Here is a 111,059-nt window from a genome sequence, read left to right as displayed (position 1 = left end):
TGTGCTTGTTGCGGCCCGGGGTGCGCTGGTTGGGCAACGGCCAGATACCGCCGCCGAACACTTTCAACTCACCATACTGGTCCACCAGGCCAGGCAGGACCTTGTCGATGGCATCGCTGTCGAGCAGGGCAATGGTCTGGGTGATGCTGCGTTGCTGGGCTTGAACCTTGTTGAGCTCGCCCTGGATCTGTTCGGCCACTTCGGCCACGCGGTTGAGCACCACCTGTTCTTCGGTGTGTTGCAGCTTGGGCGCGACCAGTTGGCCGATTCCGACGACGGTCAATACAAAGAGCACGAGGACGAACAGCAGCAGAAACAGGGTGTAGCGAGCTTGGATGGAGCGCAGTGGGGGCATGGGGATCGTCCTTACGAAGCGTTTATTATCGACGCGGCTTTGTTGGAGCTTCGTAGGGCTATCGGCTGGGTAAACAGGAGCTTTAGGTACTATCGTGCAAAGTGTAGGCCCCGGTTGTTGCCCGCTCACCAGGCTGTCGACTTGGTTCAGGTACGGTGGTATCGCAAGAAACGTTCCATTTTTTCAATGGATGTCGGGCAAAACTACGGGTGACCTGCTCTCGACTTCTGATATTGGCCTTTACGGTAAGCGCCTGGCTGTTGCCCGGATATTTTACGAAACGCGCGGGTAAAGGCCGCCACCGATTGATAGCCCACCGCCAGCGACACGGCCGCTACGGTCTGGTCTTGCTTGAACAGTTGGCAGGCATGGCGCATGCGCACCAGCATCAATACTTGCCCAGGGGATTGCCCGCACAGTTCAGTGAAACGCTTGAAAAACGCCGAACGTGACAGCCCGGTGCAGGCCGCCATGCTTTCCAGGCTCCAGGGCTCAGCCGGGCGTGCGATCAGTTGTTCCAGCAGGTTGGCAAATGCAGGTTGGCGCCCCAGCGCTGCCAGGCCCCCGAGGTCGCTGTTATCAATCACTTGCTGGCGCAGTACGTACAGAAACAGCAAGTGGCACAGGCGCTCGAGCAAGGCCGAAGAGGGCGCAGGAATGCGTTCGCACTCTCGCAGGATCAGTTCGAACAGGTGGCGTGCGGCCGTCAACGAGGGGTCGCCGGCCCGCAGGATAATCCATGCGGGCAGGGTGTCGACGATCATCGCCGACAAGCCGGACTGGAAGTGAAAGAACCCACAGACCAACCCCACGCCGTTGGTGGCGCTGCTGTCCAGAGGTTGCATCGGGCGGCGTGGGCATTCCTGAGCGGCGGCAGCGGAGGCTTCCCCAGACAGCCGGAATTCAAAGTCGCGCAGCAGAAACACCGCGTCGCCATTGTTCAAGGCTTGGGGCGTCGGTTCACCGTCGATATGCAGCCAGCAGTGGCCTTGCACGATCAGGTGAAAACTCGCCTGTGCCAAGCCATGGGTGCTCGCGTGCCAATCGCCGCAATAGCGGCCGACGTGAAATAGACTGGTGTTGAGTTCGAGGCTATCTAATAACCAATCGACAAGTGCGCTGGACGAATTCATCTAATGAAAAGACTCAAGAGCAAGTAATCGCTACTTTAGCCTATTGAGACGATTTTTTATAACCAACAGACTGGGACACGAACCCAACAGGAGACCACTCCATGTCCCGTGTACCGTTGCTCACCCCTGAAACCGCCCCGGAGGCGGCCAAACCGTTTCTGGAAAACGCATTGAAGGGCTCGGGCTTCATCCCCAACCTGCTGGCGGTGCTGGCGAATGCCCCCGCTGCGTTGGAAACCTACATCACCGTTTCCGGCTTGAACGCCAAGGCGGACCTGAGCCTGGCCGACCGCGAAGTGGTGCAGCTGATTGCCGCGACCTCCCACGGTTGCGATTTCTGCGTCGCCGGCCATACCGCCGTGGCACGCAATAAGGCCAAGCTGCCTGAGCCCGTGATCGAGGCCTTGCGTCAGCGTGGCGAACTGCCTAACGCGCGCTATGAGACACTCGCCGCCTTTACCCGTGAAGTCATCGCTACCCGTGGCGATGTCAGCGACGCAGGCTTTGAGGCGTTCCGCGCCGCCGGCTACACCGACGGTCATGCACTGGAAGTTATCTTGGGCGTGAGCCTGGCAACCTTGTGCAACTTCGCTAATGTGTTTGCCCGTACCCCGCTGAACCCGGAGTTGGCGCAATACCGTTGGGAAAAACCGGCAAGCTGAATCGGCGCAGGTCCACCTGATGTAAAAGGAGAAACATGAATGCTTGACCCAATCTTGAGCCGTTGGCTCGATGTTCAAGCGCAAGCCCTGGATGTGGGCAGTTGCGATCCGCAGGAAGTGCTGCCACGGCTGGCAGACGCCAATATTCTTAAAATCGGCGTGCCCACCTCTCAGGGAGGCTTGGGCGGCGATGTGGCGGGTGCGGTGGAAGCCATCGCCAATGTCGCCAGCCACTCGCTGGCGGCAGCGTTTGTGTGCTGGGGCCAGCGCTCGTTTATCGAATACTTGCTGCAGAGCCCCAACGAGCGGCTACGCGAGCAACTGATGCCCGATTTGCTCAGCGGCAAGCTGGCCGGGGCGACGGGCCTGTCGAATGCGATGAAGTATCTGTCGGGCATCGAGGCATTGCAGATCAGCGCCGAGCCCACTGAACAGGGCTGGACGCTGAACGGTCGCCTGCATTGGGTGACCAACCTGCGCAAAAACGGTTTTGTTGCCGCCGCCGCCATTGAACACGCGGCAGGTGGCGCGCCGTTTATTCTGGCGATACCGGATTCGGTGGCAGGTTTGCAGCGCTCGCGCGACCTGGAGTTGCTCGGGCTGCAGTCGAGCAACACCGCGGCACTGGGCCTGGAAGGCGTGGAACTGAGCCGCGACTGGTTGCTGCATGAGGATGCGCGCAAGTTCCTGCCGGCGGTACGCCCGGCGTTTCTCGGTTTGCAGTGCGGTATGTCGATTGGCTTGGCCCGACGCTCCCTGGCGGAGGTGGCCAACCACTTGGGTGCCAGCCGCACCGTGCTGCGTGAAGAGCTGGAAGCCTTGCGTGCGACCTTGGGCCACTTGGTTGGCGAGCTTAAGAGCGGCTTGCTGGCAGGGCGTTTTGCCGCTGAGCCGGTACCGTTGTTCAAGCTGCGTATCGCCCTGGCGGAGACCGCCGCCAGCGCGGTACAGCTTGAACTGCAAGCCAGCGGTGGCAAGGCTTACCTGACGGCCCACGGCAGCGGCTTCGCCCGGCGCTGGCGCGAGTCGGCGTTTGTGCCGATCGTCACGCCCAGCCTGGTGCAACTGCGTACCGAACTGGCGCGCCAGGCCACCTTATGAGTCAGACGGTATTAAATGCCCAGGGGATCACCCTGGGGTATGCCAGCGGCCCGGTGCTGCAAGGGTTTGACTTGCAGTTGCAGCCGGGTGAAGTGGTATCGATCCTGGGCCCCAGCGGCGTGGGCAAGTCCAGCCTGTTGCGAGTCCTGGCTGGGTTGCAGGTGCCTCAGGCCGGTTGCGTGCAGGTGTTGGGCGAGCCGTTGAACGGCCCGCATCCACGGGTCGCGGTGGCGTTCCAGGACCCCAGCCTGTTGCCTTGGCTGAACCTGGAAAAGAACGTTGCCTTTGGCCTGGATTTCGCCCGCCAACCGCACCTGACCACCGCGCAACTCCGCCAGCGCGTCGATCACGCCATTGCGGCTGTCGGCCTGGAGCATGCCCGTCAACAGTTTCCGGCGCAGTTGTCCGGTGGCATGGCCCAGCGCACCGCGCTGGCCCGTTGCCTGGCGCGGCAACCGCAGGTCTTGCTGCTGGATGAGCCTTTCGGTGCGCTGGACGAAGTGACCCGCACCGATATGCAGCACTTGCTGCTCAAGGTCAATCGCGAACAAGGCTCGGCGGCGGTGTTGATCACCCACGACATTGACGAAGCGCTGTTGCTGTCCGACCGCATCCTGCTACTGGGTAACCGCCCGGCGCGGACCTTGGGCGAATGGCATATCGACCTGCCGCAACCCCGGGAGGAACAGGTCGAGGCGATCGGCGCGCTGCGTATCGAGATTCTGAAAACCTTACGGCAGGCGAGCCGACCTCAACCCAACCCCCTTGAACCACTGGAGCTTAACCATGTGTCTGGATGACCTGACCCACTCGCGGCGTGACTTTCTCAAACTCTCGGCGGTGCTCAGTGCCGCCGGCGCCTTACCGCTGTTGAGCAGCCTGCAGGCGCGTGCCGCCAATGAGCCTGACGCGCCGGTACGCATCGGTTACTTGCCGATCACCGATGCCACGCCGTTGCTGGTTGCCCACAACAATGGCCTGTTCGAAGCCGAAGGCATCAAGGCCGAACGCCCGGTGCTGTTGCGCAGTTGGGCCCAGGTGATCGAAGCGTTTATCTCCGGCCAGGTCAATGTGATTCACCTGTTGTCGCCGATGACGGTGTGGGCGCGCTATGGCAGCAAAGTGCCGGCCAAGGTCGTGGCCTGGAACCACGTGGGCGGCTCGGGCCTGACCGTTTCCCCAGGTATTACCGACGTGAAGCAATTGGGCGGCAAGTCGGTGGCCATTCCGTTCTGGTACTCGATCCATAACGTGGTGGTGCAGCAACTGTTCCGCGACAACGGCCTCACGCCGGTAACGCGCGCGACCGGCAGCTCGATTGCCGCCCATGAAGTCAACCTGATCGTGCTGCCGCCCTCGGACATGCCGCCGGCATTGGCCAGCAAGCGCATCGACGGCTACATCGTCGCCGAGCCGTTCAATGCCCTGGCGGAGAACCTCAAGGTCGGCCGCGTGCAGCGTTTTACTGGCGATGTGTGGCGCAACCACGCGTGCTGCGTGGTGTTCATGCACGAGCATGACCTGACCCACCGCCCGGAGTGGTCGCAGAAGGTAGTGAACGCCATCGTCAAGGCCCAGGTATGGACCCGAGACAACCGCGAAGAGGCGGTCAAGCTGCTGTCCAAGGACGGCCCGAACCGCTATACGCCGCATGCCGAGCCGGTGCTGAGCAAAGTCCTGGCCCCGGCGGCCAGCGACCGGGCCACCTATTTGGCCGACGGCGCGATCCAGCACGCCCATTGGGACGAGCATCGTATCGACTTCCAACCGTACCCGTTCCCCAGCTACACAGAAGAACTGGTGCGGCGCTTGAAGGACACCTTGATCGAAGGCGACAAAAAATTCCTCGCTGACCTGGACCCCGCCTTCGTGGCCAAAGACCTCGTCGATGACCGTTTCGTGCGTCAGGCGATCGAGTCGGTGGGCGGCATGAAGACCTTCGGCCTACCGGACGGTTATGAGCGGCACGAGGAGATTGGCGTTTGAACAACGGCACATCCGTCGCATGGCCGGGCTGGTTGCTCGGTATCAGCGGCTTGGCTGGTTTGTTGGTGTTGTGGTGGCTGGGGGTGAAAGTGTTTGGCGAGGCCGACGGTTTGTCGGCGCGTTTTTCCCTGGAGGCCACCTCCAGCAGCGTGTGGGAATTACTTGGGCGCAGTGAGTTGTACCTGCACATCGCTGTCAGCCTGAAGCGCATTGTTGTCGGGCTGTTTCTCGCACTGTTGGTCGGTGTGCCACTGGGGCTGCTGGTGGGCAGTTCGCGCAACCTGGAGGCGGCGACGACACCGGCCTTCCAGTTTCTGCGGATGATCTCGCCACTGTCCTGGATGCCCATCGTGGTGATGCTGATGGGGGTAGGGGACCAACCCATTTACTTCCTGCTGGCCTTTGCCGCCGTGTGGCCGATCATGCTCAACACCGCTGCCGGCGTGCGTCAGCTCGACCCACGCTGGTTGCAATTGAGCCAGAGCTTGAGCGCCACGCGCTGGGAGACGTTGCGTCGGATCATCATTCCTGGTGTGGTCGGGCATGTGCTGACCGGTGTGCGGTTGGCGATTGGCATCCTGTGGATCGTGCTGGTGCCGTGCGAGATGCTCGGAGTCAGCGCGGGACTGGGGTACTACATCCTCGATACCCGTGATCGACTGGCGTATTCGGAGTTGATGGCGATGGTGGTGGTGATCGGGTTGCTGGGGTTTGCGTTGGATGCGCTGGCGCGTTGGTTGCACCAGCGGTGGGTGCATGGGGGATGAGCGGAGGCCCGGGTGGCGCCATGCCACTCGGGTTTTGGCTGGGCTGGGATTAAACGCGAATGAACAGGTCCCCCGGTAACTCGTCTTTAGGGGGCGGCACGTCCGTTTCGCGAGGTTTAGGTTTGTATCCACCGGGCGTAAAGGGCGGTTGGTTGTCAAACACTCCGATACTGATAGTGCCGGTCATATCGGCGAGCCCCGGGACACCTTCGGTCCTGTTCATGTGGGAGTGACCGACCAACGCAACCCACTTGTCCTCACCCGCAGTGGCCTGGATCACTTCCGAGGCGTAATAGTTGAACTCTTCAAGGCGCCGCCGGGAGCCAAACCCTGTCTGGGTGGGGCCAATGCTCACGTCTTTGTGGCGCGTCAAATACTTGTGATCCAGTGGCAGCAGTTCAATGCCGTTTTCCTTGAGTTTGGCCCTGAGTTCCTCGAACGTGGGATTGCGACGTATACCGTGGCGTCCAAGGTTGCTGATACCGTCATCTACAATGCCATCTGCGGAGTCGATGACACCTTCGAAATACACCTTTTTCACGCCCTGTTGTTTGAATGTCTCGACGTTATCGAACAGCATTTTGAAGCTGGCCATCTGTTTATGGGACTCGCCGAACACAATGCCATCGGAGACCTTCAATGCCTCGGTGATCACGTCGGACGCGGAGGCGAATTTGGGGATCTCGGGGATCACCACGCGCGCCGGTGCTGCTCCCTTTTCAATCGCGGCGTAGGTCTTGAACATTTCGTTAATAAACTTATTGAATGTTTCATACTTGCCATTGCCGTCAACGAAGTGACCCTCTTCCAGCTTCCACAGTGTGTCTTCGACGTAGTTGCCGGTGGGCAGCGCCTTGCGATCAACCTTCTTCTCCTCGATTTTTGGTTTGACGCGTCCCTTTTGACTGATGGGGTTGAATCGATGATTGACCGGTTGGTTAAGCTCGGGCGTTGGAGGCATGTAGCTGTGCCAGCGGTCAAAATCCTCCAGCGGCGGGCCGTAAGGCTGCAAGGTGCGTTCATCCAGAGCGTACCATTGGCCTTTATGCTGTATCGCTGAGCATTCCAGGCTTTTATCACCGTGTTTGAAGGTGCCGACAGCGGCGTCATCAAATCCACGGCCAGCGGCAATTATGTCGCTCCCCTTGGTGACGCCGCGAATACGCTGCACGCCATCACGCGCGGCGCCAGCGCCTGCCAGCGCCAGTTTGCCCGCACCCGTGGCGATATCGCCCACACCGCCCAGAGGGTTAAACGCCGTTAATGCATCTGCACCGATTATTCGCGTGGCACGGCCCAATTTGGAGAGGGTACTGCGGGCTTTGTTGGCACCCTTGGCCAATTTTGCCGCGGTGCCCAGGCCTGCGGTGATGAGCCCAAAAATATCGAATGCCAGATCGACCGCCGCATCCGTGTAATCACCGTTACGCCAGTTGTTGATGGCCGTCCTCAGAGGAATCAGGTCCAGAATGAACTCCCCGACAGCATTCAAGGTGTCTCGAGTTTTTTCCGAGGACGTCCTGCCCGCTGCTTGTCGCCGGACAGCGTCACTGTCCAGCCCCTGCATGTTGACTACCATCTGGGCAATGTCGCGGATACGTGGGTTTGCAAACGTGTTGAATGCGGGGCTGTCTTGGGATTTTTCGACCCCCAGGAAACGCAGGTCTTTGCTGATAGGGACCTTTTCGATCTTGGTGACTTCATTAGACTGGTGTTCATCCGGCGCGATTCGTGTCTGGGTCACCTTTTTGATGGTCAAGGTCGCCGTGTCGAATTCGTAGACGTGCTTTTCGCCCTTGAGTTGTGCTTGCATGATCAGCGTCGCGCTGGTGTGGAACAGCGTGTTTGGATAAAACGGAACAGCGGAAGTCTTGTAGGAGTTCTCTTTATAGAAACTGAGCTGTGCGTTATTTAAAATTTCTCGATCGGCGGTAGGCAACTGAGTGATGGCATTCATCCACGTGTAATGGTGGATTTTTTTGCAGTGAGCGGTCACCTCGGCAAACTGTTTGTCAAACTCCTTTTTAACATTGAAGTGGGGCCCGCGTGTGAAACTGGCGACGGCGGCCAGGTTGACATTAGGGGGACGACCTTTCACTTCCCAGTCTCTAACATCGATTGTGCGCCCCATCATGGTGAGTTCACGGAGCGACAAGGGATCACTGAAGCGTTGGCCCCGAAGTCCCATTTTGTGATAATTCATGCGAAAGATTTTTGCATCCAGCGGGAAATCGTCTCCCAAGTGTTTTTTGATCAACTCCTGCGCCATGTTCTCCCGATTCGGTAAGGGTTTGTCGAGTAACCCGGACGCTTCTTTCATGGCTTCATGTTGAGCGTTGAAGGATTTGCGGGCGTACTCGATACTTTCTGGTGTGTAATGGGCGTCGTCGAGGCGGTAAATCACATCATTGGCCACACACCAGTCAATCAGCGCATTTTTCTTTGCCGTTTCACTGGCTTCGTATTGCGACGGATCGGCGCACATCACTTGGGCAAAGTTCATGTTCATCGTTTTGCCGGGTGTGTGGGCTTCGATACCGGCTACCGCAATGCATAGATTGGCCCACGCCTGGCTGTTGCAGCGTACTGACGGCGGGATGTCTTTGATCAAAAACTGTGGGGCCACCCGCATCAGCAACAACCGCGCTGCCAGCGGGGCGGTGGCCGGGGATGTTCGGCCAGTGCTGCTCAGGTGCTTGGCAAACGCCTCGACGACGGACGCAGGCGAGGAGTCTCTGTGGATTTCGGTGCCCAAATCAAAACCGGCCACTTTATTGCGGTTGGGTTTTTGATCGAGTGCTTCAGGATCGAGGCCCAGATGGATGGCGGCCAGCACATGGTCATTGGCGCTGCTGTCTGTGGCGATTGCGCCGATACTGGCTTGAATCGCTTCGCCCAGCGCTGCCGCCTGCGGCGAATCGAGCAGTTTCTCCAGTGCGGCGGCAGGGTCCTGCAACAGCTGTGGGGACAGCGTGACGGCATTGGCGAGGTAATCCAAGGCGCCGGCACGAGGGTTGGCCAGTGGCAAGCCTGGCAGCTTCGCGCTATTACTGGCCACGACGTTGTACACCCTACGCTGGTGCTCGTTGCTCAACGGCAGCGACCAGCCCAGCGCACCACTCATGTTGCCCAAAGGGTGCTCCTGAGCATGCTCGGCCAGGGTCTGGGCAAGCTCTTGCAACTGCGCGTAGCTCTGGGGCAGGTAAGGGCTGGTCGCCCTGATGAGTGATTCAAGGCTGGCTGTGCGCGGGTTGGCGTTGGCGCTACCCGGGGCAAGCGTCAGATGATTGGTGCTCAAATAAGCGGCCACGGCCTCTGGCGTTGCGTCTTCCGGCAGTTTATCCAGCGCCGCATCAAGCGCCTTGGCCAGGTTTTGCAGCTCACGCCGCGCACTTGATTTTTTTCTCAGCGCCTCACGACCATCCGGCAGTGCCTGCTCAGGCGTGGGTACGGTCTCGCCCGCATGAACGTCGACATCGGGTTGCGTTTCGGGAAGTCCGTTAGCCAGCAGCGAGGATTGCAGCACGAGCGCAGGGGCAGCAGGTTGAATATTCACAGTCATTCACCTTTCAGGCATGGAAATGTAAACGCTCCAAAAGGCCAAACAGCTGTAGCCTGGGCGCACTGGTTCGTGTGCGTTCCAGGTGTAACGGTTCCGGAAGGGCTCCCTGCGGTATGTAAGTAATTACGTCAGTAAGACGTCAGATAGGTCGCCTTCTCAACGGTCGATTGACGAAGTGCTGTTGCTGTCCGACCGCATCCTGCTACTGGGTAACCGCCCGGCGCCACGCCGTTGCTGGTTGCCCACAACAATGGCCTGTTCGAAGCCGAAGGCATCAAGGCCGAACGCCCGGTGCTCGGAGTGGAGGGCGATGGTGGTGATCGGGTTGCTGGGGTTTGCGCTGGAGCGGTGGTTGCCTCAGCGCTGGGTGCAGGGTGGCTGATGGTTTCGATTGTTGCCTGCGTGCGCAGGCAACAATTCAACGCGCTGTCAGGCCTCAGGCGAAAAGATTTGCAAATCTCCCGCCAGATCGTTATCACCGTTCAGGATGCCCATCGGCCCCGGTTTAATATCCGTGGAGTTCGTGCCGTAGCCCACGCGGATGCCGGCTCGTTCGTAAACACCGATGCCGATCCCACCCGTCGCCTCAGCCAGGCCGGTGACGCCTTGAGTGGTGTTGATGTGCTGTCGTCCCACCAATGCGATCACTTTGCCCTTGTGCTTGTTTTGTTCAATGGTGCGTGTGGCGTAGTAGTTGAACTCTTTGAGTCGCTGCACGTTTCGGGCGGCTTCGCTTTGGCTTGTGTATGCGTCACGGTCAAGCCAGTGGCGTGTCAGATAAGGGTGATCCAATGGCACGACCTCTATTCCGGCCGCTTCGAATTTAGCCATCAGCGTTTGCAGATTGAGTTTATCGTCGGCGGGCCTGTAGCCGGGGCCTGTACGGCCCATGCCTTCGTCCTTGATACTTCCATTGTTTCTATAGATGACACCTTCAATGCCGACCACCTTTACATTTTTGCGCTTGAACTGTTCGATGCTGGCGTCAATTTCACGGAACATGGCCAGATGCTGGTGGCTCTCCCCAAATATCACCACATCCGCACTGTCCAAGGCTTTTTCGATCAGGTCGTGCACGCTCTCGTAGGGTTTCGTTTCCGGAATCGTGGGGCGGCTCGGTGGGTTTAACGGATCCAGTTTTTCATAATAGTCATTCATTTCCGTGTCGAACCGATCTAGAGTCGCGTGCTTTCGGCTTTGTGTGAAATGGCCTTCGTTGGGAAGGCCTTTAATGTGGTTTACGTATTCGCCTTTGATGGGGACCAGATGCTCGGTTTTGATTACGGTCGGTGGTGTCGTTGACGTGCGTCCATTGATGTTCGGCGTTTTTTGGTAGGGGTGATGTCGGCGGTTTTGCCGAGTGCTCACTTGCAACCGATGGGAAACGTCAGCCTGGGGCGAGGGCGGCATCAGCGTATGCGTCGGCTGGAAATCTTGAGGCACACCGCAAGCGTCCTGCTTATGCGCATCGTACGCATACCAACGCCCATCCTGCATGACCGCACTGCCTTCGACAGTGTTTTCGCCGACTTTAAACGTGCCGGTTGCGGCTGACTCAAAACGCTTGCTCGCTTCGACCAGGTCACTGCCTGTGGCCATGCCGCGCAGGCGCTTAATACCATCGCCAGCGGCGCTTGCACCTTCTACCAGAATTTTCCCTGCGCCTACCGTCAAGTCACCCAGGCCACCCAGCGGGTTGAATGCGCTGAAGGCGGTCGCCCCGACAATTCGGCTGCCATGGGCGACTTTTGCGAGTGTATTGCCGGTCCTGCCGGCGACTTTTGCCAGCTTGCCGACCATACCCACGCCCGCAGTGAGAATCCCGAATACATCAAACGCCAAGTCGATGAAACCGTCCTTAATGTCGCCGCGGCTAAAACTGTTGATGGCGGATACGAAGGGAACAAGGTTCAGTAAAAACTCGCCTATCGAGTTGATGGTGTCGCGGAGCTGTTCACTGTCCGTTCTGCCTTCGGCCTGGCGTCTGACGGCGTCACTGTCAATCCCCAGCCCCTTGACGACCGTGGCTGCCACGTTTTGAATTCGCTGGTTCTCGAAGTGGTTCTGGTTGCTGCCACGATGTGACGGTACCTCGTCCTTCAACGACCTAAGGGCTCTGTCGGGGAGAAACTCCTCGACCCTGACGACTTCGTTCGAGACAGCTACGGGCTTGTGGTTGGCGGGGTGAATTCCGGTACTGACAACGTTACCTTTCTCGGTGTCAAACAAATAAGTTCGCATTTTTCCATTGAGTTCGGCTTGTACCTGAATCGTGGTGTCCGAGTGGAAAAGTTTTTCAAAGCCAATGAGAGGGACCGTGTAAGAGTTCTCTTTGAAGAACCTGAGTTTGCCGTGGTTGAGTAGGTTTCGGTCTTCCAGAGGCAAGTGCGTAATAGCATTCATCACCAGATTTTTCTTGATGTCTTTGTAGAGGCTGGTGACCTCGGTGAATTTCTTGTTGAAGTTGTCGACAACGTTGAATTTAGTTTTATTCTTGGTGAACGCGACAAAGGCGTCAAAGGTTTCCTTGTTGATTGTTTCGCCACCATCCACCAGCTGCCAACTGTCATTGAGTGGCTCGCCCTGCATGGTGAGCTCCCGCATCGAACAAAGGGGGCCGAAACGAAGACCGGGAGACTCAGGCCCGTAGTTGATGCGCAGGCACTTTCTTTCAAAGTCGACGTCCGTGCCGAATTCCTTTGTCAGCGAGGCCGATGCCATTGCCTTGCGATTGGGCATCGGTGTTTCAAGCTGTTCGGACATTGCTTTCAAAACATCCAGTTGCCGGTTGAACACCCCCCGGGCGTACTCGATGGGTTCGGGGGCGTAAGCCCCACTCGGGTCGACATTGACAATTTGATTGGAAACCGCCCAGTCCATCAGCACCGCTTTCTGTACGGCGTCGTTGGGCGGTGGCGTGTCTTCGGCAGCCAGCATGACTTCACCGAAACTCATCGAGGCAGCCTTGCCAGGCGTTTGCGCTTCGATGCGGGCCACTGCCACGCACAAATTCGCCCACGCTATGCTGCTGACGGTGATGGCGGGAGGAATGTCTTTGACCAGGTATTGGGGGGCGACCCGTCCCAGCAGCAGGCGTGCGCCCAATGCAGCTGTCTCCCTGGACGTCTTGCCGCTGGCAATCAGGTGTTCCGCCAGCGCGCTGACAATGTCTGTGGGCGGCTTGTTCCAGAATTTATCAGCAGCCATATCGAAGCCTGCAACACGGTTTTGTTCGGGGTGGTCGATGGATTCGTGATCAAGCCCCAAATGGATTGCCGCCAATACGTAATCGTTGACGCTGCTGTCGGTGGCGATGCCATTGATCTTGTTTTGGATCGCTTCGCCCAGGGCCTGGGATCGGGGCGAGTCGAGCAGTTTTTCCAACGCTTTCGCGGGGTCTTGCAGGTCGGTTCGCGACAGCGATACGGCGTCGGCCAGATAGTCCAATGCGCTCCAACGGGGATTTTGCAGCGGCAAGCCTTCCAGGCCGGCACTGTTGCAAGCGACGACGTTGAACAGCTCGCGTTGGTATTCCTTGCCCAGGGGCAGTGCCCATGACAAGGCACCCGCGAAATTGCCCAGAGGGTGAGTGATCGATTGATCAGTAAGCATCTGGGCCTGTTCCCTCACATCGGCAACGGAAAACGGCATCGACCTATTTGTACCCTTGATGAATGTTTCCAGGCTGACAGTCTGTCGCGTCAGGTTTTGCTCGCGGCGAAATGTCGACTCCGGGTCGATGGGCATCAGGGTTTCTTTCAGCGCTTTGGCCACATCTTCCGGCTCGGCGCCCTCGGGGAGTTTGTCCATGGCGGCATTCAGCGTCTGCGCCAGGGTTTTTAGATCATTGCGGTTCCCAAGGGCGGTTTTCAGGGCCTGGCGACCGTCTGGCACAGAGGCGGCTGGCGCGTGTTCCTGCGGCTGAGGCTGCGAAACGTTGTTCGAGCTGAGGGTTTGAAGGGCGGGATCAAAGGTCTGAGAGATGCTGTGGGAAACGGTCATTGTTCACCTAACGGATTTCTACACGGGAGCGCGGCAAAGGCAGCACGAAGTTGCTTTAAACGCACTGATGTGTGTACGAATCAGCGACAGTCGTTCCCGGCTAACGGCCCGCAAAGCGTAAGTAAAAAAACAATGTCTGTTTCTGCTGTCGCCAGGGCGGCGGTATCAATGGGTTTGGGCGTGTTGGGGGGCAAGGAGGTTGCACCCGCGATGGGGCAGGGGGGAGAGCGTCAAGCGTCTCGCTCTCCGATGTGGACAGCGAGACAACCGAGTGATCAGCGGTGTTCGTAGCCTCGGCCACCATCGTAGCGGTGGTCATGCCAGCCGCCACCACCACCATGTGGGAAAAAGAAGCAGCCGCTCATGCTCAGCATGATCAGCAAGGGAATCAGCAGTGTGACTCGACGGAGCATTTCAAAATCCTCTAAGGTGCCAACAAGGTCAATCAGGCGTGGGACAAGCCAAATTATTTCATCGCCTGTAACATGAGACCCCGCCGACCCCGATCCATCCCCGTTACCGGGTATGTGCTTGGCATGTCCGGCGATACACAGTGGATACATTCTTCAGGTTCAGGAACTTGTCATGACCCAAAAGCAACGCTTGAAATACTCGATTCTGATTGCCCTGGTAGTTCTGGGGTCGATGTTTGGCCTGTCCTATCTGCAGAACACTGGGGTTATCAGCGAAAAAACGTTCCAGTACCTGGCCATTGCAATCGCCGTGGTAGTCGTGGTGATCAACGGCATCATGCGTCGCAAGGTCAAGCCCAACTTCTGAGTCGGGATACAAAGACGTGATTCACCCGCGCCCCTCGAGCACTTTGGCAGCCTCTTCATTGAGGCTGTAGCTTTTGTCGGCATTGAGGGTGAGCACGCCCTCGCTGCACAAGCGCTTGAGCACCTCACGCACACTGAGAAATGACAACGGGATGCCCAGTTCCAGCAACTGGCTGTGCACGCCCCGTACCCCCAGGGCGCGTTGGCTGTCGGCGGCCGTGAGGAGGGCATCGATGACCTTCAGCCGAATCAGGCTGGTGCGCAAACCGAAACACTTGAGCAAATGGCGAATACGCTGGTTGCCGTGTGGGGCGGGCGCGTTGCCGAACGCTTTGATGTTATTGCCGAAATTGGCCTCTACGGTCGGTGAATGCCCATCCGTGGGAACTTGCGGGTTGTACATGCAAAAACTCCTTTTCAGAGCCTGATCAGGAAAATGATGGCGCTCTTAGTGGGTAAGACGAACGAGCGAGGCAAATCATGAAACGGTCGATGTAGAAAATTTGTCGGTATCGCGTTTGTCACATGTCAACGGAGCGTTAATTTCCCTCCGTCCTGGCTAAATTACGCCAGGTGGCGTGCGTCCTTACGGTGGGGTAACTGCCCTGGGTGAGGCTGTTCAATTTGACTGTGGAGTCGGCGTGATTATTTCCAATGGGTTGTCCAGGTTAGGTGTGGCGGCGCTGTTACTGGGGCTGAGCCTGGCCGCATCGGCACGGGAGCAGGTGACGCAGGCGTCGGCGCAGATCCGGCGTACCAGTTATGGTGTGCCTCATATTCGCGCCCAGGATGAACGTGGCCTGGGTTTTGGCATCGGCTACGCCTATGCCCAGGACAATCTGTGCCTGCTGGCCAATGAAGTGGTCACCGTTAATGGCGAGCGCGCCAAGTTCTTTGGCCCCGAACACTCGACCCTGGAGGCGCGCAACAACCTCACCAGCGACGTGTTTTTCACCTGGCTGAATACGCCAGAGGCCGTGGCCGCGTTTTGGCAGGCGCAGAGCCTGGAACTGAGGCAGCGTATCGAAGGTTATGTGGCAGGCTACAACCGTTATCTGCAAGAGCAGGGCGCGCCCGGGCAATGCCAGGCAGCGTGGGTGCGACCGTTGGGCGTTGAAGACCTCGTGAAGCTGACCCGCAGGCTGTTGGTGGAAGGCGGCGCAGGCCAATTCGCCGAAGCCTTGGTGGGGGCGACACCGCCTCAAGCGACGGCCACTGCACAAACCAGCCGCCAGGCCTTTGAATTGGCCGCCAGCCACCAGCAGCGCTTCACCCTCGACCGAGGCAGTAATGCGGTTGCCGTGGGCCGTGATCGCTCGTTCAACGGGCGCGGCATGCTGCTGGCCAACCCGCACTTTCCCTGGGTGGGCGGCATGCGCTTTTACGAAATGCACCTGACCATCCCCGGTCAGCTGGATGTCATGGGCGCTGCGCTACCGGGTTTGCCGGTGGTGAATATCGGCTTCAACCAGCATGTGGCATGGACGCATACGGTGGATACGTCCAAGCATTTCACGCTGTATCGCCTGAGCCTTGATCCCAAGGACTCCAGGCGTTACCTGTTGGATGGCCAGTCCATTCCCCTGGATAAAACGACGGTGAAGGTACAGGTCAAGCAAGCCGATGGCAGCCTCAAGGATGTGACCCATACGGTCTACAGTTCGCAATTCGGCCCGGTCGTGCAATGGCCGGGCAAGCTGGACTGGGACAGCCATTACGCGTTCAGCCTGCGCGACGCCAACCTGGGCAATGACCGGGTGCTGCAACAGTGGTACGCGATGAATCGCGCCGGCAGCCTCAAAGAACTGCAAACCTCAGTGAATACCCTGCAAGGCATCCCATGGGTCAACACCCTGGCCACGGATGATCAGGGCCAAAGCCTCTACATGAACCTGTCGGTGATACCCAACGTCAGCGCCGCCAAGCTCGCGCAGTGCAGCGACCCACGGGCCGGGCTGCAAATGATCATGCTCGACGGTACGCGCAGCGCCTGCGCCTGGGACGTCGACCCACGTGCCGCCCAGGCCGGCATCTTCCCAGGTAACCAATTGCCGCAACTGCTGCGCACCGACTATGTGCAGCACTCCAATGACTCCGCCTGGATGGTCAACCCCAAGGCACCGCTGACCGGCTTCTCGCCGGTTATCAGCCAGGACTCTATCGGCCTTGGCCCCCGCGCACGCTTCGCCCTCCAGCGTCTGCAATCCCTGGAGCAACAACCCATCAGCGTTGCCGACCTGCAAAACATGGTCATGGACAACGACGTGTATTTGGCCGGCCAAGTCATGCCCGACCTGCTGGCGTTCTGTGCCAAGCCCCTGGGCGCTGACACCGTTACGCTACAACCGCTCTGCTCCAGCCTGAAAAACTGGGACCAGCGCGCCAACCTCGACAGTGGCCTGGGCCTGGTGCACTTCATCAACCTGGTACAACGGTTGCAGCACATTCCCGATGCCTGGCGCGTCGCCTTCGACCCGGCCCATCCGCTGACCACCCCCAGTGGCCTGGCCATCGACCGGGCGCCCGTCGCCAAGGCCCTGCGCGAAGCCATGCTGGCCTCCACCGCCGAGGTCAGCAAACTCGGTGCGACCCGCTGGGGCGAGATCCAAGTCTCGGGTCAAACCCCGATTCACGGCGGCCCGCAAGAACTCGGCATCTACAACGCCATGCAAACCGTACCGCGCGCTGACGGTAAACGCGAAGTGGTCAGCGGCACCAGCTACCTGCAAATCGTCACCTTCGACGACAAAGGCCCTCAAGCACTAGGCGTGCTGGCGTTCTCCGAGTCCAGCAACCCCGAGTCAAAAAACTCGAAGGACCAGACCCAGGCCTTCTCCGAAAAAACACTGCGGCCACTGCCGTTCACCGAAGCCCAGATCAAGGCTGACCCGCGGTACCAACTGCACGAGCTCAAGGAGTAGGGCAGACACGCAACCCCTTGATGCCAAGGCAGAATATTTTTTGAAATCAAGGGGTTGCAGGCATAAGCAAATGAGTACATAATGGCGCCCATCGAACGCAATGAAGCATTAAAAACTTCAATGTATTCAATGAGTTAGAGTAGAGGCAGGCATTACATAGCCCACTCAAGTTTGTATGCGGTGAATGTCAGTAGTCAGGGCGTTGATCGTTTGAGGCCGAGTAGCAAAATGGTTATGCAGCGGATTGCAAATCCGCCTACGCCGGTTCGATTCCGACCTCGGCCTCCACTCTTAGAAACCCCGTAGATTAACGTCTACGGGGTTTTTTATTGGCTGTGATTCTAGAACCATTCCGCAACTTTTAGGGCGTGTTCCGCAACCCAGGGCGAGTCTTGGCCAGGCAAATCAAAGGCAAAGAAAAGCCCGCGATGGGGGGGCGGGCTTAAAGGGATGTTCACTAGGAGCTGGAGTGACCTTAGGCGCTCGACTGTGAAAGGAATGTGAAGCTATCTGCTCGATCCCAGCGAAAAATACGTGGGCAACGATGCTAAAGTCCCTGGGCTGACCTACAGTGCAACATCGCGCCTGTATGGCATCAAGAGGTTATCCTCTGGAACAGGCGACGAAGCGTTCCGCTCGGTTTGGCGCCGCCTCTTCGCATCTAGCAGCCGGTGTAGCAGGAGGCGTTCCTTTGTCCACTTCCAAGCTGACTTCGCGGGTCTTCGGCACGCCCCGTCATACAACGCACTATGTCGAGAGCCATTGATGATGTTCCTGCACGGCTGGCCGGAGCTCGGCCTGATCTGGCGAATGCAATGGTGACGCGCAGGGTCATGGATGGACGAGTGCTGGGCGTCGAATATGCCCTGACACCGCTCGGTAAATCGTTGCAAGGGCCTTTCTCGGCCCTGTTCGACTGGACAGTCGAGCATATGGAGGCCATTCAAGACTGCCGACGTTGCTATGACGCTGGCGAAAACTAACGCGCAGGATCAGGCGTTGAGTTCCCCACGACACAGCCTTGCTGGGTTGGTGCTTTGAAGCGCATAAGAAAAAACCACCTGAAGTTCAGACGCGTCCTAAATACAGCGGGTCAGATGCCTGATAAAAAAGCGCGCTTGAGAGCTAATAGGATTTCAGTTCGTGCGTTTTTTTTCCATGGCCGGTGGCGTACTCCTTTTGCAGCTGGTCACCCTCGTGAGTGCAGCGGCTTCTAGTCGGTACTTTGATATTCCAGAATGGCCGGGCGATGAAGAGTCGTGCCCGAGCCCTGGAGACATAAAAAACAATCTTGGGATCTTCAGCTCGCCAGCCAAGTCGTCGGGTGTCGTCTGGACGGGAGTGTTGCTCGATGGCGGGAAAGATGACGTCGTTGCTTTTAAGAAAGGGATTTTTTTGCTGGGTGAAGAAGGCTCCAAAACACAAGGTTTCCTAAGTAGTTGTGTGTACCTCACCGCTGAGGGGCGATACCTGAACATGCGGCTCGACCTTGGGAAAAAGTATGCTGAGATGATGTGGATTACCCACTCATCGCGGTGGAAAAAATCGCCAAGTGTCCGCGAAGCCAGGGTTTTGGAATGCACGGAAACCGGTAAGTATGCATGTGGCTTTTTCCTGAATTAGAAGAGTGACCACCGGGTAATGACGGGGGCACTGTGATGCTTTTTCTCTATACTGGTTATCCCAGGAGGGTCCTTGGAGCACACAATATGCCCCTCACACCTGATCAAACCGCCCCGGTCATTTGGGTCGTAGCTCAACCAAGTGACGTGGACCATCTTGTCGCCATCCGCATTGAGGCGATGCGCGAAAGCCTGGAGCGTGTTGGGCGATTTGATCCAGTGCGCGCGCGCGAGCGGTTCCTGAGCGGTTTTGAAGCTCAGAACACACACTACATCGAGGTGTCTGGAGAGAGGGTGGGTTTTGTAGTGGTCAAGCATCACCACAATGAACTCCTGCTCGACCACTTGTATGTGACGCCGAGCGCGCAAGGATCGGGGATAGGCTCAGCCGTTCTCATGCAAATTTTCAAAGAGGCGGATGCCGCTGCGCTCCCTGTTAAAGTTGGCGCTCTCAAAGAAAGCGCTTCGAATCGCTTTTACACCCGCCATGGCTTCCAATTTGTCGAAAGCAGTGAATTCGACAATTATTATGTTCGTCAGAGCGTTCCGCCGGCTGCCCGTCTTGCTGGCGGGAGGTGATGCACCGCAGGAGAGAGAGCGTTGCTTGAGAACCCGTAGATTAGCGTCTACGGGTTTTTTATCGGCCTGGAGAAAGTACCGAAATTGCAAAACGCATTCATCTTGGCGGACCGCGCCTGGCCGCATAGCTCGGTAACGGCTTGCCCAGCCAACTCAAGCAGAACTCATCCACTTCCACACAGGTTTTGCCAGGCGATTGCTGGCATCGAATGAGTTCTGAGCAGACGCCGTTTTGATCAATCCTGACGAAGCTGCGCAGTTCAGGGTGAATTGAGAAAAGTAGCTTGAGCCACAGCATGATGATCACCTTATGGGTCGCTATTTAGGTATAGCTTGTCTTCAGGCTGAGGCCATTAGATTCTGGGGCTTTGGGTGGAGATTTCGCCTGGGGGGGCGGCCATGTCTGGAGCGGCTGGGCCCCGCACCGCTGGGGTTGGGGCGTGTCGCATTCGGGGCGTATACAGTGATTGCCGATGTCACGTTGATCCCCTTAACCCGTGTTACGTTAAGTGAATACTATCGATATGTTGTTTCAGTGTTGGGAGGTTTTAGTTAAACGCTGAATGAATAAAAATAATTGAGAGCGTTTCCTAATCTTAGGTGTAGTTAAGTACCTTGGATCTCAAGGAAGTGTGAAAAAGTGGTGAAGGTTTCGGATTGCGTTAGCACGCTATAGTCTGCTGCAGTTCGAGCCCCATGACGACCATCCCGATTTCAGCCAAGTCGGTATTGAAAGGGATTTCACCGATCCGTTGAAAACCAAACGCTTCATAAAAGCGCTGTGCATCGGCGTTGTTCTTGAGTACGTCCAGCCACAGCAAATGCTCGCCACGCGCTGTCGCTTCATCACGAATGAACTGCAAAAGCTGCCTGCCGTACCCACGCCCGGAGGCGGATTTGAGCAAGTAGATTTTTTGCAGCTCGGCACCGACCACTCCCGTTAAAGGCGCGGGTGTCGACCAGTTTACCTTGGCGAACCCAATGACTTGGCCACTTCCCTCGGCAGCGAGCAGCCACAAATGCCTGGTGGGTAATTCAAGTGATTGGCTGAGTGCGCTGGGCGAAAAGTCCTGGTCGAGGAAGTCCTGCATGGCGGCAGGAGACCAGAGCATCGAAAAGTGCTGCCGGTACGTCTCACAGCCGACTTCGTGCAGTGCCTTGAGGTCGCTGTGAGTGGCTTTACGTAGATTGATCATGGTCGTCCTTGGTGTGTGGGATTTAAATCCTTTAGAGCGTCCAGCTCGGGCCCGGCGCTTTATGCCGCGACGCACAGTCCTTGAGCAACGGTGTATCCATTCTGCCGCTGATGGCCGTACCGCGCCAGCGCCGACGTTGGGTCGTACACGTGAACACAGATCACCTGCGGCCTGATGAATCATCGTTTGTGGCCGTTACGCCGCTGAAATCTAATCCATCGCAAACAACAAACAATAACTCGCACACATGCGAGCTGCGATGGAGCCGATTCCGCCATGACGCCTACGTTTTCTCTCTTGATCCTTGGAGCCTCGATCCTGTTGATCGTGGTCTTGATCAGCCAATTTCGTATTCACCCGTTCCTCTCCCTGATTGCCGCAAGCCTGGTCGTGGGTATCGGTACGGGTATGCCGCCGACGGCCATTGTCGCGGCCTTTGAAAAGGGCATGGGCAGTACCCTCGGCTTCTTGGCCGGGATCATCGGGTTGGGCAGCATTCTGGGCAAGCTGCTGGAGGAATCGGGCGGCGCCAAGCGTATCGCCACCACGCTGTTGCGCGTGCTGGGCGAAAAGCATGCGCCCTGGGCGATGATGCTCGTCGGCTTTATCGCAGGCATACCGGTGTTCTTCGAAGTGGGGTTTGTGCTGCTGGTGCCGTTGATTTACGTGGTCGCACGCCAGACGCGAATCAACATGCTGTGCCTGGGCGTACCGCTGGCGACCTCGTTGATGGTGGTGCACTGCATTCTGCCACCCCATCCCGCTGCCACCGCGATAACCGGTTTGCTCAATGCCGACATCGGCAAGGTGATCCTGTATGGCCTCATGGTCGGTTTGCCCACGGCGATCATTGCCGGGCCGATCTGGGTGAAGCTGGCCTGCAACCGGCAAGCGCCCCAGGGCCAGGCACTGTTCCTGGCTGAACGCAGCGAGGCGAATGTCGATGAGGGCAGGGCGCCGAGCTTTGCTATGGCAATGGTGAGCGTGCTGCTGCCGCTGGCCCTGATGGTCGGCAAAACCGTCGCAGCGCCGTTACTGGCAAAAGGTTCGATGGCCTTGGAGTGGGTGTCGTTTATCGGCAACCCACTGATCGCCCTCACGCTGTCGATCTGTTTCGCCTATTGGTCGCTTGGCCTGCGTCGTGGGCTGAGCATGGCCGATTTGCTCCAGTTGACCCATCGTTGCTTCCCTCCGCTGGCCGGCATTCTGTTGGTCATCGGCGCCGGCGGCGCGTTCAACGACATGCTGGTGGGCAGCGGCATCGGCAAGGCGCTGGCTGACGTGCTCGGGCAGAGCCCGATCAACCCGATCATCCTGGCCTGGTTGATCGCTGGGCTGATGCACTTTGCCGTCGGTTCCGCCACGGTGGCCATGATCAGCACGGCGGGCATGGTCCTGCCGATGCTGGCGCAACATCCTGAGTACAGCCCGGAGATCCTGGTGATCGCCATTGGCGCCGGCGCGATCGGCTGGACCCATGTCACCGACTCTGCCTTCTGGGTCGTCAAGGAATACCTGGGCCTGTCCCTGCCTGAAGCCCTGAAGAAATTCACGGGGGCCACGGTATTGGCTTCCGTCGCGGCATTGCTGTTTACGCTGATATTGTCCAAATGTGTGTGATGAAAGGTGGTCCCATGATTCAAGGCAAAACCCTGGAGGCTTGGTATCAAAGCCATCCGCTGATCGAACAACTGGTTTCGTTGCAGGAAGTGAGCTGGTTCAACCCCGGCATTGCCCCGGCGGCCAATGCCTTGGGGGATGTTGGCTTGACCCAGGAGGACGTGCGCCAGGCCAGTGAGCGCCTGCAACGCTTTGCGCCTTACCTGGCCAAGGTGTTTGCGGACACGGCGGCAACCGGTGGCATCATCGAGTCGGGGATTCAACCGCTGCCGGCCCTCCAGCACCGGCTCTTGAGTGAAGCCGGCCTGCCTCAGGTGGGGGCGCTGTGGTTGAAGAAAGACAGCGAACTACCGATCTCCGGTTCAATCAAGGCCCGCGGGGGGATTCATGAAGTGCTCAAGCACGCTGAAGACCTGGCCCTGCAGGCGGGCCTGATCACCCTGGACGATGACTACGCACTGCTGGCGAGCGACACTGCGCAGGCGTTCTTCGGCCGCCACAAGATCGCCGTCGGCTCCACCGGTAACCTTGGCCTGTCCATCGGCATCATGAGTGCCAAGCTGGGGTTCCAGGCCACGGTCCACATGTCATCGGACGCGCGCCAATGGAAGAAAGATAAACTGCGCGCCAACGGGGTCACCGTGGTGGAGTACGCGTCCGACTATAGCGTCGCGGTCGAGCAGGGGCGCCGCCAAGCTGAAGACGATCCTGCGTGCTATTTCATTGACGATGAAAACTCACCGCATCTGTTCCTGGGCTATGCCGTCGCGGCCGAGCGCCTGGCGCGGCAGTTCGAGACGGCGGGCATCAGCGTCGATGCAGGGCACCCACTGTTTGTGTACCTGCCTTGCGGCGTCGGTGGAGGCCCGGGCGGCGTTGCGTTCGGGTTGAAGCTCGTGTTCGGCGACGCGGTGCACTGCGTGTTCGCCGAACCGACCCATTCACCCTGCATGCTGTTGGGGGTGCATACCGGGCTGCATGACCAGGTCAGTGTCCAGGACTTTGGGATCGACAATGTCACGGCGGCGGATGGGCTTGCGGTGGGCCGTCCCTCCGGGTTTGTCGGCAAGGCGATGCAACGGCTTATCGACGGTTACTACACGGTCACGGACGAAGCGCTTTACCGCCTGATGTTCCTCGCCCATGAACTCGAAGGCGTCAAACTGGAGCCTTCCGCCCTGGCCGGGGCTCCCGGAATCGTGCGGGTACTCAATGATGCGGCGTACCTGGCGCGCATGGATATCGATGCGACCCGGCTGGCCAACGCGACACACTTGATCTGGGGCACCGGTGGGAGCATGGTGCCCGCCACGGAATTCGCGGCGTACCTGCAAAGGGGCCGTGCCCTACAACATTCCCCGGTGTAACGCCCCTGGCGCGTACACGGCGGTTGACGAGAAGAGGGTTACCGCAATGCCTGTATCTGGCCTGACGAAGGCGCCCAAGCTGAGTGGCGCCCATCTGTCCAACCTGCATACCTTCCTTGTCGCCGCCCGGCACCTGAGCTTTGCCCGTGCGGCGCAGGAGCTGTGCCTGACCGCCAGTGCCGTCAGCCATCGGATCGCGCGCCTGGAGGAAGAACTCTCGCTCAAGCTGTTCAACCGACTTCCCCGGCGGGTCGAGTTGACGGCCGACGGTGAGCGCATCTTCAAGGTCATGCAGCAGACCATGGACACCTTGTCCCAGGCGGTTCAGGAGCGTTCCGATAGCCAGGTCGAAGGGCAATTGTGCTTCTACGCCAGGCCATCGGTTGCGCAATGCTGGCTGGTACCCAGGCTGTCGGACTTTATCGCGCGCTACCCCGGGATCCAGCTGGATGTCCGGGTCGGCAATGAGCCGGTGGATTACCGTACCCGCCGAATCGACCTGGTGCTGTGTTACTCCAATGGCGAGCACCCTGGGCTGGAAAGCATCCGGTTGATGCCGGAGCGAATCGCGCCCGTGTGCAGTCCCCAGTATGCCCAGGCGCATGGCCTGATGGGGCACCCGGAGCGCCTTTCAGCCTGCACGGTGCTGCATGATGTGGCCGCCTGGGACAACACGGCCTTCGATGCGGAATGGCGTTTATGGCAACACGCCACGGGAGGCACGACCGCGCTGCCCAGCCGCTTCATGACGTTCGATCGCTCGGATTTGAGCACCCTGGCGGCGATCCACCATGCCGGCGTGGCGATAGGCCGCGAACAGTTGGTGCGTCAACGCATCGAGGCCGGTGACCTCGTGCTTCCGTTCGGCGGCTTCCAGGAGGTCATGAACTATGGCTACTACCTGGTCCATCCTGCTTACCCGACCCTGCCCAAGCGCCTTCAAGTGCTGATTGATTGGTTGGTCGAACAAGCCGGTGACTGAGTTTCCCGGCCTATACGCCTGAAGTGTATGCCTCGATCCGCCGCTAGCTGTACGGGGCGATTGGCGCCATAACCCACTACTGTCGCAGGCACGCCACCACCGTTTGGAAGCCACGCCATGTTCATGTCTACCAGCTTGCTGTCCGCTTTTGTGTTGTTCGCTTTCGTCTCGTCGATCACCCCAGGCCCCAACAACACCATGTTGCTCGCGTCCGGGGTGAACTTCGGGTTTCGCCGCTCGATGCCCCATGCGTTGGGCATCAGCATCGGCTTCATGCTGCTGGTGATTTCGGTGGGGTTGGGCCTGGGCGAAGTGTTCAAGGTATTCCCTTGGGCCTACACACTGTTGCGGTATGTGGGCGCGGCATACCTGTTGTACCTGGCGTGGAAGATTGCCACCTCCGGCGGCATGTCCGACAGCAACGATGCGCAGAGCAAGCCCATGACCTTCCTCGGCGCGGCGGCCTTCCAGTGGGTCAACCCCAAGGCGTGGATCATGGCGCTGGGGGCGATCACCACGTATACGCCGGCCGAGGGTTACGTCACGAACGTGCTGGTGATCGCGCTGGTGTTTGCCGTGGTCAACTTGCCCAGTGTGTGCGTGTGGGTCGGCTGCGGCAGCGGGCTGCGCAATGTGTTGCGCGAGCCGCGCTGGTTAAGGCTGTTCAATGGGGCCATGGCTGGGTTGTTGGTGTTGTCGCTGTATCCGATGTTCTTTGCGGGCTGATCCGAGCCTAGACCGGCGAGATGGTCGCCAGCATGCCGATGCCAATGGTCAACACCAAAAAGCCGAACAGGAAAAGTGCCATCTTGGTCATAGGGCCTCCGAAGGGAAGGGGGACGACAGGAATGTCGGGATGGGGCCATTGTCCGCTTCGGGCGGTTTTCGATACAGGCGCAGATAGCAAAGAAAAAACCGTATCAGATCGCGCTTCAGCAGCTGGGCTACGGGTTTACACGTGTACCGGTTTTATAAAGATCAGCGCCGTTGCGGCTGTCCGCCTTCAGTGCGGGCTGAGACAGTCGCAGCGTTTACCCCTAAGATAGCGCCCACTGCATCAACAATAAGAGTGGGCCAACCCTCGATGGAAAGACGCCAGTTCAGCGGTGGCATGAAAGGCAAGAACCTGCGCTATCTCAATGAAAGCCAGCAGCCGACGTCGACGACCCGCGTCGGTTTCCTGCTGCTCGAACATTTCTCCCTGCCGGCCTTCACCCAGACCCTCGACACCCTTGTCACCGCCAATCTGCTGCGCCCCGAGCTGTTTGCCTCGCGTACTTTCGGTTGGGGCGAGGCTGAGGTCATCAGTGACCTGGGCCTGGTGATCCGCCCCGATGCAAGCCTGACTTTGTCGGCCTTGCAGGGCTTGGACTTACTGGTGGTGTGCGGCGGTTTTCGCACCGAGCTCAAGGCCAGCGATGCGTTCATCCAGCTGTTGCGCAGTGCGGCCGAGGCGGGCGTCAGCCTCGCGGGGTTATGGAACGGCTCATGGTTTCTTGGCCGTGCCGGCCTGTTGCAGGACTACCGCTGTGCCATCCACCCGGAACACCGCCCGGCGCTGGCGGAAGTGGCCAAGGGCGCCCAGGTCACCAGCGAGCCCTACGTGATCGACCGCGACCGCCTCACCGCCTCCAGCCCATCCGGGGCCTTCCACATGGCCCTGGACTGGATCAAGAGCCTGCACGGCAAGGCATTGGTCGAAGGTATCGAAGACATCCTGGCGTTCGAAGAATCACGCTACCGGCGCGTCAAACCGACCGAAAACGTCTGCGTCAGCGCACCATTGCGCGAAGTGGTCAAGTTGATGGACGCCAACCTCGAAGAACCCCTGGAACTCGACCAGCTCGCGACCTACGCCGGCCGTTCGCGCCGGCAATTGGAGCGCCTGTTCAAGGAGCAACTGGGCACCACGCCGCAACGCTATTACATGGAACTGCGCGTCACCGAAGCGCGGCGGTTGTTGCAACACACCGAGTTGTCGCAGGTGGAGGTGTTAGTGGCGTGCGGGTTTGTATCACCGAGTCATTTCAGCAAGTGCTATAGCGCGTATTTTGGATATCGCCCTTCCAAGGAGAAGCGGTTGGTCAAGTAGCATGGCGCCTGTTGGGGCGTTCTCTCAAGGAGTGTCAATGACCATTACGCTTGTGGATCGCTACCGTGGCCGCTTGCTCGGGTTGGCCTGTTGTTGGCTGAGGCCATCAGCAATGCCTTGAGCGGGGGGCGAAAAAAGCTGATTTGAACGCAGCGCATGAAAAAGCGCGTCAGGCGTAATGCAAAATCTGCAGGAGCGAGCAGGCTCGCCCCCGCAGGCCGGGTTTTTCAGAAACGTTCCAACCGATAGGGCCACAACTGCGGCAAGCCAGAACCCTCAGGCGCCGCCGCCAGTTGCCCTATGTTCTGCGCCGTCACCGCCGCCTGCGTCAACCCCAAGTGCTGGTGACCAAACGCCAGCAGCACCTTGCCATTGCCCACTCGATCAATGATCGGCAGCGAGTCGGGCAAGGACGGCCGAAAGCCCATCCATGGCGTGGCGTCGCCGGTACTCAGGTCCTGGCGAAACAGCCCATGGCTCAAACGGTGCAACTGCCAGGCCCGTTGCATATTCGCTGGGCGTTCCAGCCCGGCGAACTCAACCGTACCGGCCAGGCGCAGGCCACCGGTCATGGGGGTCATGATGAATTTGCGCTCGAACGAGGTGACCGCAAAGGGTAGGCGGTGTTGTTCATGGGGCAGCATCAAGTGGTAACCGCGTTCGGTATCCAACGGTACTTTTTTGCCCGTCAGGGCGGCGGTGAGTTTGGCGGAGTGGGCGCCGCAGGCAATCAGCACCTGGCGTGCCGTCAACCTGCCTTGATCGGTCATCAGCGTAACGCCGCCATCTTCCAGGCGCCCATCCAGTACACGTTGCCGGAGAAATTGCACGCCGAGGGCCTTGGCGGCGTTTACCAGCTCGCCGACCACCTTGTACGGGTCCAGAAAATGCCCGGTACTGGGGAAAAACAAACCGCCCTGTATCGCGTCGCTCAATTGCGGTGCGACCTTGCGCACGGTATCGCCGGGCCAGAACGCCACGGGCACGCCTTGCTGCATCATCCGTTGTTGCAAGGCATCAAGGGCTGCACGGGATTCAGCGCGTTCAAACACCAGCAACGAGCCGTCCTCGCGCAATAGCTGCGCTTGGTCGATCGACTGCAGTAACCGTTGCCACGCACCCAGGCTGCCTTCATTCAGCGCACGAAGGCCGGCCACGGTCTGCTGGTAGCTTGCCGGCCGCAGGTTCAGCAGCAGCCGGATAAACCAGGGCAGGGCGCGGGGCAGGTATTTCCAATCCAGGCGCAGCGGCCCCATGGGGTCCAGCAGCATGGCCGGCAGGCGTTTGAGAATCGAGGCGTCCGCGATGGGAAACACCTGCTCGGTGGCCAGGTGACCGGCATTGCCATAGGAGGCCCCCATGCCGGGCTCCTGCGGGTCGATCACCAGCACCTCGCGACCTTGGCGCGCCAGCTGCAAGGCACAGGCGACGCCAATGATCCCGGCGCCGACGACGGCAATATCGACGGGTTTGCGATCGGACATGGCCTATGCCTCTCTCCGGCCGTCGAGCAGGCGTCGCAGCAGCAGCGGGTTGCCCTGTTGGAGCGCGGTGGGCAGCAAGGCATCCGGAAAGTCCTGGTAGCACACGGGCCGCAGGAACCGCAGGATCGCGGCCGTCCCGACCGACGTACTGCGCGAATCCGAGGTGGCAGGGAAGGGGCCGCCATGCACCATCGCATCACAGACTTCCACCCCGGTCGGCCAGCCGTTGACCAGCAGGCGGCCCGCCTTGCGCTCCAGCACCGGCAGCAGCGCGTGTGCCTGTGGCAGGTCCTCTTCATCCAGGTGCAGGGTCGCCGTGAGCTGACCCTCCAGGTGTTCGGACACTTGGCGCACCTGCGCGGCATCGGTGCACTCCACCACCAGCGAGGCGGCGCCGAACACTTCGGCTTGCACGTGTTCGTTGGCCAAAAAATCCTTGGCCTGGGTCACAAATAGATGTGCCTGGCCTTGGTTGGGCCCGGTCGCCGGCAAGCCCTGTGCAGCGACCCGAGCGTGCTTGGCCAGCGCGGCTACACCGGTTTCATAGGCGCTGAAAATACCGGGGGTGAGCATGGTCTGGGCCGGGCAGCGCGGGAGTCGATCACTGACGACCTTGATAAAGCGCTCCAGGGCGGTGCTTTGCAGGGCAATCACCAAGCCAGGGTTAGTACAGAACTGGCCGGCGCCTTGGGTCAGCGATGCGACAAACCCCTCGGCCAACGCCTCGCCCCGGGCTTCAAGGGCGGCAGGAAACAGGTAGACCGGGTTGATCGAGCTCATTTCCGCGTACACCGGAATGGATTCCGGGCGTGCCTGCGCCGCCTGGCACAGGGCCACGCCGCCAGTGCGCGAACCGGTAAAGCCCACGGCCTTGATGCGCGGGTCGGTGACCAGGGCGATACCCACGTCGCGACCCGAGCCGTACAGCAGCGAAAAGACGCCTTCCGGCAAGCCACAGTGTTTGACCGCTTGGGCGATGGCGCGGCCTGCCAGTTCACTGGTGCCGGGGTGGGCGCCGTGCGCCTTGACGATCACCGGGCAACCGGCGGCGAGTGCCGACGCGGTATCGCCGCCGGCTACGGAGAAGGCCAAGGGGAAGTTGCTGGCACCAAATACCGCGACCGGGCCGAGGGGAATATGGCGCTGGCGCAGATCGGCCCGGGGCAGGGGTTGGCGCTGCGGTTGTGCGGTATCCACCCGTACGTCCAGCCATTCACCCAAGCGCACGGTGCGGGCAAAGGCGCGCAATTGCCCGCAGGTGCGGCCGCGTTCGCCTTGAATACGTGCGCGCGGCAGGCCGGTTTCGGCGATGGCACGTTCAATCAGCTCATCGCCCAAGGCTTCGAGGTTGTCCGCGATGGCTTCGAGAAACGTGGCGCGCTCCTCCAGGGTCGTTTCACGGTAACGGTCGAAGGCGGCCCACGCCAAGGCGCAGGCCCGTTCGACGTGTTCGCCATCGCCGCCGGCGTAGGCCGGTTCCAGTGGTGTGTCGGTGGCGGGGTTGATGGCCCGGATCGCGTCGCGATGGCCGGAAAGGGATTGCTGACCGATCAGCATCTTGCCCGTCAGAGTCATGGGATCATCCTGGGAAACAGAGGGTTGGCCGCTGTGAGCACCACAGCGGCGCATGGGCTATCAAGCGACGTTTTGTTCCGCCGACCAGTTGGCGTACCACTGGCGGAACAGCGCGTACTGCTGCTCGGCATAGCAACGCTGGGCGGTGCTGAGTGCATCGGTGTCGTTGAAGTGCAGGGCGTAACCCTGGTCGCCGTTGAGCACCATCAAGTGCTTGTAGTACAGCACCAGGTCGCAGCCCTCATCGAAGGACGACAGCACGGCCAGTGCGGCTTCCAGTTCGCGGGCCTGGCGGCGGGCCCTGGCATCGCCTTTGGCGGCTTTTTTACTCAGCGCCACCAGTTGCAGCACTTCCCGTGGCAGTGCGTTACCGATGCCGGTGATGGCGCCGGTGGCGTTGCAGTTGACGAAACCGTGCACCACCTGGGTATCGACGCCGACCATCAGGGTCACATCATCGTCCTGGGAGGTGATGTTTTCTGCCGCATAGCGCAGGTCGGCAGCGCCGCCGAATTCCTTGAAGCCGATCAGGTTCGGGTGTTGGCGGCGCAATTCGAAGAACAGGTCAGCGCGGGTGGCGAAGCCGTAGTACGGGCTGTTGTAGATCACAGCCGGTAGGTTCGGCGCGGCACTGAGGATCGCCGCAAAGTGCGCCTTTTGCGCGGTGACCGAGGCACCCCGGGAGAGCACACGGGGAATCACCATCAAGCCATCGGCGCCGACCTTGGCGGCGTGGGCGGCGTGGGCTACGGCCTCACGGCTGTTCACCGCACCGGTGCCGACGATGGTCGGTACCCCAGCGGCGACCAGGCGTGCCACGCCTTCCTGGCGCTGGGCCTCGGTGAGCAGCGGCCAGTCGCCCATGGAACCGCAATACACCACCGCGCTCATGCCGATATCGATCAGTTCACGGCCCTTGGCGACCAGGCCGTCGAAGTCCGGCTTGCGCTCGGCGGTGCAGGGGGTCATCAGGGCGGGCATGCAGCCGGTAAAGATGTTGTCGCTCATTGTTCTTACTCCTTGGAACGTTCAGTCAAATCAGGAAGGGCTCAGATGCCCCAGGCAAAAGGGTCCTGCTCGTCGATCAGCAACGTGCTGTCGGCGGTCATGTAGGCGCGACCGGTAATGAAGGGGCGGACGTGTTCGCCGTCCCATTCATAACGGCCTTGGAACTGGCTGCCGGTGATGCTGGCTTGCACCCACGTTTGACCCTCGGCCAGTTTTCCATCGGCGGCCAGGCAGGCCAGCTTGGCGCTGGTGCCAGTGCCGCAGGGCGAGCGGTCGTAGGCTTTGCCGGGGCACATCACGAAGTTACGGCTGTTGGCGTGGGCGTCGTCGGCGAACAACTCGACATGGTCGATCAGTGCCCCGTCTTCGCCGTGAATACCCTGGGCTTCCAGGGCCTTGAGCATCGCCCAGGTGTAATCGGTGAGGGCGTCGACGTTGTTCATCTGCAATGCCTGGCCGTGGTCCGACACCAGGAAAAACCAGTTACCGCCCCAGGCGATGTCGCCGTAGACCCCACCATGCCCTGGCACGTCCACCGCCACCTGCTTGCGATAGCGATAGGCGGGCACGTTGCGCAGGGTCACGGCGCCGTCGTCGTGCAGCGTGGCCGCCACAGGGCCCACCGGTGTGTCGATGGTATGAACCCCTGGCGCGATACGCCCCAAGTGATGCAGCGAGGCAACCAGGCCGATAGTGCCGTGGCCGCACATGCCGAGGTACCCGGCGTTGTTGAAGAAGATCACCCCGCACGTCGCACCGGGCGTGACCGGTGCGCAGTACAGCGCGCCGACCAGCACATCATTGCCGCGTGGCTCCAACAGGCAGGCGCGGCGCCATGGGTCGTGGTGGGTGCGCAGGTCCTGCAACTGCTCGGCAATCGAGGCACCTGCGAGTTCAGGGAAACCGCTCATCACCAGGCGCGTGGGCTCGCCGCCGGTGTGAGAGTCAATCACGTGCAGCCGTTTCATAAACCGCTCCATCAATGGGTGGTCGGGGAGAGTGGGGCGCTGTAGTGGGCGTCGGTGACGGCTTCACTTTCGTCATCGTCGTGTTCCAGGCGCACCAGGTGGGCAGGCACACCGGTGGCGGCACCCCAGTAATAGATACCCAAGGCGCAGATCGCGACTACCACCGTGTCGAACGGGTGGCTGATCACGCCAATGCCACCAAAGCTGCCGAGCTTGGAGAGCAGGATGGTCACGGCGTAGAAACCGATCAGCCAGGCAGACGAGCGCACTTGTTGCTTGAGGTTCAGGTGCGCGGTCGGCACCCAGCGAGCGCACAGCAGGTACACCACAAACATCAGGATTTGCAGGCCGAGCAGCCAGGACACGGTGCTCCAGCCCGACCAGTACACGATCAGCGCCGCGATGATGAACGACAGCGGGCCGAGCACCGCCAGGCCTTTGACCCGGAACGGTCGCGCCATATCCGGTGCGTTGCGGCGCAGGGCGGCGACGGTCACCGGGGCCACGGCATAACTGAGGATCAGCGCGGCCGACACCACGTTGATCAGGGCTTCCCAGGACGGGAACGGCAGGGTCCAGAACACCGATAGGCCAAACGTCAGCCACAGCGCCGGGCGTGGGATGCCGGACTTTTCATCGATGCGGGTGAAGATCTTGAAGAACGTGCCGGTCTGCGCCCAGCCATACACCACGCGCGGGGTGGCGTTCATGTAGATGTTGCCGCAGCCGCTGGGAGAAATCACCGCGTCAGCCACCACCAGATAGGCCAGCCAGCCTACGCCCAGTGCCAGGGCGATATCGCGATACGGCAGCGCCAATTCCTTGCTGATCCCGGCCCAGCCGTTGGCGAGCATCTCCGTGGGCACGCCACCGAGGAAGGCGGTTTGCAGCAGCACATAGATCGCTGTCGACAGCAGTACCGAAAGAATCAACGCAATCGGAATGGTGCGCTGCGGGTTCTTCACTTCGCTGGCCACCGAAATGATCGGGGTCAGCCCCAGGTAGGCAAAGATCACCCCACCGGCCGAAACAGCCATCTCGATCCCTGACAGGCCGAACGGCGCAAAACCCTGCACCTGGAAGTTGGCCGGCTTGAAGAAGGTGAACAACACGCCAATCACCAGCAGCGGCACGATGAACTTGAACACGCTCACCAGGTTATTGGCGATGGCGAAGGTCTTCACGCTGCGGTAGTTGAGGATGAAGAACAGGCACAACAGCGCAAATTGCACCAACCAGCCCAGGGTGGTCGGGTCGCTGGAGCCGACCTTGGTCAACTCGGGAAACCACGCGGCGGCGTATTGGCGAGAGGCAACCACTTCAATCGCGACCAGGCTGGAAAACGCAATCAGCGTGATAAAGCCCATCAGGTAGCCCAGCAACGGGCCATGGGAATACACCGGGTAGCGCACCACGCCACCGGCGCGGGGCAGCGCGGCCCCCAGCTCGCAGTAGACAATGCCCAACAGCAGCACCGCGAAACCGCCGAGCAACCAGGAAAAAATCCCGGCAGGCCCTGCGATTGCAGACACGTGGCTGGCGGCGAACAACCAGCCCGAACCGAAGATGGCACCCAACCCGATAAAGGTGAGGTCCATCAATGAAAGCTGTTTCTTGAACTTGCCTTGGCCTGACATAGCGGCGCCTTCTTGTGAGTTATTGGATAGGCATGCAGTGGCGCTATCCTGAACTCACCCGGGCGAAGGCGATTGATGTTTTTCCGTGGGATGAATGACGAATTCGGCACAATGTGCCGGGCTCGACAGCGCCTCGGACATGGCGCAATCTGCTGTGCGTCGCCGAATAAATGAGTAGCGAAACCATGTTGCAGAGCGCGTTTGCAGCCCTTTTCCAGGGGAGTCGCCCCCACAGTATCGAGCAGCTTTTGGCTGGCGCGGCGCAGCTGTTACCGATGCTGGATGTGATCCCCAATGCCGCGATCTTCATCAAGGACATCGACGCCCGCTACGTGCTGGCCAACCGCACCCTGGTGCAACGCTGTGGGCTCAAGCAACTGCAACCGCTGCTGGGCAAGACCAGCGCCGAAGTGTTCCCCGCCCAACTGGGGCCGGGCTATACCGAGCAGGACCGGCGCGTGCTGCAGCAGGGTTTCGTGCTGCAAGACCAGCTTGAGCTGCACCTTTACGGCACTCGCGAACCCGGTTGGTGCCTCACCCACAAATGGCCGCTGTACAACCACGACGGCGCGATCATCGGCCTGGCCGGTATCTCCGTCGACCTGCAATCGGCCAGCCAGACCCACCCGGCTTATCAACGCCTGGCGGCGGTGGACGAGCACATCCGCGCGCACTTCAACCGCCGCGTGACCCTGGGTGAACTCACGCGCATCGCCGGAATTTCAGTGGCGCAACTGGAACGCTACTGCAAGCGCGTCTTTCACCTCACCCCCCGGCAGATGATCCAGAAGGTACGGCTGGAGCATGCACATCGGTTGTTGCATACCGACATGCCGATCACCGACGTGGCCTTGCAATGCGGTTACACCGACCACAGTGCGTTTACCCGGCAGTTCAAGGCGTCGACGGGGTTTACGCCGAGGCAGTATCGGCAGCTGGAGTAGACGTTCACATTCCAATGCAACGAATCGCACCCGTCGCCCCTCCTATGCTTACGAGTAACCTTTTCACGACGATAGGTAATGGGTGGGCTTATGACCGCAGCGGACAACAACCCAGTGAACTGGCTGGTGCAACAATCCATGCTGCACGCGGCGCGCCAGCGGGCCAAGCTCTATTGCGGGCAGGGGCGGATGTGGCAGCAGCCGTATGCGCAGACTCGGCCGCGCGACGCTTCGGCCTTGTCGTCGGTGTGGTTTACCGCGTATCCGGCGTCGATTATCACGCGCGAACACGGCACGGTGCTGGAGGCACTGGGGGATGAAACCCTGTGGCATGCGTTGTCGAAGATTGGCATACAAGGCATTCACAACGGGCCGTTGAAGAAGTCCGGCGGCTTGTCCGGCACTCAACATACACCGACCATCGATGGCAATTTCGACCGCATCAGCTTCGACATCGACCCGCAACTGGGGACCGAGGCGCAGTTGCAGGCGTTGACGCGCATGGCCGCGGCGCACAATGCGGTGATCATCGACGATGTCATCCCATCGCACACCGGCAAGGGCGCGGATTTTCGCCTGGCTGAAATGGCTTATGAAGACTACCCCGGCCTTTACCACATGGTGGAAATCCGCGAGGAAGACTGGCCGATGCTGCCGGATGTCGCCGAGGGGCGTGATGCGCAGAACCTCAGCCCGCTGCAGGTGGATACGCTGCGCGACAAGCATTACATCGTCGGCCAATTGCAGCGGGTGATTTTCTTCGAACCCGGCGTCAAGGAGACTGACTGGAGTGCGACGCCGGTGGTCGTGGGCGTTGATGGCAAGCCTCGGCGTTGGGTGTACCTGCATTACTTCAAGGAAGGGCAACCGTCGCTCAATTGGCTCGATCCCTCGTTTGCCGCGCAGCAGATGATCATCGGCGATGCACTGCACGCTATCGATGTGATGGGGGCGAAAATCCTGCGCCTGGACGCCAACGGTTTTCTCGGGGTGGAGCGCAAACCGGAGGGCGGCGCCTGGTCGGAAAGCCATCCGCTGTCGATCACGGGTAACCAACTGCTCGGTGGGGCGATTCGCAAGGCCGGAGGGTTCAGCTTTCAGGAGTTGAACCTCACCGTCGATGACATCGCCGCCATGTCCCATGGTGGTGCTGATCTTTCCTATGACTTCATCACCCGGCCGGCTTATCAGCATGCGTTGCTGATGGGCGATACCGAGTTTTTACGCTTGATGCTGCGCGAGATGCACAGCCAGGGCATCGACCCCGGCTCGCTGATCCATGCGCTGCAGAACCACGATGAGCTGACTCTTGAACTGGTGCATTTCTGGACCTTGCATGCTCATGACAATTACCTCTACCAAGGCCAGACCTTCCCCGGCAATATTTTGCGTGAGCATATCCGCGAGCAGATGTACGAGCGCCTGGCCGGTGAGCATGCGCCGTATAACCTCAAGTTCGTCACCAACGGCGTGTCCTGCACCACCACCAGTATCATCACCGCAGCCCTTGGCATTCGTGACCTGGACGCGATCACACCGGTTGATATCCAGCAGATTCGCCAGATCCATTTGCTGTTGGTGATGTACAACGCGATGCAGCCAGGGGTGTTCGCCTTGTCCGGCTGGGACTTGGTGGGCGCCTTGCCATTGGCCGCCGAAACGGTCGCGCACCTGATGCAGGACGGCGACACACGCTGGATTCACCGTGGCGCCTACGACTTGGTCGACCTGAATCCCGAGGCCGAGCAATCAGCCGGGCAGATGCCGCGCGCGAAGACGTTGTATGGCAGCTTGAGCAGTCAATTGCAGGACCCGGATTCGTTCGCGTCGCAACTGCAAAAGATCCTTGCGGTGCGTCGTGCTTATGACATCGCCGCCAGCCGCCAGATTCTGGTGCCGGACGTCGAACACCCTGGGTTGCTGATCATGGTTCATGAGTTGCCGGCAGGTAAGGGCACGCAAATCACCGCGCTCAATTTCGGGGCTACGCCGATTACCGAGGTCCTGCACCTGCCCAATATTGCGCCGGGGCCGGTCGTGGACATCATCAACGAGCGGGTTGAGGGGGATCTCACTGCCGAGGGCGAGTTCACCATCACGCTGGATGCGTATGAAGGGTTGGCGCTGCGGGTGGTCAGCCACTCACCGATGCTTTAATCAGCGCTCACGCAGGTCGCTGATAAACGTCTCTGCGTTTGTGGGGCGCCCAAATAGATACCCCTGAAGAAAATCCACGCCTTGCGCGACAAGGTAGTCGCGCTGTGCCGGCGTCTCAATGCCTTCTGCAACGACACGCAGCCCGAGTTTTTCCGAGAGTTCTATGATGCTGTCCAGGATGTGCCGGGAGAGCGAGTCGACGCCAATGGCAGCGACAAACGTTTTATCGATCTTCAAGTAGTCAACGTTGAAGTCGCGCAAGTAACTCAGGCTGGAGTGGCCGGTACCGAAATCATCGATAGCAATCATCACGCCCAGTTCATGCAGCTCCTGGAAGATGCGGTGGGTGACGTCGGACGGCGTGATCAATTCACGCTCGGTTAATTCCAATACCAGCGTTATCTGCCCGGGAGAGAAGGCGCAGAGGAACTCGCGGCAGTCCTGCACGAGGTTGATGTCTTGGCAATGATGGGCGGTGATGTTGACGGTGATGTGAAAGCCAACGGGCAGCAACGTTTGGTTAGGCGCCAGTAGCAAGGCGGTTTGGTGCAGCAGGGCGCGTGTCATTGGTACGATCAGTCCGCAGTGTTCTGCCAGCGGAATGAACAGGTCCGGGCGCACCAGGCCCTCTGTGGGGTGCTGCCAGCGCATCAGCACCTCTGCGCCAGCCCACTCAAGGGTTTTACCGCGTACCACGGGTTGGAAGTAGGGAATGAACTCGTTCGCGTCGAGGGCTCGCTGCAACTCGTGGGAAGGGGCCGACGAAAGTTTTTGAAACCAGTACCCGACGCCTCCCGCTAATATGCCCAGGAACACCAACAGGCAGAACAACGCAGGGTACTGCTCTTTCATGTAGCGCCACACTTCACCCTCGGGCATGCCGGCCTTGACGCTATAGGGGTAGCGGGTGGACGCCAGGCTGTTTGAGGCAACGGCGAACACAGGTACGGCGGCGGCTTGAATATAGCCGGCTGACGACAGCCAATTAGGCCCGACCTGCAATATCAAATCCACCTCGCGGCTTATCAGGCGCAAGGCGTTGGTCAAGTGGTAGCTGTTAACGGTGGTCAACGCACTATGATCGCCGCTATTGAGCCTATAGATCAGTAATGAACTGTCAGCCGATTTGGGCTTACTGCCCCGTAGCCATAGTTGGCCATTGACGTAATCGGCGGGGTTGAGTCTTTGAACGCGTTTGCTTCCGAAGTGAGAGCCACAATAAATGTTCTCGCCCGACGCCAGGCTGCTCGAGCGTACGAAAGGATGCTGGGTGACTTCTTCACGTAATATCTGTTGCGTAGAAGCATCACACACTTGGCCTGCCAGCGGCAGGACGTGTTTTGCCACGATGGAGGCGTTGTCCAGCATGAGGTCGAGCTCCCGCACCGCCTCTTTTGTTGTTTGCGCGGTGCTTTGCCCAAGGGAAATTTCAGCCTGCACATACAGAATCGCGACGCCCAGCAGAATGGGCAGCAGCGCGCACAATAGCGTTATCAGATAACGATGCTGACGTTGATGGTGCCCTTTGATCGCCAGTGGCATCGGCAAAACCTTTCACAAATAGGGAGCGAAATCGTAGCGCAACGGCCCGCAAGACAGTGATGTTTATTCAAGAATACAAGGGCCATGATAGAGGGTAATTTGCAATCGTGTTTACCATGACTCGTCAGCCCCCTCACACTTTCGGAGCGTCAAAACATGAACCCGACTAAAACCGCGTTGGTCTTGATTGAATTCCAGAACGACTTCACCACTCCGGGTGGGGTTTTCCATGACGCCGTCAAAGACGTCATGCACAAGTCCGATATGCTGGCGAACACGGCAACCACCGTTGAGCAGGCGCGAAAACTCGGGGTCAAGATCATCCACCTGCCCATCCAGTTTGCCGCCGGCTACCCCGAACTGACGACCCGGTCCTACGGGATTCTCAAAGGTGTTGTAGACGCCGGCGCCTTCCGCGCCGGCAGTTGGGGCGCCGAGATCACCGACGCGCTGCCCCGTGACCCCGCAGACATCGTGGTCGAGGGCAAGCGTGGGCTGGATGCTTTTGCCACCACCGGCCTGGACCTGGTGTTGCGTAACAACGGTATCCAGAACCTGGTGGTCGCCGGGTTCCTGACCAATTGCTGCGTCGAAGGCACCGTACGCTCGGGTTATGAAAAGGGTTATGAGGTGGTCACGTTGACCGATTGCACCGCGACATTCACCGATGAACAACAACACGCCGCCGAAAATTTCACCCTGCCGATGTTCTCGCAGCCTCTGCAACATACCCAGTTTTTGCAGGCACTGAGCGCCAAATAATCAAACGGGCGACTCATCGATGAGTCGCCCGTTTTCAGTGTTCAGCCTCCCGGTGTTGGCACTCATTTGGCGTCGTGAAAAATGATGCCAAGCGTTCTGCGTTCACCATGGTGAAGGCGGCTTACCCCGTGGCGCACACTCACCCGGCAGAAGCCGCGAGCGGAGCGTGCAGGTCGGCTGTTGACGGCAAAAATCAACGCCTGGCCTTGCCCCAGGGGGACGACTTCAGCCCGACCCGGTGTGTTGGAGCCAGTGTGGGTGAGCACGAACTCGCCACCTTCGAAGTCCCTGCCTGGTTGGTCTAGAAGGATCACGACCTGGAACGGAAACACCTGTTCGCCGTACAGGTCCTGATGCAGGCAGGTGTAGTCATCTTTCCGGTAGCGCAGCATCAGCGGCGTGGGGCGACATTGGCCCGCCTGGTGACAGAGTGCTTTGTATTCGCCATGGGTGGCGGGGAATCGTTGGCTCAGCTTCAACGCCGCATGCCAGCGATTTGCAACCGGGGCAAGGTGCCCGTACAAGCGCGTGCGAAGGTCTTCGACGAGTTCCGGCAACGGATAGCGAAAGTATTGATATTCGCCCCGGCCGAACGCGTAGCGCTCCATGATGATGCGACTGCGAAAATGAGTGCCATCCGGGTAAAGCGCGGCCAGCTGCTGGCACGTTTGCCGGTTCAGTAAGGGCGGGAGCAGGGCAAAGCCATCGTTCATCAACGCGGCTTCGATCACGGGCCAGTCAAGGTGCTCAAGGTGGGTGTTCATTGTGCCTCCTGAAGTGCCCATCGGCGATATTCGTTGGGCATACAGACTGCGCAGGGGCGATACCCAGCCGCCACAGCGCTGGTTTCGTCGCGGAAAAATACACGCTCCTGCACATAGCCGCCGCGTGCGATCGCCTGCAGCGCAGCGCGGCAATCGAGCTTTCCATAGCGTTTGCCGCGACGATGCCCTCCCAGTGTTCCAGGCTGGGTGCTGGGATAGACGGCTCCATCGCTGCCGATCAGCCGCCACCTACGCTGTTCAGTCATGGTGTGCCTGCGGACCGTAGTGAAAACTCAACGAAAACCCCAGTCGCTCACCGCTCCTGACTCGGCTGATGGCACGCTTTATGTTGACCCGGTAATAGCCTTTGCTGCCTTTGAAAGGGCGGTGAGCGGTGGCGGTGATGGCGATATCACCAGGACGCAATGGCACCACCATCGGGCGCGATTGCATCCTGGGGCGTTGCTCGGTGAGGACGAATTCTCCGCCGGTGAAGTCTCGCCCTGGCGAGGACAGCACGGCCTGCAACTGAAACGGAAAAACGTATTGACCTTCGGCATCCTGTGTCAGCGCGAGGTATTGCTCCTCACGTAAGCACGTCAGCCGGGAAAGCTCTTGCTGCTGTCCTGCGGCCAAGCATTGCACTTGAAAGTCGGCGAGTTGCCGAGGGTACCGGTAGGCCAGTTGAAGGCTCTCGTTCCACTGGTTCGACACCTGTGCCAAGCGCGGATAAAAGCCCTCTTTAAGGCGGCTGAGTGTGTCATTCCAACCGTGTTTCAGTGGCTCAAAGGGGTCGATAAAACCCGCAAGCACGGCAAAACCTTCCTGGTCGAGTTGCAGGCGGATGTTTGGCCAATCGAGGTCTTCGATGGCGGTGGCGAAGCTGTTCATGGCTGGCTCATTCAATCAGGCGATGGGTCGCGTTCGAGCCAGTTTAGGACGCCGTCCACGCGCAAAAAACTCTGGTTCTTGCGATGGAATTCATTGCTCTGGGCCTACTTACAAGCCCCCAGACACGGGACTTGTAAGCTTTCAGCGCAAGCCGGGCGACTACGCTTTGGTGTTGATGAGCTCACCGGTGATTTGCCCGCTGCCATTGACCACGGCGGCAGTGGGTGCAACGGTGGAATGATGTTGATGCTGCTGGACTAACCGTTGGGCCTGACGATCGCCATGGCCCGCTTCTTGAGCGGTTTGCGCGGCAGTTTCAGTTGCCTCTTTCAATGCCGCAGCTACCGCGCTGGCGGCTGAGGGGGTGGCCGAGGTTGAGGGAGAGGAGGGTGCAGGCGTGGAGGCGGTTGCGTTGGTGGCTTGATCTCCTTTTGCCGTCGCTGCGGGTGGGGTTTGGGCCGGGCTCTGCCGGTTGATGATCACGGGGTTCAACGCGCCTACTGCATTGACGGACATAGATGGCTCCTGGTTGGTTATTGTGATTCGAAAGCCTCATCAGACCCTGGGGTAACGTTCTGCAACCGACCCGCACTGATATGAATGGGGCTTCGTCGCTCAGGCTAAGCGGGTTACGGTAGTGGCTTTGTGAGATCAATGTGAAAACGGTGTGAGACCGTGTGTTTTCTGCCAGCAGCGTGCGCTGTTTCAATGCCTGGTGACCTAAGGAGACTATCCGGAACGAATAAACAGTTGGCTGCCTTGATATTGATCTCGGTCAGGTGGCCTCCCTGGCACCCCCTCTACCCTTGGGGCTCCATCAAAGGCCAGGGAAGGCTCAATGAGCGCCTTCGGCCGCGCATTCTCAAGGAAGAGTCAGCCATGCGGTCATTGAAGATCCTATTGTTGTCATCGGCGTTTAACGGTTTGACCCAACGGGCTTGGCTGGATTTGCGCCAGTCGGGTTACGAACCCAGCGTAGTGCTGTTCACGGATGACGCTGCGGTGTGTCGGCAGATCGAGGAATCGGCAGCCGATCTGGTGATTTGCCCGTTTCTCAAGGACCGAGTGCCACACCCGCTCTGGAGCAACCCGGATCGCCCGGTGGTGATCATTCATCCGGGGATCGTCGGCGACCGGGGTGCCAGTGCACTGGACTGGGCCATCACCCGGCAGGTCAGCCGTTGGGGCGTCACGGCTCTGCAGGCGGTCGAGGAAATGGACGCCGGGCCGATCTGGTCGACCTTTGAATTCGATATGCCACCCGAGGTGCGTAAGTCCGAGTTGTACAACGGTGCGGTGAGTGATGCAGCGATTTATTGCATCCGTGATGTGGTGGAAAAGTTCGCCAGCGGTTTCGTCCCCACGCCGCTCGATTATGCGCAACCCCACGTCATCGGGCGTTTGCAGCCGAACATGAAGCAGATTGACCGCACTTTCAGTTGGCACGATTGCGCACGCTTCATCAAACGCAGCATCGACGCGGCGGACGGTCAGCCTGGCGTGTTGGCGAGCATCAAGGGTGAGCAGTACTACCTGTACGACGCACATCTGGACTCCCGCCACGGCTTACCCGGAGACATTCTCGCGGTGCAGGACGATGCCGTACTGGTCGCGGCCGGCGATCAGAGCGTGTGGGTCGGCTCGCTCAAGCGCAAGGCCCAGCCCGGCGAGGAGACCTTCAAGCTGCCGGCCCGTCATGTATTGGCCGGGCGCCTGGCTGACGTCCCCGTGCTGGACGGCTCGATTGCCAACCAAGCGTTCAATGAGCTGGCCTATCAACCGATTCGTTATCGAGAGTCCGGTCACGTGGGTGAACTGACCTTCGAGTTCTACAACGGCGCCATGAGCACCGAGCAATGCCAGCGGCTGGTCGCCGCGCTGCGCTGGGCCAAGGCTAGGGACACCCAGGTGCTATTGATCAAGGGCGGGCGCGGGAGTTTCTCCAACGGCGTGCACCTCAATGTGATTCAGGCTGCACCCGAACCGGGGCTGGAAGCCTGGGCGAATATTCAGGCCATTGACGATGTCTGTGAGGAACTGCTGACGGCCCGGCAACTGGTGGTCAGCGGCCTGACAGGCAGCGCGGGCGCCGGCGGCGTGATGCTGGCGCTGGCGGCCGACATCGTCTTTGCCCGGGCGGGCGTGGTACTGAACCCGCATTACAAAACCATGGGCTTGTATGGCTCCGAATATTGGACCTACAGCCTGCCTCGCGCAGTCGGCAGTGAAGTCGCACACACGCTTACCGAAGAGTGCTTGCCGATCAGCACGGTCCAGGCCCGGCAATGGGGAATGATCCAGGACATCGGCCCACGCTGCCCAAGTGCGTTCGGCCCCTGGCTGCTGCAGGCCGCCAAGAGCGCGTTGACCGATGAACAATACGCTTTGCTGCGTGCGCGCAAAACCAATATGGACCTTGAACAGGTAGACGGCTGCCGTAAGAAAGAGCTGGCGCAGATGCAGTTGGACATGGTGCACAACCGCCAACAGTTCGCCGAGAAGTGCCGTCATTTCGTGTACAAACGCAAAACCTGCCAGACCCCGCAGCGCTTGATCGCGCCTTGGGCGTTGACGCCTCAGCGCGCGCTGGTCGACTGATCGGTATTGGCGGGGCGCGTTGCTCAAAAAGCTCGGCCCTGGTGTCGGGCTTTTTGCGGGTGCTCGCTCAGTGCTACAGTCCCGTCACACCAAGGCGTCTTCTTTGCTGGGGGCTTCAAATGTCGTTTGATTGGCACCACCTGTTGCTCGTATTCACCGCCTATATCGTGGGAGCGGCGAGCCCTGGCCCTAGCAATATGCGCATCATGGGCGTCGCCATGCACCAGGGCAGGCAAGCGGCACTGTTGCTGGCGGCAGGCGTTATCAGTGGTTCGTTTTTTTGGGGGGCGATGGCGGCTACAGGTGTCTCGGCCATCCTGGCACAGTACGGGCAAGCGCTGAGTGTCTTGAAGGTGGTCGGGGGGCTCTACTTGCTATTCCTGGCGATCAAGGCGGGTCGGTCCGCGCTGACCGGCGATGAACATTTGAAGCGCGCGGTAGTGGCTACGGCGGGTGTTTGCGGCTTTAGTCTCTACCAGCGCGGCTTGCTCATGCATCTGACAAACCCCAAGGCGCTGCTGGGTTGGGTGGCGACCATGACGCTCGGGCTGGGCCCGGGGGCCACGCCCACCACGGTCGCAATTATCCTGGCTGGATGCGCGGTGTTGAGTGTCAGTATCTTCTGTGGCTATGCAATCGTCTTTTCCACCGAACCGATGATCAGAGCCTATGGCAAGGGGCGCCGATATATCGAAGGCACCTTGGCCACAGTGTTTGGGGCTGCCGGGATAAAGCTGTTGGTTTCCCGCACCTGACGCGCTGTTGAACCCGCGCGTCATGAGGTCCTCATGCTTGCGCCGCTTCCCCGCCGGATCGCGAAAGCACACGTCGCGAGCGCCAGCTCAGACCCAGCACCATCAGCAAACCCAGGCCGGCCATGATGGCGCCTGTCAGCGCAATGGCCGGGTAGCCCAGCCCTGCGTTGATGACGGCGCCACCGAGCGCCGCGCCAATGGCATTACCGAAATTGAACGCGCCTATGTTCATCGCAGAGGCCAGGTTAGGTGCGTCTTTAGCGGCGTCCATCACACGCATCTGCAACGGTGGCACCAACGCAAAGCTGGCGAAGCCCCACAGTAGAATCGACAGGGCGGCGGGAAGCGGCCATTGCATGAGGACAGAGAAGGCCAGCAGCACGGCAATCAGCACCACAAGCGAGGTGATTAACGTGCGGTCCACCGAGCGGTCTGCAGACCTGCCGCCCCAGACGTTGCCAAGGGTCAAGCCGATCCCGAACAGCACGAGCATCCCAGTGACGAAGTTGGTCGACGCATGAGTGACATCCCGAAGAATCGGCGCGATGTAGGTAAATACCGTGAACATGGCACTCGACCCCACGACGGTCAGCGCGAGCGCCGCCAGTACCGGCCCGCGGCCCAGTACGCGAATCTCGGCCATCAGGTTTCCGCCTTCAGGGGCCGGTGTCTTCGGCAGCGCCCACCACAACGCCGCCATCACGATCGCGCCCAGCCCGCTGATGCCCCAGAAGGCGGTACGCCAACCAAAGTGTTCGCCAAACCAGGTGGCCAGGGGCACGCCACCAATGGTCGCCAGGGTCAGCCCTAGAAACATCGCGGCGACGGCTCCCGCACGCTTGTCCGGCGCGACGACACTCGCGGCCACGATGGCGCCAATACCGAAGAACGCACCGTGGTTCAGCGATGTCACCAGCCTGGCGATCATTAAGGTCTGGTAGTGGGTGGCCAACGCCGAGAGCAGATTACCCAGGGTGAAGATGGCCATCAGCCCGATTAGCAGGTGACGGCGTGGAACCCTGGCAGTAGCGAGGGTCATGATCGGCGCGCCGATCAGTACGCCCATCGCATAGGCACTCACTAACAGCCCCGCGGCTGGAATGGATACGCCCAGATCAGTGGCAATGGCGGGCAACATGCCCATGGGTGCAAATTCTGTGACCCCGATGCCGAAGGCGCCGACGGACAGTGCTACGAGCGGTGGATTGATGCGCATGGATGACTCCTTATCTGTGTGCCAAATGCTACAATCGAGCCTTTTCAAGCAGTAGTCCCAGCCAGGGATCTTCAGCTTTGCATAGGGTGCACAAATGGATGTAGGCGGGCGGTCGGGAGAGATGGAAGTGTTTGCCATGGTCGCGGAGCAGGGCAGCTTGTCGGGCGCTGCTCGAGTCCTGGGGCTTACGCCGTCGTCCATCAGCCGGATCATCACCCGTATCGAGCGGCGAATTGGCACCCGGCTGCTCCTTCGCACCACCCGGGCGATAACCTTCACCGCCGAAGGCGAAGCGTACTTGCGCGGTGCACGGCGGATCCTTGCGGATATGGCGGAGGTCGAGGATGCGATCACCGACCAGGGTGCGCCACGTGGGCGACTGAGGGTCAGTGCCGCACTGGCACATGGGCGGCTGTCGATCGTGCCGCTGGTTGCCGCGTTCAGCGCACGTTATCCCGCCATCGTGGTTGATTTGCTGCTGGGGGATGAAGTGGTGGATATCCTGGGTGGGCAAGCGGACGTTGCGATTCGTTTTGGCCTGTTGGCCGACAGCCCCTTGACCGCTCGCAACATTGGCACCACTGGGCAGGTCATCGTCGCCTCACCGGACTACCTCGCTCGCCATGGCGCGCCACTTGTGCCGCACGATTTACTCAATCACAACTGCCTGCGTTTCAACTTCCGCCGGGCCGCTCCCGATTGGCCCTTTCGCATGGACGGGCGCGATTTCTCGCTGAAAGTCGCCGGTACAATCGAGGGCAACAGTGGAGAGGCGCTGTCTCAGTTGGCCAAGCTCGGTGCGGGAGTCGCACGCATTGGGGCGTTCAGCGTGGCAGACGAGCTGAAAAGCGGCCATTTGGTGCCCCTGCTTGAAGCTTATAACCCGGGCGACCAGGAGCCGATTCACGCGGTGTTCGTCGGCGGCACGGCGATGCCTGCGCGGGTGAGGGCATTTGTCGACTTTCTGGTGGAGCACCATCACGCATGAGGGCGAGCCAGGCGGTGGAGGGCTGAGCTCGTGAGCAGGCGTTTTCCGAGCAGCAGGTCAAATAGCAAGCCGAAAACTTGGCACCGCAGAAACGTGCGCCTTTCATCATTGCCCTTCAAGGGCTTAATCTGGTTTGCACTGATGGGCGATGGCCTTGAGCATGCGCTGGCGTATTAACCCGCTGACCGGCCTGATCAAGCACCAGTAAAATCTGAAGCGAGTGAGTGCGTGCTTATCAAGGCAATGGACGCGGGTTTCAGTTGTGATTTTCGTGATACCAGGTCTCACCAACTGACAGGTGAATCCAATAACGAGCTTCACGCAGCCATGGGAATTGAAGTTCTTGAACGCTTCAGAATCGGCTATGACGGCTTGGCCGTAATTGGCTTTCCACAGCTTGCCGGCTAATCCATAAGCCACCTCCACATCCCCCTTGCGTTCAAGCATAGTGAAGTTATCCATCCCAAAGGAGGGAAGCCTATGTGACTGATGCCCGCGCATAAGACGCATAGGGAGTTCGCGAAGGGCGATAGCGAATCGGAAAAATGCAACATCTTCGGGGCGGTGTACCGCCACTGCAGCCATCGCGTTTTCTGGAGTGGTCGCGACCTCAATGGAATGTGTTTCGCTGAATTCATAGGCGGGTAAGTACGCCTCAATAACCCTCATCAATTTGCTCCTTGCACCATTGTCTGTCCGAAGTGCCTGCCAGTTTGCCGATGATCAGCTAAACCGCAGATAGCCATGACCTCCGCTGAACGTCCCGCAGCTTATCACCCCATATTGCACTGTGGGTCATTTGTGCGGGAGTAGTTGCTCGATTTCACTCGCCCGTTGCGTCGGTGCAGGGGGGAGGACATCTGTGTGTCTGTGCTTATTTTTCCTTAAGGCAGTAGGTGGGAGGCTGATCTCGGGGAGTGATTATGTAGGAGGGAAAGTCGGTGATTTTTACCGCCGTGTAGGGCCTCAGATCACTTCCCGCAGGGGGGAGGCTACCGCGCATTTTGTTCGCCACAATGGCATCACTGGCTGGGTTCGCAGGGCTGAATGAGACAGTCAGGCTATCTGGGTCAATATCAACTAATTCACCGTCATCCTCCATGGTTGAGCTTGACCGGTAGTTCACGGTCATTGTGGTGGTTGATGAACCCCGTGGAAGAAACGTTACGCTGACATCGGCACGGCTCAGGTTCCCCGTCCTCTCTTTGATGTGGGCACGAGTTTTCAGCAGCGTCGGCAACAAATTTTTCCCGTTTCCTTCAAGCTGGGTCTCACAGCTAACAACGCTACCCGCAGGGTACGCGGCATTGAGCTTGAGCATGTCTTCCCGCGTTATCGCCTCGACATTCATCGAGCACAACACGGCAATACCGATACCCGTAGGCAGTAGAAACGTGTTGTAGAAGTACTTCATATCCCTGTCCTTCGATATTGATGTGCTGGTGGGACTGACATCCAGAAAAAAGAAATACGCGTCTGTGTCTTTCTGGTTCAGCGCTCGCATTATCGGCGAGCAGTTTACCCGCAGAGCAGCCCTGCCGCTCAATAGAGGGCTCTGATAACGGTGGCGCATTATCTTCACCCTCCCTGCAATTGAGTATTTCCAGTGAAAGGCCTGCCGCTGGTTGCCGATGAGCGCGGGGTGAGTGCTGACGTAATAGAGGCGGGGAAGGGGCGATGTTTATTCGAGGGCGCTGCTGAATCATTGGGTTGATGTGCAGTCAAAAAACTAACCTTCTCAAGCAATAGGACGTTCAAGATGAAACGCGCAGCAGTCACCCTTTTGGCCCTTTCTGGTCTTGTTCTGCTTGGTGGGTGCGTGCCTGTTTGGGACGACGGAGGAAGGTATGGTCATGATCGTTACAGAGGGGATGATCATGGGCGCAGATACGACCAGGGCTACGACAATGATCAAGGCCGAGGCCGAGGGTACGATCGCCGAAACGATGATCATGGCTATGACCGCAATCACGGTCGAGATCGTGATGACCGGGATGACTGATTCCTTTGGTTCTTGTGGCGGCCTATAGCGTTATAGGCTGAGAAATGATTAACGGATTACAAATCAGCCTATGCGCGTTCGATTCCGACCTTGGCCGCCACTCTTAAAAACTCCGTAGATTGACGTCTACGGAGTGTTATTGCCGGAGGGAAACTATAAGCGCACCAAAACGCTAAAGTGGACGTACCAATACTTTCTATTTTGTCGGGTTGGCAATAGCACCGACCCGGACATACATTTTCTTGGCGGTCTCCTGTTTTTGAGTGATCTCGACATGCGTTTGTCGATACATGTTACGTATTGACTGACGTTAGTGGGTTAATAGATTGGCCGTGATCTTTGACACGGTCATCCTCGATAACGATTTTGCTGCTAGAGGAAACGTAGTACTCGTTCGTCTTTGCTAGACCTTGGACGATCATTAAATAGCCTCTTGAATCGCTACGCGACCACGTGTCATTACTGCCTTGCTCTATTGGGAAGAAGTCCTCACTGGGGTTTTTATCAGTATGCCATGCACTTACTGCAACGTTGACAATTCTGCTTGCACCGTTTGTGATTGTGATAGCCATATTTACATTCCTTTGGGGTTGTGAGTTCCATGAGTTGGCTCCCTATTTAGAATAAAGCTGCAGACTTGCCACTGCTACAGAAGATTTGTAGTTAGGTTAACTCGCTGGTTATGTCATATCCACTTGATACTGGAGGCGCTCAATACTCGACGCCAAGGATAATATAATTTATTGCATGGGTATGTTTTCTGTCTGCTTCAGTAGTCAAGCCTACAGATGGGCAAATGCAAGGTGTCATTGCCTTTCTAATACGTCGATTCCGACGAGTGGTTAAATGGGTATTTGGAATAAATGTTATTCACTTGAGCGCTTTCGTATAGGCCCATTACCTGAGTTCCAATCTGGCGTAAAGAAGCGCTCCGACGGCAAGGTGATCTATCTTCTATATCATTCGACAATCTGTTCGCCGTGTCGCTGCCTGCAGAGGTTACCAGAGTGATGACGGATCAACGGCCGGTGGGGAACGCGACGGTGTGCCAGTGCGCCCAAGAACCCCTGCTGGGGCGTGCGACGGGATGATGAGCCAGAGCACTAAGCGGGTTCGGCTATAAATTGTGGTGTGCAAGGCGCCGCGCACGTTCTCAGCGACGTCGGCAGATCCTCGCGACTCCACCCCGTTCGACAATTCCATGATGGAGGCTTCTAGGGCTAGTTGGTTTTCGTAGAGCTTAGAGAGCTGGGACGGGAGGTCGACAGGGCGCCGGGGGAGGGGAATTGCGGAACAGGTTTCAAAATTGCGGAGCAGAAAAGATAAGGGCCTGCTCAGGTTTCCCTGGCAAGCCCTTGATATCTATGGTGCCCGAACCCGGAATCGAACCGGGACGCCCTTACGAGCGGGGGATTTTAAGTCCCATGCGTCTACCAGTTTCGCCATTCGGGCGGTAGCGCGGTGAAGCAGGGTTGGGAATATATAGACCCTGCCGCGCGGATGCAAGGTCGAAGGGTGTCTTTCTTGCACAAAATCCTGGCCGAAAAAGCTTGGTAGATCAGTGATCTACAGGCGTTATCTGACTTGGGAACAAGCTGACCGGCGCTCGCTCCGGGCAGGCGCCGTGTGTGGGCTTATACGAAAGGCTGGCCGCTGAAGCCCCTTGGCAATCGCTGTAAACCCGGCAGGTCGGTCAAGCGTTGCATCCACGCGCTGCGCCAGTCGCTTGCGGTGTGGGTCTTGGCTTTGCGCGCGGAACGGCGGGCGGTGTTGCGCTGGGTGCGGCGTGCTTCTTTGTAGGCATCGGTGTTGCGGCAGGTGCGGCACTTGACTCGATTCAGTTCAGTGCTGGACGGGAGGTTGGTACCGTGGTGGCCGCAGGCCAAATGCCCGGCGACCTTGAAGTGAATGACCATGTAAGCGTCTCCTTCTATGGGGGGCGCGCGCAAACGACAGCGAGTGTCATGCGCGGGCAGGGCGGGGCTATAAACCTCGACCCTTATGGTTACGACCTCACGCGCAGTGCGGCGTTCGCTTTTCCTCCCGGGTGGCTTGACGTTACCCTGTGGCCCCCAAAATCATAAAAAGGAGTGAAATGATGAGCGTCGACAATCTGCCGCTGGAAGGTAGCTGCCGTTGTAGCCGGGTGCGTTTCAGTGTGACTGTGCCACCGGTGATAACCATGGCGTGCCACTGCCGCGGTTGTCAGAAAATGACTGCCAGCGCGTTCTCGCTCAGTGCTTTGATTCCGGCCAGTGGGTTCACCGTGGCCCAGGGTTGCCCTGTCATTGGTGGCCTGCATGGCGTGGACCGCCATTATTGCTGCCCCCACTGCATGAGCTGGCTGTTTACACGCCCCCACGGTATCGACGAGTTCGTCAATGTGCGCGCGACCTTGCTGGATAACGCCCACGACTATGTGCCGTTCATGGAAACCTGGACCTGCGAAAAACTGCCTTGGGCGAGCACGCCAGCGGTCGAAAGCTTTGCACAATTGCCCGAACCGCAAGACTTCCCGCGCTTGATGCAAGCCTACGCAGCGTTCATTGCCCGCTGAGTTCAGTGAATCAATGCCAACAGGTCGGTGTCACCGACATCCGCCCCCACCTGGGTCAGCAGGGTCGTCACTTGGCCTCGGTGGTGGGTCTGGTGGTTGAAGAAATGCACCAGCAAGCTATAGAACGGTTTGTCGTTCGCAACACCCCGCATGTTGTGGTACCGCAGCCGATGGTCGAGGTCCGACTCGTTCAGGCTGTGGGCCCAATCGATAATCAGCTGATCCAGCCAGGCCCGATGGTCCGAGAGTTCACGGAGGTCGCGGAAGGCCAACTGTCTGAGGTCACCGGGTGTGGCAATGGCACTTAGCGGCGCTAATACCGAAAAGCCTGCAGGGTGTTCGGCAAACCGCTTGAGCCAGACCGTGTCGCCCAACGCCAGATGGTTCAGGGTGCCGAGGATCGAACCGAAAAACGCCTGCCGATCCGCCACCAATGCCTCGTTCGTCAGGGTGCCGGCGGCGTCATAGACCTTGCGGTTCATCCACTGGTTGTAGTCAGCCATCAACGCAATGTGCTCAATGCGGTTCACCTGTGTTTCCTCTTGTTGGGGACGCGGGCGGCCATTGCTTCAAACTGGGCAGCGCTTGCCAGTACTGCGCGCGCTTGGACCACTAGCACCCTACCGACCTCCGTGAGCGTGGGGCGATGGCCGCTGCGATCAAACAGCTTCACACCTTGCACTGACTCAAGTGTGGCAATCGACTGGCTGATGGCAGATTGAGCGCGCCGCAAGTGACGTCCTGTGGCCGAGAAGCTGCCTGTATCGGCAATGGTTACCAGGACCCGCAACTGATCCAAGCTGAGATTTCCGATCATGAAGCATCACTTAAGCAGATGGAATTGATCATATTTACATCACTCCTGCTTATGCTTCGGGTTGACTAGAGTGTGTTGTACATCGCCCAAAGCGACAACGCAAAACGCAGGAGTTACTTTCATGTCCAGGCTTCTTAGCATTGAAACCAGCCCACGTGGGGAGGCGTCCATCTCCCGGCAGCTCACTCGCCGATTTGTGGCCGCGTGGGAAGCCGCGCACCCTGGGGGCACCATCAAAATACGGGATCTGACGGACACTTCGCTTGCGTTCGTGACTGCCCCCTGGCTACAGGCTTACTTCACCCCGCCAACCCAACACTCACCTGAGATGAAGACCGTGCTGCAGCTATCCGATGAGCTGGCGGCCGAGTTGCTGGAAACCGATCACTTGGTCATTTCAACGCCGGTCTACAATTACAACGTGCCTGCGGCGCTCAAGGCCTGGGTGGATCACGTGGTCCGTAAGGGCTTGACCTTGGGGTTTGACGGTAAAGGGCTGGTGACCGGTAAAAAGGCAACGGTGCTGCTCGCCTCGGGAGGGGTATACACCCACGATTCCCGATCAGAGACCGTGACATTGCGAGCCAATATTTGACCCTGATCCTCAACGTCCTGGGTATCACCGATGTCACCTTTATTGCGGCCGGCGGCGCCAAGGCGGTAGATCTCGGCGACATCAGCATGCACGCCTTTCTAGGGACATTTGATCAACACATTCAAAAGGCCCTGGTTTAGAGCGCATTGTTCCTCGACCCTGCGATGCTGCGTGAGCGACTTCACGCAGGTTTTGCCGGTGCTCGGTCCAAGCCCGAGCAGGTTGCAGCGCTTAAAGCTTGCCTGCCGGACGGTCATGGTGTTCCATCGGGGGCGGACTATGTTTGATAAACGCCAATACTGTGCCCTGGGAGGGCAACATCATGAATACCAGCGATCTACTGGAACAACTGCTGCGTGCCGGGCAGCAAGAGCAAGGCGGCGCTTCCTCGAGCGGTGGCCTGGGCGGGTTGCTCGGCGGGTTATTGCAAGGCACCAGCAGCGGCAATGCTTCGGCCGGTGGTGGCTTGGGTGGATTGCTAGGTGGTTTGGGGGGCTTGTTGGGCGGTACCTCCGCACCTGCCAGTGGCACGACGCCGGCGCGTGGTGGCGGCATGAACTACGCGGCGCTGGCGTCCTTGGGCATGGCCGCCTTCCAGGCGTATGAAGCCTGGCAACGCCAACAGGCCACCGCACCGCAGCAAGCCATCCAGACGGTTGACCAACTTGATGGTGCGCAAGCCGAGGCTCACAGTCATGCAGTGTTACGTGCACTGATCGCGGCGGCCAAGGCGGATGGCAAGATTGATGATCAAGAGCAACAGATGATCTCGGCCGAGATCGGCCGTCATACCGACGACCCCCAGTTGCAGCAGTGGCTGGACGCTGAAGTCGCCAAACCACTGAATGCTGCGGATTTTGCCCAGTATGCCGATGACCCGGCGCTGGCGTCGGAGATCTACCTGGCCAGCGTGATGTTGGTCAATGATCAGCAAGCGGCAGAGCGCAATTACCTGGACGAACTGGCCGGGCAGTTGCGCATCGACCCGCAATTGCAACTGCACCTGGAACAACAGGCCAAGCCTTAGAATCGAACGGTGGCACCAGTGGTCAACCACGGGTTGCGATCGCCACTGAGGCTTTGCCCAACCACCACGTCCACGTCGACAAGCTTGCCGACGTGGAAGCGCGGCCCGGCCTGCCAGGCTTGGTCGCCGCCTTCCTGGCCGTAGCGCTCAGCGATCAATGTCAGCGCGTCCACCAGTTGGTATTCCAAGCCGGTGCCCCACGTCAGGCGGTGGTGTTGTTCACCGCCGTTGTAGGCATGGGTCCAGCCGCCGTTGAGGCTCAAACGCAAGGCTTGTATGGGTTGCCAGGTCAACGGCACATTGAAGTCCGCACCGTCGAACGCATGTTGGCGGTCCAGGGCAAAATGGCTGGTTGCCGACACGGCCATTTGTAGCCCCATGTCCTCCCGTGACCACACCTGGGCCTTCACTTGCGGGCTGACCTGGGTTTCGGCATCGCCTGCGTTGCTGGCACGCGACAGTGCCGCACTCCATTGCACCGAAGGCAGTGCGCTGAAGGTGCAGGCGGGATTCAGGGTTTGGTTATGGATGTTGCCTGCGTGGCGATTGGCGGTGTACCACGCATCGACATTGCATTCGCCCGGATCGTTGACCGCGCCATCGTCGACCACATACGAACCGCCGGCCGCATGAGCCTTCGAAAACAGCGCGATGAGCAAAACCAAGCCCAGGCTCGTGCCGATAAAGATCAGGTTACGCTGCAACGCGCGGCGCTTGGCCGGCGGCAGTAGCAGCAGGGTGTGACGAGCGCCGCGGTAGTGGCGCGCGCGATATTTGGCAAATCCGTCCATCTGCTTCGGGGTGTGTTTTTTGAGCATGATGCACCTCGCTTGATTTCAGCTTTCTACGGTCAGCACCGCAATACCGCTGGCTTTGGCCTGGCAGACCAGCTCGGATGTGTCGTCGCCCCCTGGCAGGGCAATGATCACGTCGGGCCGGCTGTCGGTCAGCATGAAGTGGTTGCGCTGGCGTTCCGCCAGCTTGCCGTGGCGTTGCCAGTTGGGCGGGTAGCGCACCACATCGATGCCGATTTCCCGCGCCCATTCCTCGATGTCGCTGCCCAGGAATTGGTTGCCGCCGTGGATCAATACCTGCACCGGGCGCAGGCGGTGGTAAGCGTCCAGCACGTGGCGGGACTTTTTGGTGTCGGCGTAATGACGACCTGCACAGATCAAGACGCGCATAGGCCCTGTTTCCTTGTAGTAGCGCTTGTGTTGCACGGTGGCGGCCGGGCGACCGCCACCGTTTGAACGGCGGGGATCAGTACCACTGCTTGAAGCGGCGGATGTAGATCGTCTTCATCAGTTGGGCCACGCAGCAGTAGGCAAGCAGGGTGCCGACCAGCCATGGGAAGTACGCCAGCGGCAGCGGCTCCAGGCCCACCAGGGTGCCCAGCGGCGAGAACGGTACGTAGATCCCCAGGCCAATGACGATGGCGGTCATCATCAACACCGGCCAGGCGGCCGTGCTCTGGAAGAACGGGATCTTGCGGGTACGCAACATGTGCACCACCAGGGTTTGCGAGAGCAGGCCCTCGATAAACCAGCCGGACTGGAACAGGGTCTGCATTTCCACACTGTTGGCGGAGAACACGTACCACATCAGCGCAAAAGTGGTGATGTCGAAGATCGACGAGGTCGGCCCGATCCAGATCATGAAGCGGCCGATATTCTTCGCATCCCACTTACGTGGCTTGGCCAGGTATTCCTTGTCCATTTTGTCCCATGGCAAGGCCAGCTGGGAGATGTCGTACATCAGGTTTTGCAACAGCAGGTGGATCGCCAGCATCGGCATGAACGGGATGAACGCACTGGCCACCAGTACCGAGAACACGTTGCCGAAGTTGGAGCTGGCCGTCATGTTCAGGTACTTCATGATATTGCCGAAGGTTTCACGGCCCTTGAGCACGCCTTCTTCCAGCACCATCAAGCTCTTTTCCAGCAGGATGATGTCGGCCGATTCCTTGGCGATATCTGTGCCGCTGTCGACCGAGATGCCCACGTCGGCATCGCGCAGCGCCGGAGCATCGTTAATGCCGTCGCCGAGGAAGCCTACGGTATGGCCGTTGGCTTGCAGCGCCTTGAGCACCCGGGACTTTTGCAGCGGAGTCAGCTTGGCAAACACCGTGCGCTCTTCCACGCGGCGCAGCAGGGTGGCGTCGTCCATCGCTTCGATTTCCACGCCCAGCAGTGGCTGGCCTGGGTCGAGGCCGACCTGACGGCAGATCTTGCTGGTGACCACGGCGTTGTCGCCGGTCAGCACTTTGACCGCCACACCGATTTGTTGCAGTGCCGCAATCGCCGGGCCCGCGGTTTCCTTCGGTGGGTCCAGGAAAGTCAGGAAACCCTGGATGACCAGATTGCGCTCATCCGTGGTGGTGTATTGCTGGCGAGCCAGTGATTTGGGAATGTTGCGGGTCGCCACCACCAGTACGCGGAAACCATCTTCGTTGTAGTCGTTGGCCAGCGTTAGCAATTCCTCGCGACGACGATCATCCAGCGGCACGGCATCGGCACCTTCCATCACGTGGGTGGAAATGCTCAGCATCTCTTCGACTGCGCCCTTGCACACCAGCAACTGGTCGCCGGCTGCATCCTTGACCACGATAGACAGGCGGCGGCGGACGAAATCGAACGGCAGTTCATCGACCTTGCTGTAGGCAAATGGCACCTGGAACTTCGGGTTCTGCTCCGAGAACTGCACCACGGCCTGGTCCATCAGGTTCTTCATGCCGCTCTGGTGAAAGCTGTTGAGCCAGGCCAGGGACAGTACCGCATCATCACGTTGGCCGAAGGCGTTGACGTGGTGTTCGAGGATGATCTTGTCTTGGGTCAGGGTGCCGGTCTTATCGGTGCACAGCACATCCATCGAACCGAAGTTCTGGATTGCGTTGAGGCGCTTGACCACCACTTTGCGCTTGGCCATGGCCGTGGCGCCCTTGGCCAGGTTGGCGCTGACGATCATCGGCAGCATTTCCGGCGTGAGGCCCACGGCAACCGCCAGGGCGAACAGGAACGCATCACCCCAGTCGCCTTTGGAAAAGCCATTGAGGAAGAACACGATCGGCACCATCACCAGCATGAAGCGGATCAGCAACCAGCTGACGCTGTTCACCCCACGGTCGAAGGCGGTTTGCACGCGGGAGCCGACAATGGCTTTAGCCAGGGAGCCAAAGTACGTGCGCGGCCCGGTGGCCACTACCACGGCCTTGGCCCGGCCACTGACGACGTTGGTGCCCATGAAGCAGATGTTCGGCAGGTCAAGCAGGTTGGCCTGGTCAGCCGCCATCGGCGTCGCGGATTTGTGCGTGACGTCACCCAGGGTGTCGTACTTCTCGACCGGCAAGGCTTCACCGGTCAGCACGGCCTGGCTGATGAACAGGTCGCGGGATTCAATCAGGCGGATATCAGCCGGGATCATGTCGCCGGCCGACAGCTGCACGATATCGCCGGCCACCAGGTCGCGCATTGGCACTTCGCGCAGGGTCGGTTGAGCCCCGACTTGCTCGCGACGCAGCACCGTGGCGGTGGTGCGCACCATGGCCTTGAGGGCCTCGGCGGATTTGGCCGAGCGATGTTCCTGCCAAAAGCGCAGCAGGCTGCTGAGCAGGACCATGGTCATGATGATGATGACTTTGGTGGGGTCGACTTCTTCGCCGGCCCGCATGGGCAGCCAGCAATCGGTGATGAAGCTGATGCCCCCCAGGGTCAGCAGCACGTAGATGAACGGGTTGTTCAGTGCTTGCAGGAACTGGACGATGGCGTGTGGCGGTTTGTCATGGGCGACTTCGTTATAGCCTTCACGTTGCAGACGAGCGGAGGCGTCCAGTTCGGTCAGGCCATCCTGAGTGGCGCGTACGTTGGCCAGGGTGGCCGACAGGCCGTTCTGGGCTTCACGGGCGGCTCGCATCGACAGTTTGGTGTCGGTGGCGGTGCCATTTTTCTTGTGCAGAGGCGTGTTTTTTACGGCGCTCATTGTCTGTACTCCTGTCGCCAATTCTCGACAAAACATACCCGGTACTTACCTGCATACAGGCGAGCGAAAGCATGCCGAGCCGCGGACTTCGCGATCGGTTTAAATAAGGTGTCTACATAACTTCTACAGCGCCCGCTAACAGCGCGTTAATTAACTAGCGCGCAGCGGGCTACTACTGGACGTGTTCATAAAGAACTCCAGAATATTAATCAGCAAGTTGCTGTTTCCAACGGGCTCAGGCGGCGCGTGCGCTCACATACAAATCGAGCAGCAGGCTGGCTTGGGCCAGGCTGGAAACTTTCGGTCTCTGCGGGTCTTGAGGGTCGGCGTGATCCCAGTGCTGCACCAGTTGGCCGCTTTCAGGGCAGATACGCCAGTGCGCCAGCGGATGAGCCGGGCGCACTTGAGGGGAGGGTGCAACAAAGGCCGAGCGGGCAGGAGAAAAGCCTGCGGGCTCGCGGCACAGCTTGGCACGCAGGGCTGCGGCCAGCGTACGTACATCAGGTAAAACAAGGGTTTGGAAGGTCATAACACACCTCGGGACCGGACGAGCGACCGGCGAGGCAGTTACGGAGGAGCATCAAGCTCTAGCGCAGCTTACCGGACCTGGAAGGCGAGTCCTGTCATATTCTGGGTTTGGCGCCCGATGCCCGCGTTAGCGGTGCTCGGACAGCGACTAGATACTGTGTCCATTGGCTTCTTTTGTGAGGTTTAAAAAAGGCCCCAGTTGCGGGCAGGGGCAATCTACTCAGCCAGTTACAAAATGTCAACGCATGATTAATTAAATGACCCGGTGTTCAGAGTTCATTCAGATAAGAGACATGTGAAAGTGAGGGGCTATATAACTTCACACACCGTGCGCCGCGAGAACTGCCAGATACATCAACACGATTCCACAGGCCCCATGACTGATGCGCTGCCAGGTCGGCGAAGCGTTCTTGCGCAGCAGGTTTACCAGCGTGGCAACCAGAAAGCATGACAGGACAGACGCGGCCATGAACCCGGCAAAAAACATCAGCGTTTGCCCATGGCTGGGCGCAGCGCCGACGATGCCGGACAAGGCGCTGCCCAGGGCGCCCCAATAAACGATGTTCTTCGGGTTGGCCAGGGAGATGGCCGCGCCCACCGCCAAGGCATTTTTTCGGGAGCTGGCAGGTGCACTGCCGGTTGCGGGCAACTGCCAGGCGTCCATCAAGCTGCGTACGCCGAGCCACGCCAGGTACAGCGCGCAGAACACGGTCAGGGGCACGCGCACCGCGTCATGCTCGAACAGCAGGGCGATACCGGTCAGGCCGATGACGGCCCATACCGCATCGCCGACCAGCGAGCCTATCTGTACCAGAAGGGCGGGGGTAAAGCCGTGGAGCAAGCCTCGGCGCAGGGTTTCCGCCAGCACCGCACCGGGGGAGAGGCAAAACACAAAACCGAATACCAATGCGTAAAAAAAGATCGTCAGCATGCCCGCGTTCCTTAAAGTGATGGCGGGCAGTCTGAGCAGGCGCAGTGCGGGGGTCTTGAACCAGATTGCACTGTTAGCGCTTCAATGCACTCTGGTAGCGGCCAGGCGTCATGCCGTAGGCCGCGCGAAAGTGGCGGTTGAGGTGGCTCTGGTCGGCAAAGCCGAGTTCATGGGCGACCTCGGCGGCGGCCGCTCCCTGGCGTAACCGGCCCTTGGCGCGGCGGGTGCGCAATTGCATGGCCCATTGCCTGGGGCTCAGCCCGGTCTCGCTCTGGAAGGCGCGCAGCAGGTGGAATTTGGAGCACCCCAGTTCGTCACTGAGGCGGTCCAGCGGCAGTGATTGATGCAGGTGTGCGGCGAGCAGTTCCTGGGTACGGCGGATCATGCTTTTGCCGCTCGCAGCGTGGCTACCCAGGCGCACACCACTGGCCCGCACGACCTCACCGAGTAGCAGCACCAGGGCGTCTTCATTGAACTCGCGCACCCGTGTGTCGCGGCTCAGTGCACCCTTTACCGTCATGGCCAGGCGCAGTGCGAGGTCCGGCTGCTGGCATAACGAACGATCAAACTCCACGTGCGCCAGGCCAAGGTCTACCGCCAATTGCTCTGCCATGACATACACGCTGACGAAGTGCCAAGGCGCGCCGTCAGCCGCGCCGCCGCCCTGGATCTGCCCTGGATTGTATAAGGTGATGCTGCCCGGCCCGGCGTCGAACTCGCGGCGGTCCAGCCAGATCTTTTCCTCGCCGACCAGGTTCACGCCGATCACACACTCGTCATGGCTGTGGCGGGCAAAGGTCAGCCCCGTACAGACGGTACTGGTGACTTCGTAATGGTCGAGCCAACCGTGTTCCAACGCGCTCATCAATTCGTCTCGGTCTGAGGTTGGGCACGAGCATACGCCGGCGCAGGGGATCAGATCGACTGTTGATTGATTCGTTGCCGGCGTCGCTCCGACTACAACCTGGCGATGCGGTCGAGTTCGATCTTCAGTTCAGCCGGGCTGAGGCGGGCAAAGGGCAGGGCGAAGAACGCCTGGCAACGGCTGGCGATGATGTCCAGCGTTGCCTTGAACGCGGCCTCCACAGCCGCGTCATCTGCCTGGAGGTCCGATGGGTCTTCCAGCCCCCAATGCGCTTTCAGCGCTGGTCCGAAATACACCGGGCAGGCTTCGCCGGCGGCTTTGTCGCATACGGTGATCACCACATCCGGCGGGTGGCCTTCAAAGGCATCGTTGCCCTTGCTGTATAACCCGTCGATGCTGATGCCTGCCGCCTGCAAGGTGCTCAGGCTGCGGGGCAGGACCTGGCCCTTGGGAAAGCTGCCCGAACTGATCGCCTCAAAGCCTGGCGGCGCCAGATGATTGAACACCGCTTCGGACAAGATGCTGCGGCAACTGTTGGCGGTACACATGAACAAGACTTTCATTAGGGTCATTTCCTTCAGATGCTCAGTCGCAGGGCGAGGGCCGCGAGGGTGATCAACAGCACTGGCAAGGTCAGCACAATCCCGACCTTGAAGTAGTAGCCCCATGTGATGGTGATGCCTTTGCGCGCCAGGATATGCAGCCACAGCAAAGTGGCCAGGCTGCCGATGGGCGTGATCTTCGGGCCCAGGTCGCTGCCGATCACGTTGGCGTAGATCATCGCGTCCTTGACCACACCCACGGCATGGCTGGACTCGATCGACAGTGCGCCAATCAACACCGTCGGCAGGTTGTTCATCGCCGACGACAGCAACGCCGTCAGCACACCCGTGCCCATGGCCGCGCCCCACACGCCATAGGTGGCGAAGGTGTCGAGCCAGGTAGCCAGGTAGGTGGTCAAGCCGGCGTTACGCAGGCCATAGACCACCAGGTACATGCCAAGGGAAAAGACCACGATCTGCCAGGGCGCGCCTTTGAGCACTTTGCGCGTGGAAATTTTGTGGCCTTTGGCGGCAATCACCAGCAGGAGCAAGGCGCATGCGGCGGAAATCGCACTGATGGGAATGCCCAGCGGTTCAAGGGCAAAGCAGCCGACCAACAGAATGCCAAGTACCCACCAGCCGGCGCGAAACGTCGCGTGGTCGTGAATCGCACTGGCGGGATCGTCGAGGTCGGCCGGGTCGTAGGTCTGTGGAATATCGCGGCGGAAAAACCACAGCAGCACCAGCAGGGTGGCGGCGACGCTGACCACGTTCACCGGGACCATGACGGCGGCGTATTCATTGAAACCGATCTTGAAATAGTCCGCTGAAACGATGTTCACCAGGTTCGACACCACCAGCGGCAGGCTTGCCGTGTCGGCGATAAACCCTGCGCCCATGACGAACGCCAGGGTCGCCGCCGGCGAAAATCGCAGGGCCAGCAGCATCGACATCACGATAGGGGTGAGGATCAATGCCGCTCCGTCATTGGCAAACAGCGCCGACACCAACGCTCCCAGCAACACCATATAGGCAAACAACCTCCGCCCACGGCCACGCCCCCAACGCGCCACATGCAGCGCCGCCCAGGCAAAGAACCCGGCTTCGTCAAGCAACAGGCTGATGATGATCAACGCGACAAAGGTGCCGGTCGCGTTCCAGATGATGTGCCACACCACCGGAATGTCAGCCAGGCTGATCACCCCGCAGGCCAGGGCCAGGATGGCGCCCAGTGTGGCACTCCAACCAACGCCCAGGCCCTTGGGCTGCCAGATGACCAGCACGATGGTAACGATGAAAAGAGTGATGGCGACAAGCATGAATAACGGCTCCGGTGGCTTAGCAGCAGGTGTTGTCCCGCAGGGGTCTGTCGCCCATTGCATCAAGACGCAGCGCGTCGTTTTGCAACCAAGGCTGGTTGGCTTGCAGGGTGGTTTCCAGCACCTGTGTGACCCAGGTGGGCAGTGCCGGGTTGATGCGGTAGTAGATCCATTGCCCCTGGCGACGATCCAGCAACAACCCGCCACTGCGCAGTTGCGCCAGGTGACGGGAGATTTTTGGCTGGCTGTCGTCTAAGGCATGGATCAGTTCGCACACGCACAGTTCGCCTTCGCGCAGGATCAATAGCGTCAGTCGCGCGCGGGTGGCATCGGCCAGGCATTTGAACAGGGTGGGGGGTGACATCAGATCCGACATGGCCACGGTCTTCGCATATATGTTTATTCGAATATACGTATTTCCATATGTTTCGGTCAAATCCTGTTTCAGTTGATATGGATCAAATGCCGTGGAATGAGCCACAACCGTTTGAAATTAAACTGAAACACTAATGTCCTAAAGTGCCTGCCCATTGCTGATGAAGGAATACCCCGCGTGACCCGTGCCACTCGTAACCTGCGCAAGACCCTGGATTCCGTCGCGGAAAATAACGAAACCGCGGCGTTCGACCTCATGCGCGCCGTGGAAAAACTCGGCGACGAAGTACTGCGCCAACGCCTGCTCAATACCATCCACCGGTTGAACCAGGATGCTTACGAACTGCGCGAAGCGCGTGATTCGGTGGAGCAAGTGTCGGTGAAGCTCGCCTGAGCAAGATCGTTCAAGACAAACCGCTGATTGCGCTGGCATGCTTGTCGACTGTCTGTCGATGAGCCGTTTCCATGCCTACCGCCTTACCTCATTACGCTTTCGCGCGCGGCGCAATCGCCGTCATTCCCTTGTCCCTCGCCTGTGCCCCCTGGGGCTTGTTGGCCGGCTCCATGGCCATTGATGCGCAATTTACCCCGCTGCAAGCTCAGGGCTTGTCTGCCATCGTGTTTGCCGGTGCTGCGCAGCTAGTGGCGATTGGCATGGTCAAGAGCGGCGCGAGCCTGATTTCCATTGTGCTGACGACCTTGCTGCTGACCTCCCAGCATTTGCTCTACGGCATGCACATGCGTCCGACGTTGTCTGCGCTCAATACCCGCTGGCGCATGAGCCTGGGTTTTCTGTTGACCGACGAATTCTTTGCCCTGGTCAACCACTATGACCGCCAGACCTTCAATCGTTGGTACGCCCTGGGCGTTGGCCTGACGTTTTACATCGCCTGGAACCTCTTCACCCTCGCCGGGATTGTGCTCGGCAAAAGCATTCCCGGCCTTGACCAGTTGGGGCTGGAGTTTTCGATTGCGGCCACGTTCATCGCGCTGATCACGCCGGTGGTGCGTGATGTGCCCACGGTGGTGTGCGTGGCGGTGTCGCTGTTGTGTTCGGTCTGGTTCAGTTACTTGCACTGGGAGTCGGCGGTGGTGGTCTCTGGGGTGTTGGGGATGAGCGCAGGGTTTGCCTGCAAGCGCCTGGGAGTAGGGCAGCGATGATCTACATCATGATTGTAGCCATGGGCCTGATGGTCTTTTTCAACCGCTACCTGTTCATTGAACCGCGCCTGCCGGTGCGGCTCAATCGGGGGGCGCGCGAATTCCTCGGATTTGCCGTGCCGGGGATGCTCACCGCGATTTGCGGGCCGATTATTTTCCTGGCTGATCACACGCTCAACCTGAGCCCGGCCAACCCCTACTTGCTGGCCGGTATCTGCGCGGTGGCCTTGATGTTTTGGACACGCAACGTGTTGATCACCGTGCTGCTGAGCATGGCGTTGTTTTATTTGTTTCGTTGGTGGCTCTGAAAGGCAGGCGAAAAAAAGCCCGCGGGAGGGCGGGCAGAAGGGAGACTGCTTAAAAATGAGCTGGGCCACTATAGGTGGCAGGTTCTTATTTCACAGTGAAACAAAGTTCATGCAGGCGTCAGTTGGCCCCGCCACAGTGGTAGAGTCGCGTTTTTTCCAAGGAAGTGATGGCATGCACAAGCTGGTAATTGGCGCATTGGTGCTGGCTGCATTGGCCGGTTGCGCGGGTTCGAAGATGAAAGAGGCGCGCGCAGGCACCCCCTACAAGACCCTGGCATCGGACAAGGCCCCGCTGGTGGTTGCCCAGTGCATCCAGTTCGGCTGGCAGGATGAAAGCGTGTTTGGGGTTGACGCCGGTGGTTTCAAGGAGCCCACCGAGGCAGGTGGTTTTACGGTCTACACCACGGGCGGCGACTATTTTGTCGATGTGCAAAGCGCCGGGGCGGGCTCCACTGCCAAGTACTACGCCGCTGAAGACAAGATGCCGGCCAAGCGCCGCCTGGCGGCGCTTGCTACCTGCCTGTAATACCTTGCCTTAGTCATATTCGCAAACGCCTGGCGGGACAGTTGCCAGGCATTGCCTTATGATTAGCGTGCTCGCCTGACATGATGGCTCTTTACCGGTACACGGATGTCGAGGCCGAAATGTCGGGCGAGCACCTCTTTTGTCCTCAACGTGGCCCTTATCGCGGCATAAAACCCAAATGCCAGCGCCGGGGAATCGTCAGCGTCACCAGGCCCAATAACCCCGCGAATGCACCGCTGACCCACAAGGCATGCAGTCCCATCTGCTGCTCCAGCAACGCACCGAATACCGCGCCGACAAACATTCCCGCCCAAGGGATCAGTTGCACACGCCAGCCATTGCGGCGTTCTCCCAGCAGCCAGCGCCCCAGCCCGCGCCCGAACCGCGAGAGCGCTCCGGTGACATACGTGAGCCCCACCGGCAATCCGTTGACCTCCTCGACTGCAGCGTTGAGCATGCCCATGGCAATGATTGCCGCCAGCAACGCCGGTAACATATCGGCAAATGGCCACAGTGCAGCGCCACAGAGCAAGGCGGCGATACACAGCAGCAAGGGCAGCGCATGCCGCTTGCTGAAACGGCTGACCACCACCCCCAAGGCATTACCGGCCACGAAGGTGGCGATGAGCAGCACCAGCCGCCCGATAAGCCCAAGGTCGCCCGCGCCGATAGCGACCGCCAGGCGCGTAGTGTTACCACTCATGAACGAAACAAAATCGCCGCTGGCCATAAAGCCAATGGCATCGGTCATGCCCGCCAGCACCGACAGGCAGGCCACCAGCATCAAGCCCACCCGCCCGCGCCAGCGCTGTCGGTGAGCGAGCACGGTATTGGCGTAAGGCTTGCGGGACGAAGGCAGCATGGGGCTGGTTTCCTCGATGAGATTATCCGGCCACTACCGTAGGGCGCTTTGCTCGCTCGTGCAATGACCTCAGACAGGGGCCAGTTGCCAGCCCTCGCGGTACCAGCTCAAGCGGTGGGTCGGCTCGATCGCCTGCACAAACGCCTCATCATGGGAGACCGCCACGATTGCTCCGGTAAAGCCTTTCAATGCTTGCTCAAAGGCGAGCACCGACTCTAGGTCCAGATGATTGGTCGGCTCATCCAGAAGCAATAATTGCGCGGGGACGTTACGCCACAAGGCGATCGCCATGGCTGCTTTCAAACGCTCGCCACCACTGAGTTGCGCCACGGGTAGCGTCACTCGCACAGCATCCAATTGCAGCAAGGCCAAGCGGGTACGCAGTTCGGCTTCGACCAGTGGCGTATCGAGCAGGTTGAGCTGCTCGATGATGCAACGCTGCTCGTCCAGCAACGCCAGGTGCTGATCGATATACGCACTGGGCACTGGCACCGTGCACTGGCCACTGAGCGCCTGCCATTGGCCGGCAAGCAGTTTGAGCAGCGTGGATTTACCGCAACCGTTTGGTCCGCAGACGGCAACACGCACGGGCCCGGCCAGGTGGAGCGTGAGGTAGGTTGCGCAGTTCGTGGGGTCGAGCCAGGGCAGTTGGGCCTGCTCCAGGGTCAGGACCTGGCGGCCATTGGGGACTGCCGAGGCTGGCAAGGCGAGCAGCGTCGGTGTTTCATCGGCCACGCGCTCGTAGGCTTGGCGCACTTGGTCATCGAGTTCACGCTTGTGTGTGTGCTGTGCGCTGCGTACCGTGCTGACGATCTCCGTCGCCGCGCCTTTCCAGCGGGCCTTGGTACACCGGTCGACGTTGGCGGTCTCGGCATGTTTGCGCGAGCGAGCAGCGTTGCGCTGCAGGTTATCGTGGTTTTTTTGCAGGCGTCGACGTTCGCGGCTGCGTTCCTGGCGTGCGTGCTCCCACGCGCAGAGGGCGGCGTGTTGCTGGGTATCCCGCTGTTGGCGATAGGCATCGTAGTTGCCGCCATACGCCTGCACGCCGAGAGGTGACAGTTCGATGATGCGGTTCAGCGTATTGAGTAGTTGGCGATCATGGCTGACCACCACCAAGCCACCGCGCCAGTCGCGCAATACCTGGTGCAGCCAGTCACGCCCGGCACTGTCGAGGTGGTTGCTGGGCTCGTCGAGAATCAGCAACTGCGGCTGCGCCAGCAGCGCCCCGATGAGTGCCACCCGGGCCAACTGGCCGCCGCTGAGTGAAGCGGCCGGGGTCTCTGCGCCGAGGTTGGACAAGCCCGCTGTATCCAGAGCCGAGCGCAACCGTTCGGCCAGGTCCCAGCGATCGTCGATTAACGCCAGGTCGCCGACAACGGCTTCACCCTGAGCCATGCGTTCAAGTGCTTCCAGGGCGTGGGCGGTTCCGGTGATATGGGCGACAGTGTTTCCCGCTTGAACCACCACGGTCTGCGGCACGTAGGCCACATTGGCTGGCATCTTCAGCGTGCCGGAGGAGGGTTGCAGCGCGCCGGCCATCAACTTCGCCAGAATACTTTTTCCGCGCCCATTGCGGCCGACGATACCGGTGGGGGTGTGGTCAATGGACAGGTTCAGGTCTTCCAGCAAGGTTTCGCCATTGGCGAACTGGAAAGACACGTGGTGCAGTGAAACAAGGACGGGCAGCCGGTTGACGTCAGTCATCAGCACCTCCAAAAAAATGTCGAACAGGCCAACAAGCGCACGAGGCGGCTCGTTGCAGATACATTTTGGAAGGCTTAGTTGTTCACGTCGGCAGTCATCCCGTAAGTCAGAAGGGACCGGAAGGCTAACCCACCTTGGCGTTCTTGGGCAAGCCTGCGGCCAATTGCTCCAGGAACATCGCCAAGGCCACTTCCTCGGCTTTCAAGCCCTTGCGTACCCGTGGCTTGGGCAGCTTCGACAGTTCGCCCAGGCTGAAATGCTCAAGCACCGCTGGGTGGATATAGCACTTGCGGCACACTGCCGGCGTATTCCCCAACTGCCTGGCAACGTCCCTGACCGTCGCCACCACGTGCCGTTTTGCATCGGACTCTGGCTGCCATGCCAGCTCGCGCAATACTGCCAGCGCCATGGCCGTGCCGGCCCAGGTGCGGTAGTCCTTGGCGGTGAAGTCGTCGCCGGTGAGGCTGTGCAGGTAGGCGTTGACGTCGTGGGAGCTGACGGTATGGCGTTCACCCTCTTCGTCCAGGTACTGGAACAGGTTCTGTCCTGGCAGTTCCATGCAGCGCTTGACCACGTTGGCCAGGCGCCGGTCCTTGACGCTGACCTGATGTTCCACGCCGCTCTTGCCGCGAAACTGGAAGCGGATCTGGCTACCGTTGACGTCCACATGCCGATTGCGCAGGGTGGTCAGCCCGTAGGATTTGTTGTCCCGTGCGTATTGGGCATTACCGACACGGATCAGCGTGGCATCCAGCAGCATCACCACGGTCGCCAGGACTTTTTCCCGCGTGAAGCCGGGCTCGGCGATCTGGGCTTCCAATTGCTTGCGCAACCCAGGCAAGGCTTTGCCGAATGCTTGCAGGCGTGAATATTTGTCGCTGTCGCGCACCTCACGCCAGCGCGGGTGATAGCGATACTGCTTGCGACCACGGGCATCACGGCCGGTGGCTTGCAGATGGCCGCATGGGTCGGCACAGATCCACACGTCGGTGTAGGCGGGCGGCACGGCCAGGGCATTCAGGCGCTGGATTTCATCAGCGTCGGTGATGCGCGCGCCTTGAGGGTCGACATACTGGAATGTGCCCCGCTGCTTTTTACGGCGAATGCCGGGTTGGGTGTCGTCAACGTAATGCAGGTCGCGAGGCAGGTCAGCAGGCAGTAACGAGTCGGGCATGGTGCGAATTCCTTGGCAACAAATCAGGCCGGTATGTCTGATTGACCGCAGCGCTGTGCGGTCGTGCCAACGGGTTATGCCAGTACCGCGACCGCCTTGATTTGCGCCCACAGGGTCTGGCCCGGACACAGCTGCAACTGGTCCCGGGAGAACCGGGTGATGCGGGCCAGCAACGGCGTGCCTCCCGCGTCCAGGCGCACCAGCACATGGGCGTTGTTATCGGCAACGATTTCCTGGGTTACTGTCACAGGCAAACGATTCAGGATGCTGCTGTGTTCTTCCGCCTGCAGGCTGAGGCTCACATCCCGTGCTTGTATCTTGACTCGCAGCTGTTTGCCGAGTGCCATTGGCGTGTGGGCCACGCGGATCTGCAGCGGGCAACCGGGCAATTGCAGGGTCAGCAGTTGATAGTGCGCGTCGTAGGCGCTGACGCTGCCATTGAACACCACGCCGGCATCGTCGCCCAAGGCCAGGGGCAGGTCGAGCCGCGCCAGGGTTTGGCCGATGGGGCCACTGGCCAGGGCCTTGCCGTCGCTGAGTAACACGATATGGTCGGCCAGCCGCGCGACTTCGTCCTGGGCATGGCTGACGTACAGCACCGGGATATCCAGTTCGTCGTGCAGGCGTTCCAGGTAAGGCAAAATTTCGCTTTTGCGCTTGCTGTCCAGCGCCGCCAGTGGTTCATCCATCAACAACAATTGGGGGCTGGTCAGCAGTGCACGGGCGATACCGATGCGCTGGCGTTCGCCGCCGGACAAGTGCTGTGGGTGACGGTCGAGCAGGTGGCCGATCCCCAGCAACTCGGTGGCATGGGCCATGTCCACGCGCCGTTGGGGGCGTGGAATGCGCTTGAGGCCGAACGCCAGGTTGGCCCGCACCGACAGATGCGCAAACAGGCTCGCCTCCTGAAACACATAACCCAAGGCGCGCTTATGCGGTGGTACAAATACCCCGTTGCGGCTGTCTTGCCAGACCTCATCGTTGATCTGGATAAACCCCTCTTCGGCGCGCTCCAATCCCGCGATACATCGCAGGCAGGTGGTCTTGCCGGAGCCCGAATGCCCGTACAGCGCGCTGACACCGCGGCCGGGTAACTGCAGGTCGACGTCCAGTGCGAAGCCGGAATACTTCAAGTGCAGGCGTACATCAATCATTGCGGTCAGCTCCAGCCCATCTTGGTTTTACGGCTGGAGTAGAGCGCCAGCAACACGAGGAACGCAAACACCACCATGGAACCGGCCAGCCAGTGGGCCTGGGCGTACTCCATGGCTTCGACGTGGTCGTAGATCTGCACCGAGACCACCCGGGTCTTGTCAGGAATATTGCCGCCGATCATCAACACCACGCCGAACTCGCCGACGGTATGCGCAAAGCCGAGAATCGACGCGGTGATAAACCCGGGGCGCGCCAGGGGCAGGATCACCGTAAAAAACGTATCCCAGGGGTTGGCACGCAAGGTCGCGGCCACCTCCAGCGGGCGCGTGCCTATGGCGCCAAAGGCGTTCTGCAACGGCTGCACCACAAAGGGCATGGAGTACAGCACCGAGCCGATCACCAGCCCGGCGAAACTGAAGGTCAGGGTGCCCAGGCCCAGCCATTGGGTGAACTGGCCAAAATAACCGTTGGGTCCCATGGTCAACAGCAAGTAGAAACCGATGACCGTCGGTGGCAACACCAACGGTAATGCGACGATTGCCCCGATGGGGCCGCGCCACCAGGAACGGGTGCGTGACAGCCACAGGGCAATCGGAGTGCCGATGACCAACAGGATCACGGTGGTCAGTGATGCCAGTTTGATGGTCAGCCAGATAGCGGAAAAATCGGCACTCGATAGCGGCATTTAGAGCTCGTAACCGTAGGATTTGATAACAGCCGTCGCCTTGGGCCCTTTCAAGTATTCAACCAGCGCCTTGGCGGCTGCACTGTCCTTGCCCTTGTTGAGAATCACGGCGTCTTGCTTGATGGGGTCATGCATGGACGCAGGAACGATCCACGCCGAACCGCTGGTGACTTTGCCGTCTTTATAGATTTGCGACAAGGCGACAAAACCCAGTTCGGCATTGCCGGTGGACACGAATTGGTAGGCTTGGGTGATGTTCTGGCCTTCAACAAGCTTGTCCTTGACCTTGTCGGTCAAGCCTTCCTCGGCCAGCACTTGCGTGGCAGCCAGGCCGTAGGGGGCGGCTTTGGGGTTGGCGATGGACAGGTGCTTGAACGCGTTCTGCTTCAGCACGTCTCCCTGGGCATCCACGTAGCCCGCTTTTGCCGACCACAGCGCCAACTTACCGACCGCATAGGTGAAGCGTGAACCTTTGACCGCGTCGCCTTCGGTTTCGAGTTTTTGCGGGGTGGTGTCGTCGGCGCTCAGGAACACTTCGAACGGTGCGCCGTTCTTGATCTGGGTGTAGAACTGGCCGGTGGCACCGTAGGCGGCAACCAGTTTGTGGCCCGTCTCTTTTTCGAAGTCGGCGGCAATCGCCTGGATCGGCGCGGTGAAATTCGCGGCGACGGCAACCTGGACTTCATCGGCTTGAGCTGAGCCCAAGGCAAAGGCGCCAATCAGAGTGGCGAGGGCCGCGGGGGCCAGGCGTGAGGTGCGGATCATCATGAAGCAGCTCCATTGGGGGTGTACGGCTTGTTATAGGTGGAAGGCTTAACCGCTATGTATGGGAATATATAGCGGTTGGCCATTGCCGGTACAGTGCAAAGTTGCCCCTGGTGTCAGTTCCGCTGCAGCTTGGCCAGCGCTTGCTCGGCCAGTTCGCGCGTGAGGTCATAAGTGGACATGTCTTTGCCCAGGCGCAGTGCCTGGCCGGACCACAGGTTGCTGAAACCCGCTTCATCCTTGGCTTTGAGTGGCATCAACGCACCGCCGGACCGAGGGAACGCTGGGGCCGCCGGGTTGATTGCACCGAGCTCACGCATCACGCGGTTGACGATGCCCCGCGCCGGGCGGCCGGTGAATAGATTGGTCAGCGCCGTTTCGCTGGCTTGGGCATGGCGCAGCGCATGGTGATGGGCCGCGGTGACGGTGGCTTCGGGGGTGAACAGGTACGCCGTGCCAATCTGCACCGCCGAGGCACCCAGGGCGAGTGCCGCGACAATGCCTCGTGCGTCGCCGATTCCGCCGGCGGCAATCACCGGCACGCTGACGGCATCCACGATCTGCGGCACCAGCGCCATCAAGCCAATCTGGCTGTTGAGGTTGTCGCTCAGGAACATGCCGCGATGCCCACCGGCTTCGAAGCCCATAGCGATAATTGCATCGCAGCCATTTTTTTCCAGCCAGATCGCTTCTTCGACGGTCGTGGCCGATGACAGCACCTTGGCGCCGGTGGCTTTTACCCGGTCCAGCAGGGCTTTTTCCGGCAGGCCGAAGTGGAAACTGACTACTTCCGGGCGGAACGCTTCGATCACCTGGCAGGCCGCATCGTTAAAGGGGGCACGGTTGGATACGGGCGTTGGCGCATCAAAGTCGGCGCCCAGTTCACGGTAGTAGGGTTCCAGCAGTTCCTTCCAGCGGCGGTCACGCCCTTCGTCCGCTTCGGGCGGTTGATGGCAGAAAAAGTTTACGTTGATGGGGTGCGCACCGGCTTGGCGGATGGCCGTCAACGCCTCGCGCAATTGCTCGATACTGAGTGCGGCAGCAGGCATTGAACCCAGGCCGCCGGCTTGACTGGCGGCGATGACCATGGCGGCGGTGGTCGCCCCGGCCATCGGGGCCTGAATAATGGGCACATCGATGCCTAGCAAGTCGAGAATGCGCGTGTCTGGCCAGGTGCTCATGGGATGCGTCTCCAGCGTTAGTAAGACTTTTTGCTGTTTTAGCAGGGCCATTGGCACCCGGCCAGTCTGTTTTATTCACTGGACGAAGGTGGGTTTTTATGCGGCATTGATGAGCCGATGGCATGGCCCGGTACGGCGTGAATGTGGGCGGCCATATGAAGCACTGACCCCGGATCACCTGCCAGCGCAAACAGCAGAGCAATTTTTGTCGCCGATCGCCCAAGCAGCGGCTAATTTATGGGGGGGCGCTGATTTTCAGCCTGATGGCATGGTGTGGCAATCGGCATCGGGTCGCCGAATTCCGTCAACGTAAATTCAAGTTCTAAAAGGAGAGGGCTTTGCAAGCGATCAAGGAACAGGTGGTGGCGGCAATCAGGGTGTCCGGGCTGCAAGTTCGGACACGTAATGAGGATGAGTTGCAGCCCTCCAGCGCGAAAATCGGCCCGATGTGGCAACGATTTTTTAGTGAAGGGCTTTACCAGAAGATTCCAGGCAAGCAGCCAGAGTCACCGGTGTACGGGGTGTACAGCGGCTACGAGTCGGATGCGCGGGGCTTGTTTGATGTGACGGCAGGCGTTGCCAGCGCAGCATCGGCACGCGGTTTTGAAAGCCTGGTGATTGAGCCAGGGCGTTATCTGGTATTTGAGGCCCATGGGCCGATGCCGGAAGCAATCATTGCGACCTGGCAACGGGTGTGGGCCTATTTCGAGCAGCCTGGTGTTGAGTCGCGAGCGTTTGTGACGGACTTCGAGGTGTATAAGGCGGACGAGGAGGCGCTGATTTATATCGGCATCCGCTAGCGACTCACCGAGTTTCCCGTTCCAGCAGTTGCCGCTTGCGCTCTACGCCCCAGCGGTAACCGGACAGCTCGCCGTTGCTGCGCACCACACGGTGACAGGGGATCGCCACCGCCAAGTGGTTGGCTCCACAGGCCTGGGCCACGGCACGAAAGGATTTGGGCGCGCCGATACGCTCGGCAATCTGCGCATAGCTGGCGGTGCTGCCCACTGGGATTTCGCGCAGCGCCTGCCATACACGCTCCTGAAAGGCGGTGCCGCGCAAGTCCAGGGGCAAATCCAAACCCAGGGCGGGTGCTTCGATAAAGCCCACGACCTGGGCGACCAATTGCTCAAAGTTTCGATCCGCGCCGACCAATTCGGCCTTGGGAAATTGGTCCTGCAGGTCTCGCACCAGCAGGTCCGGATCATCCCCCAACAAAATCGCGCACACGCCACGTTGGCTCTGGGCCACCAGAATCGCACCCAGCGAGCATTGGCCCACCGCAAAATGAATCGTGCTATTGAGACCACCGGCTTTGTAATCGCTGGGCGTCATTCCGAGTAACTGATCAGCGGACTCATAGAAACGACTGTTGGAATTGAATCCGGCGTCGTACAGCGTTGCTGTAACGGAGTGCTGGCCCTTGAGGCCGACGCGCACTTTGCGTGAGCGAAGGGCGCCGGCGTACCCCTTGGGCGTCAGCCCGGTGATGGCTTTGAAGATGCGATGGAAGTGGAACGTACTCAACCCGGCGAGGCGGGCGAGTGTCTCCAGGCTCGGCGGTGTTTCGGCCTGTTCGATATGCCTGCACGCATCGGCGACTAACTGCGCATGGTGGGCGGCCAACTGGGTCTGGTCGCCGGTGGCGCGCTTGCTTGGGCGGTAACCCGCTGCTTCGGCTTGCGCCGGGGAGTCGAAGAATTCGATATTTTCCGGGCGTGGCAAGCGTGAGGCGCTACTGGGCCGGCAATACACACCTGTGGTTTTCACGCCGTAGACAAACAGCGTGTCAGCCTTGACATCGCGGGCGACGATGGCGGCCCAGCGAGGGTCTTGTTCGTTGTTCATGGCCTGCACTCTTGACGGTTCATGGGCAGCTTAACCATGCGGGGAACGCTCGACACTCTGAAGCTTGCGGTCAAATTAGCCAGCAGTACGGAAGGTCAGATTGATACGTTGCGGCCCCATGATCGAATGCACGCCTTCCTTGATCGGCATGACCCCATGAAAGCGCAAGCGATCGACGCCGCCCCAGACCACCACATCGCCGTGAAACAGCGAGATCCTTTGCGGCTTGTCACTGCGCGCATGCCCCCCAAACAGGAAAATCGCCGGCATGCCCAGGGATACCGAGACCACGGGCGCGCTGTAGTTGCATTCGTTCTTATCCTGATGCAAGGACATCTTCGCCCCGGGCACATAGCGGTTGATCAGGCAGGCATCCGGCGAGAAGTCGCAGAAGCCGGCCTCTATCGCCGCCAGCACGGCCAGTTGCCGCAGGGTGTCAGGCATGGCCGGCCAAGGTTGCTGGCTGCGGGGATCAAGCGGGCTGTAGCGATAACCGGTGCTGTCGGTGGTCCAACCCAGCTCTCCGCAGCTGCTCAGCGCCGCCGACAGGGGGAAGCCTCCAGGCGTGACCATTTGCCGAAACGGTGATTGGGCCAGGACACCTCGCAACTGGGGCAACACGCGGTCAATCCAGGGTAGGGCATAGCCCCTTAACACATAAGACTCTTGGCCAATCTGCTCGCGTCCCGGCCGCTGTTGCAGGACATCTTCGGTGAACAGTTCGCCGGTAGGGCCTTGCATGGCTTACAGCGCCTTGCTCACGTTGATGTCGGTAATTTCGTCGCTGGCATCGTGGATTTTCGCCAGGGCTTGCTTGGCTTCTTCGACGCTCTGGGTGTGCAACTGGGCAAATTCAAAGCGGCGTTCGCCGTTGAGCTTGTACTTGATGACGTATTTGGTCGTGGCGGTCACTGGTTTTTTCCTGTCGGTGTTCGGATCAGCTCAGCTTAGTGCTGGTGCGACGAACGATACGGATCTTGTGGGACAACGTCGGTTTGCGGGTGACGCTGATGGCACGGCGTGTCACTACATCCAGGGTAATGTTCCAGAACCCGGTGCTGGGTGCGGTGATTTTTGCCGGGAACTTATCGAATGCGCCACCGTGGTAGGTATGGCGACCGCCGTTTTTGAAGCTGCGGAAATTGGCGTCACTCATCAGGCGAATGTTGCAGGTCTGCGAGCATTCGATAACGACAATGTCTCCCTCGTTGAGATGCTCACGCTGGTGGATGAATTTCATGGGGTGTCTCCAGAAGGGCTTTTTCTGAAAAATCAGAACGATACGTAGGTTAAGATGGAGTTTATCAGCCCCAGCGCGTTTATTATCGGGTCGTCGTCGACGACTTCGACAATTTAAAACAGTTATTTACCGAGTTTTAAGAGATAAATCCTACGTTGGCGGGAGAAATTTACCATCCCCGCTGTCGTAGGGTCTTTATCGGAGGTTTTAGTATGAAGTGGAGTGTGTTGGTGCTGGCCTTGGCGATAGGCGGATGTGCTTCGGTTGCAGATATCAAGCAGACCCCACCCACATTGGTGGTCATTTCAGGGAAAAAACCGCCGGAATATGCTGCGTGCGTAGTGCGAAAATTGGCCACGACCCGCCGGCCACCACAGATCGAGCCTCATAAAGATGGGGTTCAGGTGATTGTGCCGCAGAAATTCTCGGCTGATCCTTCGGCAATCTTTGAAATTGAAGAGCGCTCCAGTGGCAGCAGTATCAAGCTCTATGAAAGCATGTCCAATGTGCCGATCCGGCCAGGCGACATCAAGAAAGCTGGGGAGGATTGTATTTCCGGCTGAGCCCCAGGCTTGTCCCACGCACTGAACCCGATAAAAAAGCCTGACCCTGCTTGCGCCGTGTCAGGCTTTTTTTTGCCGTGGTTTTGGGTAGAGAACACCCGCGTGAAGTGTCACGCCAACGACGGGGTCAATCTTTACGGCCAAACGGTAGACGGCGTGCTGATTGGGCAGGGCATCCGTTAAACTGTTGGGTATTCACTACAAAAATGCCGCTCAAGCCCTGGGTTTGAGCGGCATTTGCCCTTCTTGGAAAGCCCGTTATGAAGCGCGAACACGTCAAAGCCCGCCATGCCGAAGGTCAGATTTCGGCGACTCATGTCATCCAGAACCCCGCCGATCTCGGCGAGTGGATCGTATTTTTCAAGAAAAGTGGTGGCCGCAGTTACTTCCTGGTGGACGATCAGGATGAGGTCGAGTCATTCCCGCGCCTGGACGACCTGATCGACATCTTGCGTGGCCTGGGTATCAAGTTCGCCGAAGTTCACCTGTAGCGCGACGAATTATTTGCAGACCACGACAACACTGCGGCTCTTGAAATTACCGACGTCCTTGCCCAGGGTCTTGTCGCTTTCCTTCAGGGCTGGGGTGCCTGCGGTGCCGACGATGCGGTAGCCGGTGCCTGCGCAGGAGGCATCGGCTTTCTCATAACAGCTGGCCCAGGAGTTGGCCTCGCCCGAGCAGTCGATGGTCAGGCCTTGCTCACCGTTTTTCAGGTAGGTGTCGGACGTGGTGGTGCAGCCGGCCAGCGCCAATACCGCAGTCAGTGCCAGGATTTTGTTCATAAGGGGGTCGTCGTCGAGGGTGTTGGAGGGCGCTGACACTGTCGTGGGGCGTTGGAGGGAGACTATAGCTAACGGCCATCAAGGTACAGCCAAACGCAAAAAAGCCCCGTTGATCGGGGCTTTCATCGGCAGCGGGGCGAGTTTTACTTGCCTTTGGGCCGTTTGCTCGACGCATGGCCGGCTTCGTCTACAAACACTTCGGCAACCGCAATCGCTTGAGACTCGGTTGCGAAGGAACCGGCGACGCTGTCACCGTGAAAGTTGATCAAGTGCCAGCCGTCCGCTCGCTGCGTGATCAAGTAGCCGTTTACGCCTTTTGGTTCTGACATCTATTAACAATCTCGTGGTCTGGATCAAGGGTGCAATCATAGCGCCAAATGCGATGGAGCAGCGTAAGTTGTTGCATGTCAGTGCCGGGCATCGAAAAGCGTGCTAAAACGGTTACAGCCCTTTTAAATAAAGGCGCCAAGGCATGTTTTGCCTAGCGGTTGGTAACGCTCTTTGTAGGAACAGCGGAACTTACGCCGACATTTTTTCTCTATGATGACATCGCAACGCCAGCAGGACCCATTGTAAGGTGACTGCGGCCTGATTAGACTGCGCCGAATTTCGTACGCACAGCCCTTTGTAAGGACTTATATGATCAAGAAATGCTTGTTCCCAGCAGCCGGTTACGGCACTCGCTTCTTGCCAGCGACCAAAGCCATGCCCAAAGAGATGCTGCCGGTGGTGAACAAGCCACTGATTCAGTACGGCGTCGAAGAGGCTCTGGATGCCGGCTTGAACGAAATCTCCATCGTGACGGGCCGTGGTAAGCGCGCACTGGAAGACCACTTCGACATCAGCTACGAGCTGGAAAACCAGATCAAGGGCACCGACAAGGAAAAATACCTGGTTGGTATCCGTAAGCTGCTGGACGAGTGCTCGTTCTCCTACACCCGTCAGACCCAGATGAAAGGCCTTGGCCATGCCATCCTGACCGGCCGCCCATTGATCGGCGACGAGCCCTTCGCGGTAGTGCTGGCCGATGACTTGTGTGTGAACCTGGAAGGCGATGGCGTACTGACCCAGATGGTCAAGCTGTACCAGAAATACCGCTGCACCATCGTTGCGGTTCAAGAGGTTGACCCTCAAGAAACCAACAAGTACGGCGTAATTGCCGGCGATGACATTGGTGACGGCCTGATCCGTGTACGCGACATGGTCGAGAAACCGGCCCCCGAAGATGCACCGTCGAACCTGGCGATCATCGGCCGTTACATCCTGACACCGGATATCTTCAAGCTGATCGAAGAAACCGAGCCAGGCAAGGGCGGCGAAATCCAGATCACTGACGCCCTGTTGAAGCAAGCCAAAGACGGTTGTGTTATTGCCTACAAATTCAAAGGCCGTCGTTTTGACTGCGGTGGCGCCGAAGGCTACATCGAGGCGACCAACTTCTGCTACGAGCACTTCTACAAGACTGGTAAGGCTTACTGATACACGGTTGCCTGCCTAAAAAAGCCACCTTCGGGTGGCTTTTTCGTTTTTCAGCCTTATGTAAGTCGGTATGCTGACGTCCTGCCGAGGAGAGTGAAATGGCCTACGATTTTGATCTGTATGTAATTGGCGCCGGTTCCGGTGGTGTGCGCGCGGCGCGTTTTGCCGCAGGCTTTGGCGCCAAGGTGGCCGTGGCCGAAAGCCGCTATCTGGGCGGTACGTGCGTGAACGTCGGCTGCGTGCCGAAGAAACTGTTGGTATACGGCGCTCATTTTGCCGAAGACTTTGAACAAGCCAGCGGGTTTGGCTGGTCGCTGGGCGAGGCGAACTTTGACTGGGCGACCCTGATCGCCAACAAGGACCGTGAAATCAATCGCCTCAACGGCATTTATCGCAATCTGCTGGTTAACAGTGGCGTGACCCTGCACGAAGGGCACGCGCGACTGGTTGATGCACATCAGGTAGAGATCAATGGTGCGCGTTTTACCGCCAGGCACATTCTCATTGCCACGGGCGGCTGGCCGCAGATTCCAGAGATTCCTGGTCGCGAACACGCCATCGGTTCCAATGAGGCGTTCTTCCTAAAAACGTTGCCCAAGCGCGTGCTGGTGGTCGGCGGGGGTTATATCGCCGTTGAGTTCGCAGGTATTTTCCATGGCCTGGGCGCGCAGACCTCGCTGTTGTATCGCGGTGACCTGTTCTTGCGCGGTTTTGATGGTGCCGTGCGTAAGCACTTGCAGGAGGAGTTGACCAAGCGCGGCCTGGACCTGCAGTTTAATGCCGATATCGAACGCATCGAGAAGCAAGCGGACGGCAGCCTCAAAGCCACCCTAAAAGACGGTCGCGTGCTGGAAGCTGATTGCGTGTTCTATGCCACTGGCCGTCGACCGATGCTGGATAACCTGGGCCTGGAAAATACCGGCGTCAAGCTCGACAAGCGTGGCTTCGTTGAGGTGGATGACCTGTACCAGACTGCCGAGCCGTCCATCCTGGCCATTGGCGATGTGATTGGTCGCGTGCAACTGACGCCGGTCGCACTGGCGGAAGGCATGGCTGTCGCGCGTCGCCTGTTCAAGCCCGAGCAATACCGGCCGGTAGATTACGCAAATATTCCGACGGCGGTGTTCAGTTTGCCGAACATCGGCACTGTTGGCTTGACGCAAGAGGAGGCGCAAGACAAGGGGCACAACGTGCAGATCTTCGAAAGCCGTTTCCGGCCGATGAAGTTGACGCTCACTGACTGTCAGGAAAAGACCCTGATGAAGCTGGTGGTCGATGCCGACACCGACAAGGTGCTGGGTTGCCATATGGTCGGTCCGGACGCCGGTGAAATCGTGCAGGGCCTGGCGATCGCGCTCAAGGCGGGCGCGACCAAGCAGCATTTCGACGAGACCATCGGCGTGCATCCTACGGCGGCGGAAGAGTTTGTCACCCTGCGCACGCCTGTGACCGGCTGATCAGGCTTCGCCAGTTGCCTCTGGCGCCGTTGCAACGACGGCTGCCAGGCGCAGCGCTTCGATGCTGGCTTGGGCCTTGACCAGTTCCAGCTCCAGCGCCTTGTTGCTGTGCTGGTGCTCGATCAGTGCCTCCTGGCGGGACTGGCTGTCCAGCACGGCAACCCGCAGGCGCTCCTGAAGCAGGGTGCGCTCGCTGTCGATCTGGCTGACCTGCTCGTTCAGCTTGAACTGTAGAGCCTGGTCTTTGCGGGCTTGTTCTTGCAGCGCGCTCAGTTCCTTCGTCGTTACCCGATGCTCAATCAGCAAGCGCTCGTTGTCACGATGCAGCTGGGTGATTTCATCCTGGCGCACCAGGGCACTTTGCTGGGCCTGACGCAGTTCGGCCTGTACCTGCTGCAACTGGCCTTCGTGGCGACGCTGCTCCTGCTCACGCTGCTCCTTGACCGCATTGCGGTAGTGCTCAAGGGCGTCCCGAGCGTGCAGGTGCTTGTCTTCCAAAGAGCGAATCTGCTCGTCTTTGTCGTTGATCCTCAGTTCGTAATCACTGCACGCCTGGCTTAGTCCGGCATTGCGTGTTTGCTCGCTCTGCAGGCTGGTACTGGCCGTTTGCAGGGCTGCACTTTCTTGCGCCAAGGCCGCGGCCTGGATATCAAATTGCTGCTTGAGCAGGTCGTGAGCTTCTTCAAGCGCTTGCACTTGGGCGAGCAGGGCGGCCTTTTGCTGCTCGAATTGCGCCAGGGCCAGGTCAATCGGCTCCTGAGCCTTGTCTTTGAGGCGCTGGGCCAGGCGCGCGACCAGTTCACCCAGCTCGTCGTCTATTGGCGCTTCGGTAATGGTCAGCCGGTTTTCGCTGTCGTCCAGCTCCTTCAAATAGCGATGAATAGTGGTTTTCGAGCCGGTATTCCCCATCTCGATGCGTACGGCATCGATGCTGGGGTTTTCGCCGCGGGCGAGGATTGCCAAGCGTGCCGTCTGAACTACTGCTTTGTTTATGCCGCCGCGAGCCATGGGGTCTCCGTCGATTTAGTACTGTGGTACATGGTATGTATATACATACTCTAACACGAATAAAATAGCGTTGAAATTCATGATTTAACAGGCGGGATATTGGCGTATTATCCCGTGTCATCCGCATTTTCATCGCCCATTCATCCACCCGCCGTACGAAAAGGCTCCCATGAGCGACCTGGATCGTTACCTCAACGCCGCCACGCGCGACAACACACGCCGCAGTTATCGTGCGGCCATCGAGCACTTTGAAGTGAGTTGGGGCGGGTTTCTGCCTGCCACCAGTGACAGCGTGGCGCGGTATCTGGTGGCGCATGCCGGGGTGCTGGCGGTGAATACGTTGAAACTGCGGCTTTCGGCATTGGCGCAGTGGCATACCAGCCAGGGCTTTCCCGACCCGACCAAGGCGCCGGTGGTACGCAAGGTGCTCAAGGGCATTCGGGCGCTACACCTGGTGCGGGAGAGGCAGGCCGAGCCGTTGCAGCTCAAGCACCTGGAGCAAGTGATTGCATCCCTTGAGGTTGAAGCCAAAGAGGCGAGCGACAATCTGGATCAGCCGCGGTTGTTGCGGGCCAAGCGCGACACGGCGTTGATCCTGCTGGGGTTCTGGCGCGGCTTTCGCAGTGATGAACTCTGCCGCCTGGATATCGAACACGTGCACGCGGTGCCAGGGGCCGGCATCAGCCTGTACTTGCCGCGTAGCAAGAGCGATCGGGACAACCTCGGCAAGACCTACCAGACACCGGCACTGCTGCGCCTATGCCCGGTACACGCCTATTGCGACTGGCTCAGCGTTTCGGCGCTGGTGCGTGGGCCGGTATTTCGCGGGATCGATCGCTGGGGCAACCTGGGTGAGGAGGGGTTGCACCCCAACAGTGTGATCCCGTTATTACGCCAAGCTCTGGAGCGCGCAGGCATTGCCGCCGAACAGTACACCAGCCACTCCCTGCGACGCGGCTTTGCTACCTGGGCCCATCGCAGCGGCTGGGATTTGAAGTCGCTGATGAGTTACGTCGGCTGGAACGACATGAAATCCGCCATGCGCTATGTTGAAGCGACGCCCTTTCTCGGCATGACGCTGGCCTCCCAACCGCTGATTTAAGATTTCTTCTATTAGTACGGTCATCTGATAGGGAAAACCAATCGTCAGCATCAGGTTTGCCAATGAGCCATCGGCCGAGAGAGTGGGTAGGATTCATCTCATCAACTTCTTAACCCCTGACGGAGAGTCAACGATGCCTATCATCAACAGCCAAGTAAAACCGTTTAAAGCCACCGCATTCAAAAACGGCAGCTTCGTAGAGGTGTCCGACGCTGACCTGAAAGGCAAATGGTCGGTCGTGTTCTTCTACCCAGCCGACTTCACCTTCGTTTGCCCAACCGAGCTGGAAGACCTGGCTGACAACTACGCCGAATTCCAGAAGCTGGGCGTCGAAATCTACAGCGTTTCCACTGACACCCACTTTGCACACGCTGCCTGGCACAACACTTCGCCAGCCATCGGCAAGATCCAATACACCATGATCGGCGACCCAACCCTGACCATCTCCCGCAACTTCGACGTGCTGATCGAAGAAGCTGGCCTGGCAGACCGCGGCACTTTCGTGATCAACCCAGAAGGTCAGATCAAGATTGTCGAACTGAACGACGGCGGTGTTGGCCGTGACGCTTCCGAGCTGCTGCGCAAGATCAAAGCTGCCCAGTACGTTGCTGCCCACCCAGGCGAAGTGTGCCCAGCCAAGTGGAAAGAAGGCGAGGCCACCCTGGCTCCGTCCTTGGACCTGGTCGGCAAGATCTAAGTCTGTGAAGACGTATCAAGGGCGGGAATCCGCACTTAAGTAAGCTGCATCCGCCCTCAAAACGCCCGGGCGAGATTCGCTCGGGCGTTTTTTTGTCTGCAATAAACCGAATTAATAGGAAATCGCCCGTATGTTGGACGCCAATCTTAAAGCTCAGTTGAAGTCATACCTGGAGCGGGTCACCCAGCCGATCGAGATCGTCGCCTCCCTCGACGACGGCGCGAAATCCCAGGAAATGCTTGCCCTTTTGCAGGACGTAACCAGCCTCACCACGCTGATTACCCTGAAGAGCGATGGCAATGATGCACGTAAGCCATCGTTCTCTATCAACCGCCCGGGTGCCGATATCAGCCTGCGTTTCGCCGGCATCCCCATGGGCCATGAATTCACTTCGCTGGTGCTGGCCCTGCTGCAAGTCGGTGGCCACCCGTCGAAGGCGAGTGTCGAAGTGATTGAACAGATCCGCGCCCTGAAAGGCGAGTTCAGCTTCGAGACTTATTTCTCGCTGTCGTGCCAGAACTGCCCGGACGTGGTCCAGGCCCTGAACCTGATGGCTGTGCTCAACCCGAATATCCGCCACGTGGCGATCGATGGCGCGTTGTTCCAGGCTGAAGTCGATGAGCGCCAGATCATGGCGGTGCCCAGCGTCTACCTCAACGGTGTGAACTTCGGCCAGGGCCGTATGGGCCTGGAAGAAATCCTCGCCAAGCTCGACACCAGCGGGATCGAAAAAGCTGCCGAAAAAATCAGCGCCAAGGACGCCTTTGATGTGTTGGTCGTAGGCGGCGGCCCTGCGGGTTCTTCGGCGGCGATCTACGCGGCGCGTAAAGGTATCCGTACCGGTGTGGCGGCCGAGCGATTCGGTGGCCAGGTGTTGGACACCATGTCGATCGAGAACTTTATCTCGGTACAGGAAACCGAAGGGCCGAAACTGGCCAGTGCGCTGGAAGCTCACGTGCGTCAGTACGACGTGGATATCATGAACCTGCAACGTGCCAGCCACTTGGTCCCGGCAAAAAAAGCCGGTGACTTGCACGAAATTCGCTTTGAAAGCGGCGCCACGCTCAAGTCCAAGACGGTGATCCTGGCCACGGGTGCGCGCTGGCGCGAAATGGGGGTGCCGGGCGAGCAGGCATACAAAGCCAAGGGCGTGTGCTTCTGTCCGCACTGCGATGGCCCGCTGTTCAAGGGCAAGCGTGTGGCGGTGATCGGCGGCGGTAACTCCGGCGTTGAAGCGGCCATCGACCTGGCCGGTATCGTCAGTCACGTTACCTTGCTTGAGTTCGACAGCAAGCTGCGTGCCGATGCCGTGTTGCAGCGCAAGCTCTACAGCCTGCCGAACGTGGATGTCATCACCAGCGCGTTGACCAGTGAAGTCAAAGGCGATGGCCAAAAAGTCACTGGCCTGGCCTACAAGGACCGCGACAGTGGTGAGTTCAAGACCGTCGACCTGGAAGGTATCTTTGTGCAGATCGGTTTGCTGCCGAACACGGACTGGCTCAAAGGTACAGTCGAGCTGACGCCTCGTGGCGAGATTATTGTCGATGCGCGTGGTGAGACGTCACTGCCTGGCGTGTTTGCTGCCGGTGATGTGACAACCGTGCCGTACAAGCAGATCGTGATTGCAGTAGGTGAGGGCGCCAAAGCCTCCCTGAGTGCGTTCGACCACCTGATCCGTACGTCCGCCCCGGCCTGACGTCAGCCCCGCAAATGAAAAAACCCATGAGCGATCATGGGTTTTTTTGTTCTGCGTGAAACGTTTACATCGGTGCTGGCTGGATGATCTCAACCCAGTACGCGTCCGGGTCCTTGATGAAAGCCAGGCTCTTCATGCGGCCATCGGTCAGGCGTTTCTGGAAATCACAGCCCAGGGCTTCGAAGCGCTCGCAGGCCGCGACGATATCCGGAACCGAAATGCAGATATGACCAAAGCCACGTGGGTCAGTGTTGCCGTTGTGGTAGGCGAAGTCGGCATCGTTTTCGGTGCCGTGGTTGTGGGTCAGCTCCAGAATGCCTGGAATTGACTTCATCCATTGCGTACGCTCGGCGGCATCGGCCGGGATCTGGGCCTTGTCGACCAAAGCCAGGAAATACAGGCTGAATTCAGCTTCCGGGAAGTCACGTTTTTCAACCAGGGAGAAGCCCAGGACGCGGGTATAGAAATCCAGCGACTTGGTGATGTCTTTGACCCGCAGCATGGTGTGGTTGAACACGAAGTTCGAGGTGGCGGTGTCAGGTTGGGCGGTGACGCCCGGGAAGGTGTTCAGTTCGTGCAGGCTCATGGGCCCTCCAGAAAAAAATGGGGCAAACGCGGCTTGAGGTGAGATGAGCGGTCCCTTGGCTTGCGGCTGGCATCCTTGTCACCGAGCCATGATACGCAAGCGTCGCCTGCTGAGCCAAATGAAAAAGGTCACGCGGTCCTTGCGACCGGCGGGGGCTGGGCCTCAAACTTTGCCGTTGGAACCTTGGGTGTTTTTCGCAATGATCGAGTTTCGTAAGCCGTTGTTGAGCGCTGTGTGTTTACTGTTGGGCAGCCCGTTCGTGCTAGCCGCCGACCCGGAGATTCATTGGCCCAGCGGTTGGCAGGTCGAGGAAGTCGTGCCCGATGGTGAAACGCCCGAAAAGCCTCAAGCGGTGTCCCGGCAGCGGGCGATCAAGAATGATGAAAATGGCGCGACCTTGATGGTCATGGAGTTGACCGGTACACCGATCGACGCCGGGCATAAAGTTAATCTTCAGGGTGTGTTGCTGGAAATGCGCAAATCGATCCAGAAAGATTTTGCCCAAGGCGGTTATCAAAGCGTATGCAGCAAGATGCACCCCACGACATTGAGTCATCTTGAGGCGTTGGAAACTACCTGTGTGATTACCGAGAATGGACGGCATGTGCTGTCACAAACATTAGTCGCCGCAGTGGGTGCCGAGAGAGCGTATGTATTTTCATACGCGGGCCAAACACAAGCCTACGAAGCCAGTAAGGACGAAGTCAGTTCGGTGCGTGACAGCCTGAAACTTTGAGCGCGTTAACCTGATCGATTGTGAACAAGATGAACGGTTAGTTAAGTTCGTTTTCGAACCCATAGACAACAAAAAGCCCCGCTTATGCGGGGCTCTTTGTTAGTGCATATTGATCAGCCGCGAAGCCAGGAATCTACAGTGGCGGCGCCGTACTGTTCTTTCCAGGCTTTCAGGCCGCGGTGGTTGCCGCCTTTGGTCTCGATCAACTCGCCAGTGTGTGGGTTGTGATACACCTTGACCACCCGTGCACGGCGTTGTTTTGGTGCGGCGGCAATCGTAAGGCCCCCCTTGCTTGGGGTTGGATCAAGGATGGAGATCACGTCGCGCAGACTTTTACCGTAGCTGTCCATCAGCTTTTTAAGCTTTTCTTCGAATTCGATTTCTTTCTTCAAGCCTGCGTCGTTCTTCAAGGATTCCAGCTGGGCAAGCTGCTCTTTAAGGGCTTTTTCTGCTGCGCGAAATTCGGCGAGTCTGGACAAAATATGTACTCCAATAGTGTATTTTGCTGCTATCAACTGCAGACAAAGCTATCAGCCAAGAGCGTTAAGGAAACTTAACGAAAACGGCCGTTCTGCGAGTGCTGCACAGGCTGGAAAAATTGTAGTAGTTAATCCATCTTGAGTAAATCATGTCTGTTGTCGAAATAACAACCTTTCATCGAAGGTCGTCGGTGTCTATTCAATGGCTGGCCAAAGATTTAATGAATTCATCGCAAGGCAACGGCCGCCCGAACAGATAGCCCTGTAAGAAGTCTACGCCTTGTGCAACAAGGTACTCACACTGTTCGGCTGTTTCCACGCCTTCGGCAACGATACCCAGATCCAGCTTGCCCGACAGTTCTATGATGCTGTCAAGAATGTGCCGCGACAGTGCATCCGCCCCGATCATGGCGACGAAACTTTGATCAATCTTCAAGTAGTCGACATTGAAGTTGCGCAAGTAACCCAGGCTGGAATGGCCGGTACCAAAGTCATCAATCGCAATCAGCACGCCCAGTTGGTGCAGGGCATCGAACAAGCGGCGGGTGGTGTCGGTAGGTTCGATCAGCTCCCGCTCGGTCAACTCCAGCACCAGGCTGACCTGGCCGGGCGGGAAGGCGGCGAGGAACTCCCGGCAGTCCTGCACCAGTTCGAGGTCCTGGCAATGCCGTGCGGTAATGTTGACGCCGATATGGAAACCGGGGCTGAACCGTGCGGCATGGGGCGCCAGTTGCGCGGCGGTCTGGCGCAGCAAGGCCCGTGTCATCGGCACGATCAGGCCAGAGTGCTCGGCCAGCGGAATGAACAAGTCCGGCCGCACCAGGCCCTCCTTTGGGTGTTTCCAGCGCATCAGCACTTCACAGCCAGCCCATTGGCGTGTGTCGCCGCGCACTACCGGTTGGAAATACGGGATGAATTCATTGGCGCTCAATGCGCGTTGCAACTCTTGGGTGGGGGCCGAGGAGCGCTTTTGCAACCAATGCGCCAGGACGCCTGCCAGCACACCAAAGAACACCACCAGGCTGAACAACGCCGGGTAACGGGCCTGCATATAACGCCAGGTTTCACCCGCGGGCATACCCGCCTCGACACTGTATTGATAATGCGCGGACGCCAAATGGTGATGGGCTACCGCAAATTCCGGCACTGGGCCGTCATGTACTTTGCCGTTGGCATCCAGCCAGTTGGGGCCGACTTGCAGTACCAGGTGCGCGTAACGGCTGATCAAACGCAAGGCGTTCGTGAGGTGGTAGCCGTCAATCGAGGCAAACGCCCCTCGATCGCCCTCTACCAGCCGGTACACCAGCAATGCCGTGTCCGGGGTGACGGGGTTGCCGCTCATCAACCACAGCCGGCCTCCCACGTAGTCATCCGGGTTGACCGGCGACTGGTGGCTGCTGCCAAACAGTGAGCTGCAATAAATGTTTCTTTGCCAGGACAAGGTGGTGGCGCGCACAAACGGTCGGCGCGTGACCTGCTCACGCAGCGCCAGTTTTGCCCCTTTATCACAGGGCTGGCCGGCCAACGGCAGCAACGTCCGAGCGGCGAGGGCGGTGTTGTCGAGCATCAAGTCAAACTGGCGTATCGCTTCTTTAGCGGTTTGGGTGGTGCTTTGTTCAAGCGTGCGTTCGGCTTGCCAATGAAGAATCGCAACCCCGAGTAGAACGGGCAGCAGGCCGCAGACGGCGCTGATGAGGTAGCGTGAAACTCGGCTTCGGGGGCCTTTGGCGGTCAGGGGCATCGGGGGCAGCCAGTGGCGGAAAAAAGAGTGATATGTGCCGATGATAGATGGCATTTCCAGGCTGTGCTCACTTGTTTGAATCGGACTGACCTAGCCGTTCGGTCAGTTGTGACGGGCACTTCACGTTGGCAAGATAAACATCGTTGCAAAAAGTAAGAGACGCAGGAGCGATAACCCTTCAAACCTCTCTCACAGCCGTATCAGCCCAATTTTGGCGGGACGGCCGGGTCTCGTCTTTCGATTATCGAAAGGCGACTTGCAACGCTTTAATGACATGACGAGGAAATCTCAGCAATGAAGAAGATCGCACTGGCCGTTGTCTTTCTGGCGGCTACCGGCGTTGCCGCCCTGCCTGTGTTTGCCGCAGACGGCACCATTACCCTGACCGGCGAGATCACCGGTACAACCTGCAGCATCAGTGGCGGGTCAGGCTCGACGCCTGGCGCCAGCCCGAACTTTTCGGTGGCACTCAACAAGGTCCAGGCCAGCGCCCTCAACGCGCCCGGTCAGACGGCCGGATCGAAACCGTTCTTTATCCATGTGAGCACTTGCCCGAAGGATACGGTTGTCGCGGTGTTGTATGAGAGCAGCAGCCCGGCGATCAACCCGGCGACCGGTAACTTGATGAACCAGGCCCCGGCCAAGCCAAAACCTGCGTCCCTCGTTGAAGTACAGATTGTGGACGGCACCACCAACCGCCCCATGGACCTTCGACTGGCCATGAATTCGAGCAGCGCCACAGTTCCCGAAAGCGGCACGGTCTCGTTACCGTTTGCCGCTCAATATTTTGCCACTGGGAAAGCAACTCCGGGTCCGGTAAGCACGCAAGTGTTGTATTCGGTGACGTTCCCCTGAGCAAGGCTAAGGTGCCCGGCCGTTCGCCAGGCACCCAATAGCGCCTTGAAGGACACTCTCATGTTTGCCCGAACACTGCTATTGAGCCTCATAGGCTTGCCCACCATTGCCCACGCGGGCTTGGTGATCGACGGCACGCGGCACATCTACCCGCAGGAGCGACGTGAAATCACGCTGCGCCTGACCAACGATGATCAACAGGCACCGCGTCTTGTCCAGGTGTGGCTGGACCAGGGCGACAAAGCGCCAGACCCATCGCGCAGCGACGTGCCTTTCAGCCTTTCGCCCCCGGTATTCCGCCTGGACCCGGGTAAAAGTCAGGCGGTACGGTTGGTTTATACCCAGGACCCGTTGCCGGGCGACCGGGAGTCGTTGTTCTGGCTAAATGCCCTGGAGATCCCCCCCAAAATCAATGCGCCGCACTTGACGCCGGACGACACCTCATCGAACCACCTGCAGTTCGCTTTTCGTATCCGTACCAAAGTGTTCTTTCGCCCCTCGCATTTGCCGGGCAGCGCGGATGAGGCGCCTACTCAATTGCACTGGACCCTGCACCGCAGTGCCCAAGGCTCGTTGCTGCAAGTGCACAATCCATCGGCCTATCACGTGACGTTCAATGAGGTGGCGCTGGCCATGGGCTCGCAACCTGGTGCGAGCCTGCTGCCTGTGGGAGCGGGCATGGTGCCTCCCGGTGGCCATTTGAACCTGCCGGTGCGCGAGGTCGTGCACGTGATTCCTGCCGACGCTCAAGTGCATTTCAAATACATCAACGATTACGGCGCGTTTTCCGTGGCGCAACGTGCTCCGCTGAAGTTCTGACTATGTCTGCCTCACTGCATTTAACGTGTTATCGAGTTTCTGCCTGGCTGTTATCCAACCCTCGGTTTCTGTTGTTGCTTGGCGTACTCAGCCCGCTACTGATGTCGGCCGAGGCGGCCCCGTTGCTGTTTGACATAGAGGCGTTTGCCAGTGGCCTGACCAGCACGGCGGATATCTCGCGGTTCAATACCCGTAATGCATTGGCTCCGGGCGTCTACCGCCTGGATGTCATGCTCAACGGACAATCAATGGGGCGTCGCGAGATCAGGTTTGTATCGCGTAATCAACTGGAGGGAGCACAGCCTTGCTTGAACCTGGAGCAACTGGCCCAACTGGGGGTCGTGACGCAAAAATTGGAGAGCACCACAGACACTGCCTGCCGCGATGTTGACCAATGGATTCCCATGGCCGGCAGCAGCGTCGATATCGAGTCTCTGACGCTGAACCTCAGCATCCCGCAGCTCTATATCAACCGCTATGTACGGGGCTACGTTGACCCCGCGCAATGGGACAAAGGCGTTGACGCCGTGCTGCTCAATTACAACTTTACTGCCGGTGCCGTGACCGCGGGTGAAGGCGAGGATCGGGCTTATCTGGGCCTTAATGGTGGCGTCAACCTGGGCGATTGGCGGCTGCGCCACCAGGGCGGGCAGGCGTGGGCGTCGCGAAACGGTCTGGTGCCTTATCAACAAACGGCGACTTTCCTGCAACGGTCCCTTTCAACCTGGCGTTCCCAACTGACCGTTGGCGACAGTTTCAGCAGCGGTCAGATCCTCGACGGCGTGCGTGTGCGGGGCATTACCCTGGCGAGCGATGACCGCATGCTGGCTCAGTCGCAACAAGGCCATGCACCGCAGGTGCGTGGCGTCGCCGACAGCAACGCAACGGTGACGGTACGCCAGAACGGTTACACCCTTTATGAAACCACCGTGGCGCCTGGGCCCTTTGTGATCGACGACCTGTACCCCACCGGCTACGGTGGCGACCTCAACGTCAGCGTCACGGAAGTGGACGGGCGACGCAGCACCTTTGTCGTGCCTTATTCAGCGGCCCCGCACCTTTTGCGCTACGGCGCCACTCAATACAGCGCGACCCTGGGGCGTGTGCAACAGCGTGGGGTCAGCGGCACCAGCCCCTCGGTGTTCCAGGGTACGCTCCAGCATGGCCTTGTCGATAACCTGTCCGTCTACGGTGGCAGTACGTTTTCCCAAGGTTACGGTCAAGGCAAGGCGGGGCTGGCAATGAGTACGCTGCTGGGTGGGTTCGCGCTGGACACCACCCACTCGCGTGCCCAAGTGCAGGGGCACGGTGTGATCAGCGGTCAAAGCTGGGGGCTGGCCTATAGCAAAAATGTGCCGTTCTCCGGGACCCATTTTGCGCTGGGCGCCTATCGGTTCTCCACCTCTGGCTATTTGAGCCTGCCGGACGCAATGAATGTGCAGGATTTGGGGCGCCACGGTGGGAGCCTCGACCGTTATGCCCGCCAGAAAAGCCGCCTGGATCTGACAATCAGCCAGCAGTTGGGGGAGGGCACGCTGAGCTTGTACGGCAGCTCCATCGACTACTGGTCCGGACGGCAAGGGCGCCAAACATCATTCACGGCCACGTATGGCGCTACCTGGAAGAAGCTCAACTGGAGCCTCTCGGCGCAGCGCTCAATCATCAGCGAGACGCACCAGTTGAGCGACCGTGAACGCAGTGACGACATTTTTTTCGGGCGGTTGGCGCAGCCCGGGCGTGTTGAAAATCACCTGGTGCTGACGCTCTCCATGCCACTGGGTGATGGCCCGAGGGCAGCGACCCTGAGCAGTTCGTTTTCTCGGGATGCCGGTGATGTGCAAGGGAGTCAACAACAGGTCGGGGTTCATGGTTTGCTCGGGGAGGAGGCTCAAACTCAGTACGGGCTGATCGGCAGCCGCAGCACGGGCAACCAGGACGGCTCCAGCTTCAATGCCTACGCAGGTTATCGCGGTAGCGAAGCCAACTGGCGTGCCGGTTACGGCCAGAGCCGGGACAGCTCGCAATTGTCCATGAGTGCCGATGGCGGGCTCATCGCCCATGGCGGTGGCATCACCTTCTCGCAAAGCCTCGGTGAAGCGTCGGCGTTGGTGTATGCACCGCATGCCCAGGGTGCGCAGCTCGGCAGCTCCGGTGCGCATATCGATAAGCACGGCTATGGGGTTTTGCCGTCCCTTCGGGCATTCCACACCAATGCAGTCGATATCGACCCGGAAGGCATGCCCGTGGATGTAGAACTGAAGGAGTCCAACCGCTCCGTCGTGCCGACCGTGGGGGCGGTGTCGCTGGTCAAGTTCGAGACCGTCAGCGGCCGCGCCCTGGTGATCAAGGCCACCCATCCAGATGGCAGGCCGCTGCCGTTTGCTGCCCAGGTATTCGATGAGCATGGCCGCGAAGTCGGGGTTATCGGACAAGCCGGCAAGGCGTTTGTACGAGGCGCCGCTGACCAAGGCACGCTGACCGTCCGATGGACTGAGGCGGCGGGCGATCGGTGCTATATCCATTACCGCTTGCCACCCCGCCAGCCCGGGCAGCGCCAGGAGAACGCCGACCAATTGGTCAGTCAGTGCAGAGGCGACACCGCCAGGCATGAGGAGAACGGTTGATGATCATCACCAAGCTGTTGAAGGCCGTATCCGGTCTGGTGCTGGCAGTACAAGGGGGGGCGGCTTATGGCGAAATTGTCATTGACCGAACCCGCGTCATTTACCCGGCCGCCGCGCGGGGGGTGACAGTCAACCTGCACAATAAGGCCGACGGCCCCAGATTGATCCAGGCGTGGATTGATGAGGGCGATCCACAGGCTTTGCCGGAACTGAGCGATGTCCCGTTTACGGTGACGCCACCGGTCCTGAGACTGGAAACCGGCAAGACCCAGGCGTTGCGCGTGGTTCATCACCCCGTGCCAGGGCACGCCGCGACGCCCCCTGAAGAGTCGGTGTATTGGCTGAATGTACTGGGTATCCGGCCTACGGTTGAAGCGGGCAATCAAGTGCAATTTTCATTGCGCACACGCATCAAGCTTTTCCTGCGTCCCGACGGCCTGAACGGTCGGGTTGAAGGCGCGGTGCAGGCGCTGCAATGGTGGCGAGAGGGTGACAGGCCGGGGCTCCACGTGCGTAATCCCAGTGCTTTCCATGTGTCGTTGTCAAGTGTCGTCCTGACCCTTGACGGTATCGAGTACCGCAATGAAGAGCCGCCGATGCTGCCGCCTCGTTCTACAACAAACATTGCGATAACGGGCACGGTTGCGCCGTGGCAAGGGCCGGCGACGTTGCGCTTCAGCACCCTGGATGACCAGGGCGCGACCCACGTGCATACGCTGCCTTTCAGTGGCCTTGGTCGCATGAAAGAGGCTGTGGCGAGATGATCAGGTATCTACGCGTTGGGGCACTGTTAGCGAGCGGGGTGTTGGCGTCGCAAGCGCATGCTCATTTTAGTTTGAATGCTGGGACGTGTACCCCTCAAACGACCCTGAATCTCTCCATTCCCGCGATCACTTTGCCGGTCAATCCGCAGATTGGGCAGGTGCTTGGGGCGCAAACCGGTTATGACTTCGGGCGCGCCGGTAGCTTTGTGATGTTGTGTCGATACACGGACTGGCCCATCGAGCATCCGGTGTCTGCGAACATCAGTGTGGTCAATTCGCCCGCTACGGGTTTGACGTTCAGCGCGTCCGGCCTGTCGATGCCGGTCTACGCGACCAACGTGCCGGGGGTCGGCTTCGCCATGATGGCCCAGGACCCTGGCCAGTCTATGCACGCGATCAGCCACTCCAATACCACCCTGTTAGCCACCAAGCACAACAAACCTAACGGCTGGGGGCTTTATGGGCGCGTCTATCTGGTGGCTACCGGGCCGGTATCGGACGGCACGATTGCCTCTAGCAACATCGCCCGGTACACGCTGACAAACGTCACTACCGCAGACCCAGGCTATGTGGCGATCAACTTCTCCGGTGCAGTGATCGCACGACCGCTCAAGCCCACCTGCACCGTCTCTACACCGTCGATCAGCATGCCGCTGGGGGCTGTCGCCAGCCGCGACTTCAAGGGGCCCGGCAGTCACGCCGGCAGTGTGACCCAGAGCATCACGCTGAACTGTAGTGGCGCAAGTGGCGGCACCCTGGATGTGTGGATTACGCTGACCGACCAGACCTCACCCGCCAATCGCAGTCACTGGTTGTCTTTGACGCGCGATTCGACCGCCAGAGGTGTGGCCCTGCAATTGCTGGCCGGCAGCCAACTGGTCAGTTACGGCCCGGATTCCTCTGCCATCGGTAACCCGAATCAGTGGCAGGTGGGCAGCACCGGTAATGGCACCGTCAAGATTCCTTTGAGCGCGCGCTATGTCCAAACCGAGAAGACGATCACGCCTGGCACGGCCAACGGCTTGGCCTCGTTTACCCTGAGTTACCGTTGAGTTTCGGTGTGTTGCAGCCGTTGCGCCAGGGCGATGAACGCCAGGGTGGCGGGTGAGGACTGACGGCGATCCAGTATGGCCAGGCCGATCCGACGAGGGACGGGAGGCGATAATGCCCGCACGACATAGCGTGGGTCGTCGAGTGTCGGCAGCGAGGCTTGCGCCACGATGCTCAGGCCGTCGCCACGGCTGACCGCCTCCAGCGTACTGAGCAACTGCGCACAGCGGTAACGCACTTTCGGCTGTAGCCGGGCCGTATTGAATAAGCGCATGACCAGTTCCGAGGAGCCTGCCTCGGTCAGGATAAACGGGTCATCACACAGCGCTTGCAGGGGGAGTGCTGCGCGGGCGGCCAGCGGGTGGCCGACCGGTATCAACACCACCAACTGGTCTTCGAATACCGCCACGGTGTCGAAGCGTTCCTGATCGAGCACCACAAACCCGACATCCACCCGCCGTTCATCCAACCATTGGATGACCTGCCGGTCAGGGCCTTCGTCCACATGCACCTCAATGCCCGGATAGGCTCGGCGAAAGTGATTGAGGAGAGTGGGCAGCAAGTGGTTTGACGCGGTCGGCCCAAACGATCCGATACGCAGCGTGCCGCACTTCATGCCTCGGGCGTCGGCGGCTTCCTGTTGCAACGTGTTGGCCAGGCCCAGCATCGCCCGGGCGCGTCCGAGCAGTTGTTCGCCGATATCACTGGGTTCTACACGCGTCTGGTGGCGTCTAAACAATTCCACGCCCAGCTCCTGCTCCAACGCCTTGATGGCATGGGACACCGCCGACTGGCTGATACCCAAACGGTGAGCCGCGCTAGTAAAGCCTTGCAGTTCGGCGACCAAAGAGAAGATTTCCAGTTGGGTCAGGGTCATGAGTAAAGGCTCATTTTACGATGATCGATCATTAGTCGAAGAATACGTCAATCATCCGGTCATTTGAGCAAATCCTCATGCGTCACGCTGCTGAACGCCTCACGTACTTGAAGCTCGCCGCGGTCACCATGATCTGGGGCGGCACTTTTGTCGCCGGGCGGCACCTGGCCGATCAGGTCGATCCGCTGCTGGCCGCCTGCTTGCGGTTTATCCTGGCCAGCCTGGCGTTGTTGCTGTTCATGGTGTGTACACGCACCCCTCTGGCACGCCCAAGTGCCCGCCAAATGCTGCAACTGATCGGGCTGGGCCTGTGTGGCATCTTTTTTTACAACCTGTGCTTTTTCTATGGGTTGCACTACATCAATGCGTCGCGAGCCTCTTTGATTGTCGCGTTGAACCCTGCGGTGATTGGCCTGGCTTCATGGTGGTTATTCAAGGAGCGCCTGGGCCGGGCCAAGCTGCTGGGTATTGCGTTGTGCCTGGTAGGCGCGGCGACGGTGATCGTGAGCCGCACCCCCAACCTCATGCAGGGGGCGAGCGATGCCTGGATTGGAGACCTGTTGATCCTGGGCTGCGTCATGGCGTGGGGCGCCTACTCGCTGTTTTCCAGGGCGCTCAACCAGGCGCTCGGGCCATTGCAAACCGTTACATGGTCGGTGTTGTGGGGCACGCTGATGTTGGCTATCAGTACTGTCGCCAGCGGTCGGCTAACGGTGCAAGGGCTCGCTGCCGTTCATCTGCCGCAGTGGTACAGCCTGTTTTACCTGGGCGTATTGGGTTCCGCCTTGGCCTATATCGGCTACTACGATGGTATCCGGCGCATCGGCGCAACGCGCTCCGGGGTATTTATCGCACTCAACCCGTTGACGGCCGTGATCAGTGGCGCGCTGTTGCTGGACGAGCCGTTGACCGCGCCCATGCTGGTGGGCGGCGTGGTGATCCTGCTGGGTATCTACCTGTGCAACAAACCCCTTGCGCGGGGAAGGGTAATGGGGATTTGATAAGAGTACGGACAAATGCGGTTACGCTGTGTAGAATCGATTTACGCATACAAGAATATGGACTTGCGCTCACGCAAGCCTCGGCCGTCAGAGACTGATGACACCATGAAGCTACTCGGCTCTCCCCTCATTTTTGGTGACTTCCTCGCCCGCAGCGTGCGGGGTTTGTCCTGTGCACCACCCTTGGCCCTCATCCTTGCTCGCAAATAACTATGTGTTAACTACAAGAATGAGGCGCCGAAATGGCCGACCAATACGAAAACCCAATGGGCCTGATGGGCTTTGAATTTATTGAATTCGCATCGCCAACCCCAGGCACCCTGGAGCCGATCTTCGAGATCATGGGCTTCGCCAAAGTGGCAACACACCGTTCCAAGAACGTGCACCTGTACCGCCAGGGCGAGATCAACCTGATCCTCAACAACGAACCGGGCAGCCTCGCGTCCTACTTCGCGGCCGAGCACGGCCCGTCGGTGTGCGGCATGGCGTTCCGCGTCAAAGACTCGCAAAAAGCCTACACCCGTGCGCTGGAACTGGGGGCACAGCCGATCCATATCGAAACCGGCCCGATGGAACTGAACCTGCCGGCGATCAAAGGCATTGGCGGCGCGCCGCTGTACCTGATCGACCGTTTTGGCGAAGGCAGCTCGATCTATGACATCGACTTCGTCTACCTCGAAGGCGTGGAGCGCAACCCGCAAGGCGCGGGGCTCAAGGTGATCGACCACCTGACCCACAACGTGTATCGCGGGCGCATGATCTACTGGGCCAACTTCTACGAGAAGCTGTTCAACTTCCGCGAAGCGCGTTACTTCGACATCAAGGGCGAATACACCGGCCTGACCTCCAAGGCCATGAGCGCGCCGGACGGCATGATCCGCATCCCGCTGAACGAAGAATCGTCCAAGGGCGCGGGCCAGATCGAAGAGTTCCTGATGCAGTTCAACGGCGAAGGCATCCAGCACGTGGCGTTCCTCACCGACGACCTGATCAAGACCTGGGACGCGCTGAAGAAGATCGGCATGCGCTTCATGACCGCGCCGCCGGACACGTATTACGAAATGCTCGAAGGTCGCCTGCCCAACCACGGTGAACCGGTGGACCAACTGCAAGCGCGTGGCATCTTGCTGGACGGTTCGTCGATTGAAGGCGACAAGCGTCTGCTGTTGCAGATCTTCTCGGAAACCCTGATGGGCCCGGTGTTCTTTGAGTTCATCCAGCGCAAGGGCGACGATGGGTTCGGCGAGGGCAACTTCAAGGCGTTGTTCGAGTCGATCGAGCGTGACCAGGTGCGTCGTGGTGTATTGACCGCCGACTGAGCCTGAAGCGTAGACAAAAAGAAGCCCGGTCGAGGCAGTCCTCGACCGGGCTTCTTTTGGCCTGCCATTCAGGCTTTGCGCTGACGCACCAGGTGCTTGAACCCTTCATACACCAGCACCATCACCGCCAGCCAGATCGGGATATAGGTCAGCCATTGCGCGCCTTTGATCCCTTCGCCCAACAGCAGCGCCACCCCCAGCAGCAACACCGGTTCCACATAGCTGAGCAGCCCGAACAGGCTGAATGCGAGCAAGCGGCTGGCAATGATGTAGCTCACCAGCGCCGATGCACTGATCAAGCCCAGCATGGGGATCAACGCGTACAGCTTCGGAAAGGCATCCAGCACGGCAAAGCCCTGTTCGCCGCTCTGCACGAACCACCAGGCCACCGGCAGCATCAACGCCATATCCAGCCACAAACCGCCCAGGTGATCGGTCTTCAGGTATTTGCGCACCACGAAGTACACCGGGTAACCGATGATCACCACCAGGGTGGCCCAGGAAAAACCGCCGGCCTGATACAGCTCGTTCAGCACGCCGAGCGCGGCAAACACCACGGCAATCTGCTGCAGGCGTGACAAGCGTTCGCCATACACCAGGCGCCCGGTCAGCACCATGGTCAGCGGCAGCAGGAAATACCCCACCGACACATCCAGGCTGCGCCCATTCAGGGGCGCCCACATGAACAGCCACAACTGCACGCCCAGCAAGGCCGACGACACCAGCACGCCGCCGATCAGTCGCGGCTGGGATGCCAGCTTGCGCACCAGCTCCCATACCCGCCGCCATTCACCGCTGATGATCATGAACACCGTCATGCACGGTACGGTGAGCAACATGCGCCAACCGAAAATCTCCAGGCCGCTCAGCGGTGTGAGCAACGAGGTGAAGTAATACATCACGGCAAACAACACCGAGGCCAAGACCGATAACACCACACCTTTAGACACGCTGTCCTCGCGAAAACCGATTCATACAAAAGAAGGAAAGTTGAGGAGGGGATTATGGTGCTTTTAACGTAAAAGTTTCTCCGTTTCTGTGGCGAGCGGGCTTGCTCGCCACACGTGAAGCACTAGGGGCGTGCCACACGGCCCGAGACAAAATGGCCCACATCGTTGAACCCCGGCGTGGATGAATGCCCGGGCGTGACCAACGAATCAATGAACGCCTCATCCTCAGCGCTAATCTTCACCTCCAGGGCCCCGGTGTAGGCGTCCCATTGCGCTTCCGTTCGCGGCCCGACGATCGCCGAACTCACCGCCGCGCTGTTGAGCACCCAGGCAATCGCAAACTCGACAATCCCTACGCCCCGACCTTGGGTGTATTGCTGGATCTGCTGGGCGATGCGCAGAGACTCCAGCCGCCATTCCGTTTCCAGGATGCGTTTGTCCTGGCGCGCTGCACGGCTGCCGGCTTCGGGCGTCACATCCGGCGCGTACTTGCCGCTGAGCACACCGCGGGCCAATGGGCTGTAAGGCACCACGCCCAAACCGTAGGCGGCAGCGGCGGTGATCTGCTCAACCTCGGCCTGGCGATTGACGATGTTGTACAGCGGCTGGCTGATGATCGGTTTATCAACCCCTAAACGCTCGGCGACGCGTATGACTTCTGCAATTCGCCAACCCCGGTAGTTGGACAGGCCCCAATAGCGAATCTTGCCTTGGCGGATCAGGTCGCCGATGGCCGACACGGTCACTTCCAAGGGCGTGTTGTGGTCTTCGCGGTGCAGGTAGTAAATGTCCAGGTAGTCGGTGTCCAGGCGCAACAGGCTGGCTTCCAACGCGTTGAACAGGCGCTTGCGGCTCAAGCCATTACGGTTAGGCAGCCCATCCGCAGGGCCGATGCCGACTTTGGAGGCCAGCACCCAATCCTGGCGATTGCGCGCGATGGCCTCGCCGACGATTTCCTCGGAACGCCCACCGGTGTAGACGTCGGCCGTGTCGATAAAATTGATGCCCTGATCCCAGGCTTTGTCGATGATGCGCAGCGAGTCTTCGGTGTGGGTCTGTTCGCCAAACATCATCGTGCCGAGGGTCAGTGCGCTGACCTTCAACCCGGACTGGCCTAATGTGCGGTAAATCATGCAAAGCTCCTCATGACAGGGAAACGAGAGTGATGCAATACCAGACCCGAGCGCTCTGGAACAAGCCCCGTGCGTGTTTCTTCATGCGCGTAGCAAGGTCTGGCAGCGCTCTTGTAAAAAACGATGCAGCACTTTCACGCGTTCCGACACTTGCAGGCGGTGAGGGCACATCAGGTTGAACGGCGTGGGCTCTCCTTGCCAGTCGGGCAACAAGGGTACCAGCCGTCCGGCCTTGATATCACGGGCGATATCCAGGTTGGCCTTATAGGCAATGCCATGACCGGCCAGTGCCCAGCGACGAACAATTTCGCCATCATCGCTGAGGTAGTCGCCCGTAACCTCGACTTCCTGGAGCAGGGCGCCTTGGCGAAAGTACCAGGTGTTATTGGCCTGCCCTCGGCGCATGTAGCGCAGCGTACTGTGCTGGGCCAGTTCCGCCGGTGTGCGTGGTGTGCCGTGACGCGCCAGGTAGTCGGGGCTGGCGCAGGGAATACGACGGTGGCCGGGCACAACCGGCAACGCCACCAGGCTGGAATCCCTCGGTACGCCAAACCGCAGGGCAATGTCGACGGTGTCGCGGAACAAATCGGCATTGCTGTCGTTGAGTAACAACTGCAGTCGGATACTCGGGTGCTCGCGCTTGAACTCATCCAGCCAACCCAGCAGCACGTTGCGCCCGAAATCCGACGGCGCCGCCAGCTGTAATAAGCCGCTGAGGTTTTGCCCTTGCTGTTTGATCGCCTGTTCGCCTTCCGACAACGCTTCCAGTGCAATCCGTACGCTGTCCAGATAGCGCCGGCCTTCTTCGGTCAAGCGCATGCTGCGGGTCGAGCGGGCGAGCAAGCGGATACCCAGCCGGGTTTCGAGGCGTTTGAGTGCAATGCTCGCCGCTGCCGGGGTCAAGCCAAGCCCACGCGCAGCAGCAGACAGGCTGCCGGTGTCCGCCGTGCGCACAAACACTTCGAGGTCGAGAGTGGAGCTCATTTGTAAAAATCCTTTAAAGATCTTGTCGTTTTACCGGGATTTTTCACCGATTGCCAAGCTGGGAAGATGAACGCTCACTTTCTGACTCAGGTAGTTACCCCATGGCTTCTTCTCTTCGCGGTCAAACCGTCATTGTGATTGGCGGCAGCAGTGGCATCGGTGCAGCGGTGGCCGAAGCCGCCGTGGCCCGTGGTGCAACGGTCGTGCTGGCTGGACGGCGCTTGACCTCCGGTGTCGACAACGGCGTACGCAGCGAGCCGGTCGATGTCACTGACAGCGTCTCCCTGCAACGCCTGTTCGAGACGGTAGGGCGTTTTGACCACCTGGTCTTCACCTCAGGGCCTTCGGTGCGTGCCAAGACCTTGCTCGACACCGACTTGGTCGAAGCCCAGGACAACTTCAATGTGAAACTCTGGGGCGCACTGCGTGCTCTTCAACAGGCACTGCCGTTTCTGGATGAGCACGGCAGCATCAGCCTGACCTCGGGCCAGATGGGGCGTAAATGGGTAGCGGGGCAGTTCATCAAGACCGGCATCAATGCGGCGACCGAAGCCCTGGGCAAGCAACTGGCCAAGGAACTCGCGCCGCGTCGTGTCAACGTCATCAGCCCGGGTGTGATTGACACGCCGGCGTATGCCGGGTTGGCCGAAGAGCCGCGTCTGGCAATGTTTGCCAAAGCAGGTGGAGCGTTGCCGGTTGGCCGGGTAGGGCAGGCTGAAGAAGTGGCGGCGGGGTATGTGCTGGCCATGGAAAATGGCTTTATGACGGGAAGCATCATCGACATCAACGGCGGCGGGATGCTGTAAGCCACCCACCGCCGGTGACCCAACGGTTTAGTTGCCGTTTAATTCCATTCAGGGCGCAGTGGGCCGACGAAAACACCCTCAAGCCTTCCTGGGCCTCTTCGCCGACCCCAGGGGTCTACACCTTGAGCGCACGCGTCATCCGCAACGCCAGCACACTACCCGCCACAATCACAGCCGCCAGCAGGTACAGCGCCACATCCGTGGACCCGGTTGCATCTTTGACGAAACCAACGATATACGGGCTGAGAAAACCCGCCATCTGCCCCATGGAGTTGATCAATGCCAAACCACCCGCTGCGGCACCTGCACTGAGCATGGCGGTAGGCACCGGCCAGAACATCGGCAGGCCGGTGAGGGCGCCCATGGTGGCGATAGTCAGGCCAAGGATGGCGATGGCCGGCGTGGTGGCGAAATTCACCGCGATCACCAGACCGATCGCGCCCATCAACATCGGCACCACCAAGTGCCAACGGCGCTCTTTGCGCAAGTCGGCGGAGCGGCCCACCAGCAACATGAACACAGCCGCCAGCAGATAAGGGATTGCACTGAGCCAGCCAATCACCAGGTTATCGCTGAACCCCAGGTTCTTGATGATCGACGGCAGCCAGAAGTTGATCGCGTACACGCCGCTCTGGATGCAGAAGTAGATCAGGCCGAACGCCCAGATCGCCGGGTTCTTGAACACGTCGACCAGGGCATCGCTGGTGGTCTTGGGTTTGTTCGCCAGGTCTGTGGCCTGGTCGGCTTCCAGCACGGCACGCTCGTGAGGCTTGAGCCACTTGGCATTGGCAAAGCTGTCGCTGAGCAGGAAGAAGGCGAGGGCGCCGAGAATGACGGTCGGGATGCCTTGCAGCAGGAACATCCACTGCCAACCGGCCAGGCCACCTTGACCGGCGGCGAAGTGATTGAGGATCCAACCGGAAAACGGACTGCCCAGCAAGCCGGATACCGGGATCGCGGACATGAACAGCGCCATGATCCGCCCACGGCGGAAAGTCGGGAACCACTGCGAAAGGTACAGCACCACGCCGGGGAAGAAACCCGCTTCGGCGGCACCGGTCAACAGGCGCAAGGTGTAGAAATGCGTCGGTGTGGTCACGAACAGCAGGCAGGTGGACAGCGTCCCCCACACGATCATCATCAACGCGATCCAGCGCCGTGGCCCGAACTTGGTCAGCGCCAGGTTGCTCGGCACGCCACAGAGCACGTAGCCGATAAAGAAAATCCCGGCACCCAGGCCGTACACGGTTTCACTGAACTTCAACGCATCGAGCATCTGCAACTTGGCAAAGCCAACGTTTACCCGGTCGAGGTAGTTGAACAGGTAGCAGATAAAGATGAAGGGGATCAGGCGCAGGGTAATGCGCTTGTAGATGGCGTTTTTATCGTCATCGGTGGCCAGTGTGACAGCGGCGCTCTGTGACATGGGAATCTCTCTTTATTATGATTTTTCGCGATGCGAGGGTAACGTTGATCGCTCAAACAGTCTCGGTGACGTGACGGGGCACTGTCTTTGTGCTCGCGCACAGTCAAGCATCCTTTGCGCTGTGCCTGTGAACAACCCGCTTTCTAGGAAAATAGCCCCATGTTCGAGCTCGATCATGACTTGGCGCAGGATATTGTCGATCGCACCATGGCCATCCTGCCCTATAACGTCAACGTCATGGACAGCCAGGGCCTGATCCTCGGCAGCGGCGAACCGGAACGTATCAATACCCGCCACGAAGGCGCCCAACTGGTATTGGCCAATGGCCGCGTGGTGGAAATCGATGGGCAGACCGCCAAACACCTCAAGGGTGTGCAGCCGGGCATTAACCTGCCGCTGATGCACGATCAACGCTTGATCGGTGTACTGGGCATTACCGGCGAACCGGAAGGGCTGCGCACCTACGCCGAACTGGTGCGCATGACTGCTGAAATGCTGGTCAGCCACCGCCACCAGCAAGCCGAGCAGCAATGGCGGCGCCAGCGCTGTGATGACCTGCTGGCGTTACTGCTGGCCGACGGCGGCGACTCGCCGCGCCTGGTCGACGAAGCCCAGCAACTGGGGCTCAAGCCACAGATGGCACGCACGCCCTACCTGTTTGAACTGGGCGAAGGCCAATCGGCGGACGCATTGAGCGCATGGCTGACCAGCCGTTACCCCGACAGTTGGTGTGTCAGTTCCGCGCAGTACTCCTTGCTGTGGTGTCGACCTGCCAACACGCCGGTCGACACCCCACGGTTGCTGGAAAAACTCGAGGCCCTGGGCTGGAACATCCTGCGCGTTGCGGTGGGCGGGCAAGCGGATGGCCTGGCAGGGCTGCGTCGTTGTTATCGCCGAGTGGGTGATCTGCTCGCCTACGGGCGCGATATTCTGCCCCAATCACGGTTGCTGACCCTCAACCGTTATCGCCTGCCGGTGATGCTCTGGCGCCACCGTAACGATGACGCCCTGGACGAACTGCTGAACCCGTTGCGTAAGGTGCTGGCCAAGGACGCCAACGGTCAGTTGCTGGCCACGCTGCGCAGTTGGTGTGATCACGACGGGCAAAGCCAGGCGTGTGCGGATGCGTTGGGCATCCACCGCAACAGCTTGCGTTACCGCATGGAGCGGATTGCCGAACTCAGCGGGGTTGACCCGTTGACCCTCGACGGCATGCTTGCCCTGTACCTGGGCGTACAACTGTTGCCCCAGGCTTTGTAGCAATGAACAACAAACCCCACCCGCACTTGTGCATCGGACCGGCGTCAGCGCCGGTGCCAACTGGCAGCATGGGCGTTATAAAAACCGGAGAACGCCCATGAAAATCATCATCGCCCCTGACTCATTCAAGGACAGCCTGAGTGCCGAAGGTGTTGCCCAGGCCATTGCCGAAGGGCTGGCCCAGGTTTGGCCGCAGGCACAGTTGATTCAGTGCCCGATGGCAGACGGTGGTGAGGGGACGGTGGATTCGGTGCTCGCGGCGTGCAATGGCGAGTTGCGCCGCCAGACCGTCAGAGGCCCGTTGGGCGGTGCGGTCCAGGCGCGCTGGGGCTGGTTGGCCGACAGCCAGACCGCAATCATTGAAATGGCCGAAGCCAGTGGCCTGCAATTGGTTGCGCCGGGGCAGCGCGACGCGTGTTCCAGCTCGACTTACGGCACGGGCGAGTTGATCCGCGCGGCCCTGGATGCAGGCGCACAGCGCATCATCCTGGCCATTGGCGGCAGCGCGACCAACGACGGCGGGGCGGGCGCGATGCAGGCCCTCGGTGTGCAGCTGTTGGATGCCGACGACCAGCCGTTGCCCGCAGGTGGCCTGGCCTTGGCGCGCTTGTCGCGTATCCGTCTTGAACAACTTGACCCACGCCTGGCTCACGTACGCTTTGAAATTGCCGCCGACGTGAACAACCCGCTGTGCGGCCCCCACGGAGCCTCAGCCATTTTCGGCCCGCAAAAAGGTGCCAGTCCCCAGCAGGTCGAACACCTCGATGCCGCCCTCGGCCACTTCGCCGACCACTGCGCCAAGGTGCTGCCCAAAGACGTGCGCGATGAACCCGGCAGCGGCGCCGCCGGTGGCCTGGGCTTTGCCGCCAAGGCGTTCCTCGCAGCGCAGTTTCGCGCGGGTGTCGAGGTGGTGGCGGAACTGGTCGGCCTGGACGCTGCCGTGCGCGGTGCCGACCTGGTCATCACCGGCGAGGGCCGCTTCGACGCCCAGACCCTGCGAGGCAAAACCCCCTTTGGCGTGGCGCGCATCGCCCAGCGGCATGGCGTGCCGGTCATCGTGATCGCGGGCACATTGGGCGACGGCTACGAGCAGATGTATGCCCACGGAGTCGACGCGGCGTTTGCCTTGCCGTCCGGGCCGATATCGCTGGAGCAGGCGTGCCGCGAGGCGCCGCGCCTGTTGCGCGAGCGTGCCTCGGGCATTGCGCGGGTGTGGCGGTTGGCGATTAGGTAAACGCTAGGCCACGACGCCTCACTGCCAGGCGCCCATTGGTCGAAAATGCACGGTACCTGTTGACCCCATCAGCAGATCTGTACAAGGCAACGAAGCGACTATCTCCGGCCTGACGACCGGGACGCGTTATTCCGTCCGTGTCACAGGCGGCGGGCGTCAGGGAGACACTACCTTTGTTCCCTAAAGATTCCTGAGTCACCCGACTGACCCCAAAAAGTCCAATGCCTGGGGGTTGATTTCGCTCCTGAGTCTGGCCCTCAAGTCTGCAATTTGTGCCTGCGGTTCAGTCGATAAAACCCTGCGCCAGCCGCTCCACCCACTGCTTCTGAAAGGCCAGCAGCGCCGCGCTGGGCTGCTGCAACTGCACAAACTCCAGCATCGGGTCATCCACTGCCGTGCGCACGCCGCTCAGTTCCTCCACGGTCGCCAACCCGCAAAACGGCACATAAGCTTCGCTGTAGCCGCCCTCATGCACCAGCACCAGACGGCCCTGGCACAGGCGTTCGGCCGCCTGGCGCAGCGTGCGGGTCATCAGCCGGAAAGACTCGCTGTGCAGCAGCATGCGCGCCAGCGGGTCGACGGCGTTGGCGTCATAACCACAGGCCACGATGATCAACTCCGGCTTGAACTGTTCAAGGGCCGGTACCACGATGCGCTCCATTGCGTGCAAATACGTTTCGTGACCACTGCCCGGTGGCAGCGCAATATTGATGTTCGCGCCCAGGCCGGCGCCCACGCCACGATCCTGCTCGCCACTGTATCCGGGTGGGTAGCAACCGTCCTGATGCAGTGAAATCGTCAACACATCGCCACGGGCCTCGAAGATCGATTGGGTGCCGTTACCGTGGTGCACATCCCAGTCGACCACGGCGACTTTGCCCAGCCCGTCGTGTGCCTTGGCGGCCTCGATGGCGATGGCAATATTGGCGAGGAAGCAGAAGCCCATGGCGCTGTCTGCCAGGCAGTGGTGCCCCGGCGGCCGCGACAATGAGTAGGCGTTGTGCACCTGCCCCTTGAGCACCGCGTGTACGGCGGCGAGTGTCAGGCCGGCGGAGAGCTGGGCAATTTCGTAGCTGCCGGGACCGATCGGGGCCTGAGGGCCAAGCTCGCCGCCGCCGGCGTCGCTCAGGGCCTTGAAGCGTTGCAGGTACTGGCGGCCATGCACCCGCAGCACATCCTCTTCGCTGGCCGGCGGGGCGCTGCGCCAGTGTAAATGGCGGCTCAGGCCGGACACGTCCAACAGGCTTTTCAATCGCCGTTTGGTTTCCGGTGATTCGGCATGGCCGGTGCCGGCAGGCGGCTGCACCCAACCGCCGACAGGCAGCGTCAACGCATGGGCGCCGGCGCTGTGCCACAGGCTCATCTCATCAAAGAAAAACGCGGTCGTTCGGTTCATACAGGCTCCAACTCAGTGGGGGTTTGGGGGCGACTGCCGAGGATCATCCCCAGGGACAACAGCGTGATAGCGGCACCGCCGAGCAGCAGTGCGGTGAACCCGCCACTGGTCTCGATCAAGCGGCCGGCGATGGCGGGGCCGATCGCCAAGCCGCCGCCGATCACCAGGTTCGAAGCGTTCATCAGCTTGCCGCTGTGATCGAGGTCGGCCAGGCACGCGAGCACCAGTGGCAGGATGAAGGTCCAGGTGAACTTGAACAGCAGCGCGGCCAGGGCAAAGCGCAGGAGTGCGGGCTGGCCCAGTAGCAGGACCACGGCTGCCGCCATCAGTGCATAGCCCACGAGCAACAGCGCCACGCGGGGCAGGCGCGGCCCCATCAGTGATGCACTGGCCGCGCCGACAATGCCCATCATCGTGGCGACGGCGAGCACTTGGCCCGTGTGCTGGGGGGAAATCCCTGCGCCGGCGCCCAAGGCGCCGATAAAGGTCCAGACACCACCGAGGCTGACGTAAAAGGCCAGGACCGCGCCGACTCCCAGCGCGGCTTTCCAGCGCGAACCGGGCAATGACAGGGCGTCGGTAACCCGTGGCGGCGGGCTGCCACAGGGAAAGCTTCGGGCCAGGGGGAGCAGCAACGCCATCAACACGGCCAGGATCAGGTAGCAGGCATTCAAGCCATAACGTTCGAACAAGCTCGGGAGCACCGCGAGGCCAATGGCCCCGACCACCAACTGGCCCATCACCCACAGCCCGTAGACCCTGCTGGGGTTAGCGGTGGTGGCGGCGCTGGCCAGGCAGATGATCATCAGTGAGCCGCCCGCCAAGGCACTGGCGAAGCGCAAGGCCAGCAGCACCGTATAGGTGTCGGCGAGCATCGACAGCAGATTGGCACTGATAAACGCCACGGCAGCGACCAACGCTGCGCGTCGCCAGTTGACCCGTTTGAGCCACCAGAAGGCGGGCAAGGTCGCCAGGCTCATGGCGCCCAGCTCGACAGAAAACAAGTCACCGATATGTGACGGGCTCAGGTGCCACTGGCTGGCCAACTGCGCGGCCACAGCGGGCGCCGTCATCAGGATGGTGGGGGTAATGGCGGCAAACAGCACGATGGCTGCCAGCCGCGCCCAAGACAGTGAGTCGGTTGAGACCTCGATCTTTTGAGTGTGCATCGTCAAGCTCCAGCAAGGGGTTCAGAACACATGGACCAGGCGCAACAACGCCTCGGTGCCGGCATAGCCATTGGACGCCGCGACGTTTTGCGAAAGGCTGAACATCAGTTGGTTCTGTGGGTCGAGCCAATGCCCGACTTCGAAGCCGAGTTGGCTGTAGCGCTTATGGGTGTCGTCGATTGACCGGTTGTTGATGCGCAAGGCACCGCCGTCGGCCTGGACCAGGCGCAGCGCGCCGTAAGTGGCGGGGGTGAAATCGTAGGACGCAAAGGCTTGCAGGCGATACAGCGGAGCTTGCTTGAGTTCGCTGCCGAAGTAGTCGTCATTCTTGCCATAGAGCTGGGCTTCCAGGTTGGCTTCCAGCACCCATTTTTCGCCGATGCCACGGGTGTAGTTGTAGACAAAGGTTGCGCCCCAGCGATTGGCGCCGGGCGATACATCCGGGTTTTGACGGTGGTACTCGCCCAGCGGAAGGGTGATCAGGCTCAAGAGGCCGCTGTAAGTACGAGTGGCCGGGTCATTGAGGAAAAACACGGTGCCGCCTACCTGCGGGTCGCCGAAGCCACGTTCGCCGCTGCGTTGGCTTGCACCGGGCAGGCGTGCGTTGATGTCGGCAAAGGGCAGGATGAATTGCGGGGTACACACTGTGCCGCAGGCGTCGGTGAAATACACCTGGCGGTAGGCCACGGCGTTGACGCTGAGGTCGGCCTTGCCGGTGGTGTCGGCCGGCCCATGGAAGTCGCCCGCACGGGTGGCGGGCAGGTAGAGCACGCCCAGGCTGGTGCCGGGCGGCGCGCCGAAAAAATCCCGGGCGTTGAGGTCGGCAGCCTGGCTGTCGAGGCACAACAGCGTGCCGCCCAGCAGTGCTGTCAGGTTACGTAGGCTTGTCTGAGTCATAGAGGGACGTCTCTGTAGGGAACCGGAAAATGGGCAATAGCTGCCCGTGACCGTCGGAAACGGCCGTGGCAAAACCGCGAGGTGAGGGTGGCGTCAGTCGGGTGGGGCGTGCATCAAGTGCGCGATGCGCGCCTTGTCCTTGACCCCGAGCTTGGTGTAAATGGCGCGAATATGATGGCGTACGGTATTGGGCGACAGGCCAAGGTCGCGCGCGACTTCCTTGTAGGTCTTGCCTTCGCCGAACCCTTGGGCGACGTCGTTTTCGCGTGGGCTGAGTTGGGGTAGGGCGCGGTTGATGCGGGCGGCGAGCAAGAACTGATCGCCCACTTTGGATACCTGGAGATGGATCTGCTTGCCGTCATGGCCACGCTCATCCACCGGCACCGGCAGGGTCGGGCCGCTCCATTGCGGCCATTCACCGAGCAACAAATCGATAAAACCGCGCTCGGCGCATTGCAATACACCGCGCGGATCACAGACGGCCAATGCGAGGTTACGCGGGCTGGTGAGCGTTTCGCGCATGGCGACCAAGGTACGGATCTGATTGGCCGACACCGCTGCCACCAGGTGCAGCATCAGGTGGGTGAGTAGCAGGCTGTCCTGCTCGTTGAACTTGGGGGCCGTGGGCTTGCGGTAGAGCGTCAGGTGGTCGTTAAGGCCGGTTTGTGCGTCGATATGGATCACACACAGCAACTCGCCGAGGCCGTGGCGCTCCCCCAACCCATTCAAACCGGCGCCGTTGGCGGGGTCGCGCATGTCGATGATGACCGCCTGGCCCGGCCTTGCATGCACGCGGGCGACGGTCACGTCGCTATGGCGGATCGACTGCCAATCGGCCAGATACCCCGGTGGCAGGTGATACAGGTAGCTGCTGTGTTCCTCCGGCAAGCCCGCGATCACCGCCGCGCGCCCCCACCAGGCGCTGTCGAACGCCAGCAACTGGCTGATACGCGCCAGGGCGTGGTGCTGAAAGTGTTCGATATCCTGGTGTTGGGCCAGGCGCTGCAAGTCCAGGGTCAGGGTACTGAAAGCCTGCAGCAGGCTCGATGGATCAAGGTGGCTCATGGGGGTTCCTCTGTGGGACTTTTTTTGTTGTTCTCGTCACAGGGTGAAGGCCAAAACGTGCGATTGACGTGGCAGGGCCTGGGCTGAGTATCCACGCTGCCTGGCATGATCGCTATCGTTCAGATGCAGGATGGTGCCGACTTCTGTGTAGGCCCGCTCCGTACTCGCCGAGCGGGCAGCTTTGCCCCTACACTGGCCAGCCACTGGTCTTTCAAAGGATGAAACTCAATGCACACGCCTGAACCCCATATCGTGATCCAGCGCTTTACCGAGGCCCACCTTGAGGGTGTCACCGCGCTCTATAACGAACCGGCGGTATGCCGTCAGGTGCTGCAAATGCCCTTCCAGTCGGTTGAAGCCTGGCGTAAACGCTTGGTGATGGATAACGAACGGCGCCTGCAACTGGTGGCCGTGCATGGCGGTGAGGTGATTGGCCAACTGGGCATGGAACAGTACCTGCGCGTGCGGCAAAGCCATGTCGGTTCGTTTGGCATGGGCGTGGCGCCGACCTGGCAAGGCAAGGGCGTGGGGTCGCGGCTGTTGTCGGCGGCATTGGACGTGGCTGACAACTGGATGAACCTGCACCGCGTGGAGCTGACGGTCTACGCCGACAACGAAGCCGCGCATAACCTGTATCGCAAGTTCGGCTTCGAAGTGGAAGGGCGGTTGCGCGACTACGCCCTGCGTGACGGTGTCTTCGTCGACACCCTGAGCATGGCGCGCCTGCGCAAATCGGCTTAATCGGCGAGAGCAAACGCCACCGCAGCCTGCGCATGCAGCTCGGTGGTATCCAGCAGTGGCAGGTCGCAGTGTTCAGGCTGGATCAGCAGGCAGATTTCCGTGCAGCCTAATATGACCGCCTGGGCGCCGCGTTCGGCCAGGGCCTGGATGACCTGCTGGTAAACCTGGCGTGAGGCGTCACTGATGATGCCCACGCACAACTCCTCATAGATGATCCGGTGTACCGCCTGGCGCTCGTCCGCGTCGGGCACCAGCACGGTCAGGCCCTGGGCGGCGAGTCGGGACTTGAGGAAGTCCTGTTCCATGGTAAACGCGGTGCCGAGCAGGCCCACGGTCAGGGTGCCGGCTTCCAGGGCGGCGGCCGCAGTGGCATCTGCGATATGCAGGAACGGAATCGACACGGCCGCTTCAACGCGCGGCGCCACCCGATGCATGGTGTTGGTACATAGCACGACGCACTCGGCGCCACCGGCCTGCAGGCGGCGCGCGGCATCCTCCAGGATCAGCGCGGTGTCGTCCCAACGCCCGGCATGCTGGGCCTGTTCGACCGGGCCGAAGTCCACGCTGTACATCAACACCTGCGCCGAGCGCAGCGGGCCAAGCTGATCGCGCACGCGCTGGTTGATGATGCGGTAATACTCGGCGCTGGACTCCCAGCTCATGCCGCCGATAAGGCCGATGGTGCGCATGCGATGCCCCTGACAAGGAATGTGGCTTTACCTTACCCGCTGGGCGCTGATGGGTCATGCGCAGTTGCCCGCCAAATGACCGGAGCAGTTTTAAGCCGCACGGTGATCCGCCGCATCTGCCATGATCACGCTTCGCAACCTGGCTCACCCAAGGAACGCCGCAATGGACGATGTACAGCAACTGGGCGAGATGCTTCGTCATTACGCCGACAGCGAAGCGCACAAAAAACAGCAATTTGATCTGCAGTCGGCGCGCTGGGCACAAAAGCTCGGTGAATTGTTCGAGCAGATTGAGCTGTGGCTGGCCCCGGTCAAAACTGTCGGCTTGCTGGAAGTCCACCGTGAGGCGTATGTGGCCAGCGCCCCGAGTTTGCCGATGGAGGTCTCGACCTTCAAGACCGAGAAGCTGACCGTGCAGATCACGGGTAAGCCCGTGGAGTTCGTGCCGGAAATCATGGGCGCGGGCGGCCTGATCTGCGTCTCGGTGATGGGCCTGACTGCTGCGCGACACGGCAGCATATCGCTGGTGCTGCCCGCGGATAAAAACGACTGGCTGTGGAAGAAAACCAACGGCCTGAAAGACCCGGACACCTTCGGCTTCGACGCCAACTTCCTGGCTGCGCAGTTGCAGAGCCTGATCCCCCGCGAACGCGCCTGAGTCTTCTATCCAGCGTCTTTTGCAAGGCGGCCAGGGACGCTGGGTGGAATGGGGTGAAATCCCCAGGATTGGCTATACCTACAGTTCATTCTTTTGATGATGACTGCCAGGGAGTTCAATGATGAAGTTAAGGCTAACGGTCAGCACGCTGTGCATCGCCTTGATCGGCATGGCGGGGTGTGCCAGCAAGGTCACGCCACCGGAGGAGTACTCAGGGTTTCTCTCTGACTACAGTCATCTCAAGCAAGCCCAGTCGCCGTCAGGCGCCGAGGTGATGCGCTGGGTCGACCCGCAACTGGACCTGAGCCGCTACCACGCGGTGTACATTGAGCCCACCCAGTTCTATCCCAAGCCCCAGGCCACGGCCAAGATCCCGGAGAGCACCCTGCGGGGGATCAACGACTACTACAACCTGGCGCTCAAGCGCGAACTGGCCAAGTCGCTGCCTTTGGCCCAGGGGCCAGGACCGGGCGTGATTGTGCTGCGTGCGGCGATTACCGCCGTGAGTAGCAAGACCGAGGGCCTCAAGCCCTATGAATACATTCCCGTGGCCTTGCTGGCAGCAGCCGTGAGTACCGGTGCAGGCATTCGTGACCAGGAAACGACCTTGGGCACCGAAGCGCAATTGCTCGATGGTGCCAGCGGCAAAGTACTCGCCCAGGTTGTGCGCAAAGGGACCGGCAAACCGCTGAGCAACGATTCCCAAGTGATGAAGGCCGACGATGTGAAAAACGTCATGGATGGCTGGGCGTCGGACATGCATCAGTCCTACCTCAAGCTCAAAAGCGGCAAGTAGAGGTCAAGGCGAGGCGTTCAATCCAAGCGTTACGTGCCCGGTCCGTCGATGATGTGACCGGGC

At 59.7% G+C, this 111,059-nt stretch carries 113 protein-coding genes, 2 tRNA genes and 2 pseudogenes (1 of these 117 only partly in view); 55 read left to right on the top strand and 62 right to left on the bottom strand.

Going from position 1 to position 111,059, the window contains the following annotated elements; genetic code table 11:
- Together M5B43_RS09355 and M5B43_RS09350 are read right to left on the bottom strand one after the other, a co-directional pair.
- Positions 1 to 355 carry the beginning of a methyl-accepting chemotaxis protein gene (locus M5B43_RS09355; RefSeq protein ID WP_248749827.1) on the bottom strand. 1,640 nt of this gene lie to the left of the window's left edge, so 355 of the gene's 1,995 nt are visible here — the first part of the coding sequence; its start codon is at positions 353 to 355; the stop codon falls past the left edge of the window.
- A gap of 203 nt (positions 356 to 558) precedes the next feature.
- Positions 559 to 1,488, bottom strand: a complete 930-nt coding sequence (locus tag M5B43_RS09350; RefSeq protein ID WP_248749826.1) for an AraC family transcriptional regulator — start codon at positions 1,486 to 1,488, stop codon at positions 559 to 561.
- A 101-nt stretch (positions 1,489 to 1,589) separates the two neighbouring features.
- On the opposite strand from M5B43_RS09350, the gene M5B43_RS09345 reads away from it, so the two are divergent.
- Genes M5B43_RS09345 through M5B43_RS09325 form a run of 5 tightly spaced genes read left to right on the top strand, consistent with a single transcriptional unit; the run spans position 1,590 to position 6,004 of the window.
- Positions 1,590 to 2,150 carry a carboxymuconolactone decarboxylase family protein gene (locus tag M5B43_RS09345; protein WP_248749825.1) on the top strand — a complete coding sequence of 187 codons (561 nt, stop codon included), beginning with the start codon at positions 1,590 to 1,592 and terminating at the stop codon, positions 2,148 to 2,150.
- Positions 2,151 to 2,189: 39 nt separating this feature from the next.
- Positions 2,190 to 3,251 (top strand): acyl-CoA dehydrogenase family protein, encoded by a 1,062-nt coding sequence (locus M5B43_RS09340; protein ID WP_248749824.1) that lies wholly within the window; start codon positions 2,190 to 2,192, stop codon positions 3,249 to 3,251.
- On the top strand, positions 3,248 to 4,051 hold the full coding sequence (locus M5B43_RS09335) for an ABC transporter ATP-binding protein (protein ID WP_248749823.1): 804 nt from the start codon (positions 3,248 to 3,250) through the stop codon (positions 4,049 to 4,051). Before M5B43_RS09340 ends, M5B43_RS09335 begins: the two co-directional genes overlap by 4 nt.
- Positions 4,038 to 5,237: an ABC transporter substrate-binding protein gene (locus M5B43_RS09330; protein ID WP_248749822.1), complete on the top strand. Its 1,200-nt coding sequence runs from the start codon at positions 4,038 to 4,040 to the stop codon at positions 5,235 to 5,237. The genes M5B43_RS09335 and M5B43_RS09330 overlap by 14 nt, the downstream gene beginning before the upstream one ends.
- The gene (locus M5B43_RS09325) at positions 5,234 to 6,004 is read left to right on the top strand and encodes an ABC transporter permease (RefSeq protein ID WP_248749821.1); all 771 of its coding nucleotides are present in this window, start codon (positions 5,234 to 5,236) and stop codon (positions 6,002 to 6,004) included. The genes M5B43_RS09330 and M5B43_RS09325 overlap by 4 nt, the downstream gene beginning before the upstream one ends.
- 49 nt (positions 6,005 to 6,053) lie before the next feature.
- Here M5B43_RS09325 and M5B43_RS09320 read toward each other — a convergent pair whose 3' ends face one another.
- The 3 genes from M5B43_RS09320 to M5B43_RS09310 form a co-directional block, all read right to left on the bottom strand.
- Positions 6,054 to 9,560, bottom strand: a complete 3,507-nt coding sequence (locus M5B43_RS09320) for a membrane-targeted effector domain-containing toxin (protein WP_248749820.1) — start codon at positions 9,558 to 9,560, stop codon at positions 6,054 to 6,056.
- A gap of 435 nt (positions 9,561 to 9,995) precedes the next feature.
- Positions 9,996 to 13,568, bottom strand: a complete 3,573-nt coding sequence (locus tag M5B43_RS09315; RefSeq protein ID WP_248749819.1) for a membrane-targeted effector domain-containing toxin — start codon at positions 13,566 to 13,568, stop codon at positions 9,996 to 9,998.
- 275 nt (positions 13,569 to 13,843) lie between these two features.
- On the bottom strand, positions 13,844 to 13,981 hold the full coding sequence (locus M5B43_RS09310; protein WP_248749818.1) for a hypothetical protein: 138 nt from the start codon (positions 13,979 to 13,981) through the stop codon (positions 13,844 to 13,846).
- 172 nt (positions 13,982 to 14,153) lie between these two features.
- Here M5B43_RS09310 and M5B43_RS09305 point away from each other — a divergent pair, with 172 nt between their 5' ends.
- Positions 14,154 to 14,348, top strand: coding sequence for a hypothetical protein (locus tag M5B43_RS09305; protein ID WP_248749817.1), 195 nt, complete (start codon positions 14,154 to 14,156; stop codon positions 14,346 to 14,348).
- Between the two features lie 21 nt (positions 14,349 to 14,369).
- Here the strand turns inward: M5B43_RS09305 and M5B43_RS09300 are convergent, their stop codons facing one another.
- Positions 14,370 to 14,750 carry a fe2+ zn2+ uptake regulation protein gene (locus M5B43_RS09300; protein WP_248749816.1) on the bottom strand — a complete coding sequence of 127 codons (381 nt, stop codon included), beginning with the start codon at positions 14,748 to 14,750 and terminating at the stop codon, positions 14,370 to 14,372.
- 238 nt (positions 14,751 to 14,988) lie between these two features.
- Between M5B43_RS09300 and M5B43_RS09295 the strand changes: the two genes are divergently transcribed.
- The 6 genes and pseudogenes from M5B43_RS09295 to M5B43_RS09275 all read left to right on the top strand — a co-directional run bounded on the left by M5B43_RS09295 (position 14,989) and on the right by M5B43_RS09275 (position 19,469).
- Positions 14,989 to 17,268 (top strand): acylase, encoded by a 2,280-nt coding sequence (locus tag M5B43_RS09295; protein ID WP_248749815.1) that lies wholly within the window; start codon positions 14,989 to 14,991, stop codon positions 17,266 to 17,268.
- Between the two features lie 214 nt (positions 17,269 to 17,482).
- Positions 17,483 to 17,556 (top strand) — tRNA-Cys (locus M5B43_RS09290).
- 403 nt (positions 17,557 to 17,959) lie between these two features.
- Positions 17,960 to 18,084 (top strand): annotated as a pseudogene (locus M5B43_RS27340) (alpha/beta hydrolase); the annotation flags it as partial.
- 17 nt (positions 18,085 to 18,101) lie between these two features.
- Positions 18,102 to 18,251, top strand: coding sequence for a hypothetical protein (locus M5B43_RS09285; RefSeq protein ID WP_248749814.1), 150 nt, complete (start codon positions 18,102 to 18,104; stop codon positions 18,249 to 18,251).
- A 160-nt stretch (positions 18,252 to 18,411) separates the two neighbouring features.
- Positions 18,412 to 18,891 carry a DUF3757 domain-containing protein gene (locus M5B43_RS09280; RefSeq protein WP_248749813.1) on the top strand — a complete coding sequence of 160 codons (480 nt, stop codon included), beginning with the start codon at positions 18,412 to 18,414 and terminating at the stop codon, positions 18,889 to 18,891.
- Positions 18,892 to 18,977: 86 nt separating this feature from the next.
- The gene (locus M5B43_RS09275) at positions 18,978 to 19,469 is read left to right on the top strand and encodes a GNAT family N-acetyltransferase (RefSeq protein WP_248749812.1); all 492 of its coding nucleotides are present in this window, start codon (positions 18,978 to 18,980) and stop codon (positions 19,467 to 19,469) included.
- A 97-nt stretch (positions 19,470 to 19,566) separates the two neighbouring features.
- Here the strand turns inward: M5B43_RS09275 and M5B43_RS09270 are convergent, their stop codons facing one another.
- Both M5B43_RS09270 and M5B43_RS09265 read right to left on the bottom strand, forming a co-directional pair.
- Positions 19,567 to 19,767 carry a hypothetical protein gene (locus M5B43_RS09270; RefSeq protein ID WP_248749811.1) on the bottom strand — a complete coding sequence of 67 codons (201 nt, stop codon included), beginning with the start codon at positions 19,765 to 19,767 and terminating at the stop codon, positions 19,567 to 19,569.
- A gap of 364 nt (positions 19,768 to 20,131) precedes the next feature.
- A complete protein-coding gene (locus M5B43_RS09265; protein WP_248749810.1) occupies positions 20,132 to 20,665 on the bottom strand; it encodes a GNAT family N-acetyltransferase in 534 nt (177 codons plus the stop codon).
- Positions 20,666 to 20,941: 276 nt separating this feature from the next.
- Between M5B43_RS09265 and M5B43_RS09260 the strand changes: the two genes are divergently transcribed.
- From M5B43_RS09260 to M5B43_RS09240, 5 genes are all read left to right on the top strand, one after another.
- Entirely contained in the window at positions 20,942 to 22,285 is a 1,344-nt protein-coding gene (locus M5B43_RS09260; protein ID WP_248749809.1) for a gluconate:H+ symporter, read from the top strand.
- Positions 22,286 to 22,299: 14 nt separating this feature from the next.
- The gene (locus M5B43_RS09255) at positions 22,300 to 23,652 is read left to right on the top strand and encodes a D-serine ammonia-lyase (RefSeq protein ID WP_248749808.1); all 1,353 of its coding nucleotides are present in this window, start codon (positions 22,300 to 22,302) and stop codon (positions 23,650 to 23,652) included.
- A 46-nt stretch (positions 23,653 to 23,698) separates the two neighbouring features.
- Entirely contained in the window at positions 23,699 to 24,634 is a 936-nt protein-coding gene (gene dsdC, locus M5B43_RS09250) for a DNA-binding transcriptional regulator DsdC (RefSeq protein ID WP_248749807.1), read from the top strand.
- 117 nt (positions 24,635 to 24,751) lie between these two features.
- Positions 24,752 to 25,360 (top strand): LysE family translocator, encoded by a 609-nt coding sequence (locus M5B43_RS09245; protein WP_248749806.1) that lies wholly within the window; start codon positions 24,752 to 24,754, stop codon positions 25,358 to 25,360.
- A gap of 385 nt (positions 25,361 to 25,745) precedes the next feature.
- Positions 25,746 to 26,726, top strand: a complete 981-nt coding sequence (locus tag M5B43_RS09240) for a GlxA family transcriptional regulator (protein WP_248749854.1) — start codon at positions 25,746 to 25,748, stop codon at positions 26,724 to 26,726.
- A gap of 227 nt (positions 26,727 to 26,953) precedes the next feature.
- Here M5B43_RS09240 and M5B43_RS09235 read toward each other — a convergent pair whose 3' ends face one another.
- From M5B43_RS09235 to M5B43_RS09215, 5 genes are read right to left on the bottom strand one after another with little or no spacing between them, the layout of a single operon-like run.
- Positions 26,954 to 28,210 (bottom strand): FAD-dependent oxidoreductase, encoded by a 1,257-nt coding sequence (locus M5B43_RS09235; RefSeq protein WP_248749805.1) that lies wholly within the window; start codon positions 28,208 to 28,210, stop codon positions 26,954 to 26,956.
- A gap of 3 nt (positions 28,211 to 28,213) precedes the next feature.
- Entirely contained in the window at positions 28,214 to 29,785 is a 1,572-nt protein-coding gene (locus M5B43_RS09230; protein WP_248749804.1) for an aldehyde dehydrogenase (NADP(+)), read from the bottom strand.
- A gap of 60 nt (positions 29,786 to 29,845) precedes the next feature.
- Entirely contained in the window at positions 29,846 to 30,793 is a 948-nt protein-coding gene (locus M5B43_RS09225) for a dihydrodipicolinate synthase family protein (protein ID WP_248749803.1), read from the bottom strand.
- 41 nt (positions 30,794 to 30,834) lie between these two features.
- Complete coding sequence (locus tag M5B43_RS09220) at positions 30,835 to 31,761, bottom strand: 4-hydroxyproline epimerase (protein WP_248749802.1); 927 nt, start codon at positions 31,759 to 31,761, stop codon at positions 30,835 to 30,837.
- Positions 31,762 to 31,772: 11 nt separating this feature from the next.
- Entirely contained in the window at positions 31,773 to 33,398 is a 1,626-nt protein-coding gene (locus tag M5B43_RS09215) for an APC family permease (RefSeq protein ID WP_248749801.1), read from the bottom strand.
- A gap of 185 nt (positions 33,399 to 33,583) precedes the next feature.
- Here M5B43_RS09215 and M5B43_RS09210 point away from each other — a divergent pair, with 185 nt between their 5' ends.
- Entirely contained in the window at positions 33,584 to 34,342 is a 759-nt protein-coding gene (locus M5B43_RS09210) for an AraC family transcriptional regulator (RefSeq protein WP_248749853.1), read from the top strand.
- A 90-nt stretch (positions 34,343 to 34,432) separates the two neighbouring features.
- Positions 34,433 to 36,499, top strand: a complete 2,067-nt coding sequence (treS, locus tag M5B43_RS09205) for a maltose alpha-D-glucosyltransferase (protein WP_248749800.1) — start codon at positions 34,433 to 34,435, stop codon at positions 36,497 to 36,499.
- Here treS and M5B43_RS09200 read toward each other — a convergent pair whose 3' ends face one another.
- The gene (locus M5B43_RS09200; protein ID WP_248749799.1) at positions 36,500 to 38,041 is read right to left on the bottom strand and encodes a cyclic diguanylate phosphodiesterase; all 1,542 of its coding nucleotides are present in this window, start codon (positions 38,039 to 38,041) and stop codon (positions 36,500 to 36,502) included.
- 156 nt (positions 38,042 to 38,197) lie between these two features.
- Between M5B43_RS09200 and M5B43_RS09195 the strand changes: the two genes are divergently transcribed.
- The gene (locus M5B43_RS09195) at positions 38,198 to 38,803 is read left to right on the top strand and encodes a cysteine hydrolase (RefSeq protein ID WP_248749798.1); all 606 of its coding nucleotides are present in this window, start codon (positions 38,198 to 38,200) and stop codon (positions 38,801 to 38,803) included.
- Positions 38,804 to 38,865: 62 nt separating this feature from the next.
- On the opposite strand, the gene M5B43_RS09190 is transcribed toward M5B43_RS09195, so the two are convergent.
- From M5B43_RS09190 to M5B43_RS09175, 4 genes are all read right to left on the bottom strand, one after another.
- Entirely contained in the window at positions 38,866 to 39,567 is a 702-nt protein-coding gene (locus tag M5B43_RS09190) for a 2OG-Fe(II) oxygenase (protein WP_248749797.1), read from the bottom strand.
- The gene (locus tag M5B43_RS09185) at positions 39,564 to 39,833 is read right to left on the bottom strand and encodes an Ada metal-binding domain-containing protein (RefSeq protein ID WP_248749796.1); all 270 of its coding nucleotides are present in this window, start codon (positions 39,831 to 39,833) and stop codon (positions 39,564 to 39,566) included. Before M5B43_RS09185 ends, M5B43_RS09190 begins: the two co-directional genes overlap by 4 nt.
- Entirely contained in the window at positions 39,826 to 40,458 is a 633-nt protein-coding gene (locus M5B43_RS09180) for a 2OG-Fe(II) oxygenase (protein WP_248749795.1), read from the bottom strand. Before M5B43_RS09180 ends, M5B43_RS09185 begins: the two co-directional genes overlap by 8 nt.
- Positions 40,459 to 40,617: 159 nt before the next feature.
- Positions 40,618 to 40,974: a hypothetical protein gene (locus M5B43_RS09175; RefSeq protein WP_248749794.1), complete on the bottom strand. Its 357-nt coding sequence runs from the start codon at positions 40,972 to 40,974 to the stop codon at positions 40,618 to 40,620.
- A gap of 363 nt (positions 40,975 to 41,337) precedes the next feature.
- Between M5B43_RS09175 and M5B43_RS09170 the strand changes: the two genes are divergently transcribed.
- Together M5B43_RS09170 and M5B43_RS09165 are read left to right on the top strand one after the other, a co-directional pair.
- Positions 41,338 to 43,056, top strand: coding sequence for a hydrogenase maturation protein (locus M5B43_RS09170; RefSeq protein WP_248749793.1), 1,719 nt, complete (start codon positions 41,338 to 41,340; stop codon positions 43,054 to 43,056).
- Positions 43,057 to 43,175: 119 nt separating this feature from the next.
- A complete protein-coding gene (locus tag M5B43_RS09165; RefSeq protein WP_248749792.1) occupies positions 43,176 to 43,811 on the top strand; it encodes a LysE family translocator in 636 nt (211 codons plus the stop codon).
- Positions 43,812 to 43,842: 31 nt separating this feature from the next.
- Here the strand turns inward: M5B43_RS09165 and M5B43_RS09160 are convergent, their stop codons facing one another.
- Complete coding sequence (locus tag M5B43_RS09160; protein WP_248749791.1) at positions 43,843 to 45,027, bottom strand: MFS transporter; 1,185 nt, start codon at positions 45,025 to 45,027, stop codon at positions 43,843 to 43,845.
- A 94-nt stretch (positions 45,028 to 45,121) separates the two neighbouring features.
- On the opposite strand from M5B43_RS09160, the gene M5B43_RS09155 reads away from it, so the two are divergent.
- Complete coding sequence (locus tag M5B43_RS09155; protein ID WP_248749790.1) at positions 45,122 to 46,015, top strand: LysR family transcriptional regulator; 894 nt, start codon at positions 45,122 to 45,124, stop codon at positions 46,013 to 46,015.
- Positions 46,016 to 46,138: 123 nt separating this feature from the next.
- Here the strand turns inward: M5B43_RS09155 and M5B43_RS09150 are convergent, their stop codons facing one another.
- Both M5B43_RS09150 and M5B43_RS09145 read right to left on the bottom strand, forming a co-directional pair.
- Entirely contained in the window at positions 46,139 to 46,684 is a 546-nt protein-coding gene (locus M5B43_RS09150; protein ID WP_248749789.1) for a hypothetical protein, read from the bottom strand.
- Positions 46,685 to 46,889: 205 nt separating this feature from the next.
- Positions 46,890 to 47,429, bottom strand: a complete 540-nt coding sequence (locus M5B43_RS09145; protein ID WP_248749788.1) for a hypothetical protein — start codon at positions 47,427 to 47,429, stop codon at positions 46,890 to 46,892.
- Between the two features lie 433 nt (positions 47,430 to 47,862).
- Between M5B43_RS09145 and M5B43_RS27335 the strand changes: the two genes are divergently transcribed.
- Positions 47,863 to 48,045 (top strand): hypothetical protein, encoded by a 183-nt coding sequence (locus M5B43_RS27335; RefSeq protein ID WP_349292364.1) that lies wholly within the window; start codon positions 47,863 to 47,865, stop codon positions 48,043 to 48,045.
- Positions 48,046 to 48,310: 265 nt separating this feature from the next.
- Here the strand turns inward: M5B43_RS27335 and M5B43_RS09135 are convergent, their stop codons facing one another.
- The 3 genes from M5B43_RS09135 to M5B43_RS09125 form a co-directional block, all read right to left on the bottom strand.
- A complete protein-coding gene (locus M5B43_RS09135; protein WP_248749786.1) occupies positions 48,311 to 48,589 on the bottom strand; it encodes a hypothetical protein in 279 nt (92 codons plus the stop codon).
- Between the two features lie 793 nt (positions 48,590 to 49,382).
- A tRNA-Leu gene (locus M5B43_RS09130) sits at positions 49,383 to 49,469 on the bottom strand.
- 182 nt (positions 49,470 to 49,651) lie between these two features.
- A complete protein-coding gene (locus M5B43_RS09125; protein WP_248749785.1) occupies positions 49,652 to 49,933 on the bottom strand; it encodes a hypothetical protein in 282 nt (93 codons plus the stop codon).
- Positions 49,934 to 50,115: 182 nt separating this feature from the next.
- On the opposite strand from M5B43_RS09125, the gene M5B43_RS09120 reads away from it, so the two are divergent.
- Positions 50,116 to 50,574 (top strand): GFA family protein, encoded by a 459-nt coding sequence (locus M5B43_RS09120; RefSeq protein WP_248749784.1) that lies wholly within the window; start codon positions 50,116 to 50,118, stop codon positions 50,572 to 50,574.
- A gap of 2 nt (positions 50,575 to 50,576) precedes the next feature.
- Here the strand turns inward: M5B43_RS09120 and M5B43_RS09115 are convergent, their stop codons facing one another.
- Together M5B43_RS09115 and M5B43_RS09110 are read right to left on the bottom strand one after the other, a co-directional pair.
- Positions 50,577 to 51,104: a DinB family protein gene (locus M5B43_RS09115; RefSeq protein WP_248749783.1), complete on the bottom strand. Its 528-nt coding sequence runs from the start codon at positions 51,102 to 51,104 to the stop codon at positions 50,577 to 50,579.
- Complete coding sequence (locus tag M5B43_RS09110; RefSeq protein WP_248749782.1) at positions 51,101 to 51,391, bottom strand: LysR family transcriptional regulator; 291 nt, start codon at positions 51,389 to 51,391, stop codon at positions 51,101 to 51,103. Before M5B43_RS09110 ends, M5B43_RS09115 begins: the two co-directional genes overlap by 4 nt.
- Before the next feature lie 121 nt (positions 51,392 to 51,512).
- Between M5B43_RS09110 and M5B43_RS09105 the strand changes: the two genes are divergently transcribed.
- The 3 genes from M5B43_RS09105 to M5B43_RS09095 all read left to right on the top strand — a co-directional run bounded on the left by M5B43_RS09105 (position 51,513) and on the right by M5B43_RS09095 (position 53,013).
- Entirely contained in the window at positions 51,513 to 51,986 is a 474-nt protein-coding gene (locus M5B43_RS09105; RefSeq protein WP_248749781.1) for an NAD(P)H-dependent oxidoreductase, read from the top strand.
- Positions 51,983 to 52,126 carry a hypothetical protein gene (locus tag M5B43_RS09100; RefSeq protein WP_248749780.1) on the top strand — a complete coding sequence of 48 codons (144 nt, stop codon included), beginning with the start codon at positions 51,983 to 51,985 and terminating at the stop codon, positions 52,124 to 52,126. The genes M5B43_RS09105 and M5B43_RS09100 overlap by 4 nt, the downstream gene beginning before the upstream one ends.
- 182 nt (positions 52,127 to 52,308) lie before the next feature.
- Complete coding sequence (locus M5B43_RS09095) at positions 52,309 to 53,013, top strand: tellurite resistance TerB family protein (RefSeq protein WP_248749779.1); 705 nt, start codon at positions 52,309 to 52,311, stop codon at positions 53,011 to 53,013.
- Here M5B43_RS09095 and M5B43_RS09090 read toward each other — a convergent pair.
- The 9 genes from M5B43_RS09090 to M5B43_RS09050 form a co-directional block, all read right to left on the bottom strand.
- The gene (locus M5B43_RS09090; protein WP_248749778.1) at positions 53,010 to 53,831 is read right to left on the bottom strand and encodes a hypothetical protein; all 822 of its coding nucleotides are present in this window, start codon (positions 53,829 to 53,831) and stop codon (positions 53,010 to 53,012) included. The two genes, M5B43_RS09095 and M5B43_RS09090, sit on opposite strands and share 4 nt — an antisense overlap.
- Positions 53,832 to 53,849: 18 nt before the next feature.
- A complete protein-coding gene (locus M5B43_RS09085) occupies positions 53,850 to 54,197 on the bottom strand; it encodes an SLOG family protein (protein ID WP_248749777.1) in 348 nt (115 codons plus the stop codon).
- 76 nt (positions 54,198 to 54,273) lie between these two features.
- On the bottom strand, positions 54,274 to 56,988 hold the full coding sequence (gene mgtA, locus M5B43_RS09080) for a magnesium-translocating P-type ATPase (RefSeq protein WP_248749776.1): 2,715 nt from the start codon (positions 56,986 to 56,988) through the stop codon (positions 54,274 to 54,276).
- 235 nt (positions 56,989 to 57,223) lie between these two features.
- Complete coding sequence (locus M5B43_RS09075) at positions 57,224 to 57,517, bottom strand: hypothetical protein (protein ID WP_248749775.1); 294 nt, start codon at positions 57,515 to 57,517, stop codon at positions 57,224 to 57,226.
- 318 nt (positions 57,518 to 57,835) lie between these two features.
- Positions 57,836 to 58,447 carry a LysE family transporter gene (locus M5B43_RS09070; RefSeq protein WP_248749774.1) on the bottom strand — a complete coding sequence of 204 codons (612 nt, stop codon included), beginning with the start codon at positions 58,445 to 58,447 and terminating at the stop codon, positions 57,836 to 57,838.
- 73 nt (positions 58,448 to 58,520) lie between these two features.
- Positions 58,521 to 59,312: an AraC family transcriptional regulator gene (locus tag M5B43_RS09065; RefSeq protein ID WP_248749773.1), complete on the bottom strand. Its 792-nt coding sequence runs from the start codon at positions 59,310 to 59,312 to the stop codon at positions 58,521 to 58,523.
- A 92-nt stretch (positions 59,313 to 59,404) separates the two neighbouring features.
- Positions 59,405 to 59,875, bottom strand: a complete 471-nt coding sequence (locus M5B43_RS09060; protein WP_248749772.1) for an arsenate reductase ArsC — start codon at positions 59,873 to 59,875, stop codon at positions 59,405 to 59,407.
- 14 nt (positions 59,876 to 59,889) lie between these two features.
- Positions 59,890 to 61,173: an arsenic transporter gene (locus tag M5B43_RS09055; protein WP_248749771.1), complete on the bottom strand. Its 1,284-nt coding sequence runs from the start codon at positions 61,171 to 61,173 to the stop codon at positions 59,890 to 59,892.
- Between the two features lie 19 nt (positions 61,174 to 61,192).
- Positions 61,193 to 61,549, bottom strand: coding sequence for a metalloregulator ArsR/SmtB family transcription factor (locus M5B43_RS09050; RefSeq protein WP_248749770.1), 357 nt, complete (start codon positions 61,547 to 61,549; stop codon positions 61,193 to 61,195).
- Between the two features lie 177 nt (positions 61,550 to 61,726).
- On the opposite strand from M5B43_RS09050, the gene M5B43_RS09045 reads away from it, so the two are divergent.
- The 4 genes from M5B43_RS09045 (at position 61,727) to M5B43_RS09030 (ending at position 63,543) form a co-directional block, all read left to right on the top strand.
- Positions 61,727 to 61,942, top strand: coding sequence for a hypothetical protein (locus M5B43_RS09045; RefSeq protein ID WP_003191339.1), 216 nt, complete (start codon positions 61,727 to 61,729; stop codon positions 61,940 to 61,942).
- A 71-nt stretch (positions 61,943 to 62,013) separates the two neighbouring features.
- Entirely contained in the window at positions 62,014 to 62,709 is a 696-nt protein-coding gene (locus M5B43_RS09040; protein ID WP_248749769.1) for an AzlC family ABC transporter permease, read from the top strand.
- Positions 62,706 to 63,017 (top strand): AzlD domain-containing protein, encoded by a 312-nt coding sequence (locus M5B43_RS09035; RefSeq protein ID WP_248749768.1) that lies wholly within the window; start codon positions 62,706 to 62,708, stop codon positions 63,015 to 63,017. The genes M5B43_RS09040 and M5B43_RS09035 overlap by 4 nt, the downstream gene beginning before the upstream one ends.
- Before the next feature lie 172 nt (positions 63,018 to 63,189).
- Positions 63,190 to 63,543 (top strand): hypothetical protein, encoded by a 354-nt coding sequence (locus tag M5B43_RS09030; RefSeq protein ID WP_248749767.1) that lies wholly within the window; start codon positions 63,190 to 63,192, stop codon positions 63,541 to 63,543.
- A 157-nt stretch (positions 63,544 to 63,700) separates the two neighbouring features.
- Here the strand turns inward: M5B43_RS09030 and M5B43_RS09025 are convergent, their stop codons facing one another.
- The 7 genes from M5B43_RS09025 to M5B43_RS08995 all read right to left on the bottom strand — a co-directional run bounded on the left by M5B43_RS09025 (position 63,701) and on the right by M5B43_RS08995 (position 71,069).
- Positions 63,701 to 64,405: a YoaK family protein gene (locus tag M5B43_RS09025; RefSeq protein ID WP_248749766.1), complete on the bottom strand. Its 705-nt coding sequence runs from the start codon at positions 64,403 to 64,405 to the stop codon at positions 63,701 to 63,703.
- Between the two features lie 69 nt (positions 64,406 to 64,474).
- Positions 64,475 to 66,109, bottom strand: coding sequence for an ABC-F family ATP-binding cassette domain-containing protein (locus M5B43_RS09020; protein ID WP_248749765.1), 1,635 nt, complete (start codon positions 66,107 to 66,109; stop codon positions 64,475 to 64,477).
- Between the two features lie 124 nt (positions 66,110 to 66,233).
- Complete coding sequence (locus M5B43_RS09015) at positions 66,234 to 67,283, bottom strand: DNA topoisomerase IB (RefSeq protein ID WP_248749764.1); 1,050 nt, start codon at positions 67,281 to 67,283, stop codon at positions 66,234 to 66,236.
- Positions 67,284 to 67,357: 74 nt separating this feature from the next.
- Complete coding sequence (gene modC / locus M5B43_RS09010; protein WP_248749763.1) at positions 67,358 to 68,437, bottom strand: molybdenum ABC transporter ATP-binding protein; 1,080 nt, start codon at positions 68,435 to 68,437, stop codon at positions 67,358 to 67,360.
- Positions 68,438 to 68,442: 5 nt separating this feature from the next.
- Positions 68,443 to 69,123, bottom strand: coding sequence for a molybdate ABC transporter permease subunit (gene modB, locus M5B43_RS09005; RefSeq protein ID WP_248749762.1), 681 nt, complete (start codon positions 69,121 to 69,123; stop codon positions 68,443 to 68,445).
- Positions 69,124 to 69,891, bottom strand: coding sequence for a molybdate ABC transporter substrate-binding protein (gene modA / locus M5B43_RS09000; RefSeq protein WP_248749761.1), 768 nt, complete (start codon positions 69,889 to 69,891; stop codon positions 69,124 to 69,126). It abuts the gene before it with no gap.
- A 113-nt stretch (positions 69,892 to 70,004) separates the two neighbouring features.
- Positions 70,005 to 71,069: a nitronate monooxygenase gene (locus tag M5B43_RS08995; RefSeq protein WP_248749760.1), complete on the bottom strand. Its 1,065-nt coding sequence runs from the start codon at positions 71,067 to 71,069 to the stop codon at positions 70,005 to 70,007.
- Between the two features lie 338 nt (positions 71,070 to 71,407).
- On the opposite strand from M5B43_RS08995, the gene M5B43_RS08990 reads away from it, so the two are divergent.
- The gene (locus M5B43_RS08990; protein ID WP_248749759.1) at positions 71,408 to 71,869 is read left to right on the top strand and encodes a GyrI-like domain-containing protein; all 462 of its coding nucleotides are present in this window, start codon (positions 71,408 to 71,410) and stop codon (positions 71,867 to 71,869) included.
- Positions 71,870 to 71,873: 4 nt separating this feature from the next.
- On the opposite strand, the gene ada is transcribed toward M5B43_RS08990, so the two are convergent.
- The 4 genes from ada to M5B43_RS08970 all read right to left on the bottom strand — a co-directional run bounded on the left by ada (position 71,874) and on the right by M5B43_RS08970 (position 74,157).
- Entirely contained in the window at positions 71,874 to 72,917 is a 1,044-nt protein-coding gene (ada, locus tag M5B43_RS08985; RefSeq protein WP_248749758.1) for a bifunctional DNA-binding transcriptional regulator/O6-methylguanine-DNA methyltransferase Ada, read from the bottom strand.
- A 75-nt stretch (positions 72,918 to 72,992) separates the two neighbouring features.
- Entirely contained in the window at positions 72,993 to 73,658 is a 666-nt protein-coding gene (gene alkB / locus M5B43_RS08980; protein WP_248749757.1) for a DNA oxidative demethylase AlkB, read from the bottom strand.
- A 3-nt stretch (positions 73,659 to 73,661) separates the two neighbouring features.
- Positions 73,662 to 73,829, bottom strand: coding sequence for a hypothetical protein (locus M5B43_RS08975; RefSeq protein WP_248749756.1), 168 nt, complete (start codon positions 73,827 to 73,829; stop codon positions 73,662 to 73,664).
- Between the two features lie 25 nt (positions 73,830 to 73,854).
- Positions 73,855 to 74,157, bottom strand: a complete 303-nt coding sequence (locus M5B43_RS08970; protein WP_207045785.1) for a DUF1883 domain-containing protein — start codon at positions 74,155 to 74,157, stop codon at positions 73,855 to 73,857.
- 212 nt (positions 74,158 to 74,369) lie between these two features.
- Here M5B43_RS08970 and M5B43_RS08965 point away from each other — a divergent pair, with 212 nt between their 5' ends.
- From M5B43_RS08965 to M5B43_RS08955, 3 genes and pseudogenes are all read left to right on the top strand, one after another.
- Positions 74,370 to 74,720: a hypothetical protein gene (locus tag M5B43_RS08965; RefSeq protein WP_248749755.1), complete on the top strand. Its 351-nt coding sequence runs from the start codon at positions 74,370 to 74,372 to the stop codon at positions 74,718 to 74,720.
- An 87-nt stretch (positions 74,721 to 74,807) separates the two neighbouring features.
- A pseudogene (locus tag M5B43_RS08960) lies at positions 74,808 to 74,903 on the top strand (cytochrome C); the annotation flags it as partial.
- Positions 74,904 to 74,980: 77 nt separating this feature from the next.
- Complete coding sequence (locus M5B43_RS08955; protein WP_248749754.1) at positions 74,981 to 75,211, top strand: hypothetical protein; 231 nt, start codon at positions 74,981 to 74,983, stop codon at positions 75,209 to 75,211.
- 9 nt (positions 75,212 to 75,220) lie between these two features.
- Here the strand turns inward: M5B43_RS08955 and M5B43_RS08950 are convergent, their stop codons facing one another.
- Together M5B43_RS08950 and M5B43_RS08945 are read right to left on the bottom strand one after the other, a co-directional pair.
- Positions 75,221 to 75,502 carry a hypothetical protein gene (locus M5B43_RS08950; RefSeq protein WP_248749753.1) on the bottom strand — a complete coding sequence of 94 codons (282 nt, stop codon included), beginning with the start codon at positions 75,500 to 75,502 and terminating at the stop codon, positions 75,221 to 75,223.
- 143 nt (positions 75,503 to 75,645) lie between these two features.
- Positions 75,646 to 75,831 (bottom strand): hypothetical protein, encoded by a 186-nt coding sequence (locus M5B43_RS08945; RefSeq protein WP_248749752.1) that lies wholly within the window; start codon positions 75,829 to 75,831, stop codon positions 75,646 to 75,648.
- A 310-nt stretch (positions 75,832 to 76,141) separates the two neighbouring features.
- Here M5B43_RS08945 and galU point away from each other — a divergent pair, with 310 nt between their 5' ends.
- Both galU and gorA read left to right on the top strand, forming a co-directional pair.
- Positions 76,142 to 76,981, top strand: a complete 840-nt coding sequence (gene galU / locus M5B43_RS08940) for a UTP--glucose-1-phosphate uridylyltransferase GalU (protein WP_003212579.1) — start codon at positions 76,142 to 76,144, stop codon at positions 76,979 to 76,981.
- A gap of 98 nt (positions 76,982 to 77,079) precedes the next feature.
- Positions 77,080 to 78,438: a glutathione-disulfide reductase gene (gorA, locus tag M5B43_RS08935; RefSeq protein ID WP_248749751.1), complete on the top strand. Its 1,359-nt coding sequence runs from the start codon at positions 77,080 to 77,082 to the stop codon at positions 78,436 to 78,438.
- On the opposite strand, the gene M5B43_RS08930 is transcribed toward gorA, so the two are convergent.
- Positions 78,439 to 79,446 (bottom strand): DNA-binding protein, encoded by a 1,008-nt coding sequence (locus tag M5B43_RS08930; RefSeq protein WP_248749750.1) that lies wholly within the window; start codon positions 79,444 to 79,446, stop codon positions 78,439 to 78,441.
- A 169-nt stretch (positions 79,447 to 79,615) separates the two neighbouring features.
- Between M5B43_RS08930 and M5B43_RS08925 the strand changes: the two genes are divergently transcribed.
- From M5B43_RS08925 to ahpF, 3 genes are all read left to right on the top strand, one after another.
- Entirely contained in the window at positions 79,616 to 80,548 is a 933-nt protein-coding gene (locus tag M5B43_RS08925; protein WP_248749749.1) for a site-specific integrase, read from the top strand.
- A 133-nt stretch (positions 80,549 to 80,681) separates the two neighbouring features.
- The gene (gene ahpC, locus M5B43_RS08920) at positions 80,682 to 81,245 is read left to right on the top strand and encodes an alkyl hydroperoxide reductase subunit C (protein WP_248749748.1); all 564 of its coding nucleotides are present in this window, start codon (positions 80,682 to 80,684) and stop codon (positions 81,243 to 81,245) included.
- Positions 81,246 to 81,375: 130 nt separating this feature from the next.
- Positions 81,376 to 82,941 (top strand): alkyl hydroperoxide reductase subunit F, encoded by a 1,566-nt coding sequence (gene ahpF, locus M5B43_RS08915; RefSeq protein ID WP_248749747.1) that lies wholly within the window; start codon positions 81,376 to 81,378, stop codon positions 82,939 to 82,941.
- Positions 82,942 to 83,005: 64 nt separating this feature from the next.
- Here ahpF and gloA read toward each other — a convergent pair whose 3' ends face one another.
- On the bottom strand, positions 83,006 to 83,527 hold the full coding sequence (gloA, locus tag M5B43_RS08910) for a lactoylglutathione lyase (protein ID WP_034119640.1): 522 nt from the start codon (positions 83,525 to 83,527) through the stop codon (positions 83,006 to 83,008).
- Between the two features lie 199 nt (positions 83,528 to 83,726).
- Here gloA and M5B43_RS08905 point away from each other — a divergent pair, with 199 nt between their 5' ends.
- The gene (locus M5B43_RS08905; protein ID WP_248749852.1) at positions 83,727 to 84,263 is read left to right on the top strand and encodes a DUF4946 domain-containing protein; all 537 of its coding nucleotides are present in this window, start codon (positions 83,727 to 83,729) and stop codon (positions 84,261 to 84,263) included.
- 113 nt (positions 84,264 to 84,376) lie between these two features.
- Here the strand turns inward: M5B43_RS08905 and M5B43_RS08900 are convergent, their stop codons facing one another.
- Together M5B43_RS08900 and M5B43_RS08895 are read right to left on the bottom strand one after the other, a co-directional pair.
- Positions 84,377 to 84,742 (bottom strand): histone-like nucleoid-structuring protein, MvaT/MvaU family, encoded by a 366-nt coding sequence (locus tag M5B43_RS08900; RefSeq protein WP_248749746.1) that lies wholly within the window; start codon positions 84,740 to 84,742, stop codon positions 84,377 to 84,379.
- Positions 84,743 to 84,941: 199 nt separating this feature from the next.
- Positions 84,942 to 86,483, bottom strand: coding sequence for an EAL domain-containing protein (locus M5B43_RS08895; protein ID WP_248749745.1), 1,542 nt, complete (start codon positions 86,481 to 86,483; stop codon positions 84,942 to 84,944).
- 294 nt (positions 86,484 to 86,777) lie between these two features.
- Between M5B43_RS08895 and M5B43_RS08890 the strand changes: the two genes are divergently transcribed.
- The 5 genes from M5B43_RS08890 (at position 86,778) to M5B43_RS08870 (ending at position 92,597) form a co-directional block, all read left to right on the top strand.
- Entirely contained in the window at positions 86,778 to 87,338 is a 561-nt protein-coding gene (locus M5B43_RS08890; protein WP_248749744.1) for a fimbrial protein, read from the top strand.
- 60 nt (positions 87,339 to 87,398) lie between these two features.
- Positions 87,399 to 88,157: a molecular chaperone gene (locus tag M5B43_RS08885; RefSeq protein ID WP_248749743.1), complete on the top strand. Its 759-nt coding sequence runs from the start codon at positions 87,399 to 87,401 to the stop codon at positions 88,155 to 88,157.
- A gap of 2 nt (positions 88,158 to 88,159) precedes the next feature.
- Entirely contained in the window at positions 88,160 to 90,781 is a 2,622-nt protein-coding gene (locus M5B43_RS08880) for a fimbria/pilus outer membrane usher protein (protein ID WP_248749742.1), read from the top strand.
- A complete protein-coding gene (locus M5B43_RS08875) occupies positions 90,781 to 91,545 on the top strand; it encodes a fimbria/pilus periplasmic chaperone (RefSeq protein ID WP_248749741.1) in 765 nt (254 codons plus the stop codon). Before M5B43_RS08880 ends, M5B43_RS08875 begins: the two co-directional genes overlap by 1 nt.
- Positions 91,546 to 91,676: 131 nt before the next feature.
- Positions 91,677 to 92,597: a fimbrial protein gene (locus M5B43_RS08870; protein WP_248749740.1), complete on the top strand. Its 921-nt coding sequence runs from the start codon at positions 91,677 to 91,679 to the stop codon at positions 92,595 to 92,597.
- Here M5B43_RS08870 and M5B43_RS08865 read toward each other — a convergent pair.
- On the bottom strand, positions 92,588 to 93,472 hold the full coding sequence (locus tag M5B43_RS08865) for a LysR substrate-binding domain-containing protein (RefSeq protein WP_248749739.1): 885 nt from the start codon (positions 93,470 to 93,472) through the stop codon (positions 92,588 to 92,590). The genes M5B43_RS08870 and M5B43_RS08865 overlap by 10 nt on opposite strands.
- 77 nt (positions 93,473 to 93,549) lie before the next feature.
- Here M5B43_RS08865 and M5B43_RS08860 point away from each other — a divergent pair, with 77 nt between their 5' ends.
- Positions 93,550 to 94,473, top strand: coding sequence for a DMT family transporter (locus M5B43_RS08860; protein WP_248749738.1), 924 nt, complete (start codon positions 93,550 to 93,552; stop codon positions 94,471 to 94,473).
- 242 nt (positions 94,474 to 94,715) lie between these two features.
- Positions 94,716 to 95,792: a 4-hydroxyphenylpyruvate dioxygenase gene (gene hppD, locus M5B43_RS08855; protein ID WP_248749737.1), complete on the top strand. Its 1,077-nt coding sequence runs from the start codon at positions 94,716 to 94,718 to the stop codon at positions 95,790 to 95,792.
- A gap of 68 nt (positions 95,793 to 95,860) precedes the next feature.
- Here the strand turns inward: hppD and rarD are convergent, their stop codons facing one another.
- From rarD to M5B43_RS08840, 3 genes are all read right to left on the bottom strand, one after another.
- A complete protein-coding gene (gene rarD, locus M5B43_RS08850; protein WP_248749736.1) occupies positions 95,861 to 96,742 on the bottom strand; it encodes an EamA family transporter RarD in 882 nt (293 codons plus the stop codon).
- A 122-nt stretch (positions 96,743 to 96,864) separates the two neighbouring features.
- Positions 96,865 to 97,875, bottom strand: coding sequence for an aldo/keto reductase (locus tag M5B43_RS08845; protein WP_248749735.1), 1,011 nt, complete (start codon positions 97,873 to 97,875; stop codon positions 96,865 to 96,867).
- A gap of 81 nt (positions 97,876 to 97,956) precedes the next feature.
- Complete coding sequence (locus M5B43_RS08840) at positions 97,957 to 98,859, bottom strand: LysR family transcriptional regulator (protein WP_248749734.1); 903 nt, start codon at positions 98,857 to 98,859, stop codon at positions 97,957 to 97,959.
- 101 nt (positions 98,860 to 98,960) lie between these two features.
- Here M5B43_RS08840 and M5B43_RS08835 point away from each other — a divergent pair, with 101 nt between their 5' ends.
- Positions 98,961 to 99,665 (top strand): SDR family oxidoreductase, encoded by a 705-nt coding sequence (locus M5B43_RS08835; protein ID WP_248749733.1) that lies wholly within the window; start codon positions 98,961 to 98,963, stop codon positions 99,663 to 99,665.
- 115 nt (positions 99,666 to 99,780) lie between these two features.
- Here M5B43_RS08835 and M5B43_RS08830 read toward each other — a convergent pair whose 3' ends face one another.
- Positions 99,781 to 101,091, bottom strand: a complete 1,311-nt coding sequence (locus M5B43_RS08830; RefSeq protein ID WP_248749732.1) for an MFS transporter — start codon at positions 101,089 to 101,091, stop codon at positions 99,781 to 99,783.
- 159 nt (positions 101,092 to 101,250) lie between these two features.
- Between M5B43_RS08830 and M5B43_RS08825 the strand changes: the two genes are divergently transcribed.
- A complete protein-coding gene (locus M5B43_RS08825; protein WP_248749731.1) occupies positions 101,251 to 102,351 on the top strand; it encodes a sugar diacid recognition domain-containing protein in 1,101 nt (366 codons plus the stop codon).
- Positions 102,352 to 102,448: 97 nt separating this feature from the next.
- A complete protein-coding gene (locus M5B43_RS08820) occupies positions 102,449 to 103,585 on the top strand; it encodes a glycerate kinase (protein WP_248749730.1) in 1,137 nt (378 codons plus the stop codon).
- Positions 103,586 to 103,868: 283 nt separating this feature from the next.
- Here M5B43_RS08820 and M5B43_RS08815 read toward each other — a convergent pair whose 3' ends face one another.
- From M5B43_RS08815 to M5B43_RS08800, 4 genes are all read right to left on the bottom strand, one after another.
- Positions 103,869 to 104,981: a class II histone deacetylase gene (locus M5B43_RS08815; protein WP_248749729.1), complete on the bottom strand. Its 1,113-nt coding sequence runs from the start codon at positions 104,979 to 104,981 to the stop codon at positions 103,869 to 103,871.
- Complete coding sequence (locus tag M5B43_RS08810) at positions 104,978 to 106,150, bottom strand: MFS transporter (protein WP_248749728.1); 1,173 nt, start codon at positions 106,148 to 106,150, stop codon at positions 104,978 to 104,980. Before M5B43_RS08810 ends, M5B43_RS08815 begins: the two co-directional genes overlap by 4 nt.
- Positions 106,151 to 106,171: 21 nt before the next feature.
- On the bottom strand, positions 106,172 to 107,047 hold the full coding sequence (locus M5B43_RS08805) for a transporter (protein WP_248749727.1): 876 nt from the start codon (positions 107,045 to 107,047) through the stop codon (positions 106,172 to 106,174).
- Between the two features lie 93 nt (positions 107,048 to 107,140).
- Positions 107,141 to 108,112, bottom strand: coding sequence for a helix-turn-helix transcriptional regulator (locus M5B43_RS08800; RefSeq protein ID WP_248749726.1), 972 nt, complete (start codon positions 108,110 to 108,112; stop codon positions 107,141 to 107,143).
- 228 nt (positions 108,113 to 108,340) lie between these two features.
- Here M5B43_RS08800 and M5B43_RS08795 point away from each other — a divergent pair, with 228 nt between their 5' ends.
- On the top strand, positions 108,341 to 108,853 hold the full coding sequence (locus M5B43_RS08795; protein WP_248749725.1) for a GNAT family N-acetyltransferase: 513 nt from the start codon (positions 108,341 to 108,343) through the stop codon (positions 108,851 to 108,853).
- Here M5B43_RS08795 and M5B43_RS08790 read toward each other — a convergent pair.
- Positions 108,850 to 109,542: an aspartate/glutamate racemase family protein gene (locus tag M5B43_RS08790; RefSeq protein WP_248749724.1), complete on the bottom strand. Its 693-nt coding sequence runs from the start codon at positions 109,540 to 109,542 to the stop codon at positions 108,850 to 108,852. The genes M5B43_RS08795 and M5B43_RS08790 overlap by 4 nt on opposite strands.
- Positions 109,543 to 109,705: 163 nt before the next feature.
- Here M5B43_RS08790 and M5B43_RS08785 point away from each other — a divergent pair, with 163 nt between their 5' ends.
- Entirely contained in the window at positions 109,706 to 110,200 is a 495-nt protein-coding gene (locus M5B43_RS08785; protein ID WP_248749723.1) for a hypothetical protein, read from the top strand.
- 121 nt (positions 110,201 to 110,321) lie between these two features.
- Positions 110,322 to 110,996 carry a DUF3313 domain-containing protein gene (locus M5B43_RS08780; protein ID WP_248749722.1) on the top strand — a complete coding sequence of 225 codons (675 nt, stop codon included), beginning with the start codon at positions 110,322 to 110,324 and terminating at the stop codon, positions 110,994 to 110,996.
- Positions 110,997 to 111,059: the final 63 nt, after the last annotated feature.

It is taken from the genome of Pseudomonas sp. MWU15-20650 (assembly GCF_023242475.1).
Taxonomy (GTDB): domain Bacteria; phylum Pseudomonadota; class Gammaproteobacteria; order Pseudomonadales; family Pseudomonadaceae; genus Aquipseudomonas.
The sequence above is the reverse complement of the archived record's forward strand: the minus strand, read 5'-3'. Positions and strand labels throughout refer to the sequence as shown.

Coding starts and splice junctions, on each gene's coding strand:
- M5B43_RS09350 (WP_248749826.1), bottom strand. CDS start 1,488: ATGAATTCGTCCAGCGCACTTGTCGATTGGTTATTAGATAGCCTCGAA.
- M5B43_RS09345 (WP_248749825.1), top strand. CDS start 1,590: ATGTCCCGTGTACCGTTGCTCACCCCTGAAACCGCCCCGGAGGCGGCC.
- M5B43_RS09340 (WP_248749824.1), top strand. CDS start 2,190: ATGCTTGACCCAATCTTGAGCCGTTGGCTCGATGTTCAAGCGCAAGCC.
- M5B43_RS09335 (WP_248749823.1), top strand. CDS start 3,248: ATGAGTCAGACGGTATTAAATGCCCAGGGGATCACCCTGGGGTATGCC.
- M5B43_RS09330 (WP_248749822.1), top strand. CDS start 4,038: ATGTGTCTGGATGACCTGACCCACTCGCGGCGTGACTTTCTCAAACTC.
- M5B43_RS09315 (WP_248749819.1), bottom strand. CDS start 13,568: ATGACCGTTTCCCACAGCATCTCTCAGACCTTTGATCCCGCCCTTCAA.
- M5B43_RS09310 (WP_248749818.1), bottom strand. CDS start 13,981: ATGCTCCGTCGAGTCACACTGCTGATTCCCTTGCTGATCATGCTGAGC.
- M5B43_RS09305 (WP_248749817.1), top strand. CDS start 14,154: ATGACCCAAAAGCAACGCTTGAAATACTCGATTCTGATTGCCCTGGTA.
- M5B43_RS09300 (WP_248749816.1), bottom strand. CDS start 14,750: ATGTACAACCCGCAAGTTCCCACGGATGGGCATTCACCGACCGTAGAG.
- M5B43_RS09285 (WP_248749814.1), top strand. CDS start 18,102: ATGGATGGACGAGTGCTGGGCGTCGAATATGCCCTGACACCGCTCGGT.
- M5B43_RS09275 (WP_248749812.1), top strand. CDS start 18,978: ATGCCCCTCACACCTGATCAAACCGCCCCGGTCATTTGGGTCGTAGCT.
- M5B43_RS09270 (WP_248749811.1), bottom strand. CDS start 19,767: ATGCTGTGGCTCAAGCTACTTTTCTCAATTCACCCTGAACTGCGCAGC.
- M5B43_RS09265 (WP_248749810.1), bottom strand. CDS start 20,665: ATGATCAATCTACGTAAAGCCACTCACAGCGACCTCAAGGCACTGCAC.
- M5B43_RS09260 (WP_248749809.1), top strand. CDS start 20,942: ATGACGCCTACGTTTTCTCTCTTGATCCTTGGAGCCTCGATCCTGTTG.
- M5B43_RS09255 (WP_248749808.1), top strand. CDS start 22,300: ATGATTCAAGGCAAAACCCTGGAGGCTTGGTATCAAAGCCATCCGCTG.
- dsdC (WP_248749807.1), top strand. CDS start 23,699: ATGCCTGTATCTGGCCTGACGAAGGCGCCCAAGCTGAGTGGCGCCCAT.
- M5B43_RS09245 (WP_248749806.1), top strand. CDS start 24,752: ATGTTCATGTCTACCAGCTTGCTGTCCGCTTTTGTGTTGTTCGCTTTC.
- M5B43_RS09240 (WP_248749854.1), top strand. CDS start 25,746: ATGAAAGGCAAGAACCTGCGCTATCTCAATGAAAGCCAGCAGCCGACG.
- M5B43_RS09235 (WP_248749805.1), bottom strand. CDS start 28,210: ATGTCCGATCGCAAACCCGTCGATATTGCCGTCGTCGGCGCCGGGATC.
- M5B43_RS09230 (WP_248749804.1), bottom strand. CDS start 29,785: ATGACTCTGACGGGCAAGATGCTGATCGGTCAGCAATCCCTTTCCGGC.
- M5B43_RS09225 (WP_248749803.1), bottom strand. CDS start 30,793: ATGAGCGACAACATCTTTACCGGCTGCATGCCCGCCCTGATGACCCCC.
- M5B43_RS09220 (WP_248749802.1), bottom strand. CDS start 31,761: ATGAAACGGCTGCACGTGATTGACTCTCACACCGGCGGCGAGCCCACG.
- M5B43_RS09215 (WP_248749801.1), bottom strand. CDS start 33,398: ATGTCAGGCCAAGGCAAGTTCAAGAAACAGCTTTCATTGATGGACCTC.
- M5B43_RS09210 (WP_248749853.1), top strand. CDS start 33,584: ATGTTGCAGAGCGCGTTTGCAGCCCTTTTCCAGGGGAGTCGCCCCCAC.
- treS (WP_248749800.1), top strand. CDS start 34,433: ATGACCGCAGCGGACAACAACCCAGTGAACTGGCTGGTGCAACAATCC.
- M5B43_RS09200 (WP_248749799.1), bottom strand. CDS start 38,041: ATGCCACTGGCGATCAAAGGGCACCATCAACGTCAGCATCGTTATCTG.
- M5B43_RS09195 (WP_248749798.1), top strand. CDS start 38,198: ATGAACCCGACTAAAACCGCGTTGGTCTTGATTGAATTCCAGAACGAC.
- M5B43_RS09190 (WP_248749797.1), bottom strand. CDS start 39,567: ATGAACACCCACCTTGAGCACCTTGACTGGCCCGTGATCGAAGCCGCG.
- M5B43_RS09185 (WP_248749796.1), bottom strand. CDS start 39,833: ATGACTGAACAGCGTAGGTGGCGGCTGATCGGCAGCGATGGAGCCGTC.
- M5B43_RS09180 (WP_248749795.1), bottom strand. CDS start 40,458: ATGAACAGCTTCGCCACCGCCATCGAAGACCTCGATTGGCCAAACATC.
- M5B43_RS09175 (WP_248749794.1), bottom strand. CDS start 40,974: ATGTCCGTCAATGCAGTAGGCGCGTTGAACCCCGTGATCATCAACCGG.
- M5B43_RS09170 (WP_248749793.1), top strand. CDS start 41,338: ATGCGGTCATTGAAGATCCTATTGTTGTCATCGGCGTTTAACGGTTTG.
- M5B43_RS09165 (WP_248749792.1), top strand. CDS start 43,176: ATGTCGTTTGATTGGCACCACCTGTTGCTCGTATTCACCGCCTATATC.
- M5B43_RS09160 (WP_248749791.1), bottom strand. CDS start 45,027: ATGCGCATCAATCCACCGCTCGTAGCACTGTCCGTCGGCGCCTTCGGC.
- M5B43_RS09155 (WP_248749790.1), top strand. CDS start 45,122: ATGGATGTAGGCGGGCGGTCGGGAGAGATGGAAGTGTTTGCCATGGTC.
- M5B43_RS09150 (WP_248749789.1), bottom strand. CDS start 46,684: ATGAGGGTTATTGAGGCGTACTTACCCGCCTATGAATTCAGCGAAACA.
- M5B43_RS09145 (WP_248749788.1), bottom strand. CDS start 47,429: ATGAAGTACTTCTACAACACGTTTCTACTGCCTACGGGTATCGGTATT.
- M5B43_RS27335 (WP_349292364.1), top strand. CDS start 47,863: ATGGTCATGATCGTTACAGAGGGGATGATCATGGGCGCAGATACGACC.
- M5B43_RS09135 (WP_248749786.1), bottom strand. CDS start 48,589: ATGGCTATCACAATCACAAACGGTGCAAGCAGAATTGTCAACGTTGCA.
- M5B43_RS09125 (WP_248749785.1), bottom strand. CDS start 49,933: ATGGTCATTCACTTCAAGGTCGCCGGGCATTTGGCCTGCGGCCACCAC.
- M5B43_RS09120 (WP_248749784.1), top strand. CDS start 50,116: ATGAGCGTCGACAATCTGCCGCTGGAAGGTAGCTGCCGTTGTAGCCGG.
- M5B43_RS09110 (WP_248749782.1), bottom strand. CDS start 51,391: ATGATCGGAAATCTCAGCTTGGATCAGTTGCGGGTCCTGGTAACCATT.
- M5B43_RS09105 (WP_248749781.1), top strand. CDS start 51,513: ATGTCCAGGCTTCTTAGCATTGAAACCAGCCCACGTGGGGAGGCGTCC.
- M5B43_RS09095 (WP_248749779.1), top strand. CDS start 52,309: ATGAATACCAGCGATCTACTGGAACAACTGCTGCGTGCCGGGCAGCAA.
- M5B43_RS09090 (WP_248749778.1), bottom strand. CDS start 53,831: ATGCTCAAAAAACACACCCCGAAGCAGATGGACGGATTTGCCAAATAT.
- M5B43_RS09085 (WP_248749777.1), bottom strand. CDS start 54,197: ATGCGCGTCTTGATCTGTGCAGGTCGTCATTACGCCGACACCAAAAAG.
- mgtA (WP_248749776.1), bottom strand. CDS start 56,988: ATGAGCGCCGTAAAAAACACGCCTCTGCACAAGAAAAATGGCACCGCC.
- M5B43_RS09075 (WP_248749775.1), bottom strand. CDS start 57,517: ATGACCTTCCAAACCCTTGTTTTACCTGATGTACGTACGCTGGCCGCA.
- M5B43_RS09070 (WP_248749774.1), bottom strand. CDS start 58,447: ATGCTGACGATCTTTTTTTACGCATTGGTATTCGGTTTTGTGTTTTGC.
- M5B43_RS09065 (WP_248749773.1), bottom strand. CDS start 59,312: ATGAGCGCGTTGGAACACGGTTGGCTCGACCATTACGAAGTCACCAGT.
- M5B43_RS09060 (WP_248749772.1), bottom strand. CDS start 59,875: ATGAAAGTCTTGTTCATGTGTACCGCCAACAGTTGCCGCAGCATCTTG.
- M5B43_RS09055 (WP_248749771.1), bottom strand. CDS start 61,173: ATGCTTGTCGCCATCACTCTTTTCATCGTTACCATCGTGCTGGTCATC.
- M5B43_RS09050 (WP_248749770.1), bottom strand. CDS start 61,549: ATGTCGGATCTGATGTCACCCCCCACCCTGTTCAAATGCCTGGCCGAT.
- M5B43_RS09040 (WP_248749769.1), top strand. CDS start 62,014: ATGCCTACCGCCTTACCTCATTACGCTTTCGCGCGCGGCGCAATCGCC.
- M5B43_RS09035 (WP_248749768.1), top strand. CDS start 62,706: ATGATCTACATCATGATTGTAGCCATGGGCCTGATGGTCTTTTTCAAC.
- M5B43_RS09030 (WP_248749767.1), top strand. CDS start 63,190: ATGCACAAGCTGGTAATTGGCGCATTGGTGCTGGCTGCATTGGCCGGT.
- M5B43_RS09025 (WP_248749766.1), bottom strand. CDS start 64,405: ATGCTGCCTTCGTCCCGCAAGCCTTACGCCAATACCGTGCTCGCTCAC.
- M5B43_RS09020 (WP_248749765.1), bottom strand. CDS start 66,109: ATGACTGACGTCAACCGGCTGCCCGTCCTTGTTTCACTGCACCACGTG.
- M5B43_RS09015 (WP_248749764.1), bottom strand. CDS start 67,283: ATGCCCGACTCGTTACTGCCTGCTGACCTGCCTCGCGACCTGCATTAC.
- modC (WP_248749763.1), bottom strand. CDS start 68,437: ATGATTGATGTACGCCTGCACTTGAAGTATTCCGGCTTCGCACTGGAC.
- modB (WP_248749762.1), bottom strand. CDS start 69,123: ATGCCGCTATCGAGTGCCGATTTTTCCGCTATCTGGCTGACCATCAAA.
- modA (WP_248749761.1), bottom strand. CDS start 69,891: ATGATGATCCGCACCTCACGCCTGGCCCCCGCGGCCCTCGCCACTCTG.
- M5B43_RS08995 (WP_248749760.1), bottom strand. CDS start 71,069: ATGAGCACCTGGCCAGACACGCGCATTCTCGACTTGCTAGGCATCGAT.
- ada (WP_248749758.1), bottom strand. CDS start 72,917: ATGAACAACGAACAAGACCCTCGCTGGGCCGCCATCGTCGCCCGCGAT.
- alkB (WP_248749757.1), bottom strand. CDS start 73,658: ATGCAAGGCCCTACCGGCGAACTGTTCACCGAAGATGTCCTGCAACAG.
- M5B43_RS08970 (WP_207045785.1), bottom strand. CDS start 74,157: ATGAAATTCATCCACCAGCGTGAGCATCTCAACGAGGGAGACATTGTC.
- M5B43_RS08965 (WP_248749755.1), top strand. CDS start 74,370: ATGAAGTGGAGTGTGTTGGTGCTGGCCTTGGCGATAGGCGGATGTGCT.
- M5B43_RS08955 (WP_248749754.1), top strand. CDS start 74,981: ATGAAGCGCGAACACGTCAAAGCCCGCCATGCCGAAGGTCAGATTTCG.
- M5B43_RS08950 (WP_248749753.1), bottom strand. CDS start 75,502: ATGAACAAAATCCTGGCACTGACTGCGGTATTGGCGCTGGCCGGCTGC.
- M5B43_RS08945 (WP_248749752.1), bottom strand. CDS start 75,831: ATGTCAGAACCAAAAGGCGTAAACGGCTACTTGATCACGCAGCGAGCG.
- galU (WP_003212579.1), top strand. CDS start 76,142: ATGATCAAGAAATGCTTGTTCCCAGCAGCCGGTTACGGCACTCGCTTC.
- gorA (WP_248749751.1), top strand. CDS start 77,080: ATGGCCTACGATTTTGATCTGTATGTAATTGGCGCCGGTTCCGGTGGT.
- M5B43_RS08930 (WP_248749750.1), bottom strand. CDS start 79,446: ATGGCTCGCGGCGGCATAAACAAAGCAGTAGTTCAGACGGCACGCTTG.
- M5B43_RS08925 (WP_248749749.1), top strand. CDS start 79,616: ATGAGCGACCTGGATCGTTACCTCAACGCCGCCACGCGCGACAACACA.
- ahpC (WP_248749748.1), top strand. CDS start 80,682: ATGCCTATCATCAACAGCCAAGTAAAACCGTTTAAAGCCACCGCATTC.
- ahpF (WP_248749747.1), top strand. CDS start 81,376: ATGTTGGACGCCAATCTTAAAGCTCAGTTGAAGTCATACCTGGAGCGG.
- gloA (WP_034119640.1), bottom strand. CDS start 83,527: ATGAGCCTGCACGAACTGAACACCTTCCCGGGCGTCACCGCCCAACCT.
- M5B43_RS08905 (WP_248749852.1), top strand. CDS start 83,727: ATGATCGAGTTTCGTAAGCCGTTGTTGAGCGCTGTGTGTTTACTGTTG.
- M5B43_RS08895 (WP_248749745.1), bottom strand. CDS start 86,483: ATGCCCCTGACCGCCAAAGGCCCCCGAAGCCGAGTTTCACGCTACCTC.
- M5B43_RS08890 (WP_248749744.1), top strand. CDS start 86,778: ATGAAGAAGATCGCACTGGCCGTTGTCTTTCTGGCGGCTACCGGCGTT.
- M5B43_RS08885 (WP_248749743.1), top strand. CDS start 87,399: ATGTTTGCCCGAACACTGCTATTGAGCCTCATAGGCTTGCCCACCATT.
- M5B43_RS08880 (WP_248749742.1), top strand. CDS start 88,160: ATGTCTGCCTCACTGCATTTAACGTGTTATCGAGTTTCTGCCTGGCTG.
- M5B43_RS08875 (WP_248749741.1), top strand. CDS start 90,781: ATGATCATCACCAAGCTGTTGAAGGCCGTATCCGGTCTGGTGCTGGCA.
- M5B43_RS08865 (WP_248749739.1), bottom strand. CDS start 93,472: ATGACCCTGACCCAACTGGAAATCTTCTCTTTGGTCGCCGAACTGCAA.
- M5B43_RS08860 (WP_248749738.1), top strand. CDS start 93,550: ATGCGTCACGCTGCTGAACGCCTCACGTACTTGAAGCTCGCCGCGGTC.
- hppD (WP_248749737.1), top strand. CDS start 94,716: ATGGCCGACCAATACGAAAACCCAATGGGCCTGATGGGCTTTGAATTT.
- M5B43_RS08845 (WP_248749735.1), bottom strand. CDS start 97,875: ATGATTTACCGCACATTAGGCCAGTCCGGGTTGAAGGTCAGCGCACTG.
- M5B43_RS08840 (WP_248749734.1), bottom strand. CDS start 98,859: ATGAGCTCCACTCTCGACCTCGAAGTGTTTGTGCGCACGGCGGACACC.
- M5B43_RS08835 (WP_248749733.1), top strand. CDS start 98,961: ATGGCTTCTTCTCTTCGCGGTCAAACCGTCATTGTGATTGGCGGCAGC.
- M5B43_RS08830 (WP_248749732.1), bottom strand. CDS start 101,091: ATGTCACAGAGCGCCGCTGTCACACTGGCCACCGATGACGATAAAAAC.
- M5B43_RS08825 (WP_248749731.1), top strand. CDS start 101,251: ATGTTCGAGCTCGATCATGACTTGGCGCAGGATATTGTCGATCGCACC.
- M5B43_RS08820 (WP_248749730.1), top strand. CDS start 102,449: ATGAAAATCATCATCGCCCCTGACTCATTCAAGGACAGCCTGAGTGCC.
- M5B43_RS08815 (WP_248749729.1), bottom strand. CDS start 104,981: ATGAACCGAACGACCGCGTTTTTCTTTGATGAGATGAGCCTGTGGCAC.
- M5B43_RS08810 (WP_248749728.1), bottom strand. CDS start 106,150: ATGCACACTCAAAAGATCGAGGTCTCAACCGACTCACTGTCTTGGGCG.
- M5B43_RS08805 (WP_248749727.1), bottom strand. CDS start 107,047: ATGACTCAGACAAGCCTACGTAACCTGACAGCACTGCTGGGCGGCACG.
- M5B43_RS08800 (WP_248749726.1), bottom strand. CDS start 108,112: ATGAGCCACCTTGATCCATCGAGCCTGCTGCAGGCTTTCAGTACCCTG.
- M5B43_RS08795 (WP_248749725.1), top strand. CDS start 108,341: ATGCACACGCCTGAACCCCATATCGTGATCCAGCGCTTTACCGAGGCC.
- M5B43_RS08790 (WP_248749724.1), bottom strand. CDS start 109,542: ATGCGCACCATCGGCCTTATCGGCGGCATGAGCTGGGAGTCCAGCGCC.
- M5B43_RS08785 (WP_248749723.1), top strand. CDS start 109,706: ATGGACGATGTACAGCAACTGGGCGAGATGCTTCGTCATTACGCCGAC.
- M5B43_RS08780 (WP_248749722.1), top strand. CDS start 110,322: ATGAAGTTAAGGCTAACGGTCAGCACGCTGTGCATCGCCTTGATCGGC.